The organism is Paraburkholderia sp. CNPSo 3274, assembly GCF_024206475.1.
GTDB lineage: Bacteria > Pseudomonadota > Gammaproteobacteria > Burkholderiales > Burkholderiaceae > Paraburkholderia.
Genome location: NZ_JAMBPR010000024.1, coordinates 1 through 114,064, shown reverse-complemented (window position 1 = coordinate 114,064; position 114,064 = coordinate 1). Strand labels below are relative to the sequence as shown.

Sequence of the window (114,064 nt, the reverse complement as noted above, 5' to 3'; positions counted from 1 at the left end):
GGCTTCACGATGGACGACAACCGCAGTGGCGGCATTCCCGGTGGCGTATCACACGTTTGTCAGCGCATCGCAAAACTCATTTCACGAGACGAAGGCGAGCAGGTCGACGACATCGAACGTATCGACAAGGCGTTGCGAGAGAGGGCACCCTTCTATTTCTATGGCAAGAAGATCGATCTCGCACGGTATGTTGCATTGGCGGACCCGATCATGGCCGGCGTTGCGACTGAAATGCAGAACGAAGTCGGTCGCTTGCACGACATACGCTCGATCATACTTTCGGGCGGGGGGGCAGCGCTCTATGGCATTGCAATTCGGCACGCGTTCCCGCGTGCTGTCATCGAACTGATCGACTCGCCATGCCTCGCAAACGCGCACGGATTCCTGATCGTCGGTGAGGCTGGACTCGCGCGTGAACGGGGGGCGGCATGAACAACAAAATTGAGATGACGATGACGATCAATCCCCTTGTCTCGCCGCTGCTATACGAACGATTGAGCCGCTGCACTACGCCTCGCGAACGCGCAATGATTTTCAGGTCGCTTGCCGAGGCGCAGCTTCGTGAAAAGTTGATGCAGCGTACGCAAGCATCACAGCTCGGATCCGCATTGCCCACGCCGGCGCACCCCACAACGTCGAGGTTATCAGTGAACGACGCGATCGCGACCCAAGGCTTCCAGAGTCTGAGCGCAGATGATGCGGCGCACCTTGCGCCGAGGTTCAGCGTAGAACTGCTCAATCAACTGGCCGGTTACCTCGACTAGCTACGCGAACTTGACTTTCCCAACAGCGTGCAAGGATGAGTTCAGACCCGGGTGACGCAGCGCGTCGCGCTGTGCACCCGGGCGTCTACGTCAAGGAAAAATCGACATGGAATACGAACGCCTATACGCCATCCTTCACGGCCAACGTCTCGACGAACCCATCTCGTGGGTCTACATTGCGGCGCTGGTCGCAGTAGCGGCTGCGGGTTGGAAAGTCGGCGGCATTTTATTTGACGCACGCCATGGCTCGGGGGACGAACAATGAATGGGTTCGAGAAAGCGACGAGAAGTTTCATGAGCTGGCACTGGCTCGCGCGCCGGGCAGCCATTGCCATCGCCTGCTATCTGCTCGCACTTCTCGGTCTGTTGTTCTACGCCTACGGTATGCAGCAGAGCGGCAAGTTTCTATTTGCATGCGGCAGCGTAGGTTTTAGCTGGGCAATTGGCTTCCTGTATGTCATACGAGTGGCATTCTCCCTGCTTCTCCGGTGCCGACGCATGTTTATGTAGGTTCCGACTATTCGTGCGCGCTACGAAGAAGTAGCGCGCAAAAGAAGGGAACGCCGTCGCCCTCCTAAGTCGTTTTCTCTCCATTGGACCGGAGCAACGGAGGCGACGGCTTCACACAAGGTGTTGGGCTGTTGGAGGCGTCTGATCAACGATGCCAATGGATCGGCACTGCGGTTCGAAGAATCGTCGCGGCAGCGGCGCGAGCTTGTGGAGGAAAGCCTCACAGAGGGAGGGAAAGCCGACGGATTTCGGCCTTGTTTCGACTGACCAATCGGCAAAAGCTCAACAGAAACTGCATGATTCCGGGTTTAGCCGTTTAGGCGCCTAAACGAGATTAGCCGAATGGCGTCGGGTGCCGGGGCGAGTCGAAGTCCGTTTTGCTCGAGACTGGCGTTTGTGGTGCATCCCAGGGGCCGCCTCCGGTGTGCCTCCACGCCTGAGCCGATCAATAGCTGCTTCCGTCATATTCTGGCGTCGTTGAGCGACGAAGGAGGGGGGGCGACGATCTCCATTCCGTTTCGAGGGAATCTCAAGACCGCTCAAATCCAGTCGCAGGAGACCGGGGCGCCTAAAGGTGCGCTTTGCGAGTCCGCAAGGCGGTTCGAGCGGTCGAGCGATTCGATGTCACGGAACAGCCTGGGCTCGCACGCGGCGCCCGAGGCACCCCAATTTCGGCGGGCGTTGAAAAACTGGGCCGGGCAGAAAGCTTTGCCGAAGCGGGGCCGTGCCGCCGCCGTGATACTCTATAACTCGGTGTCATATACCGACGGAGAATGAAGATGGGTTGGAGCTTCTTCGCACTGGCTGTCGCTCTCGTGCTCGGCGCGTTCGGCCTGGTCATGGACCACAACGGCCGCAAGGCGGACCGCGAACGGTCCAATAGAGGATGCCCCTGCGACGGGGATTGAACGCGGGCTTCAGCATCGTCGCAATGTGCGTTGCGGGCGGGGGCTGTGCTGGCTTGGCACGATCATGGATCGCGGCCGACGCAAAGCTGACCGCGACCATGGAAACAGAGGGTGTCCAGTCCACGGAGAATAGCTATGAGCTTCGCCGTTTTTGCTTTGCTTGTCGGGTTGGCCATCTGCTGGTACGGCGGCTACATGACGAGGAAGGGCCGGGAGGCGGATCGTGAACGCCGTTCGCGTTCGGACTGAACGGACGAAGGTGGCGTGAGCCTCAACGGTCTATTTAACGACGCGCGCTTGGGTGCGGCTTTAGCATTTCGAAGAGCCCCGTCATAGGTTCGATGCTTGCCCTCGGGATTGCACGGGACGCCGCATGACCGCCAAAGGCAAAAGTTGGCGTGCACCTTCCACTGCTCATCTCCAGCGTTCCTGCGACCAGATTCGCACTCATCGACGAACAGGCGAGGGCGGCTCATAATGGCCGTGGATGTGCGCCGCCGCCGCGGTACCCTATGACTGGATACCGTCCACCGTCGGAGAACAACGATGGGCTGGAGTTTTGGTGTACTGGGAGTCGCTGTCTTACTTGCCGCGTTGGATCTGGCCATGGGCCGTTACGGTCGCAGGGCCGACCGCGAACGTTAACTAGAGGACGGCGATACAACGGAGAATGAATATGGGTTTCGGCATTGTCGCGATGATCGTTGCGTTGGGCCTCTGCGGTATTGGCATGATCATGGACCGTAACGGTCGCAAGGCAGACCAGGAACGTGCAAACAGACGGCGTCCACTCCACGGAGAATGAGCATGGGTTTTGCAATTTTTACTTTGTTTGTCACGTTGGCCATCTACTTTTACGGTGGCTATATGTTGAAAAAGAGCCGTGAGGCAGATCATGAACGCCGCTCGTGTCGGCACTGAACGAACGACCGCTGTTTCAGCCTTCGCTATCGATTTCAATTAGGGCCGCGTTTTCGGGCGCGGCTTTGTTTATTTCTGCGCGGTGTCTTGGCTTCGACGCGGGAATTCCTAGACCAGGCACGCCGGGTGTCCCACCCGTCGGCGTCACCGGTAAGATATGCAGGCAGTCGACCCGCAGTCGCACGCTGGTCGTGACAGCACGGCGACGGAAGAGCACGTGAAGAACGTTGCATTCAAACGCGATACCAGTTCGCGACATACGCCCCCGCCATTTCATTTGAAAACCGTCGCCACTCCCTGTCGTCCGTGCTGCCGGTGTATTGACTGGCGTAGTTCTGTGTTCATTTAGATTTCCTGACGACATTCTCCGCCGCAAGCTTGACTTTGCGATGGTGGGGGAATACTGGGCTGGCGAACGTCCTCCGGAGCGAGGCGATCGCTAACCTAGCTAACAGGAGAGCTGAGATGATGTTCGATGAAACGCCTCGATGCCAGCGTGTCCGGGATCTCGGGTTTGCTGAATTCAGATGCGGTGTTCAGATGACGCACGGACAGCACGACGAACCATGCGCCTTCAATGGCGCAGCGGATGGTTTGCATTGTCGCTGTTGCTTGATCGGATGCGTTGACAAACGGGACAGCTGGATAGCTTCCTATGTCCGGATGAGGCTAAGAATGATGGCGGGCGATATTTTTTCGGTATCCCGCCACACCACCGACTTCGCTTCGCGTGCGTTGCAGGATCGTTTCATCTCGGACACGGATGCCGTGCTGAAACGAGTCCTTGACCTTGCCGCTCTGCGTTATCTGCGTGATGGTTCGACTACCGTCACGCAGGAGGACGTGACGGACGCGTTGCGCTTGTTACTCATGGAGGCCAGCCGCCCGTGAAGAGTTGGACATGCGACAGCCAGGATCCGATTCGACACGCGCCGGATCATGCGTAAACCGATCGACGGACACTGAGTGGAAGTGTGCCGTCGATCCCCTTAGTAGCGGCGCAGTTACGCCAAGTTGCGTTGAAAGCCCTTAATCAAACGCTGTCGCCTTCGTCCGTTTACGGTTCGTCGCCGGGGCGAACTCGGCACGCCACTCATCCTGCGAAATGCACGGTAGTCCGAGTGCCCCAGCGACGCGTTTAAACGCACCCGCCGTGTCGAGAAGATCGCGCTGCGCGATTACCTTGTGGGCGAGTCCATGCATGATTTTTTCGGGCGCGCCATTGAGTCGCGCCGCGGTCAATTCGGTTTCGAAATCGACAGCGCCGTTCAAGACAGCGGCGATCGGCATCTTGAATTGCTGAGCCTTCGCAAAAGACGTTGATCCCGGAAGCGTCGCCTCGGGCAATAGCGTGATCTCCGCTTCACGCGCATATTCGGCCACGATGGGGTAGACCTCCTCGAGGGCGGCGTTCGCTGGGGCGTCGGTACAGAGGATCCTGATGCAGGACGCAGCCACACCCGCCGCACTTAATTCCGCAAGCGTTTCTACGGCAGCCTGCTGTGATGCGGTGTCCGGAGACGTCGAAACGATGATCGTTTTCAGTTCGGTAAGAACAGGGCGCCTTGCCTGGATGAATGCGATCATGGCTTTCCGGTCTTCAGGCGTCACGTCGATAATCCCCCCGCGCCGGGATGTCATCAAGGTGCAGTAGTGATCCTGAAGTGCTGTTTCACTTGTCGCCAAATGTATGTTGCTCCCTTGTTCGTCGGACATATGAAGCGGGCGGGGATTGATAAGCAATCCTCCAGTCTGTGCGTGAAGAACTTGCGCTGCTGAAGTTTGCGCGGCACCGTTCGAACTTTGAAAGTGAGCCACAATCAGATGAGTCATGGTTGATCCTTCGATGGTTGTAGATGGAGCGATGAAAGGCATTAAGAACGTTGCTTACTTGCGATTGACGTCGGCGCGAACCGTATCCTGTGCATACGCTTCGCGCTTGGCCCGGCGTCTGCGACTGCGGGCGAGTTGCGAGGATTCGAGCGGCTGGTAGGTTCGCAAGCGAAATGCGTCCCACTGTCGGTTCTCGATGGGGCGACGAATACGCGGGATCACAACGGAGCGCAGAACTTTGCCGCTGTAGCCTGCGTGCAGGCACACAAGGAGCACGGCGCTTAGTGCGACCAGCGCGTCATCGACATGGCAGTCCCGGTGGTCGAGATGGCTGGCGTATGCACGAAGTGTGTCCTCCGGAATATCGAGGATGGAAGTGGGCGATAGACCGCGCGATTGAAGGAAGTCTTCAAACTGTCGCCATAGTGGTAGCAGCGTTTTGACGGCGTTCTCGCTGCTGTATCGGTTAAGCACGCCGCGCGCTTCCTCAGTGAGTGGTGATTCCAGCACGTTGTCTTGCTCCTTTGTAAGTGTCTGGTTTGTAGCCGTTAGGTAATTTGCAGTGCAGATTAAAAGAATTTTTGTCTGGGCCTTTTTCCTCCATGATTCGTTTGAAAACGGCGTCCACGCGCTGGCCTTCGCCGCCTGTCGGCAGGCTCGTGAGACGCGGATCGATCTTCGGGGCGGCTCGTCGCGGACAACGCGGCGTCCTTCGTTTGCTTGCGGGGAACGAAGTCGCTCGGCAAGTGGATTTTTTCTGGGAACCGATGGCGGATTTGCCAGCAGTAGACCTCGAGAATCATCTTCACCCGCGACGGTCCGTGACCGAGGCGGTCCGAGAGCTGGGTCAGTACATCGACAGGTGATACGCCGCGATCCAGTGCGGCGTTAGCGAAGTCGACTGCATACGTGAATCTCAGACTGTGGCTCGCGAGTTCGCGACGCATTGGCAATTGCTCAAAGCGCGATTTCAGGCGGGACTTTGCGCTTTTAAGATCGTCGTGGCAGCCGCTCACCAACTCAAAGTCGCGATCGCGGCAGAACGCCAGCGCTGCGTTGATTGCGTCGAGCGTCTCGTCGATATGGTCGGCCAGCACTTCGGTGCGGCGCGGGCGGCCGTTCTTGGCTCCGCGTTCGACAGGCAGGCGTCGATCTCCCTGCAAGATTAGATCTCGCCACGTTTCCAGTGACTTGCCGCACATGAGTGCCTCGCGCATGCGAAGCCCAAGCCAACGCATCAGGCGAATCACGTGCACGACGCTGCTGTCGAACGCCTGCGCTGCGGCGAGCAGGTCGCTGAATTCCTGGGGCGTACGCGCTCGATGCCTGCCATGCCGGTCTCGTCGCTCGAGCTGGAGGTCTCGACTGCGGGTTGAGCGGGACACATCCTGGCCGGCCGTACCTTGAATCACTGAGAGCGACGCTCGATAGTTCGCGAGGGTGCCAGGTTTCATCGCCCCGGCAACGAGGAACCAGACGAAGTATTCGAGCATCCAGTCTTCCGCCTGGTCCACCGCTTCCAGCGTGTGGCCAACGCGCGCGGCGAAACGCGAGAACTCGCTCCAGTGCAAGCGGCGGTGCTTCTGTGAGTCTTTGCTTCCGCCGGCGTCCCGACTCATCTGCGCGGCGTGGTTGACGCCTCTTGATCTTCGTCCCATAAGGTTCCTTTCCTGTGGCTGGCTGGTTTCTCCGCCTGTACTTCAGCCTCATGCGCGGGGCGGCGACGCGCATGAGGGCACCCTGTTGCCATCGGCCGCGATGGCGGCGTGTCCCAGGAGGACACGTGATTGCGCGGGATCAACGGGGGTGCGACGTTGATCTGCTGTGTGATTCGGAAGTGCAAAAAATTGGGCAGAGGCGGTTTAGCTGAGGGTCCCCGGCTGATGCCGGTGGAAAGGTCTGCGCGCTTGGAAGTGAGAGCCCGGGGCGGAATGAACACCGCGCGCCGCGTCGCGGCGCATTCGATGTTCAACCGCATTCGTGTGCATGCAGCACGTGGGCGGTGACGGCTCGCGCGAGGGCGAGCACGATCGGGGCGGAATCTCGGGTGAGCAAGTCACGTCGGGATCGCGCTTGAGGGCGTGTGAAAGGGATGATGTGCGCCAGAGCGGCGCGTCGCAGACCGAAACGATCGATGGGCTCGAGTGGGTCGAGCGTTTCAAAGACGCAAAGGGCGCCAACAGTTATCCGCAATCGGACAATGAAGGCATGCTGATGACTCTGGCCAGGCTGGGAACCAGCTCATTGCTTCGGATAAACAGCACAAAGCAGGGATGTGCCACAACCCAGGTGGCGAGACATTCGGGGAGTCCTCTGCATCAGAGGGGCATGCGATCGTGCACGCATATCGGCATGTCGCCTCAGGCCCGAGTCGTCCAGACGAACGGGGGAGGGTCAATGCGTCGAATGCGCTTCACGGATTCGCGCTCGTTGCGAGCGCAATCAGGGAGAACACGCGTAGATGAGGCCGCGTGCGTTTTCATGGTGGCGTGCAGCGAACTGCAGAGGAAGATATTTACGCTGGACGGACGACTAGAGCCGTGCCGGGGGCGTTCTCAAAAAGGCTCTTGCAGCGCTGCAAGGGTGTGCGACTGAAGTCGTCACTGTTGCAGAGCGCCGGTCAAGCGATGGGCATGGAGGCCATGCCGAAAAGATGCGTCGAAGACGCGTTGAAGCAATTTTTAACCGGACGGACTACAAGAGCCGCGCCGGAGGCAGTAAGGCTATCCCAGCAATGCAAGGGAGCTCGACCGAAGTCGTCACTGTTGCAGGGTGCCAGTCAAGCAATGGGCATGGATACCATGCCGAGTCGATGCGTCAGAGACGCTTGAAGCGGAAGCAACATTACCACAGCCTTTTGCGATTGAAAATGGCATTCATCTGATTTCTTGAGGGTTGTGAAAAAGCGCCCGATTTCTTCACGGGAGACATCGAAAGACCCCTAAAAACATGCGTCTTTCGTTGGGTTAGCCCGATCAGCAGAATTAGCAGGATCAGCAACAGCGGCTACACATTGCACCGGCTAAGCGGTTTGCGGTTGAACTCAGGGTGAGGCCGCACCCGTTCGCTACCACTGAGGAGTGGACGGGGGTATGGCCACATAGAGAAGGGCTTCCACGAGAAGCGTCAGCAAGAACCATAAAAGCGCTACCCACCAATACCGACGAAAAATGCGCCAACTAAATGCGATGCCGTAGGACGTCGCACCAATGCCGCACAGCAAGCCAACAAGAAGGACTGGTAGCGATTGCGTGGTTACTGAGACATCGAAAGCCGACAACACGAAGGCAGCGCCTCCAAAACCTGTCGGGATCCCTAGCAGACGCAGAATAAGTCCGCACCAGGTTTTGCTGGAACTGTCCTGATGCGCGTCCATGTATTGAGGAGCTACGCTCTCGAACCCTCGCTGCGATTGCTCGGGAGTCTGCTCTGGACACTCACCTTCGGGCCGTTCGCCGCCAGGAGCCTCAATCTCACGTCGCCGCAAGCTCGCCATATGTTCCCCATGCATGTTTTGACTGATCTATCCGCCATTTCACAAAGGGAGGACTAGACCGTCCGCCGACGTTTTGTTTGGATGTTCGTCCGTCCCGGTTGCGCCTGGCTTGCGTTTGCCTGGTGCTGCCCGGCACGGTGGCGCTGTTCACGGGAGCTCGAGCGGCTCCGCGGTCCTTGGTGCGAGCGGGGCAGGCATGGGCGTGAACGTGAACGGTGTTCCGAGCCTTCAGGTCCATGGCGACTTGAGAGTCATAAAGTTCGGCCGCTCGAACGACTGAAAGCCGGCGATTGTTCACCCACTAACGGGCCCACACGTTTGCTTGCCAGAACACCGCGAATCTCGGCGAGACTCTCGCGTGGCACCAATACCCATTCGGCGTCGAGGGCGTCGGCCGCGCCGTCCAGCGTCGAACTTCGCGCGTCGTGTCGACCCGAGAGCGATGCGCCCAGGTTTTGATGCGCTACGCCGAGTCGTTCGGCCATGACCGTCAAACCTAACCTCCTCTCCCGCATCAGTGCCCTAATCTGAACAAGGAATGGCATGTCATTCACCTTGGGACGCTAGAAACATGGCGCCATAGAAACCTATGGTTGACATAACAACGTATTTACATCATTGACAATGATTCTGAATCTGACTTGTCACGTGATATAACCCGCCGCATGCATCCTTGCTTATCGGTGATTTCCCCGCTTGCGATGACGTCCTTGCATGAAAAATCATTCGCTGACGTCAAAATGAGGTCGCATTGCTCACGATTATTATCGTGATGGAGATGATGTACATATCAACTAATAGTGCGGCAGGCGAGGATGGGCGACGAGGTTGGGGGTTGCTCGGAATCCCTCCACGCGGGCGTTTCGCGGTGCATCACCCGACGAAACAGGGCCTGCTCGCGAATGAGTTCAGGCGCCTGCTGGCTTAACTTACCGTGGTGGGAACGGTTCTGGCCCTAACTTACTTGGTCCGACGGCAGGAAGCGCGCCAAGACGGAAGAGCACAACCGTAAGTGACGGGGCTGCAGAGGCAATAACGGTTTGCCTTGCTATGCATCGCGCGCGAACAGCGCCCGCTTCACTTTGTGCAGTGTGCGATAAGGTGTCACGAAATGAAGCAGGCTCTTCACAACGCCCGCCCAGTCGCGCCAGTTCAGCACGTTCAGATAACGCAGTTGCAGGCGCAGCGTGGATACGATCTGCCGGCGGCGCTTCGTCGCGCTGATACCGCCTTCGTTCAGCTCGTAGTAGAGGCCGAGCTCCGGCAAATTCGCGCACTCGTAGCGCTCCATCAGCCGCAGGAACAGGTCGAGATCCTCAGCAGCCGGATACTGCACGCGATAGTTGCCCACTGCGAGCACGGCATCGACACGCAACATCACCGAAGGATGCACGAGCGGCGAGCGCAACAGACGCGTACGGCGCAGCGCACGCGCATCGCTGCTCGGACGCAGCATGAAAAGCGGCTCACCCGCACGATTGACCACCTGGGTCCACGTGCCGAGCGCCGCGAGCGTGGGCTCGGCTTCCATGCGCGCGCGCTGTTTCGCGAGGCGCTGAGGCGCGGCGAGATCGCCCGCATCGATACGTGCCGCGTAGCGAAACCCGCGCGCCGCAAGCGCCTCGACACCCGCCTGCAACGCGCGCTCGATGCCGCCGTTCTTCGCCAAGCGCAAAACTTCCACGCACATGCCAGGCACCTCGGGCGCGACGATGGGCGGCGTGCTGCCATCATCGACGACGAGCGCATAGATCGTTGCGTCCTCATCGAACGACGCGAGCGTGCGCGCGACGTCGTCCTGGCCGTTGTACGCGGGCATGAGCACGGCAACGTCGGCGAGCGCGCCTTCGCGTGCGTCGCTCGTTGGAAGCGCGGCGGAATTCATCATGAAACTAGCTTGAAGCGGATGTAGTAAAGGTTCACGCTGGCCGCCGCGAGATAGCCTGCCGCGAGGCCGCACAGCGCGCCATACGAGCCGAGTCGCGGTATCGCGACGAGATTCACGGCGAACGCCACCGCGAGCGCGAGCAGCCATTTCGCCAGCAGCACGAATTTCGCCTGATATTTGAGCACGACGAGGTTGCCGATGGCTTCGAGTCCCGCCGGCACCGAGAGCCACACGGCCCAGCGGAAGATGCCGATCGCGCCTTCATAGTCCGGCCCGAACACGCGGCTGATGATAAAGCCCGCGAGCGCGTCGAGCACGAGCGCGCCGGCCACCATCAGCACGGCTGTCATCGCGAACAGTCGCACGAGGTTGCGGCGCAGCTGCGCGGTCTGCTGCACGCGGTAGACGAAGGCGGGCGCGATCGTCTGCGAGAGCATGAGCGCGAGCGTGATCCAGTTCTCGTTGAGCTGCTGTGCGGCGGAGTAGCGGCCGAGATCGGCGAACGAGATCGTGCGCTCGAGCATCAAGCGGTCGAGCTTCAGGAACAGGTACATGCAGATGAGCCCGAGCCAGAACACCGTGCCCGCGCTCGCGAAATGCTTAAAAAGCGAGCGGTCCACGTGCCAGCCGAGCTTGCCGCCGTGGCGGCGCCGGAAGTAGAGCACGAGCGCCGCGCCAATCGCCGCCGATTCGAGCGCCCAGAGCCAGCCGAAGGTGGCGGGCGCGAACGCCGCGCGTGCAAGCAGAAATACGAGCAGCGCCTTGATCACCGCCGTCGTCATGCTCGCGAGCAATTGCGGCTTGCTGTACGTCATGCTCTGGAGCCAGGCGTTGATCACGCCCACGAACGGCTCGCGAAACAGCATCGTCACGGCGAGCCCGGCGAGCATGGCGCCGACCATCGGGTCGGTTACGCCAAGCGCAATGCCCGCCCACGTGACGAGAAGCGCCGCCGCCGACACGCCAATGCGCAGCGCAAACGCGCTCCCGAGCACGGTGCCGAGCTGCTCGGGCGGCCGGTTGACGATGGTGGGCACAAGAATCTCGGCGCCGCACACCCACGTAATCGGCGCGAGCACGAGCAGCAGCGTGTTGGCGTACTGCCACTTGCCGAATACGTCAGGGCCGAAATAGCGCGCGAGCACGCCGCTGATGGCAATGGCCACCGCGATCTGCGTGACGCGCTCGAGGCCGAGCCACACGATGTTCGCAAACGCGCGGGCGACGTCGGGGTTCCCAAAGCGCTTGAGGCTCAGCATCGCGCCTCGCCGTGGCGGGAAGCGCTAAAAAGGGGGCAGGCACGCGGCATGCGCAATCTCTCCGCCATTTTTGACGAATATTTTGGCAATAAAAGGAAACGGCGAAGCATTAAAATGGGTGCATACCACTGCCGAAAAACGGCAATTATAGTTTGTAACGGATCCCACTTTTCGTAACGCCAGAGGCTTTCAACTGCCTGTCCGTGTTACGAATAGACCCGAATCTTCATCAGGACGTGAGCCTCCACATGATTTCGAAATCGATTTTCAAGGCATATGACATTCGCGGCGTGATCGGCAAGACGCTCGACACCGACACCGCGCGCGCCATCGGCCGCGCGTTCGGCAGCGAAGTGCGTGCGCAGGGCGGCGACGCCGTGGTGATCGCGCGCGACGGCCGGCTCTCGGGTCCCGATCTCTCCCGTGCGCTGGCCGACGGCCTGTGCGAAGCCGGCGTGGACGTGGTCGACGTCGGCATGGTCCCCACGCCTGTGGGCTACTTCGCCGCGAGCGTGCCGCTCAAGCTCGCGGGCGGCGAGCGCAACGTGGACTCCTGCATTGTCGTGACGGGCAGCCACAATCCGCCTGACTACAACGGCTTCAAGATGGTCCTGCGCAGCAAGGCGATTTACGGCGACCAAATCCTCGCGCTTTACGATCGCATCGTTGCAGACCGTTTCGACGCGGGCGAGGGCAGCTACACGAAGTACGACATCGCCGATGCCTACGTCGATCGCATTTTGAGCGACGTGAAGCTCGCGCGGCCGCTAAAGATCGTGGTCGACACCGGCAACGGCGTGGCGGGCGATCTGGCTCCGCGTCTTTTCAAGGCGATGGGCTGCGAGCTGGTCGAGCTCTTCACCGAGGTGGACGGCACCTTCCCGAACCACCATCCGGACCCGGCGCACCCCGAGAATCTGCAGGACGTGATCCGGGCGCTGAAGGAAACGGATGCGGAGATCGGCTTCGCGTTCGACGGCGACGGCGACCGTCTGGGCGTCGTGACCAAGGACGGCCAGATCATCTACCCCGATCGCCAGCTCATGCTGTTCGCCGAGGAAGTGCTCTCGCGCAACCCGGGCAAGCAGATCATCTATGACGTGAAGTGCACGCGCAATCTCGCGAAGTGGGTGAAGGAAAAGGGCGGCGAGCCGCTCATGTGGAAGACGGGCCACTCGCTCGTGAAGGCGAAGCTGCGCGAAACCGGCGCACCGCTCGCGGGTGAAATGAGCGGCCACGTGTTCTTCAAGGATCGCTGGTACGGCTTCGACGACGGCCTGTACACGGGCGCGCGTCTGCTCGAAATCCTCTCTCGCGTGGCCGATCCGAGCAAGCTGCTCAACGATCTGCCGAACTCGCACGCCACGCCCGAGTTGCAACTGAAGCTCGAGGAAGGCGAGAACTTCGAGCTGATCGCGAAGCTGCAGAAGAACGCGAAGTTCACGGGCGAGGACGAGGTCATCACCATCGACGGCCTGCGCGTGGAATATCCGGACGGCTTTGGTCTTGCCCGCTCGTCGAACACCACGCCGGTGGTCGTGATGCGCTTCGAGGCCGACAACGATGCCGCGCTCGCGCGCATCCAGGCCGACTTCAAGCGCGTGATTCTCGCCGAGAAGCCGGACGCGAAGCTGCCGTTCTAAGCCTCTGGGGCCGCTGTAACCCTTGCGGCCCCTTGCGGTCATATGACGCGCCCAACGGCGCCGCGCCAGTCACGGCGCGGCGCCGTTTGCATTCCTTTCCGCGCATTTCCCCGGTTTTTCTTTGCATTTGCGTGCGGCGCGCTAAAATTGCCCACCTTTTTAATCTGTCCGGCCCAAGAGCCTTGAGCGTGCAAAAGATCCTCATCGTGCGCGTGTCGTCGCTTGGCGACGTCGTCCATAACATGCCCGCCATCGCCGATATCCGGCGACGGTATCCCGACGCACAGATCGACTGGCTCGTCGAAGAGAGCTTCCAGTCGCTCGTCGAACTCGTGGAGGGCGTGCGCCGCGCGATTCCGTTTTCGCTGCGCCGCTGGCGCAAGGGCCTCTTCTCGGGCGCCAACTGGCGCGAGATCAGCGCGTTCCGGCGCGCGCTCGCGGCCGAGAAGTACGACCTCGTGATCGACTGCCAGGGGCTCATCAAGACGGCCTGGGTGGCGAGCTGGGCGCGCGGGCCGCTCGTTGGCCTCGGCAACCGCACCGACGGCGCGGGCTACGAATGGCCGGTACGCTTCTTCTATGACCGCTCGATCCGTATCGAGCCGCGCACCCACGTGGTCGAGCGCACGCGCCAACTGGTTGCGGGCGCGCTCGATCTCGCGCCGCCCTTGGTCACCGACGACATCGACTTTGGCCTCGACACCTACCGCGCCGCGCAGGTGCTCGCGGGCGTCGGGTTGAACCTGCCGGTGCCCTATGTGGTGTTCGTGCATGCCACGTCGCGCGCCGACAAGCAGTGGCCCGACCAGCACTGGATCGAACTCGGCCAGGCGCTCGTGCGGCGCGGTGCGTCGCTTGTGCTGCCGTGGGGCAGCGAGGCGGAGCGCGCCACGAGCGAGCGCCTCGCGCGCGAATTCGGCGAAGCGGCAATCGTGCCGCCGAAACTCTCGCTGCCTGCCGTGGTGGGCCTCATCGACGGCGCGGCGGCCACGGTGGGCGTGGACACGGGGCTCGTGCACATCGCGGCGGCGCTGAAGCGCCCGAGCGTCGAGTTGTACAATTTTGCGACCGCCTGGCGCACGGGCGCCTACTGGTCGCCGAACGTCGTCAATCTGGGCACGGCAGGCCAGCCGCCGACGCTCGCGCAGGTGAAGGGCGCGCTGGCGGGCTTCGGGCTACTGTAGCGGCGCGCCGCCGCAGCGTGGGCGCTGGACGGGCTGCGGCGCGTCAATGCGGACCGTGGAGGCTGCGGGTATAAGAATCGGCGCACACGAGGGTGCACAAACGTGCACAAGCGCGCCAGGACCTGGCCGGCAAGGGCGGCGCGCGACGGCAACAAACCGGGCAACAAACCGGGCTACAAGGCACACCACGCTCGCACCGCGCCACACCGGCAGGCAATCAGATCCATCGCTTCCAGGGGCGAGACAATGAACGAATCCCAGATCATCGAAATCACATCCGCCGATTGGCACGGCCAGCAGCTCTCGCAACCGCGCGAGACGCTGCTCGACGCTGTCGAGCAGGGCAAGGTGCTGTATTTTCCGAACCTGGCCTTTGCGATCGAAGGCGGCGAGCGCGCGCTGCTCGACCCCGCGATCGCCGACCCCAAGCGCAAGAACATCAGCCTCGACCCGAACGGCGGCGCGCTGCACGGCGTGCTGGGCGACACCGTTACGCAGTCGGCCGTGCGCGCGTTGATCGCGCGTTACCAGACCTGCGCGCGCACGCTGGTGGACGGCCTCTTTCCCGAGTACACCGGCAAGCTGCGCGTGGCACCCACGAGCCTGCGCCTGCATCAGGTGGAAACGCGCCAGACCTCGTGGCGCAAGGACGATTCGCGCCTGCACGTGGATGCGTTTCCCTCGCGCCCGAACTACGGCGAGCGCATCCTGCGCGTGTTCACCAACGTCAACCCGAACGGCGTGCCGCGCGTGTGGCGCGTGGGCGAGCCGTTCGAGGACATGGCAAAGCGCTTCCTGCCGAACATCAAGCCGCAGTTTCCCGGCTCGGCGTGGCTGCAGAACCTGCTGCACATCACGAAGTCGCCGCGCAGCGAGTACGACCATCTGATGCTCAACCTCCACGACGGCATGAAGGCCGATCTCGGCTATCAGAAGTCGAGCCCGCAGGAGACCATCGGCTTTCCGCCGGGCAGCGTGTGGGTGTGCTTCTCCGATCACACGTCGCACGCCGTGATGTCCGGTCAGTTCATGATGGAGCAGACTTTCTTTCTGCCGGTGAAGGAGATGGTGCATCCCGAATGGGCGCCGCTTGGCATCCTCGAACGCCTGAAGGGCAAGGAACTGGTTTGAATCCACGCGCGATGAGCCTGCCGATCCACGCCCCCTGCCGCGCGGCCGCGGCATTTCGTATTGCGCCAAGCATCGTATTGACCGTCGCGGCCGTCGCGGAGGCCCGATGCTAAGAGCGATCTATCGCGCGGCCTGGTGGCTCATTGCACCGCTCGCGGTGCTGCGGCTATTCATTCGCTCGCGCCGCGAGCGCGGTTATCGCGAGCATATCGGCGAGCGTTTCGGCTATTCGGCTGGGCGCCTGCCCGAGGACGACACGCCGCTCATCTGGGTGCATGCCGTCTCCGTGGGCGAGACCCGCGCGGCGCAGCCGCTCGTCGACGCGCTGCTGGCGGCGCGCCCCGACGCGCGCATCCTGCTCACGCACATGACGCCGGGCGGCCGCGCCACCGGCGAGCAGCTTTTCGGCGACCGCGTGCTGCGCTGCTATGTGCCGTACGACATGCCGCACGCGGTGCGGCGCTTCCTGCACGCATGGCGGCCGTCGCTCGGTCTCGTGATGGAAACCGAGGTCTGGCCCACGCTCATCGACGAGTGCAAGCACGCCGACGTGCCGCTCGTGCTTACCAATGCGCGCATGTCGGCGCGCTCGTTCAAGCGGGCGGCGAAGTTCGGCGCGGGCACGCGCGAGGTGTTCGGCGGCTTCACGCGCGTGCTTGCACAAAGTCCCTCCGACGCGGAGCGCCTCACCGCGCTCGGCGCGCGCAACGTGGCGGTCCTCGGCAACCTGAAGTTCGACATGGCGAGCCCGCCGGCGTTGATCGCGCGTGGCCGCGAATGGCGGCGCGCGATCGGCGAGCGCCCGGTGTGGGTGGCGGCGAGCACGCGCGAAGGTGAAGAGGAACTCGTGCTGCAGGCCTTCGCGGCACTTACTCAATCCAATGCGGTGCCGGACGCGCTGCTGATCCTCGTGCCACGCCATCCGCAGCGCTTCGACGAGGTGGCGGCGCTCGTGGAGCGCAAGAATTTCAAACTCGAGCGGCGCTCGCGCTGGGCGCCGGCTGCGGCTGCCGCGGCCTCGGTGCATGCGGGCGTACGCGTGTTGCCGCAGGACGTGAGCGTTCTGCTCGGCGACTCGATGGGGGAGATGGGCGCTTACTACGCTGCCGCCGACCTCGCATTCATTGGCGGCAGTCTGCTGCCGCTTGGCGGGCAGAACCTGATCGAAGCGTGCGCCGTGGGCGTGCCGGTGCTGATCGGGCCGCACGTGTTCAACTTCACGCAGGCCACCGCCGACGCCACGGCCGCGGGCGCGGCCCTGCAGGTGCAGGACCCCGCCGATCTCGCGCGCGCGTTGCGCGAACTCTTCAACGACAAGTCACGCCGGGTCGCCATGGGCGCGGCTGCAGCGGCATTCGCTTCGCGCCACCGCGGCGCGACGGCGCGCACGGTGGATGTTGTGCAGGCTCTCGTCTCCGATGTATGACGTCACGCGCGGTTGCGCATACGGAACTCGCTCAACGACGGCATGGAGACTGTCGAAAAGCGTTGTTTGTTCTGCGCGGATGTCTGTCAAAACGTTCGCTCAGAAGCTTTGCATGAAGCAGGGTAGATAGTTCTTAAGACGTCGTTCTTGAGGCGATCGCCAGAAATCGTAGCTGTCCTGCTTAGCACTATTTCCTTTCTACAAACTCGTTCGCGCGATCTTTGCGGGTGCGATATGCGGCTGTGATCAAACTGGCAACGATCGCTGCCAAGATCTTCCGCATTCACCATATCTGATAGATACGAATCTTTGTGTCGTAATATCCTTGCCAAAATTAATGAAGGAAAACTAATTATCATCCAGTGATCGCTGGGTGACGATGAGCATCGCAGCGCCAATGCAAAGCGCGAACGCTCGGAAAAGCGCCGCTGGGAACGTAGCGATACAACATCCGGTAACAGCGCCGAACAGAAGGTTTGACCGCGCAGACCACCGGCGTGCGAGTCGATCCGGCAGGCCTAAAACCGGATAAATTGCCGTCATTTCACCGTGGCGCGTTTCGTTTGTTATTTGAAAGTTATCGTTATGAAAGGATCGAGCACGGATACGTGAAGGGCAATGTATAGACGCATGAAGGGTGGTTTATAGCCGCATGAAAGGGTTGGGTCATTACGTACCTTCACGCGCAGTGATGCGTACGTACGCGCACATACGCTCAAGCCTGAGCACAGGTGTACTGGGTCCACGTGGTTGATTTGTGTTCGAGGCACGTCTGCGTAAGGAATGCATTGCTAAGTGTCGGTATCGCTGGCGTTCACCTCGCCGATATGCAGTCATCGAAGGCCAGTTCATGTCACCGACGATTACCCCGCAAGTGCTACCGGTGCCGTCCGCGGCGGAAATTCTCGATAGTTCACCGGACCGGGCCGCGACCCGCAGCGTAGCGACGCATGAATATCGCCCCCACGTCGACGGCCTGCGAGCGATCGCGGTTATGGGAGTGATTCTGTTTCATGCGTTCCCAAGCCGAATGGCAGGCGGATTCATCGGAGTCGACGTTTTTTTTGTCATATCCGGATATCTCATCACCACCATCATTCTTGCGAATCTCGAGCGAGATAAATTCAGCATTGCTGATTTTTACGGGAAACGCATCCGCCGAATTTTCCCTGCGCTTCTTCTCGTACTGCTCTTTTGTGCGATTGCTGGTTGGCTCGTGCTGCTGCGAGACGAGTACCGACAACTTGGGAAACACATCGTCGGTGGGACCTCCTTCGTCCAGAATTTTGTTTTGTGGAGCGAGAGCGGCTACTTCGATGACGGCCATGAGGCGAAGCCATTGCTGCACCTCTGGAGTCTTGCGGTCGAGGAGCAATACTACATCTTCTGGCCCTTGCTCCTGAGTTATGCATGGACGCATCGCTGGCGATTCTCTGTCGTCAATGGGGCGATCCTGGCGATGTCGTTCGGCATTAGCGTATGGCTTGCCTATCGTGATCCGGTTGCGGCCTTCTACTCACCCCTTTCGCGCTTCTGGGAACTCATGGTTGGCGGCTCGCTTGCCTATATCGCGTTGCGTCGCTCCGACCTGATCGGCCGATACGGCAACCTGGTCTGTGCAGTGGGAGTGGGCCTCTTGCTGTCAGGATTTTTGCTGACCAATCATGAGCGGGCGTTTCCAGGATTTTGGGCATTGTTGCCGACGATGGGCACTTTCCTGGTCATTGCCGCGGGTTCAGGCGCGTGGATCAATCGCACGTTACTGTCGAGCCGGCCCTTCGTGACTTGCGGGCTGATCAGTTACCCGCTTTATCTCTGGCATTGGCCGTTATTGTCGTTTGCGCATTTCGTCTGGCCGGAAAATGGTCACCTCACGAAGATCGCCGTGGTGTTGCTTTCAATCGTGCTGGCGTGGCTCACACACCGTTTTGTCGAGAGGAAGATTCGCTGGCATCGCTCGTCGAATCGAACTGCGCTTCTGCTGTGTGCCGGCCTTCTGCTCATGCTGGGCAGCGGCGTGGCGATAAAGGACGCACTCATCAGTCCTCGCATCGACTCGGTCGACCTCGCATCGCGGGGCGGCTGGGACTTCCTGGCGGCCAGGAGTCCAGATGGGCAAGCTCGCGATGGCATCTTTCCGATGCACAAAGACCGGAAGACGACGACGCTTTTCCTCGGTGATTCACACGTAGCTCAGTACGCGGAACGAGTCTACGACGTTGAGGAAAGCAACGTCTCAAGAAACGGAGCGATCTTTGCGGTTGCTGCGGCTTGCCCACCCATCCCGCAAGTCTTCAATCGTGATTTACCTGTCGATTCGGAATGCGGGGCGGTACGGCGTGAGGCGCTCGCGAAGGCAGCGAGTAGCCGAATCACTACGGTCGTGATCGGCGGATACTGGAGTTATTACTTCAACGGCATGGGCTACTATCTGGTCAGCGACGGAAAGCAATTGAGTCTCGACACGCCCGAAGGAAGAGCGGCAGCGCTCGCGGCGCTTGATCGGGAAGTCAAAGACCTGCAGGCGCAGCGCAAAAAGGTCTACGTGCTGCTCGATAACCCAGTGGGTGACCCGTTTGACCCGCATGTGTTTTTATCGAGACTCGGGAGTTTCGACCCACATCAGGCTGAGCAGCGGGTGAAAATCGATGGTTTGCAACAGAGCATTCGCAACGAGTTGATCGCGCTTGCCGAGCGCGATCATGCCTCGATCATCGACCCCGATTCACGCTTGTGCGTGGATGAAACGTGCATCCGCGTGACGGGAAAATGGTCGGCCCTCTATGAGGACAGGTCGCACCTGAACCCGGACTGGATCGTGAAAAACGCCGACTACATCGATCCGTCAATCTGAGAGGCCGGTGGCGTGACGTCGATGTGTTCAAGCGTTTTCCGTGACCAGGAGGCCCCGCTTTTCAATGAATGCGATCACCTCGCCAAGCCCCTCGAGCGCCTTCAGGTTGCACATCACGAAGGGCCGCTCGCCGCGCATCTTCTTCGCGTCGGAGGCCATGATGTCGAGGTTCGCGCCCACGAGCGGCGCGAGGTCGGTCTTGTTGATGACGAGCAGGTCCGACTTCGTGATGCCGGGGCCGCCCTTGCGCGGAATCTTTTCGCCGCCCGCCACGTCGATCACGTAGATCGTGAGGTCCGACAGCTCGGGGCTGAAGGTGGCCGCGAGATTGTCGCCGCCCGATTCGATGAAGACGATGTCGGCATCGGGAAAGCGCGTGAGCATCTGGTCGACGGCTTCGAGGTTGATCGACGCGTCTTCGCGGATCGCCGTGTGCGGGCAGCCGCCCGTTTCCACGCCCATGATGCGCTCGGCGGGCAGGGCCCCCGCGACGGTCAGCAGGCGCTGGTCTTCCTTCGTATAGATGTCGTTGGTAATGGCGACGAGGTCGTAGCGCTCGCGCATGGCCTTGCAGAGCATTTCGAGCAACGTCGTCTTGCCGGAGCCGACCGGTCCGCCCACGCCGACGCGCAGCGGCGGCAGTTTCTTGGTTCGTTTGCTGGGTGCGTGCGAATTCATGGTTCGTGTTTGTCTCAGGAGCGGAAGAGCCGCGAGTATTGCGATTCGTGGCGCGCAGAAAGAACGCCGAGCTGCGGCGCGAAGGTGTTGAGCGCCTCGGGGGGCGTGGCGAGCGCGCGCGCCACGGCTTTTTCGATTTCGGGCCGCAGCGCGACGATGATGCGCTGGCCCGCAAGCTGGCCGAGCGGCACCGCCTTGAGCGCGGCGGCCGTCTGGTTCTCGATCCAGCTGAACGCGTAGGCGGCGAGCGCGGCGTCTGGCGCGGCCTCGTGGGCCCACGCGGCGAATGCGAAGGCCGTGGGTTGCGCAATGGGTGTCATGCGCTCTAAGGTGGCGCGCCGTTCGGCGTCGCCCCATTCGAGCTGCGTGCAGAGCTGGCGCAGCGACCAGCCCATCTGCGCGGTTTCGCGCCGCAATTCCGCCGATTCGCGGCTCGCGACGAATTCTTCGTTCGCCACGATCAGCGCGCGCGCGTCGTGCGTGCGCCAGCGTCCCATCTGGTGCGCCACAAAAGGTAGCTCGCCGCAAGCGAGCACGTTCGCGAGGCCGCCCGCTATCCAGTGCGCGGCGTCGTCGGCGTTCGTGACGAGTTGCGCATCGATTGCGGCTTCGAGTCCCTGCGAGTAGCTGAACGCGCCGACGGGCAGCGCCGGCGACGCGAGATGCAGCAGGGCCGTGAGTTCAGCGATGTTCATGGCTGTGGTCGTGCGCGTGGCCGTCGCAATGACCGTGATCGTGTCCGCAATCGTGGTCATGCGCTTGATCTTCGCCATGAGCGTGAGTGTGCGAATGACTTTGCGTATGGTCGTGCGAATGCGCGTGACCGTGGTGCTCGTCGTACACGCGTTGCGCGAGCGCGTAGTCGTCGGCGAAGGTCTCGTCGTGGCCGTGGCGGTGGCCGCCGCCGTATGCGCCCGACTCCGGTTGGAACGGCAACTGGACGCGTTCGACCTGGGCGCCCAGGCGCTTGAGCATGTCTTCGAGCACGGGGTCCGCTTCGAGCTTGAGTTCGTCCGCGCCCACTTCCACCGGCGTGTGGCGATTGCCGAGGTGATACGCGGCGCGCGTGAGCGTGACGCGGTCGGGCGCGCGTACACGCAACACGCTCTCAGCCGCCGCGATCACGCGCACGAGGCCACCGTCGTCGGCCACGAGCATGTCGCCGTCGCGCAGCACCGTGCCGCGCGGCAGCACCACGCCCACTTCCTCGCCCGTATCGAGCGTGGCCGCGAAGCGGCTCTTGCAGCGCGCGTCGTAGGGCAGCGTGAGCGTGGGCGCCCGCTTCACCAGTACCGGCGCGAGCTTCGCGTCAAGTCGTTTGTCGATCGTGCGCATGGCTAAACTTTAGAACAGGAAGTAACGCTGTGCCATCGGCAGCACCGTGGCGGGCTCGCAGGTGAGCAACTGCCCGTCGGCGACGACCTGGTACGTTTCGGGATCGACGCTGATCGTGGGCTGCCAGGCATTGTGAATCATGTCGGCCTTCGTCACGCTGCGGCAGTTGTGTACCGCGACCACGCGCTTTTGCAGGCCGTAACGCTCGGGCATGCGTTTGTCGAGCGAGAGCTGCGAAACGAAGGTGAGCGAGGTTTGCGCGAGCGCCCGCCCGCGCGTGGCGAACATCTCGCGGTAATGCACGGGCTGGGGCGTCGGAATCGAGGCGTTCGGGTCGCCCATCTGCGCGAGCGCGATCATGCCGCCCTTGAGGATGAGCGAAGGCTTGATGCCGAAGAACGCCGGCTCCCAGAACACCAGGTCGGCCCATTTGCCCGGCTCGAGCGATCCCACTTCGTGCGCGATGCCGTGCGTGAGCGCCGGATTGATCGTGTACTTCGCCACATAGCGCTTCACGCGGAAGTTGTCGTGGCGCGCGCTGTTGGCACCCCCGTCCCCAGGCAGGGCGCCGCGCTGCACCTTCATCTTGTGAGCGGTCTGCCACGTGCGGATGATGACCTCGCCCACGCGGCCCATCGCCTGGGAATCCGAAGAGAGCATCGACAGCGCGCCGAGATCATGGAGGATGTCCTCGGCGGCGATCGTCTCGCGGCGGATGCGCGACTCGGCAAACGCAATATCTTCGGCAATCGACGGGTCCAGGTGATGGCACACCATCAGCATGTCGAGATGCTCGTCGAGCGTGTTGATCGTGTACGGGCGCGTGGGGTTCGTCGAGGAGGGCAGCACGTTCGCTTCGCCGCACACCTTGATGATGTCGGGCGCGTGGCCGCCACCCGCGCCTTCGGTGTGGTACGTGTGGATCGTGCGGCCCTTGAAGGCGGCCACCGTCGCTTCCACGAAGCCCGACTCGTTGAGCGTGTCGGTGTGAATGGCCACCTGCGTGTCCGTTGCGTCCGCAACGCTCAGGCAATTGTCGATGGCGGCAGGCGTCGAGCCCCAGTCCTCGTGCAGCTTCAGGCCGATCGCGCCCGCGGCGATCTGTTCTTCGGCGGGTCTTGGCAGGCTCACGTTGCCCTTGCCGAGAAAGCCGAGGTTGATCGGCCAGCCGTCCGCGGCCTGGAGCATGCGCTCTATATGCCATGGGCCCGGCGTGCAGGTGGTGGCGTTGGTGCCCGTGGCCGGGCCGGTGCCGCCGCCCAGCATGGTCGTCACGCCCGAGGCGAGCGCTTCGTCGATCTGCTGCGGGCTGATGAAGTGGATATGCGTGTCGATGCCGCCCGCCGTGACGATCTGGCCTTCGCCCGCGATCACTTCGGTCGCGGCTCCAATGGGAATCGTCACGCCCGGCTGCACGTCGGGGTTACCCGCCTTGCCGATCTTCCAGACGCGGCCATCCTTGATGCCGATGTCGGCCTTCACGATGCCCCAGTGATCGATGATCACGGCGTTCGTGACGACGGTGTCCGCGACGTCCGAGTGCGCTCGCTGCGACTGGCCCATGCCGTCGCGGATCACCTTGCCGCCGCCGAACTTCACTTCGTCGCCGTAGACGGTGTAGTCGCGCTCAATCTCGATGATGAGTTCGGTATCGGCGAGACGCACGCGGTCGCCGGTGGTGGGGCCGAACATCTCCGCGTACGCGCGGCGGCCGATCTTCAATGTCATGTGGGATTCCTGATGAAATCGCTTGAAAACGCCAGTCCGCGCTCAGAGCGGGCCCATCACCTGGCCGTTGAAGCCGTACACGGCGCGCTCTCCCGCGAGCGCCACGAGTTCCACGGTGCGCTCTTGTCCTGGCTCGAAGCGCACGGCCGTGCCCGCGGCAATGTTCAGGCGAAAGCCGCGCGCGGCTGCACGATCGAACGAGAGTGCGGCGTTGACCTCATAGAAGTGGAAGTGCGAGCCGATCTGCACGGGGCGGTCGCCCGTGTTCGCCACCTTCACCGTGAGGGTTTCGCGGCCCGCGTTGAGTTCGATTTCGCCGTCGTCGATCAGCATTTCGCCGGGGATCATGGTTGGCTCCTCCCGACTCAGGGGATCGGATGGTGGACGGTGACGAGCTTGGTGCCGTCGGGGAAGGTCGCTTCGACCTGGATGTCGGGGATCATCTCGGGCACGCCTTCCATCACGTCGTCGCGTGTGAGCAGGGTGGTGCCGTAGTGCATGACCTCGGCGACGGTTTTGCCGTCGCGGGCCGCCTCCATCAGCGCCGCGCTGATGAAGGCGATTGCCTCCGGGTAGTTGAGCTTGAGGCCGCGGGCGCGGCGCCTTTCGGCGAGCAGCGCGGCGGTGAAGATCAGGAGCTTGTCTTTTTCGCGTGGCGTGAGCTTCATCGTTCCAGGTCGGTTGGGGCAAGTCTGGCGACCCAGCTTACGGGAGCGAGGTTACACGCAGCTTGCGGCCTCGCGCGCGGCGCGCACGAATCGATGCAAGCTCTCAGCAAGGTGTGTGCCAATGAAGGGGACAGCGTGGATGCACCATTTTCGAGGTGCTTTTGCACCGCGTTGGCGTTGCTGCGCTGCGCTACTGTGCGTAGAGGCGCTGATGCGCACCGTTGCGGTGCGGGTAACGCTCGCTTAGGTGGTCCACAAGCGCAGCGGGGCGGCCTTCACGTCATGCACGAACGGCCGCAGCGCCGTCCAGCACTGCGTGAGCGTGTTCTGCAGGGGTTCCATCGAACGCCCGACCACGCGCACGAGCAGGACACCCGGCGCGATGCAGGTCGCGCCCGAGCGCAGCGCGTCATCGAAGGGCAGGATAGTGGCGAGGTCTTGCGCGAGCGCCTCGTTGCACGCGGGGCCGATCGCCCACAGCACGCCGAAAGCGGGGTAGCCCGCGAGGCCTTGCGGCGCGTCGCGCAGCGGGTCGTGGGCGTCGATGAGTGCGCGTTCGAGCCAGAGCAGTTGATCGTCGGCTTCGCTTTCAGGCGCAGCGCGCGTCACGCGCGTGAGCGCTCGCACCATGCCCGCCGACCAGCGTTCACCCGCGGCCTGGCGGCCCAGTTGGGTGGCGTCCCAGCCGATGGCCGTGGCCCCGGCGCCGAGCGTGAGCGCGAATTCGAGTTCGGCGTGGGCGTGGTCGAACACGAGGTTGTTCTGCGGCAGCCAGTCGAGCTTCGCGCCCGCGCCCACGCGCACGGTGATGCGCTGGCGCGCCACGCGCCCGTTCGACTTGTACCACTTGGTCGCGCCCGGCGTGGTGAGCACGGCGTGAGCGCCATCACCCACACTCACGTCGATGTCGAGCCGGTCGCCGCCTGCGATGCCGGCTGGCGGATGCACGATCACCGCGTGACAGATCGCGTCGCCCTCAGGGTAGAGCGGCCGTTGCACGCGCAACGGCCCCACGTGCAGGCGATGCGTGAGCGCGGTGCGCTCGCCCTGCCGCTCGAAGCCCAGCTCGAGTTTCGCGGCCCATTCCTGATGCGCGGTGCTGCGAAACGTGGTGTTGGCGAGTGCGGCGTGATCGTCGTGGAGCGACATGCGTGGCGAGGGGGACGGGGCAATGGCGTGGAGGATAGCACGCGCGCTCGCGAGCGATGATCAGGGGCCGGGGAAGCGTGCGTGTCAAGGCTGCTTGCATGTCACGCCGGTGGTTCAGCGCTCAGACGGATGACGTCCTGGACGTCCAGAACGCGAAAAGCTCGCGCGATCCTGATCGTCAGGAACGGGGCAGCACGCTCGCCTGTCGGTAAGTCGTAGCCGAGGTGCTCGAGCATGGTGCCAGTCACGGCGCGCGTTGACTGGCTGCAGCAGTTCAGGGGGCGGCACCATTGCGCAGCTCAGCCGCGCAAGTTCCGTTTCGCGCAACGGGGCGGCGCGGGAAAAAGCGTCGCAGGCTGCGAGGTCGTGCAAGCTCGAGCATTCAGCGATGCCAGGCGCGGCCTTTCTTGCCGCCACTGTGCAGCGGTGCCGGCGAGGTCGCGCCTTGAATAAGGGCGTGGAGCGACGATTTTGCGAGTAATCATCGTTAGAAATGGCCATTTGCGATAATATTTCGAGACTTCTGAACGTTTTTCGAGTCGCATGGCCGAACTGGAACCCGTTGGCTACCAACACCTCATCGAGCACCTGAACCTGGAGCCACAGGTTCGGCCGCTTGAGGCGCCCGCTTATCTCAACGGTTCCGTGAACCAGAAAGTGCGCGGCCACAATGGATTCTGGTATCCGCGCAAGACCGCGGTGGAGCAAACACTTCTCGGGCACGTGGAATTTGCGCTTCGCAATGAGGGGGTGAATCTTGAGGTGCTTGAGGCGGTGTTCGAGCACCTGCCCGAGGCGGAACTTCTACGCCGGTGGTCCGAGTCGCCGAACAGTGCGTTCGTACGAAGGGCATGCTTCTTCTGGGAGTGGCTAACCGGCGGCAATCTGGTCGTCGACAAGGGCCCTACAGGCGCCTACGTCGATGCACTGCCAGAGGCTGATTACTTCACGGCGGATTGCGCGCACGCAATCCGGCACCCGAAGTTCCGGGTGCGAGACAACCTGCCTGGCACGCGCGATTTCTGCCCGCTCGTGCGGCGCATTGCACTGGCGAGCGGGCCCTCTCTGGACGATTTGCTGGATGAGGCGAGTCTGACACTGGAGCAGGTCACCGACGCAGCACTCTACGAACGCGCGGTCCGCTACCTGTTCCTTTCCGAGACGCGCAGCAGCTACAGCATCGAACGCGAAACGCCCAGCGGCAACAAGGGCGAGCGCTTTGTCCAGCTTCTTGCCCGGGCCGGCGAGGAAGAGCGCATTACCGAGGAGTGGCTCGTCGAGTTGCAGAACGTCATCGTCAGGGAGACCTACGCTCGGGAGACATCGTACCGGGCGAAACAGAACTGGCTCGAGGACGGAACGGGGCGTGTCACGTTTTTCCCGCCACCGCCCGAAGACCTTCCGCGCGCCATGCGAGGCTGGGAGGCGTTCATCAACGAGCAGTCCGGCGCCGGCGGATATCGCTGCTCCAACGTGCTCGTGCGGTCCGCTTGTGCGGCCTTTGGATTTGTCTACCTGCATCCCTTTCTGGATGGGAACGGGCGTATTCACCGCTTCCTTATCCACCATGTGATCAACGGCGCCCGGCGATTGAAGGGCGGGGCCATCGTGCCGGTTTCAGCGGTCTTCAAGCGCCACGAAGACGTGTACCTTGACGTGCTAAATGGGTTCTCCCGCCCGGCCACGCGACTGTGGCGATACGCGCCCGGCGAGTACGCGCCGCACGTAGTTTCGTCACCGGGAGGGCGACCCTACCGGTTCTTCGACGCGACAGGGGAAGTCCGTTTCCTGCACCGCATGCTCATCGACGCCGTGAGGACCGAGTTGCCACGCGAACTGCACTGGCTAAGCGGCTTCGACGCCGCGTTTGAGCAGCTGAACGGCGAACTCAATCTTCCGCGCCCGGACCTGTCGGCGCTCATCCGCATGGTGCAATCGAACAACGGAAAGCTGTCGTCGAACAAACGCAAGACGTACCCGCATCTGCCCGATGAGGTCATTGCCCGGATCGAAGAGGTGGTGCGCGAGGCTTTCAACCCGGCATCGGCACACCCCAGCAGTGACGGCGAATCCTCGCAGCGCTGAGAGCCGGAGCACTGTGGTGCGCCTCCCGACGCGACGGTTTTTCGAGGAAGAAGCGCCAATGGCCAGGTGGAGTGAAGAAATTTCGGGCAAAACGACAGAATTTCGTATGGGAACAGCGATGTCGACCCGAAGGGGGTTCCCAATGCCCGGAGGCGCTCGCATGTTCTGGACGTCCGATGTTGCGCTGAGCAGCGGCGCCACATGCTGCAAGCGTACGCCTGGCTCGACGGGCTAGCTACGTCCCAACACTATCGCCCGAGAATGGGGTGGTGCCCGTGCTGAGTGCCAACCTTGTGAGCCAAGGGCGCAACGAGGTCTTCCGTGTCTCGATTGCCGCCGGGATAGGGGCTTACCGCTCAAGGAAAAAGATCAACATTAGTGATCTTCTTTCTGTTTAGTTAGACCGGTTGGCGCCTGGCAACAGTTCTTATGAGTTGAGACCGAGACGATACGATCACAGAGACCAGATGGATCATGCCGGTCACAAGTGACGACGATACTGGCACCCCGTTGGGACCCAAGGGGATGCCTGGACGATCGTTACGCGCGATGGGCAGCTGTGCGCGCAATTTGAGCGCACAGTAGCCGTCACCCGGCACGGCGTAGGGGTATAACGAGAGACGTCTTCACTCATTGGGACGTCGATGGTTTCAGGCTTCACACCGCGATCAACTCCCGCACCCCATCTGCATCCATGCTTGCGCCGGCGCCGCCCGCCACGATTTCGCCGCGGCTCATCACCCAGTAGCGGTCCGCAATGGCCTTGGCGAAGTCGTAGTACTGTTCGACCAGCAGCACCGTCATCTGCATCTCTTCCACGAGCCGCCGCAGCGTGCGGCCGATGTCCTGGATGATCGAAGGCTGGATGCCTTCGGTAGGCTCATCGAGAATGAGCAACTGCGGATCGCTCATCAGCGCGCGGCCGATGGCGAGCTGCTGCTGCTGGCCACCCGAGAGGTCGCCGCCGCGCCGCGCCTTCATGTCCTTGAGCACGGGGAAGAGTTCGTAGATATGCGCAGGCACGCCCGCTGGCATGCGCTTCTTGCTCGCCGCGCCCACCAGCAGATTTTCTTCGACGCTCAGGCGCGGAAAGATATCGCGCCCTTGCGGCACGTAAGCGAGGCCCTGCGCCACCCGCGCATGCGTGGGCAGCTTCGTGAGCGCTTCGCCGCGCCAGGCGATCGAGCCGTTCTTTGTCGGCACGACGCCCATGAGGCAGCGCAGCAGCGTGCTTTTGCCCACGCCGTTGCGGCCGAGCAGCACGGTGAGTTCGCCCTCGGGCACCGTCATCGAGACGTTGCGCAAGATGTGGCTGCCGCCGTAGTACTGATTCAGCGATTCGATAGTTAGCATGACTGATATGTTCGAAACGGCCCTACCGGCCCAGATACGATTCGATGACCGCTTCGTCGCGCTTCACGTCGTCAAGCGTGCCGTGCGCGAGCACGCTGCCTTCGGCCATTACCGTCACGCGCCCGGTTTCACCCGCGAGCGCGGCGACGAACTCCATGTCGTGCTCGACCACCATCATCGAGCAGCTGCCGCGCAGGCGGTTGAGCAGCGTGGCGAGTTCCATGGTCTCGTCGTCGGTCATGCCGGCGGCGGGCTCGTCGAGCAGCAGCAGTTGCGGCTTTTGCATGAGCAGCATGCCGATTTCGAGCCGCTGCTTCTGGCCGTGCGATAGCTCCCCAGCCAGGCGTCGCGCGTCGCTCTCCAGCCGGATCACTTCGAGCGTTTCCTCGATCTTCGCCTGCGCCTCGCGCCCCAGGCGCGCGCGCAGCGTGGCGAACCAGCCCTTGTCGGCCTTCATCGCGAGTTCGAGGTTCTCCCATACGGGATGCTGCTCGAACACCGTGGGCTTCTGGAACTTGCGGCCAATGCCCGCGCGCGCGATGGCCGGCTCGTTCATGCGCGTGAGGTCGAGTGTCTGCCCGAGGAACACCTTGCCCGAATCGGGCGCGGTCTTGCCGGTGATGACATCCATCATCGTGGTCTTGCCTGCGCCGTTCGGGCCGATCACGCAGCGCAGCTCGCCCGCGTCGATCACGAGCGAAAGCTTGTTGAGCGCACGAAAGCCGTCGAAGCTCACGCTCACGTCTTCGAGATACAGGATCGTGCCGTGCGAGATGTCGATCGCGCCGGGTTCGACCACATGCCCGAGCTCCGCCACGCCGGAGAGGGCGAGTTCGTCGTACTTGAGGGCGTCGTCGAAGGGGTTGTGGTTGAGCGGGTCGCTGATCACGCAATGTCCGTTCATGGGCGCTCGCTCCGCGTGGTGATCCGGTTCCGGATGAGTTCGATGAGTCCCACGATGCCGTTGGGCAGCAGGAGCGGCACGAGCACGAACATCAGGCCGAGGAAGAACAGCCAGTACTCGGCGAAATGCGCGGTAAAAAAGCTCTTTGCGCCGTTCACGGCGAACGCGCCGATGATCGGCCCGATGAGCGTGCCGCGTCCGCCCACGGCCACCCAGATCGCCATTTCGATCGAGTTGCCAGGCGACATCTCGCTCGGATTGATGATGCCGACCTGCGGCACGTAAAGCGCACCCGCAATGCCGCACAGGACGGCCGAGACGGTCCACACGAACAGCTTGTAGCCGAGCGGGCTGTAGCCGAGAAACATGAGGCGCGTTTCGCCGTCGCGCACGGCGCTCACCACACGCCCGAGCTTCGAGGTGACGATGGCCCGCGCGCCGAGAAACGCGACCACGAGCAGGGCGAACGTCAGGAGGAACAGCACGGTGCGTGTGCCCGGATGCGTGATCGGCATGCCCGCAATGCGCTTGAAGTCCGTGAAGCCGTTGTTGCCGCCGAAGCCCGTTTCGTTGCGGTAGAAGAGCAGCATCGCGGCGAACGTCATGGCTTGCGTGATGATCGAGAGGTACACGCCTTTCACGCGCGAGCGGAACGTGAAGAAGCCGAACACCCAGGCGACCACGGCGGGCACGAGCACGACGAGCAGGAGTGCATACCAAAGGTGCTCCGTGCCTTGCCAGTACCACGGCAGCGCATGCCAGTCGAGAAACACCATGAAGTCGGGCAGGTCGCTGCCGTACTTGCCGTCGTGACCGATCTCGCGCATGAGGTACATGCCGATGGCGTAGCCGCCCAGCGCGAAGAAGAGACCGTGACCGAGGCTCAGAATGCCGCAATAGCCCCACACGAGATCGAGTGCGAGCGCGGCGATCGCGTAGCACATGAGCTTGCCGCCCAGCGTCATGGCATACGCGGAAAGATGCAGCGCGCTCGATTGCGGCAGCACCAGCGCGCAAAGCGGCACGCCCACGCCGATGACGAGGATCAGCACGATGAGGGCGAGCCAGGCGCGCGGCGAGAGGAGGGCCGGCCGCGCGGGCAAGCCGAGCGCGAATGTTTCGGCGCCGTCGCCCGAAGTCCGCGAGGCGCCCAGCGCGTGACGCGCGGAAGAGGAAGTGACGCTCGTCATGTCATGCCTCCGCGCTGCGGCCCTTGAGGGCAAAAAGCCCCTGCGGACGCTTCTGGATGAAGAGCACGATCAGCACGAGCACGGCGATCTTCGCGAGCACGGCGCCCCAGAACGGCTCGATGGCCTTGGAGACGAGTCCGAGCCCGAAGCCGCCGATCACGGTGCCTGCAATCTGCCCGACGCCGCCCAGCACCACGGCCATGAACGAATCGATGATGTAGCTCTGGCCGAGGTCGGGACCGACGTTGCCGATCTGCGAGAGCGCGCAGCCGCCAAGGCCCGCCACGCCCGCGCCGAACGCGAAGGCCCATGCATCCACGCGCGCGGTGCGCACGCCTACGCAGGCGGCCATGCGGCGGTTTTGCGTGACGGCGCGCACGAACAGGCCAAGACGCGTCTTCGTGAGCACGGTCCACGCAATGCCCACCACGATCATCGAGAACGCGAGGATCGCGAGGCGGTTGTATGGCAGGATGAGGTTGGGCATGACGGTCACGCCGCCGCTCATCCACGAGGGGTTTTCGACCTGCACGTTCTGCGCGCCGAAGATCATGCGCGTGGCCTGAATGAGGATGAGGCTGATACCGAACGTGGTGAGCAGCGTTTCGAGCGGGCGGCCGTAGAGGTGGCGGATCACGAGCCGCTCGATCACCGCGCCCACGAGCGCTGCGACGACGAACGAAGCGGGAATCGCGAAGAGCGGATACCAGTCGAACGCGCCGGGCGCATAGCGCTGCACGAGCGTTTGCACGACATAGGTTGCGTACGCACCGATCATCAAGAACTCGCCGTGCGCCATGTTGATGACGCCGATGAGCCCATAAGTGATGGCGAGACCGAGCGCCGCGAGCAGCAGGACGCTGCCGAGCGAAAGGCCCGCGAACAGCGTGCCGGCGATCTCGCTGCGGCGCTGGATGGCGTCGAGCGCGTCGATGCCTTGAAGCGCTGCGGCGCGCACGTCGGCATCGGGCTCGTTGTACGCGCCGCTCGCGTTCTTCGCGACGAGCGGGCGCAGCAGTTCGTACATGTCGAGATCGTGGCGCGCGGCGACGAGTTTCGCCGCTTCGAGGCGCGTAGCCGCATTCGGGTCGTGCAGCGCGGTCATCGCCCAGAGCGTGTCGAGACGGCGCTTGAGCGCCGGGTCGGTTTCCTTCGCGCGCGCGGCGTCGATCATCGGCTTCATGGCCGGGTCGGGGTTCTTCAGCAGCGCGGCGATGGCGGCGCGCCGCGTTTCCAGGTCGGGCGAGGCGAGTTGCAGGCCCGAGACCGCGCCCGCTACCTTCGAGCGCAAGAGGTTGTTCAGCGTGATGGGCTGCGCGCTCGAAGCGACGTTTGCGGCGACGGGCCGGCCCGTTGCCGCGTCGCGTGCATTGTCGCCGTCCTGCACCAGCACTTCGCCTGAATCGGTCGCCGTGACGTTGTCGTCGGCGAGCGCTTTCAGGAGCGCAAGCGATGCGGCGTCGTGCGTGGCGATGAGCTTGTCGATGGCCGCTGATTTCGCGTCGAAGTCGTCGCCGCCGAGCGGCGCGACGTCGGCCGCGTCGAGTGCGTGCGCGGACGTGGATAGCGCCGTGAAGAGCGCAGCCGCGGCGAGCGCGTACCTCGGGAGTGAGAGAGCCATGATGTTTTCTTTTGATGCGGGCCGCTGCGCAACGGCCTGGCCGTTACGCAGCGGCCCGTAGACAGGGCACGCAAGCGCGCGCCACGTTGCGGCGCGGCGCTCGCGAAGACATCGTCAGGCCACGCGCGAGCGGCGCAGGAAGGCGGGCAGCGCGTTCGAGGTGACCACGTCAGGCTTGCCTTCGTTACCGGCGATGAACGGGCTCCACGGCTGCGCGCGAATCGCGGTCTTCGTCTTCCAGACGACGTTGAACTGGCCGTCGCCGCGAATCTCGCCGATCATCACCGGCTTGTGGAGGTGGTGGTTGCCATCCATCGTGAGCGTGAAGCCCGAGGGCGCCGCCACGGTCTGCCCGATCATGGCCACGCGCACCTTGTCGACGTCGGTGCTCTTCGCCTTTTCCACGGCCTGCTTCCACATATGGATGCCCACGAAGGTCGCTTCCATCGGGTCGTTGGTCACGCGTTTGCTGCCGCCGGGCAGGTTGTTCGACTGCACCCACGCCTCGAACTGCTCCTTGAATTTCGTGTTGTTCGGGCCTTTCACCGACATGAAGTAGTTCCACGCCGCGAGGTGCCCCACGAGCGGCTTCGTGTCGATGCCGCGCAACTCTTCCTCGCCCACGGAGAACGCCACCACGGGCACGTCGGTCGCCTTGATGCCCTGGTTGCCGAGTTCCTTGTAGAACGGCACGTTCGAGTCGCCGTTGATGGTCGAAATGACAGTGGTCTTGCCGCCTTGCGAGAACGTCTTGATGTTCGCGACGATGGTCTGATAGTCGCTATGGCCGAACGGCGTGTAGACCTCCTGAATATCGCTGTCCTTCACGCCCTTCGAGTGCAGGAAGGCGCGCAGGATCTTGTTGGTCGTGCGCGGATACACATAGTCGGTGCCGAGCAGGAAGAAGCGCTTCGCGCCACCGCCTTCGGCGCTCATCACGTATTCCACCGCGGGAATGGCCTGCTGGTTGGGCGCCGCGCCCGTATAGAACACGTTGCGCGACATCTCTTCCCCTTCGTATTGCACGGGGTAGTAGAGCAGGCCGTTGAGCTCCTCGAACACCGGCAGCACCGACTTGCGCGACACCGAGGTCCAGCAGCCGAACACGCAGGCCACCTTGTCCTGCGTGAGGAGCTGGCGCGCCTTTTCGGCGAAGAGCGGCCAGTTCGAGGCCGGATCGACCACCACGGGCTGGATCTGACGCCCCATGACGCCGCCGTTCTTGTTGATGTCGGCAATCGTCATCAACGCGGTGTCTTTCAGTGAGGTTTCCGAAATGGCCATCGTGCCCGAGAGCGAATGCAGGATGCCGACCTTGACCGGCCCGCTGCCGGTGTCCGCGTGCGCGAACGGCATGCGCCCCGCAGCCGCGAGTGCGCCCGACATCGTCCCGAGTTTCAACAGACTGCGACGTTTCATTTTTGTGCCTCTTGTCCGTGAGTGAGTCGTGGGCCGTGGCGCGTGGTCGTTTTTCGTCTTGCGCGCCGCCCGGTGTGTGTGGCCTGTCTTGCGCACACCCTTCTGCAAGCGTTGTGCCAGCGCGAAGGTAAAGCGCCAGGCTTGCCCCATAAGGCGCGAGGCGATGCGGAGCGCATCGGCGGCCACGTAACGGGCGGGCGATTGTGGTGCAGTGAGATGCATGTTCGGGCGCGCTGCATCGTCGCAGTGCGCGCATGCATGAAGCGGGACGACCGGTGCGGCAGGGTACGCTGCATCGTTGTGCATGGGCGGCGCGCGGGTGCTGCAGGTGGTGGACCGGAGTGAGCGGCCCAGAAATGACAAAGGGCGCGGCCTAAGCCGCGCCCTTTCGCGCTCTTTCCTAAAGCTGGCGTGCGCGTGCTTAGTACGTCGGCACCTTGGGGTCGACCTGGCGCGACCAGGCGTCGATGCCGCCTTGCAGGTTGAACACCTTCGTGTGGCCGCGCGACTCGAGGAACATCGCCACCTGGGCGCTGCGCGCGCCGTGGTGGCAAATGCAGACGATCTGCGCCTCGTCGTCCAGTTCCTCGCTGCGCGCGGGGATCTCGCGCATGGGGATCGACGTGCTGCCGGCGATCTTTGCCGTTTCGATTTCCCACGGCTCGCGCACGTCGAGCAGTACGGGGGTCTCGCGCGAGGTGTCGGCAAGCCATTCGGCGAGGGCGGGGGCGGTCAGATTCTGCATGGAACACTCAATCGGGTAAAAGGCCGGCCGCCGTGAAAGGCACCCGGCGATGCGACAGGTTGGCAGCGCTCAGAACTTGAAGCGCGGCGGATGCACGGCGTTCTGCAGCGCTTCGATGTAGGTCTCGAACACGCCGGCAATACGGTACTGCTTCTCGTCGATGCGCGTGATGATCTGCGCTTCCATGACGGGCGCACCGCCCACGAAAGCGGCCAGACGCCCGCCCACCTTGAGTTGCTCGAGCAGTTCCTGGGGCACGACCGGCAGGCCGCCCGAGACGCAGATCACGTCGTACGGCGCATTTGCGGCCCAGCCGCGCGCGCCGTCGCCGAGCACGACTTCGGCGTTCAGCACGCCGTTCTTGACGACGTTCGCGCGCGCGAATTCGGCGAGTTCCGTGTCGATCTCCACGCTCAGCACCTTCTGCGCCCGGTGCGCGAGCAGCGCCGCCATGTAGCCGGAGCCCGCGCCGATTTCCAGCACGCTCTCATGCTTCTTCACCGCGAGTTCCTGCAGCACGCGCGCTTCGACGCGCGGCGCCAGCATGTGCTGGCCGTTCGGCAGCGGCAGTTCGAGGTCGGCGAACGCGAGGGCGGTATAGGCCTCGGGGACGAAATGCTCACGCTTGACGATCGAGAGCAGGTTCAGCACGTCCTGGTCGAGCACTTCCCAGGGGCGAATCTGCTGTTCGATCATGTTGAAACGCGCTTGTTCGATGTTCATGGTGACTCGGCGTTGTGGTCGGGATCGGTTCGGGTCAAAGCCCGGCAAAAATGGCGTCGGGCAATCGGAGAATTGTAGCAAACCGGCTTCTGGCCTGGCCGCGCCGCCGGCAGCAGGAGGCGGTTCCGGGGGCATTCACGGATCGGTGTTTGTCCTGGCTTCGTGCGCCTTGCGGTTTTGCGGTTCTCGTACCAAAAATGTAATCGATTACATTTTTGACGCTGCCAAACGGCTCACGCCTCGGCCACCGCAGGTTTCTGAACCCGTCACGACCGCTCCCGCCCATGTCCGCTAGCTCGTCCCGATCACCGCAGCCGCAAGCCGAAGATGCCAGCGCCGGCACTGCTGCGCGCGGCGGCTCGATCGCGGCGGTGGCGCAGCGCGCGGGCGTCTCGGTTGCGACGGTCTCGCGCGTGCTCAACGGTCACGCGAACGTGCGCGCCGCGACACGCGAGCGCGTCCTCGCCGAAATCGAAACGAGCGGTTACCGCGTGAACGAACTCGCGCGCAACCTGCGCACCGCCGAAAGCCGCCTGCTTCTGACGATGGTGCCCGACTTCGGCAACCCGTTTTACGCGGAGATCGTACGCGGCATCGACAGCGTCGCGCGCCAGCACGGTTTTTTCCTGCTGCTGTGCGACACGGGCGCCGACGCCGGCCGCGAGCGCAGCTACTTCGACCTGCTGCGCCGCCATCGCGCGGACGGGGCGATCTGCCTCGACCCGGCAACCGTGCAGCATGCGCTTGCCGCCGAATCGACGGCGCTGCCGTGGGTGGCCTGCTGCGAGTTCGATCCGGACGTGGGCGTGCCGTATGTGGGCATCGACAACTACCGGGCCGCGCACGACGCGGTGCGGCATCTGATCGCGCGGGGGCGGCGACGTGTCGCGCTCATCAACTCCGACGAGCACTACCTCTACGCGCAGCAGCGCCGCGACGGCTGGCGCGATGCGCTCGGCGAAGCGGGCATCGCAATGCGCGCCGCCTGGCGCGTGAACGTGAACTGCCTCGACTACGACGCGGGCGCGCAGGCCGCCGCCGCGCTCATGCAATTGCCGGCGGGCGAGGCGCCCGACGCGATCTTCGCGGTGTCGGACACGCTCGCGGTGGGCGTGGTCAATGGCCTGCGCGGCGCGGGACGGCGCGTGCCGCACGACGTCGCCGTGGTCGGCTTCGACGATATTGCGCTCGCCGCGCAGATCGACCCGCCGCTCACGACGATCGCGCAGCCCATGCGGGAGCTGGGCGAGACGGCCGCGCGCCTGTTGCTGCGGCGTTTCGCCGACCCGCGCGCGAGCGTGCCGGGCGTGCTGCTGCCGCATCGGCTGGTGGTGCGTGAGAGCGGGTGAAGTCATAAAAACGTAAGCGGACACATAGCAGGGGAGACCAGCGGCGTGATGGCGGGTGGCGTAAGCCGCCCGCCGGAGCCCGCCGACAAGGCCACTGGAGGAGCGCACGCGCATGAGCGTCGCCGTGAAGTTCAACGACATCCGCAAGGACTTCGGTCCCGTGCGCGTGCTGCACGGCGTGAGCTTCGAGCTCGCGCCGGGGCGCATTCACGGGCTGCTCGGCGAGAACGGCGCCGGCAAATCCACGCTCATGAAGATCCTCGCGGGCTACGAAAACGCGAGCGCGGGCGAGATGCTGGTGGACGGCGTGGCGCGCTGCTTCGAAGGCTCGCGCGAGGCGGAAGCCGCCGGCATTGTGCTGATCCACCAGGAGTTCAACCTGGCCGAGCACCTGACGATCGCGCAGAACATCTTCCTCGGCCACGAGAAGCGCAAAGGCTGGCTCGTCGACGACGCCGCCATGCGCCGCGAAGCGCGCGAACTGCTCGCGCAGGTGGGCCTCGCGCGCGACCCGGACGTGAAGGTGCGCGAGCTGATCGTCGCTGAAAAGCAGCTCGTGGAGATCGCCAAGGCGCTCTCGCGGCACGCGCGCCTGCTCATCATGGACGAGCCCACGGCCACGCTCACGCCCGCCGAAACCGCGCGCCTGTTCGCGCTGATGACGAAGCTGCGCGCCGCTGGCACGACGCTCGTCTACATCTCGCACAAGCTCGACGAGGTGGAGAGAATCACCGACGACGTGGTCGTGATGCGCGACGGCCGCTTCGTGAGCGCGAGCGCGACGGCGGGGCTCGCGCGCCAGCAGATGGCGAACCTCATGGTGGGCCGCGACGTCTCCGACATGTTTCCGGAGAAGAGCGAAGCGCCCGAGATTGCCCCCGTCGCGCTGCGCGTGACGAATCTCGCCGTGCCGGGCTGGGTCGAGGATTTGAGCTTCGAGGTGCGCGCGGGCGAGATTCTCGGCTTCGCGGGCCTCGTGGGCGCGGGGCGCAGCGAGGCGTTCGAGGCGGTCGTGGGCTTGCGCCACAAGCACGCGGGCGAGATCGAGATCGACGGCCGCGCGGTGACGCTGCGCCACCCGCGCGACGCGATGCGCCACGGCCTCACGTACCTGAGCGAAGACAGAAAAGGACGCGGCCTGCACATGAACCTCACGCTGCAGGACAACCTCACGCTCATGACGCTCGAGCGCTACGGCCATCCGCTGCTCGACCTCAAGGCGGCCCGCCGCGCGCTGGAGAAGGCGGTGCGCGAATTCGGCATCCGCACCGGCGACCTCGACAGCCGCGCGCGCATGCTCTCGGGCGGCAACCAGCAGAAGCTCGCGCTCGCCAAGTTCCTGCAGCCCGACCCGCGCGTGATCGTGCTCGACGAGCCCACGCGCGGCGTGGACGTGGGCGCGAAGCGCGACATCTATTTCCTGATCCAGCGGCTCGCGGCCTCGGGGCGCGCGGTCGTCGTGATCTCGTCCGAACTGGTCGAGCTGATCGGGCTCGCGCATCGCGTGGCCGTGATGCGCGCGGGCCGGCTCGTCGCCACGCTCGGGCACGAACATCTGAACGAAGAGGAGCTGATCGCTCATGCAACCGGCACCCACTGACGCGGCGTCCGAAGGCCGTGGCGCGCGCTCGGCCGCGGCGCGATTCGTGCACCGGCTCGCGGGCGTCGGTCCGCTCATCGGCCTGATCCTGCTGTGCGTGCTCGGCACGCTGCTCAACCGCGATTTCGCCACCGCCGGCAACCTTCTCAACGTGCTCACGCGCACCTCGTTCATCGGCATCATTGCCGTGGGCATGACGTTCGTGATCATTTCGGGCGGCATCGATCTCTCGGTCGGCTCGATGGCCGCGCTCATCGCGGGCGTGATGATCTGGGTGATGAATACGCTGGCCGCGAGCGAACAGGCGTTTGCGCCTTTGGCGATCGTCGCGATCGGCATGGCGATCGCGCTCGTGCTCGGCGCGGTGTTCGGGCTCGCCCATGGTTTGCTGATCACGCGCGGGCGCATCGAGCCGTTCATCGTCACGCTCGGCACGCTCGGCATCTTCCGCTCGGTGCTCACCTGGCTGGCCGACGGCGGGGCGCTCACGCTGCAGAACAATCTCGTCGACTTCTACGGGCCGGTCTATTACGCGAGCCTTTTCGGCATTCCCGTGCCCGTGTGGGTGTTCGCGCTCACGGCGGCGGGCGGCGCGCTCATTCTCAACCGCACGGCGTTCGGGCGGCACGTGCAGGCGATCGGCTCGAACGAGCAGGTCGCGCGCTATGCGGCGATCCGCGTCGACCGCGTGAAGTGCGCAACTTACGTCCTGCTGGGCGTGTGCGTGGGCGTGGCGACGGTGCTCTATGTGCCGCGCCTGGGCTCCGCGACGCCGACTACGGGTTTGTTGTGGGAACTGGAGGCGATCGCCTCCGTGGTGGTGGGCGGCACGGCGCTCAAGGGCGGCGAAGGGCGCGTGGCGGGCACCGTGGTCGGCGCGGTGCTGCTCTCGGTCATCGCCAATATTCTCAATCTCACGAGCATTATCAGCGTGTATCTGAACGCGGCGGTGCAGGGCGTGGCGATCATTGCGGTGGCCTTCCTGCAGCGCGGCAGACGGTAAGGATCTCGAAGCAGATCAGGCAGGGCAGTGAAGAAGTCGAAGGAGGCAGCAAAAAAACTCAACGCAAGAACGGGCGCGGGCCCGCACGATAGGAGACGGCATCATGAAGAAGATGATTCGAACGATGTGTGCGGGCGCGCTGGCGCTTGGCGTAGCGGCGACGTTCGGTGCGGGCGCGGCGCGCGCCGACGACAAGGTCACGCTGGGCGTGGCGATTCCCACGGCCGACCATGGGTTCACGGGCGGCATCGTCTGGTGGGCGAACGAGGCGAAGAAGGAACTCGAAAAGGCGCACCCGGACCTCAAGGTCATCGTCAAGACGGCGGCGAACGCGCCCGATCAGGCGAACCAGTTGCAGGACCTCGTGACCGTCAACAAGATCAACGCGCTCGTGATCTTCCCGTATGAATCGGCTTCGCTCACGCAGCCGGTTGCACAGGTGAAGAAGCAGGGCGTGTACGTGACGGTGGTCGATCGCGGCCTGACCGACACGAGCGCGCAGGATGCCTATGTGGCCGGCGACAACACGGCGTTCGGCAAGATCCCCGCTCAATACCTCGCCAAGCAGTTGGGCGGCAAGGGCGATATCGTCGCGCTGCGCGGCATTCCCACCACGCTCGACAACGAGCGCTGGACCGCGTTCACGTCGGTGCTGAAGGATTATCCCGGCATCAAGATCCTCGACGCGAAGTACGCGAACTGGAACCGCGATGACGCGTTCAAGACGATGCAGGACTACCTCACGCGCTTCAAGCACATCGACGCCGTCTGGGCCGCCGACGACGACATGGCCGTGGGCGTGCTCAAGGCGATCGATCAGGCCAAGCGCAACGACATCAAGATCGTGTTCGGCGGCGCGGGGTCGAAGGAGATGGTCAAGCGCGTGATGGACGGCGACCCGCTCATCAAGGCGGATGTATCGTATTCGCCGAAGTTCATCTACGACGCGATCAAGCTCACGGCAGAAGCGCGCTTGCAGGGCAAGGCGCTGCCGCCCACGACGATCATCCCTTCGGTGCTGATCACCAAAGAGAACGCGAAGCAGTTCTACTTCCCCGATTCGCCGTTCTGAGGACGGGCCTTGCGATGAAGACGATCAAAGGCCCAGCCATTTTCCTCGCGCAGTTTCTCGGCGACGACGCGCCGTTCGACAGCTTCGCGCACATGGCCGGCTGGGCGGCCCAGCTCGGCTACAAGGGCATCCAGGTGCCCACGGACACGCGCCTCGTGGATCTCGCGCAGGCGGCGTTGAGCGTGGCGTACTGCGACGACCTGCGCCAGCAGGCCGACGACGCGGGCGTGAGGATCACCGAGCTTTCCACGCATCTGCAAGGACAACTCGTGGCCGTGCATCCCGCCTACGACACGCTGTTCGACGGCTTCGCGCCGCCGCAGGTGCGCGGCAACCGCGAAGCGCGCACGGCATGGGCCATCGAGCAGTTGATGCTGGCCGCGCGCGCCTCGAAGAATCTGGGGCTCAGCGCGCACGTGACGTTTTCGGGCGCGCTCGCCTGGCCGTACTTCTATCCGTGGCCACAGCGGCCTGCGGGTCTCGTCGAAGCCGCCTTCGATGAACTCGCGCGCCGCTGGCGGCCGATTCTCGACGCGTTCGATGCAGCGGGCGTGGACGTCTGCTACGAACTGCATCCGGGCGAGGATCTGCACGATGGCGTGACGTTCGAGCGCTTTCTTGCGGCAGTCGGCGATCATCCACGCGCGAACATCCTCTACGACCCCAGCCACTTCGTGCTGCAGCAGCTCGATTACCTCGCGTTCATCGACATCTATTACGCGCGCATCAAGGCCTTTCACGTGAAGGACGCCGAATTCCGCCCCACGGGCAAACAAGGCGTGTATGGCGGCTATAGCGCATGGGTGGAGCGCGCGGGGCGCTTTCGCTCGCTCGGCGACGGGCAGATCGACTTCGGCGCGATCTTCTCGAAGCTCACACAGTACGACTATCCGGGCTGGGCGGTGCTCGAATGGGAGTGCGCGCTCAAGCACCCGCACGATGGCGCGCGCGAAGGCGCTGACTTCATCAGGCGGCACTTGATCCGCGTGGCAGGGCACGCGTTCGACGACTTCGCGGGCAGCGGCGTCGATGCGGCGCAGGTGAAGGGCGTGCTGGGCCTCTGAACGCGATTCTCGCAGGAGCTACGCAATGACTCGAAGACTCAGGCTCGGGATGGTCGGCGGCGGCGAGGGGGCATTCATCGGCGCCGTGCATCGCATCGCGGCTCGTCTTGACGATGGTTTCGAACTCGTCGCGGGCGCACTGTCGTCCGATGCGGCGCGCGCGCAGTCGAGCGCCGAGGCGCTCGGCCTCGCGCGCAGCTACGCCCACTGGCGCGAGATGGCGAGCGTGGAAGGCGCGCGCGAGGATGGCATCGACGCGGTGGCCATCGTCACGCCGAACCATCTGCACGCGCCGGTGGCGCATGCGTTCATGGAGGCGGGCATTCACGTGATCTGCGACAAGCCGCTCGCGGTCTCGCTCGGCGAGGGCGAAGCGCTCGCGCAACACGCGCGCGACGCGAATCTCGTGTTCGCGCTCACGCATACGTATTCGGGTTATCCGCTCGCGCGGCATGCACGTGAGCTGGTCGAGGCGGGTGAGATCGGCGAGGTGCGCATCGTGCAGGTCGAGTACGCGCAGGACTGGCTCGCCAATCCCGTCGAGCGCGGTGGCGCAAACCGTCAGGCCGCGTGGCGCACCGATCCGGCGCTCGCGGGGCCGGCGGGCTGTCTGGGCGACATCGGCACGCATGCCTATCAGCTGGCGGCGTTCGTGAGCGCTCTCGTGCCGGAATCGCTCGCTGCCGACGTGCATACCTTCGTGCCGGGCCGCCGCGTGGACGATCATGTGCAGGCCATGCTGCGCTACGCCAACGGCGCGCGCGGCATGCTGTGGGCGAGCCAGGTGGCGAGCGGCGCGGAGAACGCGTTGCGGCTGCGCGTGTATGGCACGAAGGCGGGCCTCGCGTTCGATCAGGAGGAGCCGAACGTGCTGTGGTTCACGCCGCAGGGCGGCGAGGCGCAGCGGCTCACGCGCGGCCGCGTGACGGGGGCCGCCGCACGGCACGCGACGCGCGTGCCGCCGGGGCATCCGGAAGGCTATCTGGAGGCGTTCGCGCAGCTCTATCGCGACGCCGCCGCGCAGATCCTGGCGCGCGAGGCCGGCGAGCCTGCGCCACCCGCAACCCGGCTACTGACGACGGTCGACGACGGCGTGGAGGGACTGCGCTTCATCGAGGCCGTGCTGGCAAGCAGCGCAGCGGACGGTGCCTGGCGCAGTATCGTGCGGCCGTGACTGGCCACGCGGATGAATTGAGCGAAGCGGCTATTGCCCCAGATACACGAACTTGCCCCCGCGTACCGTGCCCATCACGCTCGCGCGCTGGTCGAGGCCCACGTGGTCCGTTGGGCTTGTGTTCACCATGCCGTTGGGCACGACCACTTCGTGCGCGTGCTCCAGCTCGCTGCGCAACGCCACGCGGAACGCCTCGGTGCCCGGCTGCGCGGTCTTGAGCGCGCGCGTAACCGCGTCCTGCAAGCGCGGGTACACGCCAGCCGCGTCGCCTGCGAATTGCGTGACCGAGCCGGGGCCGTACTTTGCCTCGTAGGCATCGACGAAGGCGAGCGCCGCCTTTTGCGCCGGCTGGTCGGCGGGCAGCGTGCGCGCCACCACCACGGGCTGGGTCGGGAACAGGGTGCCTTCCACGTCCTTGCCGCCCAGCTTGATGAATTCAGGCGTGGCGATGCCGTGCGTCTGGTAAATCGGCCCCTTGTAGCCGCGCTCGATCAACGTGCGTTGCGGCAGCACGGTCGGCGTGCCTGCGCCGGCAATCAGCATGGCGTCCGGTCTGGCCGCCATCAGCTTGAGAATCTGGCCCGTCACGCTGGCGTCGGTGCGGTTGTAGCGCTCGGTCGCCACGATCTGGATGTTGCGTTCCTTCGCGTACTTCGTGAATTCGTTGAGCCAGCTGTCGCCGTAGCTATCCGCGAAGCCGATGAAGCCCACGCTCTTCACCCCGTGCGCGGCCATGTAGCGCGTCATGACGTCGGCCATGGCGGCATCGGTCTGCGCCATCTTGAAGGCCCACACGCGCGCGCCCTGCTGTGGCTCGACCACCGAGCCCGAGCCGACCAGCGTGATCATCGGCGTCCTGCTTTCCGCCACCGGGTCGAGCGCCGCGAGCGCCGCTGGTGTGATATTCGGCCCGACGATCACGTCCACGTGATCTTCGTTGATGAGCTTGTGGATGTTGCGCACGGCGGCGCCCGGGTCCGAGCCGTCGTCGAGCACGATGTAGTCGGCCTTCTGGCCTGCGATCGTCTCGGGCCACATCAGCATGGCGTTCTTGCTCGTGATGCCGATGACGGCAGCGGGCCCCGTGCTCGAAAGGTCGATGCCTACCTTGATGTCGGCGTGCGCAGCCGGAGCGAAAGTGGCGGCGCCAAGCGCGGCAGCCGCGGCGAGCGGGCGCAAAAGCGTGGACAGCTTCATCCGTTGAGTCTCCAGGCGAAAATTGAAGTTGTTTTGATGCGGTTTTTTGTCTGCTTGTTGTTTCTTCCGGCACCAGCGCGAGACGCTACAGCTCGTAACTCTCGTGTTCGCCCTTGAGCGCCTGCTCGATGAGCTTGCGATTCAGGCTCGGCGAAAGCAGCTCGACGAGCGTATACACATAGCTGCGCAGGTAAGCGCCCTGCTTGAGCGCGACGCGCGTGACGTTGCTGCCGAACAGATGCCCCACGGGCAGCGCGCGCAGGTGCCGGTCGCGCTCGGCGTTGAAGGCGATGTCGGCCATGATCCCGACGCCGAGGCCCAGCTCCACGTAGGTTTTGATCACGTCGGCGTCGATGGCTTCCAGCACGATGTCGGGCGAGAGGGCGCGCAGGCGAAACGCGTCGTTGATCTTGGTACGCCCGGCGAAGGCATTGTCGTAGGTGATCAGCGGATATTGGGCCAGATCGTCGAGCGAAAGCGGCTTGCGCTCGAGCAGCGGGTGGTCAGGCAGCATCACCGCCACGTGATGCCACGTGAAGCAGGGCAGCGACACCAGTTCCTTGTAACCGGAGATGGCCTCGGTCGCGATGCAAAGATCGGCCTGGTCATGGAGCACCATTTCCGCGACCTGGGTGGGGCTGCCTTGCAGGATCGAGAGGTGCACCTTCGGAAAGCGCCGCTTGAACTCGGCGATGGCGGCGGGCAGCGAGTAGCGCGCCTGCGTATGCGTGGCCGCGATGATGAGATTGCCCTGGTCCTGCGCCGCGTAGTCCTTGCCCACGCGTTTCAGGCTCTCCACTTCCTGCAGAATGCGCTCCACCGAGGCGAGGATGATCCGGCCCGGCTCCGTGAGCGAGCGCACGCGCTTGCCGTGGCGGGTAAAGATTTCGACCCCAAGTTCGTCCTCCAGCTCAATGATCGCCTTCGAGACACCCGGCTGGCTTGTATACAGTGCCTTTGCCGCTTCCGTGAGGTTGAAATTCTGGCGTACAGCCTCGCGGACGAAGCGGAACTGGTGCAGGTTCATAGATAACCCTTATAACCTGTTTGCATATCGACCTGATTTTTGAGTCGTTTGAAATATAAGGCGAGTTTATTACCATTCCTCCAACTTTTCCAATATGGATATCTGTTTTGGTCATTAGCAAATGACCGGCGCGTTTGAAGGCGCGGCCGCCTCGAGAGAGGCAAGACAGAGCGGAAAGCGCGAAGTCGAGAAGTCGGAGCGCGGCGTAACCGGAACGCCGCGATTGAACCAACCCTGGGGTCCCCGAATGTACCAATACGATCAGTACGACCAGACCATCGTCGACGAACGCGTCGCGCAATACAGCGACCAGGTTCGCCGCCGCCTGTCGGGCGAATTGAGCGAAGAAGAGTTCCGTCCGCTGCGCCTGCAAAACGGCCTGTACTACCAGCGCCACGCCTACATGCACCGTATCGCGATTCCGTACGGCAATCTGCGCAGCGACCAGCTCCGCATGCTCGGCACGATCGCGCGCGAGCACGACCGGGGCTACGGTCACTTCTCGACGCGCTCGAACATCCAGTACAACTGGATCAAGCTCGAAGAAACGCCGGAAATCCTGCGCAAGCTGGCCTCCGTGCAGATGCACGGCATCCAGACTTCGGGCAACTGCATCCGCAACATCACCGCCGACCAGTTCGCGGGGGTCGCGCCCGACGAGATCGTCGATCCGCGCCCGTGGTCCGAAATCCTGCGCCAGTGGTCGACGTTCCACCCCGAATTCGCGTGGCTGCCGCGCAAGTTCAAGATCGCCGTTTCCGGCACGAAGGAAGACCGCGCCGCCGTGCAGATTCACGATCTGGGCGTCTACCTCGACCGTAACGAGAAGGGCGAAATCGTCGCGAGCATCCTCGCGGGCGGCGGCCTTGGCCGCACGCCGATCGTGGGCGCCATCATCAAGCGCGACCTGCCGTGGCAGCACCTGCTGACCTACTGCGAAGCCGTGCTGCGCGTGTACAACCGCTATGGCCGCCGCGACAACATGTACAAGGCGCGCATCAAGATTCTCGTCAAGGCGCTCTCGCCGGCGAAGTTCGCCGAGCAGGTCGAAGAAGAGTGGCAGCACCTGAAGGACGGCCCCTCGACGCTCACGCAGGAAGAAGTCGACCGCGTCTCGCAGTACTTCGTGCCGCCGGCGTATGAAAAGATCGCGGACACGGATACGTCGTACGAAAAGCATCTGCTGGAAAACCGCGCATTCGCGCGCTGGGTCGAGCGCAACGTGCGCCCGCACCGCGTGCCGGGCTATTCGTCGGTCACGCTCTCGCTCAAGCCGCGCAACATCGCGCCGGGCGACGCCACCGACGCGCAGATGGAAGCCGTGGCCGACTGGGCCGACGAGTACTCGTTCGGCCAGATCCGCGTCTCGCACGAGCAGAACCTGATCCTCGCCGACGTCAAGAAGCGCGACCTGTTCGCGCTGTGGGAAAAGGCCAGGGCGCAAGGTTTCGCGACCGCAAACATCGGCCTCCTGACCGACATCATCGCGTGCCCGGGCGGCGACTTCTGCTCGCTCGCCAATGCGAAGTCGATCCCCATCGCGCTGGCCATTCAGGAGCGTTTCGACAACCTCGATTTCGTCTACGACCTGGGCGACCTGTCGCTCAATATCTCGGGTTGCATGAACTCGTGCGGTCACCACCACGTCGGCAACATCGGCATTCTGGGCGTCGATAAGGACGGTTCGGAGTGGTACCAGGTGTCGCTCGGCGGCGAGCAGGGCAACGGCGCGCGCCTTGGCCGCGTGATCGGACCGTCGTTCTCGGCGGAAGAGATGCCCGACGTGATCCAGAAGGTGGTCGACACGTTCGTCGAGCTGCGCATCGACGGCGAGCGTTTCATCGACACGTACGACCGACTCGGCATCGCGCCCTTCAAGGAGCGCGTGTACGCATCGCGCCAGCCGGCCCACGCTTAAAGCACGCAACGAGACTACGAGATTCGAGCAATGGCATTGATCATCAAAAAACGCGAGATCGTTGAAGACAACTGGCAAGTCGTGCGTGCGGCCGAAGACGGCGCATTGCCCGAGGTTGCCGGATTGCCCGCAGGCAAGGTTTTGGTGCCGCTCGCTTACTGGCAAGCGCAGCGTGATGCGCTGGTCGCTTCGCGCGGCAAGGACGAACTCGGCGTGTGGCTCGCGCCGGACAGCGAACCGGCCGATATCGCCGGCGACTTCGACAAGCTCGCGCTGATCGGCGTGGACTTCCCCGTGTTCCGCGATGGCCGCGGCTTCTCTATCGGCCGCCTGTTGCGCGAGCGCTATGGCTACCAGGGCGAACTGCGCGCGATCGGCGACGTGTTGCGCGACCAGCTGCGCTTTCACGAGCGCTGCGGCTTCGATGCGTTCGCCGTGCGCGCCGACAAGGACATCCACGACGCGCTCAAGGCGTTCACCGAGTTCACGGTGCAATACCAGGGCGCGTTCGACGAGCCGTCGCCGCTGTTCCGCCGCCGTCTGGCTCAACAAGCGCAGCAAGGTTCGGCGGCATGAGCACCGTCGCGAACGAAATCACGGCTGACCTGCAGGCGAAGATCGAGCGCCTCGACGCGCTGCTCGATTCGATCGCGGCGCGTCACGCCAACGTGAAGCTGGCCAGCAGCCTCGCAGCCGAAGACATGCTGCTCACGCACGCGATTCTTTCGCGCGGTGTGAAAATCGGCGTCTTCTCGCTGAACACGGGCCGCCTGCATGCGGAAACGCTCGGCATGCTCGACGTGGTGCGCGAGCGCTACGGCTACGAGATCGAGCAGTTTCATCCGCAACAGGATGCCGTGGACGAATATGTCGCCCAGCACGGGCTGAATGCGTTTTACGAGAGCATCGATCTTCGCAAGCGCTGCTGCGAGATCCGCAAGGTCGAGCCGCTGAACCGTGCGCTTTCGGGCGTTTCCGCCTGGGTCACAGGCCAGCGCCGCGAGCAGTCGGTCACGCGCGCGGAACTGCACGAGGAAGAACGCGACGAAGCGCGCAACATCGGCAAGTTCAATCCGCTCGCGGACTGGACCGAAGCCGATGTGTGGGCCTATCTGCGCGCCTTTGAGGTGCCGGTGAACCCGCTGCACGCGCGCGGCTACCCGAGCATCGGCTGCGAGCCCTGCACGCGCGCGATCCGTCCCGGCGAAGACAGCCGCGCGGGCCGCTGGTGGTGGGAATCGCGCGACACGAAGGAATGTGGCTTGCACATCACGTCCGTGTCAGCCATTCCGGTCGTCGAAGTGTCGCCCGAAGTGTCGTCAATCGGCCAGGCGAACTAAGATTGAAGTTTGTCGCGCCGTCGTGAAGACTGGCGTGCTACTGAACACCGAGTACTGCGTGCCCCGTAAAAAGCGCGCGAATAAACGAAGGATCCGAACATGAGCACCACGCTCGACTCAGCAGTGAACGCACCGCTCCAGGTCACGGCGAACCGCATGGACCATCTCGACTGGCTCGAAGCCGAGTCGATCCATATCCTGCGTGAACTCGTCGCCGAATGCAGCAAGCCCGCGCTGCTGTTCTCGGGCGGCAAGGACTCGGTCGTCGTGCTGGCGCTCGCACTCAAGGCGTTCGGCCTCGGTGCGAACCGCAAGACCGCGCTGCCGTTCCCGCTCGTGCACATCGACACGGGCCACAACTACGAAGAAGTGATCGACTTCCGCGATCGCCGCGCCGCCGAAATCGGCGCGGAGCTCGTGGTCGGTCACGTGGAAGATTCGATCAAGCGCGGCACCGTGCGCCTGCGTCGCGAAACCGATTCGCGCAACGCCGCGCAAGCGGTCACGCTGCTCGAAACCATCGAGCAATACGGCTACACGGCGATGATCGGCGGCGCGCGCCGCGACGAAGAGAAGGCCCGCGCGAAGGAGCGCATCTTCTCGTTCCGCGACGAATTCGGCCAGTGGGATCCGAAGGCGCAGCGCCCGGAACTCTGGAGCCTGTACAACGCGCGCCTGCACAAGGGCGAGCACCTGCGCGTGTTCCCGATTTCGAACTGGACGGAACTGGACGTGTGGCAATACATCGAGCGCGAGAAGCTCGAACTGCCGTCGATCTACTATGCGCACCAGCGCGAGATCGTGCGCCGCAACGGCCTGCTCGTGCCGGTCACGCCGCTCACGCCGATGAAGGAAGGCGAAGTCAGCGAAATGGCGCAGGTGCGCTTTCGCACCGTGGGCGACATCAGCTGCACGTGCCCGGTGGCGAGCGATGCCGACGACGTCGAGAAGATCATCGCCGAAACGGCCGTGACCGAGATCACGGAACGTGGCGCGACGCGCATGGACGACCAGGCGTCGGAAGCCGCGATGGAACAGCGCAAGAAGCAAGGTTATTTCTAAAGAGCACGCAGAGGAAAGATTAGACATGGTTACGACGCATCAACCTGAAGACCTCGGCGTGCTGCGCTTCATCACGGCGGGAAGCGTGGACGACGGCAAGAGCACGCTGATCGGCCGCCTGCTGTACGACAGCAAGGCTGTTTTGAGCGATCAACTTTCTGCGCTTTCGCGTGCGAAGAACAAGCGCACGGTGGGCGACGAGATCGACCTGTCGCTGCTCACCGACGGCCTCGAAGCCGAGCGCGAGCAGGGCATTACGATCGACGTGGCGTACCGTTACTTCGCCACGGCCAAGCGCAAGTTCATCATCGCCGACACGCCGGGCCACGAGCAGTACACGCGCAACATGGTCACGGGCGCTTCGACGGCGCACGCCGCGATCATCCTGATCGACCCGACGCGTGTGACGGTCGAGAACGGCGTGACGCAACTGCTGCCGCAAACCAAGCGCCATAGCGCGATCGTCAAGCTGCTGGGCCTGCAGCACGTGATCGTTGCGATCAACAAGATGGATCTGGTCGATTACAGCGAAGCGACCTTCGACCTGATCCGCGACGCGTACGTCGTGCTCGCGCGCCAGCTCGGCATCGATAACGTGCGCTTCGTGCCGGTTTCGGCGCTCAAGGGCGACAACATCGTCGCCGCGAGCGAGCGTATGCCGTGGTACGCGGGCGAGCCGCTCCTCGACGTGCTCGAGCAACTGCCGGTCGCGCAAGCGACGGGCGATGCGCTGCGCTTCCCGGTGCAGTGGGTCGCGCGCCAGGACGGTTCCAGCGCCGACGACTTCCGCGGCTATATGGGCCGCGTCGAAGCGGGCGAAGTGAAGGTCGGCGACGCCATCTCGGTGCTGCCGGCTGGCCGCAGTGCAACGGTCGCCGAAATCATCGCGCCGGTGCCTGGCGGCACGGCGCAGGTCGACCGCGCGTTCGTGGGCCAGACCGTCACGATCCGTCTCTCGGAAGACGTCGACGTCTCGCGCGGCGACACCTTCGTGCCGGCGTCGGACAGCGCACAGCCCGCGAAGAAGCTCGAAGCGGACCTCTGCTGGTTCGACGACGAGCCGCTCTCGACGCAGCGCAAGTACCTGCTCAAGCAGACCACGAGCACGGTGTTCGCGAAGATCGGCGCGGTCAAGCAGGTGCTCGACGTGCACACGCTCTCGCACGCCACTGACCGCCACGAACTCGCGATGAACGATATCGGCCGCGTGGCGCTCTCGCTGCAAAAGCCGCTCGCCTGCGACCTGTATGATGCGAATCCTGGCACCGGCGCGTTCGTGCTGATCGACGAGGCGACGCATCACACGGTGGCCGCGGGCATGATCCGCGCGTTTTCGGCGTAAAGCGCTGCGCAAGGTTGCGGCCGCGCGCGGTCGCAACAATGGATTCGAAGCAAATGGGCAAGGTATATCTGATCGGCGCGGGACCGGGCGCGGCGGACCTCATCACGGTGCGCGGCGCACGGCTGCTCGCGAGCGCTGACGTCGTGCTGCACGACGCGCTCGTCGAGCCCGCCATGCTCGAGTACGCGCCGCAAACCGCGAAGTTCATCGCGGTCGGCAAGCGCTGTGGGCAGCGCTCCACGGCGCAGCACTTCATCAACAAGCAACTCGTCGATGCGGCGCGCGAGCACGCGGTGGTCGTGCGTCTGAAGGGCGGCGACCCGATGCTGTTCGGCCGTGCCGACGAGGAAATGCGCGCGCTCGAAGCGGCGGGCATCGAGTTCGAAGTCGTGCCGGGCATCACGGCAGCGTTGGCAAGTGCGGCTACGCTGCAACGCTCGCTCACGCTGCGCGGCGTGGCGCGCAGCGTCGCGCTCGCCACGTATTCGCGCGCGGCGGACAGCGAGGAGATTCGCGAGCGGGTCAACGCCGATTCGCTCGTGTTCTACATGGGCCGCGACAGCGCGCCCGAGATCGCGCGCCAGCTCATCGAGGCGGGCCGCGCGGGCGCCACGCCGGTGGCGATCGTCGAAGCTTGCAGCACCGCGCGCGAGCGCACGCTCACGCTGACGCTGGCAGGTCTCGCAGCAGGTGAGGCGCAGGAATGGCTCGACCCGGCGCAGCCGAGCCTGCTCATGATCGGCGATGCGTTCGCCGAACGCTCAGGGCAGGCGCAACGCGAGGATGAAGCGCAGGACGACCATCGAGGCCGTCGCGCCGCGGCATAAGCGCCACGCGAAATAGACTAAGAAAGCAAAACGGGCTCGCTGAAAAGCGAGCCCGTTTTTATGCGTGAGCGGTTTTAGTCGCGTTCGTTGTCGATGCAGTACCGCACGATCGCATCGAGCACCGCATCGTCCTCGCCGACGGCGCCCGCACAACGCAGGTGCACACCAGGATGCTCGCTCTGGCATTGCGCGATCAGCGCGGGCAGATCGCGGCGCACGTGGCCGCCCTGGCCAAAGAACACCGGCACGACCGTGATCGTGTCGCAGCCTGCCGCGGCCTGCCCGGCGATGGCATCAGGCAGGCTCGGTGTCATGAGTTCGAGAAAGGCGAGGCCCACCGGACCCGCATCGCCGCGCGCGGCGGCGAGCTTCGCGGCCAGGCGCTGAAACGGCTCTTGCCAGCGCGCGTCGCGCGCGCCGTGGCCGAAGAGAATCATGCCGTGCGTGCCCATGCTGGCGAGCCTGTGAGAGTTAGCGGCCGAACGCTTCCGGCATCAATGCCGGTCGACCCATCTGAGTCCGATCAGCCCAACCACGAGGTAGATGAGCCCTGGTGTCGCCGCTGTGAGCGGCGCGGGCCAGGTGTTCAGTGTACCCACGTGCGAGAACAGCGTATTGACGAGCTGGAAGCTCATGCCGAGCATGATCCCGCCAAACACCTTCATGCCCACCACGCCGGCGCGCGTGTGCAGATACGCGAACGGCAGCGAGAGCACGAGCATCACGAACACGGCGAACGGGTAGAGCAGCTTGCGCCAGAACGCAATCTGGTAGCGCTGCGCGTCCTGATGGTTCTCGGTTAGATGCTGGATGTAGCGGAACAGGTTGAACATCGACATCCGGTCGGGCGAAACGAGCAGCACCGAGAGAATGTTCGGCGTGAGTTCCGAGCGCAGCGAATATTCGGGCGCCGAGGTCTGCTGCGCGCGATAGATCGGATTGAGCGCATCGACCGGCTGGTTCTGCGGCGGCGGCACGCCGATCAGTTGCGTATCGGTCACGTCCTTGAGCAGCCAGTGACCCGGCGGCTGGAACGTGCCGCTCTTCGCGAGCCGCACGTTGGAGAGCCGGAACTGCGAATCGAATTCGTAGATGCGCACGTTCGTGATGGTCGCGTCGGGCAGCAGTTCGCCGACGTTCACGAAGCGCGTGACCTGCTCGCCGTCGGCACGCGCGGTGAGCGTGTCCTTCACCCACACACCCGACTGGAAGTTGCTCGACACGGCCGAGCCCAACGCCTCGAGACGCACGCGCTCGGAGAGCTGATCGGTGTAAGGGCCGACGACTTCGCCGATCAAGTAGGTGAGCAGCACGAGCGGCACGCCGATCTTGAGCAGCGAGCGCAGCGCCTGGTTCGTGGCGAGACCCGACACACGAAAGATCGTGTACTCGGAATTCGCGGCCATTTGCGCGAACACGTAGATCGCGGCGATGAGCGCTGCGACCGGGATGATCTCGTAGAGCCGCGAGGGCGCCTGGAGCGCCACGCGCAGCACCGCGTACTGGAATTTGTAGTTGCCGTGGCCGACCGAGTTCAGCTCGTTGATGAGGTCGAAGAAGAAGAACAGGCCGGAGAAGGCGAACAGAATGAAGATGAACGCCAGGTAGACCTGGCGAGCGAAGTATTTTTCGTAGATGCGCATTGTTCAGTTTCCCTCTCAGTTTCCAGGAGAGGCGCGCCGGAACATCGCACGTGTAAAGAGCGGCCGGTTGCGCACGCGTATCCAGAAGATGAACACGACGAGCGCGAGCACCACTGCGTGCAGCAAGACGAGACCGACGCCGAAGGGCATCTTGCCTTGCTCGATCTGCGACTGCACGACGTTGAGCAGGTTCGAATAAGTGAGGTAGATCAGCACCGCCATCACGAGATTGATCGTGCGGCTGCGGCGCGGGTTCTGGTACGCAAGCGGAATGCCGAGCAGCATCAGGTTGATCGCGATGAGCGGCAGGCCGGCGCGCCAGGCGAGTTCGCCCAGGTTGTCGTTGGTCGGGTGGCGCAGGAGGCCCGGCGTGGACGTGGTGCTCGCCGAGGGCGTGTTCACCAGCGGCTGGCTCGTGATCTTCACGCCATAACGCTGGAACTCGCTGATGCGAAAGTCCGGGTGGCCAGGCTCGCCGTCGTAGCGGCGGCCGTTTTCGAGCACGACGAAGCGGTCGCCGCTCTTCATGGTTTCGGTGTGGCCCGTCTTCGAGACGATCACGCTCACCTTGCCGTTTTCCGTGCTCGTGACGAACACGTTCTCCACGCGCCCCTGGTCGGGGCTCATGCTCTCGATGAAGAACACGCGGTGCGTGGTGGGCGATTCGCGGAACTGGCCGGGAGCCAGCAGCGAGACTTCATCGCGCTGCTGGAAGCGCGCGCGAATGAGCTTGCTTTGCGCATTCGACCACGGCCAGCCGATGAACGCGAAGAACACGATGAGCAGGATGATCGGCGCGGCAAAGGTGGCGACCGGTTTGATCAGGCGCGTGAGGCTCACCCCGGAGGAGAGCCACACGACCATTTCGGAATCCTTGTACCAGCGCGTGAGGACAAACAGGATCGACACGAAGAGCGTGACGATGAGCATGACGGCCATGTAGCCGATCACGGTGAGTCCGATCAGCACCAGCACGTCGCGCGGGTCGATCTGACCGGACGCGGCGAAGCCGACGATGCGGATCATCATCGTCGTCAGCATGATCGTGAGCAGAACCATGAACACGGCGCCGGCCGTGTACGCGAGTTCGCGCTGCAGGGAACGTTCGAAGATCATTCTCGATGGGCAGGGCGGGCGGACCGTGCCGGGAGGCGCGCAGCTCGCGCAACCGCCCAGGAGCCGCCGCGGGAAAAATAGCGGATAATTGCGGCTTTCATCCTAAGCCCTGATTTTATCCGAGGACAAGCGCGATGGACTTTAGCATAAAAGCCTGTGACTGGAGCAAAGGCGGGGACGGCCCCTTCCTGACTGGCAAGTCGGATTGTGTCGTAGTCGGCGTGTTCGAGGCGCAAACCCTTTCGGGCGCGGCGTTCGCGATCGACAGCGCCATTGGCGGCGCAATCGCGCGCGTCGTCAAGGCCGGCGACATCGACGGCAAGGCAGGCTCCACGCTGTTCCTGCCGGAAGTGAGCGGTATCGGCGCCTCGCGCGTGCTGCTCGTCGGTCTCGGCAAGCAGGACGCGTTCGGCCAGAAGGCTTACGGCGACGCGGTCAAGGCCGCCTGGCGCGCGATCCTCGGCACGAAAATCGCACAGGTCACCTTCACGCTCGCGCAATTGCCGGTGAAGGAGCGCGCGGGCGACTGGGGCGTGCGCACCGCGATTCTCGCGCTGCGCAACGAGACCTATCGCTTCACGCAGATGAAGAGCAAGCCCGACGTCTCGCAGCGGGCCCTCAAGCGCGTGGTCTTCAGCATCGACGCTGCCGACGAGAAGGCCGCGAAGGTTGCGGCGAAGCAGTCTGTCGCGCTCGCCAACGGCATGGACCTCACGCGCGACCTCGGCAATCTGCCGGGCAACGTCTGCACGCCGACCTATCTCGCGGCCACGGCCAAGAAGCTCGCGCGCGACTGGAAGCTCAAGGTCGAGGTGCTCGGCCAGCGCCAGATCGAAACGCTCAAGATGGGTTCGTTTCTTTCCGTAACAAAGGGCTCGGTCGAGCCACCGCAGTTCATCGTGCTGCACTATCAGGGCGCAAGCGTCAAGGCCGCGCCCATCGTGCTGGTCGGCAAGGGCATCACGTTCGATACGGGCGGCATTTCGCTCAAGCCGGGCGAAGGCATGGACGAGATGAAGTACGACATGTGCGGCGCGGGCTCGGTGCTCGGCACGATCCGCGCGGTCGCCGAAATGGGGCTCAAGCTCAACGTGATCGGCATCATCCCGACCTGCGAGAACATGCCCGCCGGCAACGCCACGAAGCCGGGTGACATCGTCACGACGATGGCGGGCCTCACGGTCGAAGTGCTCAACACCGACGCAGAAGGCCGCCTGATCCTGTGCGACGCGCTCACCTATGCCGAGCGCTTCAAGCCGGCCGCGGTGGTCGACATCGCCACGCTCACGGGCGCTTGCATCATCGCGCTCGGCCATCACAACAGCGGCCTTTTCTCGAAGGACGACGCACTCGCGGGCGAAATGCTCGACGCTTCGCGCGAAGCGAACGATCCGGCCTGGCGCCTGCCGCTCGACGACGAGTATCAGGACCAGCTCAAGTCGAACTTTGCCGACCTCGCCAACATCGGCGGGCGTCCGGCGGGTAGCGTGACCGCGGCGTGCTTCCTCTCGCGTTTCACCGAAAACTACCCGTGGGCGCACCTCGACATCGCGGGCACGGCGTGGAAGAGCGGCGCGGCTAAGGGTGCAACGGGCCGTCCGGTGCCGCTGCTCGCCCAGTTCTTGATCGATCGCGCGGCGCAATGAGGGCAGGTATGGCGATTGCTGCGCACCTAACGGTGTGTAAAGTGGTGGGGGCATGACGCGCATCGATTTCCACACGAACGTCGGCGACTCGCTGCTGTATGCGTGCCGCCTCGCGCGCAAGGCGTATCAGGCGGGCCAGCAGGCGGTCGTGCTGGCCGAGCCTGCGCGCCTGCGCGCGTTCGACGAAATGTTGTGGACCTTTTCGCCGCTCGACTTCGTGCCGCACTGCATGGCCGAAAGCCCGCACGCGGGCGAATCGCCCATCGTGCTGGCAACAGATCTCGAGCGTGCGCCGCATCATCGTGTGCTGCTCAATCTCGGCGCGGAAGTCCCCCCTCAGTTCGCACGCTTCGAGCGCCTGCTCGAAGTGGTTGGCGATGCGCCCGACGAACTCGCGTCGGGCCGGGAGCGCTATCGTTTCTACCGCGACCGCGGTTACGCGCTCAACAACTACAAGCAGGGCGGCTAAGGCCGGACGCGAGAGGCGTACCGGCGCGAGGCCGACTGCCCCGATCGATGGAGGTAGACATGTCCGGCATGCACGACTCGGAAGGTGCTGCGATTCCGCTCTTGAACGAGGTGATGGTGGCCGGCAATCCGCTGCGCGCGCACAACGTCGAAGAGGCGAAGAGCGCGACGGCCGCTGCCGTCAAGGCCGCCGTGGCCGAGCGCGAGGAGGGCCTTTTCGCGCACGACGCCGACGCACTCGTCGAGCGCCTGCAAGGCCGTTGCCTGACCTGGCTCACCGGCGAAGGCCGCGCCGTGATCGAGGCGCGCTGCGGCGCCGCGATGCAGGAACATACGAACTGGCTCGTGGGCCAGGTGTCGCGCGAAATCGGTCTCGCGCTCGAAACGGAACTCAAGAACTGGGTGAAGGCCGCCGTGCGCGAAGAGTTGGCGGCGCGCGCGGGGCGACCGCCTTCGGCCTGATTCAGCCGAGTGTGCGGCGAGGGCTCACCCAGCGCCCGCGCCGTCACACCGTCGCCTCACTTGAGCGTGAGGATCCAGTTCGCGAGCTGGGCCGCCTGACCGGGGTTCAGCTGCGTGTTGGCCGGCATCTGCACTGTGCCCCACACGCCGGTGCTGCCTTCCAGAATCTTGTGGGTGAGATAGGTCTGCGCGTCGGGCTTGCCCGCGTACTTCGCGGCGACATCGCGCAGGGCGGGACCCATGAAATTGCGGGTCACCGAATGGCAGCTCATGCAGTTCTGCTGCTGGGCGAGCGCGAGGCCGGTGGGTCCATGCTGCGCGCGGGCCGGGGCTGCCCCGAGTGCGCCGGCAGTGCCGATGGCGAGCGCGGCGGCGAGCGTCGCTGTCTTGTTCTTCGCTTGCGACTTCCGTTTCATACTGGTCTCCGCCAGCGTATGCGCCGGCTGTGTCGTCGCATTATAAAAGCAAAGGGCGCACGTCCTGGACGTGCGCCCTTTGCTTTACTGCGGGTCGAGATTCGAGCGGCGCCTGGCCCTCGCCGGCGCGGCTCAGCCCCGCCTAGCCCGTCACCGCGCCCAGGTTAGCCGGGCGCGCGAGCGCCGCATACTTCGCCATGACACCGCGTGTGTAGCGCGGCGCGGGCTGCTTCCACGCCGCGCGCCGGCGCGCGAGTTCGGCGTCGTCCACGTTCAGTTGCAGCAGGAGCGTGTGAGCGTCGATGGTGATCGAGTCGCCTTCCTGCACGAGCGCGATCGTGCCGCCTTCAAACGCTTCCGGCGCGACGTGGCCCACCACCATGCCCCAGGTGCCGCCCGAGAAGCGCCCATCGGTGATGAGCCCAACCGTCTCCCCAAGTCCCTTGCCGATGATCGCCGAAGTCGGCGCGAGCATTTCCGGCATGCCGGGCCCGCCCTTCGGGCCGAGGTAGCGCAGCACGACCACGTCGCCTGCCTTGATCTTGTCTGCGAGGATGGCGTCCATCGCGCTCTGCTCGTCGTCGAATACGCGCGCGGGGCCCGTGATGACCGGATTCTTCAGGCCCGTGATCTTGGCGACGGCGCCCTCGGTCGCGAGGTTGCCCCTGAGGATCGCCAGATGGCCTTCCTTGTACAGCGCCTGGCTGATGGGGAAGATCACCTTCTGGTCCGCGCGCGGCGTGGACGGCACGTCCTTGAGTTCTTCCGCGATGGTCTTGCCGGTGATGGTGATGCAGTCGCCATGCAGGAGGCCCGCGTCGAGCAGGATCTTGAGCACCTGCGGAATGCCGCCGGCCTCGTGCAGGTCGGTCGCGACGTACTGGCCCGAAGGCTTCAGGTCGCAGATCACCGGCACCTTCTTGCGCATGCGCTCGAAGTCGTCGATGGTCCATTCGATTTCCGCGGCATGCGCGATGGCGAGATAGTGCAGCACGGCGTTGGTCGAGCCGCCAGTCGCCATGATGAGCGCCACGGCGTTCTCGATCGACTTCTTCGTGATGATGTCGCGCGGCTTGAGGTCCTGCTTGACGGCCTCGACCAGCACGCGCGCCGATTCCGCCGCCGAGTCGACTTTCTCCTCGTCGGGGTTGGCCATCGTCGACGAATACATGAGCGACATGCCGAGCGCCTCGAACGACGAGCTCATCGTGTTCGCGGTGTACATGCCGCCGCAAGAACCCGTGGAGGGGCAGGCGTTTTTCTCGACGCCTTCGAAATCTTCTTCGGTCATGCGCCCCGCGGTGAATTCGCCCACGGCCTCGAACGCCGACACGATGGTGAGCGCACGGCCCTTCCAGTTACCCGGGCGGATCGTGCCGCCATACACGTAGATGCCGGGCACGTTGATGCGCGCGAGCGCGATCATGCCGCCGGGCATGTTCTTGTCGCAGCCGCCAATCACCACCACGCCGTCCATCCACTGGCCTTGCACGCAGGTCTCGATGCAGTCTGCGATGACTTCGCGCGAGACGAGCGAGTACTTCATGCCCTCGGTGCCCATCGACATGCCGTCCGAGATCGTGGGCGTGCCAAAGGTCTGCGGGTTCGCGTCGGCGTGCTTGATGGCGCCGACGGCCGCGTCGGTCAGGCGCTGCAGGCCGGCATTGCACGGCGTAATGGTCGAATGGCCATTGGCGACGCCGATCATCGGCTTATCGAAATCGGCCTTCTCGTAGCCGAGCGCGTAATACATCGAACGGTTGGGCGAACGGGCGACGCCTTGCGTGATGCGCTTCGAACGACGGTTATAGGGCATGGGGACCTCCGGTGGATTTTGTCTCGGACGCCGGGTATGCGTTCTGATGTGGGGAGCGCCGGCCTGTCTATCGAAGCATGCGATTTCGCGAGGACGCTGTCCAATATATTATTCGTGGTCTATTGAGTCGAAAAACATATCAATACGAGAGCGATGCCGATGAATCCGACCATCCCCGATCTGCGCCAGCTTCGCTATTTCGTCGCCGTGGCCGAGGAGCAGCATTTCGGCCGCGCGGCGGCGCGCCTGTCGATGACACAGCCGCCGCTCTCGCAGGCCATTCGCGCGCTGGAGGAGACGCTGGGCGTGGCGCTATTCGCGCGCACGCGCCGTTCGGTGGAACTGACGTCAGTGGGCGCCGATCTGTTGCCGGAGGTGAGGCGCCTGTTGGCGAGCGCCGAAGCGTTGCGGCCACTCGCGCAGAGCCTCGCGCGCGGCGAGGCGGGCGTGCTCGCGCTGGCCTTCGTTTCGACCGCCGACTATGGCTTGCTGCCGCTTTTGCTGCGCGACTTCGGCGCGCGCTATCCGCGCGTGCGCTTGCAGCTCGCCGAAGCCACAAGCGACGTGCAGGTGGAAGAGCTGGTGGCGGGTCGCATCGATGCAGGCCTCGTGATCGCACCCGTGCCGCCGCGCCACGCGGCCCAGCTTGCTTACCAGCCGATCGCGCGCGAGCCGCTCGTGATCGCCATGCCCTCGGCGCTTTCGGCGCGCCTTGGCGGTCCGTGGTCCGACGACTGGCACGACGACCCCGTGAGCCTGCGCGATCTTGCCGATGCACCGCTCGTCGTCTTCCCGCGCCATCTGGCCCCCGGTTTCTACGACACCATCATGGACTGCTACGGCGCGGTCGGCCTTGCACCCCTCATCGGCCAGGAAGCGATCCAGATGCAGACGATCGTGAGCCTCGTCTCGGCCGGCATGGGCGTGGCGCTCGTGCCGCAGTCGCTGCGCCATCTGCGGCGCACGGGCGTCGTGTACCGGCCGCTCGTCGGGGCGGTGCCGGCCATCGAAACGGGTCTTGTCTGGCGCTCGGCCGAGGTCAGCCCGGTGCTCGCGGCGTTCATCGAGATCGTGCGCGCACACGCGGCAACGGTGGGCCGGCCAGCGCCCGAGGGCTAGCCTGAAGCTCGGGCGACCGGGGACGTCATCTGTCACCGCTACACGCGCGGCGCATCGCCAACCGTGCATTTTGGTTCGTGCCCCCTCGCGTCGGCGATAATGTCACGCCATGACGCGCTGGCGGCGAACCTCGCCCTTTCAAACGTCCAACGCGCTTTGCCCGCTTTTGCGAGCGGCGCGGTACTGCTTACAACCCGATTTCAATCGATATCGCCGACAAGACTTCATCCACGATGCTCATCCACCCGAACTTCGACCCCGTCGCCATTCATCTGGGGCCGCTCGCCGTGCGCTGGTACGGCCTCATGTATCTCGTCGGCTTCATTCTGGCGATCGTGATCGGCCGTCTGCGCCTGCGTCTGCCGTACGTTGCCGCGCAGGGCTGGACCGCGAAAGACATCGACGACATGCTGTTCTACGGCGTGCTCGGCACGATCCTGGGCGGGCGCCTCGGCTACGTGCTGTTCTACAAGGCGAGCTGGTATTTCGCGCACCCGCTCGACATCTTCAAGGTGTGGGAAGGCGGCATGTCGTTTCACGGCGGCTTCCTCGGCGTGACTTTTGCGATGGTTCTGTTCGCGTGGCAACGCGGCCGCACCTGGCTGCAAGTCACGGACTTCGTCGCGCCGATGGTGCCCACGGGGCTCGCCTTTGGCCGTCTCGGCAACTTCATCAACGGCGAGCTGTGGGGCCGCGTGACCTCGCCCGACTCGCCGTGGGCCATGCTGTTTCCGGGCGCCGCGAACGACGACGCCGCGTGGCTCGCCGCACATCCGCAACTGGCCGCGCAGTGGCATCTGAACGAAGTGTTCGCGCAGTACCATCTGCTGCCGCGCCATCCGTCGGAACTGTATGAAATCGCGCTGGAAGGCATCGCGCTTTTCGTCGTGCTGATTCTTTTCGCGCGCAAGCCGCGCCCCGTGGGCGCGATTTCGGCCATGTTCCTGATCGGCTATGGTCTCGCGCGCTTCACGGTCGAGTTCGCACGCGAACCCGATGACTTCCTCGGCCTGCTTGCGCTCGGCCTTTCGATGGGCCAGTGGCTCTCGCTGCCGATGATCATCGTGGGGATTGGCTTGATGGCGTGGGCGTATCGCCGCGCCAAACGCGGCAACGACGGCGCGCAGGTAGCGGGTGCCAAGAGCTGACACGCGCACGCGTCACGCGTTTTAGCCCATGAAAAAGGCCACGGTTTTCGCCGTGGCCTTTATTACTTGCGTGCGTGAATTGCCTGGATGGCGCGCCTTACTTCATCTGCACCGAGCCGGAGACGTTGACCGTCACCGTGGACGTGCCGCCTTCGAGCGGCACAGGCGCCGACATTTTCGCGTCAGCCGAAGCGGCGCGGGCGCTCATCATCATCATGGGGCGCGGCATCACGCCCGAATGCCCCACGTTCACGTCGCGAATCGTGTAGCTGCTGTAGCCGAACGCGCGCGTGGCCGAGAGGGCCTGGTCGCGGAACGACGCGATGGCCTGGCCCGAAAGCTTTTGCTCGGCGGCGCGCTGCGCCTCTGGCGACAGCGAGAACTGCACGTTGCCCACCTGCATGATCGACGAGAGGTCGCCGGCGAGCTTCGACGCCGCCGCGAAATCGTGCGACTCGAGCACGACTTCCGTGCGGCCGCGCCAGGCGGAGATGCGTCCGTCGCGATCGGTGGAAGGGAAGATCGAAAACTGGCCGGAGTGCGCGGTCACGCCTGCGACGCCTCTTGCACGTTGGAGCGCGGCGTCGGCGCGCTGATTGAGCGTCACGGTGAGCGAGGCGGGATCGTTTGCTTCCTGTTCGTAGAACAGCGTAATGTTGACGACGTCCTGAGGCACTTCGGCGCTCGCCTGCGCGGAAAGCGAAAGCACGCCCGAGGGCTGCTGGAAACGCGCGTCGCTCTGTGCGAACGCGGCGCCCGGCGCGAGCGTCATGGCGATGGGGAGGGCCGCAGCCAATGCGGCGGCGAGCGTGACAACGGTTTTTCGGTTCATTGAGGCTCCTTGCAGAACTTGCGTCGCGCGCGAGGCATCTGTCATGACGCGCGACTGTGCGCGATTGTGCTTCAAGTCGCGCACGAATGCAGTGTGCGTGCCCGGCCGCATGCGTCGAGGCAGAACCGAACCGCATCACATCAGATGTTTCGTGATGAAGTTCCACTCGGCCGTCGTGACGGGCGTGATCGAAAGGCGGTTGCCCTTGGCGAGCACGCGCATGTCCGAGAGTTCCTCGTGCTCACGCAAGGCGGCGAGAGCAATCAGCGGGCACTTCTTCTTGAACACGACGTCGACGAGTATCCAGCGCGGATTTTCGTGTTTCGATTTCGCGTCGTAGTAAGGGCTTTTCGGATCGAACTGCGTCGGGTCGGGGTAGGCCGTGGACGACACCTGCGCGATGCCCGCGATACCCGGCTCGGGGCAGCTCGAGTGATAGAACAGCACGCCGTCGCCTTGCTGCATGGTGTCGCGCATGAAATTGCGTGCCTGGTAGTTCCGTACGCCGGTCCAGGGCAGCGTGCGCTGCGGCGCGTTTGCGAGGTCGTCGATGCTTGCTTCGTCGGGTTCGGACTTCATCAGCCAGTAGCGCATGAGTCGAAGTTCACGTCGAAAGGGGAGAGGAGCGAGCATGCGTGCCGCGAAACAATGCAAACGCCCGCCGCACAATGGAAAACGGCATCGGACTGTGGTCCGATGCCGTTTGAATAGGTCCCCGCCATGGCCGCTAGGCCGGCATCCTGAACCGAGGGTTCAGAATTGGTCGCAGTTAGCAGCACTTCGGGTACATCAGACTGTGTGACGCGCACGCCCGTGCTACAAATTTCCGCAACCGTGCACATGGCATTGGTTCAAGGAATATATGACCTTGGCGAACCAGGCAGGGAAGCTGACTAAACTGTTTGGCAGCGTGTTTAGAAACGCGCGTTTCTAAACGAATCAACGCTACCTATGAACAACATCATACCGCACGTTAGCGCTTACAACCGCAGCGTACATCAGCGCTTATTGCACACCGTACTGGTGAATCACAGCGCCAAGTTGTTCGTTCATTTGGCGCATTGTACGACGGATTTCTTCGGCTGGGAATGCTTCCCCGTGTCGCACGCTCGTTTGCAGGCGCAGCAGTTCGGAGGCGAGCGAGAGCGCCGCCATGACGGCGATGCGATCGACGCCGCGCACGTTGCTGTGATTGCGGATCTTCGACATTTCGGCATCCACGCGCGCCACGGCTTCGAGCAGCGCCTGTTCCGTTTCCGGCGAACAGACGAGGCGATAAGTTTGGCCGAGTATCGTCGCTTCGATCTGCTTGGTGGTCATGCATTTTCTCCGTGGCGGGCCGCGTTGCTGTCGTCGTTGCTCTGCGACGGCTCAAGCAGATCGAGCTGGTTGTCGCGCTCGTTACCTGCGCGCGCGCGTGGCAGCTTTTCGAGGATCGCGTTCAGACGCACCTGTGCATCGTCGATCTTGGCCGAGAGTGCATCGCGCTCTGCTTGCAGCGCGGCGCGCTCCTCGCGAACCTGTTCGAGTTCAGCGCGTGTTTCGTCGCATTGCGCACGCAGCTGCGCGAGTTGCTCTTCGAGTGCGAGGCGCGCTTCGTGTTGGCGCTGATTAATCTCGATCAGCCGCCCGATGTTTTGTGAGAGTGTTTCGAGTTCGTTGAGCATGTGCTGCGTCCTCTAAAGACAGGCATTCTAGCGCGGATTAACGCGTATTTTGATAATTGTGTCGTTTCCAGACGTAACAACCCGGCTTCTTACCCGAATCAGGCCCGAATCCCTCGCTACGTGTGCTGCATAGCCAGGCGGGAACGTAATTTGCCAGGGGCGCGCGCGCAGCGCATCGTCTCGATCGTGGTCCGCGCGTTATAACATCACGAATTCATGGTCTTTTGCCAGTGCTTTTGCGAACGGCTTTTGCCATGCCGCTTCTGCTATGCGTCATGCAGAATCTTTAGCGACGAAAATACAGCGCTCTGTCGTAGCCTGCGATACCCCCTGTTGTCTTTCTGTGTGAGCTTGATTGAAATCCGCCGCCGAGTTCCCCAATGCGTTCCATGAGCCGCGATGAGTCCCATGCTGTGCCGCCGATGCACGCGCTGCCGCGCCGCTCGATGAGCGCGCGCCGCGCGTGCATGATCTGGGGCGCGCTCGCCACGGCGGCGCTCGTGGTGTTCGCTGCGTCTCTCGCGACAGGCAGCGTGAGTGTGACGTTTGCGCAGGCGCTGGCGGCGCTTGCTCCAGCGCATGACGTGCACGGCGCGCCCGACATGGCGATCGAAATCGTGCGCACGCTGCGCTTGCCGCGCGCGTTGGCGGGTTTTGCATGTGGCGGCTTGCTCGCGCTGGCGGGCGCGCTGCTGCAGGTGCTGCTGCGCAATCCGCTTGCGGAGCCCTATGTTCTCGGCGTTTCGGGCGGCGCGGCCGCGTTCGCGCTCGTGGCGATGATCGCGGGCGTGGCGTGGTGGGGCGTGCAGGCGAGCGCGTGTGCGGGTGCGTTCGTTTCGATCCTGCTCGTGCTCGGTCTCGCGCGCCGCGAGTTGTGGCGCGGCGAGCCGCAAGACAGCTCGCCACGGCTTCTCTTGACGGGAGCGGTGACGGCGGCAGGCTGGGGCGCATTGATCACACTGCTGCTCACACTCGCTCCCGACACGCGGCTGCGCGGCATGCTGTTCTGGCTCACGGGCGACCTCAATGGCGCGAGCACACCATGGCCCGCGCTCGCGACGCTTGGCGTGGTCCTTGCATGCATCGTGCCCGCCGCGCCGATGCTCAACGTGCTGCTGCGCGGCGACGCTGCTGCGCAGGCGCTCGGTGTGCCGGTGCTGTCTCTGCGCGTCGGCATTTATCTTGCCGCGTCGCTCGCGGCGGCGGCTGCCGTGACGACGGGTGGCACCATCGGCTTCGTCGGGCTCGTCGTGCCCCACATGCTACGCCTCGCGTTCGGCAACGACCAGCGCATGCTCGTGCCCGCCGCCGCGCTGGCGGGCGGCGTGGCCGTGATGGGCGCGGACCTCGTCGCGCGTACGGTGGCGGCGCCCGCGCAGTTGCCGGTGGGCGTCGTGACCGCGCTCGCGGGCGTGCCCGTTTTCCTGTGGATGCTCCTCACGAGGCGTGGACGATGAGCGATACGCATACACCACTGCTCGCTGTCCACGCGCTCACGTTGCGCGCGGGCGCGCGCACGCTCGTGGAATCGCTCACGCAAAGGTTTGCCGCTGGCGAGATCTGGTGCGTGGCGGGCGCGAATGGCGCGGGCAAGACCACGCTGATCGGCGCGCTCGCGGGCCTGGCCGAGCCTTCGGCGGGACGCGTGGAAGTCGAGGGCATCGCGCTCGTGCAGTGGCCAGCAGTGCGCCTCGCGCAGCGCCGCGCGCTGATGCCGCAGGACCAGCGCGACGCATTCAGCGCGAGCGTGATCGACACCGTGCTGCTCAATCGCTATCCGCATCTTTCGGGCTGGGGCTGGGAAAGCGACGCCGATCGCGCCGCCGCGCACGCCGCGCTCGCCGCGCTCGGCCTCGAAGCGTTCGCCGCGCGCGATGTGCTGTCGCTCTCGGGCGGCGAGCGCCAGCGTGTCGCGCTTGCCGCCGCGCTGTGCCAGGGCGCGCCGCTCCTGCTGCTCGACGAGCCGCTCGCGCATCTGGACTTGCATCATCAGATTGCGTGTCTCGAAGCGCTCTCGCGCTGGGTGCGCAGTGAAGCGCGAGCGGTGCTCTTTTCGTGCCACGATCTCAATCTTGCGCGGCGTTTCGCAACGCACGCGCTCCTCCTTGACGGCCGCGGCGGATTTCACGCGGGCCCCGTGCGCGATGTGCTCACGCCGGAGCGCGCGAGCGCCGCATTCGGTCATCCGCTCGTGCTGATACGCGAGGGCGCGCACGAGGCGCTCGTCCCTGCACTCGTCCCCGCACTCGTACCCACGCACGGCTCGACATCTTCATCACCGCCTTCGCCGGGATCGAACGGCGTGCACTAGTGTGCCGCTGTCGCCCGCATCACTTCGAAACGAAACACACCATGACGTCATCGCTTACCGAACTGCTCGCCGTCGAACCGCTCGACCTCTCGTTGCGCGACGAACTGCAACGCCTTATCGACACGAAAACCAAACCGCCCGGCAGTCTCGGCCGACTCGAAACACTGGCGCGCCAGCTCGGCATGATCCAGGGTACGACGCGTCCGAGCGTCGAGCGGCCCGTGATGATCGTGTTCGCAGGAGACCACGGCATTGCCGCCGAAGGCGTGAGCCCATACCCGCAGGCCGTGACTGCGCAGATGGTCGCGAACTTCGTGGCAGGGGGTGCGGCGATCAATGCGTTCAGCGGCGTGGCGGGACTCACGCTCGAAGTCGTCAACGCGGGCGTGGCGACGCCGCTGCCGCCGTCGGCCACACTCGTCGATGTGCCCATCGCGCCCGGCACGCACAACTTCGCGCGCGAGCGCGCGATGACACGCGACGAAGCGCTCGCCGCACTCGCGGCGGGCGCCGAGCGCGTGCGCCATCACGCGGCGCTCGGCACGAACGTGATCGGCTTTGGCGAAATGGGCATTGCGAACACGTCGTCGGCAGCGTGCCTGATGAGCCGGCTGTGCGGCGTGCCGATCGACGAATGCGTTGGGCGCGGCACGGGCCTCGACAATGCGGGCCTCGCGAAAAAGCGTAATGTGCTCGCGGCGGCGCTCGCGCATCATGCCGACGCGCGCGAGCCACTCGACGTGCTCGCCGCGTTCGGCGGCTTCGAGATCGCGATGATGGCGGGCGCGTACCTCGAAGCGGCGCGCTCGCGCATGGCGATTCTCGTGGACGGCTTCATCGCCACAGCGGCGCTGCTCGTGGCCGACTCGCTCGCGCCGAGCGTGCGCGACTACTGCGTGTTTGCGCACGCATCGAACGAAGCGGGGCACCGCCGCATGCTCGATCACTTCGGCGCGCGCGAACTGCTCGCGCTCGACCTGCGTCTGGGCGAGGGCACGGGCGCGGCGCTCGCGGTGCCGCTGCTGCGCGCGGCGGTGGCGTTCCTGAACGAAATGGCGAGCTTCGAGTCGGCCGGCGTCGACAATCGCAGTGATCGCCACGCCTGAGCGCCGCGCGATGAAGCCGCTCGCGGAGCTGCGTTATTTCTTCACGGCGCTGGGCTATTTCACGCGCGTGCCGGTGCCGCGCTGGGTGGGCTTCGAGCCCGCGTGGCTCAATGCGGCGGCGCGCTACTTTCCGCTCGTCGGCGCGTTGATCGGCGCGCTCGCGGCGCTCGTCTATCTCGCCGCGTTGCGCGTGTTTCCGGCGAGCGTGGCCGTGCTGCTTTCGATGGTTGTCACGCTCCTCGCGACGGGCGGCTTCCACGAAGACGGTCTCGCCGACTGCCTTGACGCATTCGGCGGCGCGTACGCCCGTGAGGACGTGCTGCGCATCATGCACGATTCGCGCATCGGCGCGTTCGGTGCGATCGGGCTTGTAGTGGCGCTCGCGCTCAAGTGGCAGACGCTCGCGGCGCTGCCGCCGGCGCGCGCCGCGATGCTGATGATCGCCGGCCACGCGGCGAGCCGCGCGTGCGCGATCAGCTATCTCGTCTCGCTCGAGTATGTGCGTCCCGAGGGCAAGGCCAAGCCCGTCGCGCAGCGCATGAGCGTGCCCGCGTGGCTATGCGCGTGCGTGTTCGGCTTGCCGTGGCTGTTCTGGCCGGTGTGGTCCGGCGCGCCCGACTGGCGCGCGGGCGTCGCGACGCTCGTCGTGCTCGCCGTGTTGCGCTATGCGCTGGGGCGTTACTTCGTGCGCCGCATCGGCGGCTATACGGGCGATTGTCTCGGCTTCGCGCAACAGGTGTTCGAGATCGCCATCTACCTCGTGGGGCTCGCGTGGATCTCGTTCTGATCCGCCATCCCGCCGTGGCGGTGGATGCGGGCGTGTGCTACGGCGCGAGCGACGTGCCGCTCGCGGGCGACGCGACGCAGCAGGCCGCATCGCTCGCCGGGCGCATTGCGGCCCTCGGTGTGCGCGAACCGCATCGTATTGAAACGAGCCCGCTCACGCGCTGCGCGAGCGTGGCGGCGGCACTTGGCCGTCTGCGCGGCCACACGCCGCAAGCCGAAGCGTGCCTCGCGGAGATGGACTTCGGTGCGTGGGAGATGCAGCGCTGGGACACGATCGAGCGCGCGCAGATCGACGCATGGGCTGCGAATTTCGAGCACGCACGTGAGCATGGTGGCGAGAGCGTTGCCCAGTTCGATACGCGCGTGAGCGGGTGGTTCGACACGCTCGACGGCCACGAGAAGTCTACCGTTTGGGCCGTCACGCATGCGGGCGTGATTCGCACCGTCACGGCGCGCGCGCTCGGCATGCCGCTCGCGCGTTGCGTGCGATGGCCGCTGGAGATGGGCGCCATTGTGCATTTGCGTTACGACTCGTCAAGCGCACTGTGGCTGCTTGCGCGCTGGAACGCCTAGCAAGTCGCTGCGGATATCGAATCAATGCGCCGCGGCGTTGCGTGAGCGGGCGAGGTCGAGATCCTCGCACAGCTGCGCCGCGCCCTCGGCGATGCGCGGCGCGGGGCGCGTAAGCAGATCGCCGTCGATGGCGAAGAGATTGCCGCGCGCGACGGCGGCTAGCGCGGGCCAGGCGCGCCAGCGCTCGAGGCTCGGCAGCGGGCGATCCGGCGAAGTCGCGCCTTGTGACGCGGTGACGATCGCTTCGGGATTGGCGGCGAGGACGGCTTCCGTGGAAACCGTCGGCACCAGCGGTTCGAGCGCCGCGAACACGTTACGGCCGCCGCAGAGCGCGATCACGTCGTTGATCATGTGCGAGCCGTTGAGGGTCATCAGCGGCTGATCCCAGACTTCGTAGAAAACGCTCACGGGTGCGCGCTGCGCATAGCGTGCGCGCAGCTGCGCGATGTCGCGGCGGTAAGCAGTCGCGGCGGCTTGCGCGGTTTCCCCGGTGCCGAGCAGCACGCCGAGGCGCGTGAGCGAGGTCGCGACATCGTCGAGCTTGTGCGGTTCGCTGAAAAAGAGGGGGATGTGCAGCGCGCGCAGACGATCGAGTTGTTGCTGCGCGTTGCCGTGACGCCAGACCACGATGAGGTCGGGCTTGAGTGCGGCGATGCGCTCGAGGTCGAGCGCGCGATTGTCGCCCACGTGCGGCACCTTTTGTGCTTCGGGTGGGTAGTCGCTGTAGGCCACGGCGCCGACCACCTTCGCGCCACCGCCCGCGGCGTAGAGCAGCTCGGTCACGTGGGGCGCGAGGCTCACTACACGCTGCGCAGGTGCGGGGAGGGTGACGGTGTTGCCCGCGTCGTCGATGGCGGTGACGGTTGCCTTCGCGGCGCACGGCAGGGTCGTCGCAACCAGCAGCGCAAACGCAATGGCGGCCGCGCGCATCAGCCGATCGCCCGCATGGCTTGCTCGAGTGCGTTTTCGAAGCGCTGCCATTCGCCTTCGGACGCGGGCAGGCCAAAGCGCAGGCTGGCCGGCGCGTCGAAGCGGCGCGTCCACACTGCGTGGCGCGCGAGTGCGTCCTGCAGCGCCGGCGCGCGCGGGTCCGTGATCCACGCGAAGAGCGGCGTGGCGTGCGGCGTGAAGCCGTGAGCGCACAATAGCGCGACGAGGCTCGCGCTTTCGGCGGCGAGGCGAGTGCGCGCTTCGTTCTGCCATGCGCTGTCTTCGAACGCATGGGTGACGGCGTGACGCGCCGGCCCGCTCACGGTCCACGCGCCCAGACTCGCGCGCAATGCGGCTAGCAGAGCAGGTGCGCCGAGCGCGAATCCGCAGCGCGCGCCCGCGAGCCCGAAGAACTTGCCGGGCGAGCGCAGCACGACGAGTCCTTCGCGGCTGGTTGCGTGCGCAAGCGTTTCGGATTGCTCGTGGCCGAACGCATCGGCAAAGGCTTCGTCGACGATCAGCGTGCCGCCGCGCCCCGCGAGTTGCGCATGCCAATGCAGCAGGCGGGCGGCAGCAAGATGCGTGGCCGTCGGATTGTTCGGATTCACCACGACGGCATGCGTGACGGTATCGGGCAGCGGGTCCTGCGTGACGTCGAGCGGCACGATCTCATGGCCCGCGCGCGCGAACGCCGGTGCGTACTCGCCGTAGGTAAGCGGTGCGATTGCGACACGCGCGCGCGGCAGCAACGCCGGCAGCGTGCGGATCGCGGCCTGACTGCCCGCCACCGGCAAGACGTGGCGGGCGTCGGGCGCGCCGTAGTAGCGTGCGGCGCGCGCGGCGAAGCCGTCGCCGTCGTCGGGCAGGCGCCGCCATGCCGTGGACGGCACCGGCGGCACGGGGTAGGCATGCGGATTGATGCCGGTGGAGAGGTCGATCCAGGCGTCCCAGGCGATGCCGTAACGCTCCGCGGCTTCGTGCAGATTGCCGCCGTGTGCGACGAGTGCGGTTGGATGCTCAGACATGGGTCGCCACGCTCACGAAGGCCAGTGCGAGCAGCGCCGCGAGCCACAGGATGGTGGTGCGTTCGACGAGCCGCAAGGCCGCATCGACGTGCTGCGCGCGCGGCGGTGAGCCCACGCCGAGCGTTGGGCGCTCCTCCAGCGTGCCGTGATAGACGGCCGCGCCGCCCAGCAGCACGTTCAGGCTGCCCGCGCCGGAGGCCATCACCGGGCCCGCGTTCGGGCTCTCCCAGCGATGCGCCTGTTCGCGCCAGCAGCGCAGCGCCATGCGTGTATCGCCGAGCAGCGCGTAGCTCGCGGCCGTGAGGCGCGCGGGAATCCAGTTGAGTACGTCGTCGATGCGGGCGGCCGCCCAGCCGAAGCGCAGGAAGCGCGGCGTGCGGTAGCCCCACATGGCATCGAGCGTGTTGGCGAGACGGAACGCGAGGGCGCCCGGGCCGCCCGCGATCGCGAACCAGAACAGCGCGCCGAAGATCGCGTCGTTGCCGTTTTCGAGCGCCGATTCGACGGCAGCGCGCGAGAGCGCGGTGGCGTCTGCTCCTGCTGTGTCGCGCGAGACGATGCGGCCGGTCAGCTCGCGCGCGGCTGCGAGATCGCGCCGTGCCAAAGCGGCCCCGATCGGCGCGATGTGCTCGGTAAGACTGCGCGCGCCGAGCGCGAACCACAGCAGCGCGACGTGCAACGCCCAGGCGAGCGGCCAGGGCAGCAGCGCGCACAGCAGCGCGGCGACGATGACGGGCGGCGCAACGACGGCGAGCCATGCGAGCAGGCCGAGCGGACGGCCGCGGCGACCCGTGTTCAGGCGCGCTTCGATGCGGTTCGCGTACTGGCCGAAGGCGACGAGCGGGTGTGCGCGGCGCGGCTCGCCGAGCCAGCGGTCCACGGCGACGCCGGCCACGGCGAGCGCGGCGGTAACGGGTAGCGAGAGCATCATGAGGTCTCGCGCGGCGCCTTGAGTACCAGTGGCAGGCCCGCGACGACGAGCGTGGCGCGGTCGGCGAGCGCCGCGATGCGCTGATTGAGGCGGCCGAGTTCGTCCACGTAAAGGCGCGTGGCTGCGCCCATCGGCACGACGCCCATGCCGATCTCGTTGCTCACCACGAGCACCGTGCCTTGTGCGCGCTCGCAGGCGGCGGCGAAGGCGTCGAGGCGCTCGCGCCAGTCGGGCAGTGGCGCATCGGAGTCGGCGGGGCAAAGCAGGTTTGCGAGCCACAGCGTGAGACAGTCGATCAGCACGCACTGGCCGGGCGCCGCTGCTGCGTCGAGTGCGCCCGCGAGATCGAGCGGCGCCTCGGCGAGCGCCCAATGCGCGGGCCGGCGCGCGCGATGGTGGCCGATGCGCTCAGTGAACTCGGTGTCGCCGGTCACGCGCGCGGTGGCGATATAGGTGACCGGCAGGCCGCTCCCGGCGGCGAGGCGTTCGGCGTGCGCGCTCTTGCCCGAGCGCGCGCCGCCGACGATGAAGGTGAGATCGCGCGAATTCATCGCGTGATTGTAACGGCTGCGGTCAGGCCCGCCGTTGTCCTGCATTGGGCGGTGCAGCGATGGGATAATGCGCGTTCGCCCTCGCAGCCCACCCAAGCGCTTCATGACCGCCACGCTACCCGCCGTGCCCCGCGTACCCACTGGCACGCTGATGATCCAGGGCACGACTTCCGATGCCGGCAAGAGCACGCTCGTCGCCGGCCTGTGCCGACTCGCGCGTCGCGCAGGTGCGCGTGTCGCGCCGTTCAAGCCGCAGAACATGGCGCTCAACAGCGCCGTGACCGTGGATGGCGGCGAGATTGGCCGCGCCCAGGCGCTGCAGGCTGTCGCCGCCGGCATCGAAGCGCACACCGACCTCAATCCGGTATTGCTCAAACCCAATAGCGACCTCGGCTCGCAGGTCATCATCCACGGCAAGGCGCGCATGAACCTCAACGCGCGCGCGTACCAGGACTACAAGCCGCTCGCGCGCGAGGCCGTGCTGGAGTCCTATGCGCGTCTGCGGGCGCGCTACGACACGGTGTTCGTGGAAGGCGCGGGCAGCCCCGCCGAAGTCAACCTGCGCGCCAACGACATCGCGAACATGGGTTTTGCCGAGGCGGTCGATTGCCCGGTTGTGCTCGTGGCCGACATCGACCGGGGCGGCGTGTTCGCGCATCTGATCGGCACGCTGGCCTGTCTCTCGGAGAGCGAGCGCGCGCGCGTCAAAGGTTTCGTCATCAACCGCTTTCGCGGCGACCGCACGCTGCTGGAACCCGGCCTCGCCTGGCTCGAGCAGCAGACGGGCAAGCCGGTGCTGGGCGTCGTGCCGTATCTGCACGGACTCACGCTCGACGCCGAGGACATGCTGCCCGGCGCGGCCCATAGCGCCGCACAGGCCGAGGGCGAGACGCTGCGCGTGGTCGTGCCGGCGCTGCCACACATCAGCAACCACACCGACTTCGACGCGCTACGCGCCCATCCGCAGGTCGATTTCAGCTATGTGCGCACGGGCGAGGCGCCACCCGCCGCCGATCTCGTGATCCTGCCGGGCTCGAAGAACGTGCGCGACGACCTCGCGTGGCTGCGCGCCCAGGGCTGGGAGACGGCGCTCGCGCGGCATCTGCGGTATGGCGGGCGTGTGATCGGCATTTGCGGCGGCATGCAGATGCTCGGGCGCGCGATTGCCGATCCGCATGGCGTGGAGGGCGAGCCCGGCGCGGTCGAGGGCTTAGGCTGGCTCGACTACGAGACCGTGCTCACGCGCGAAAAGACACTGAAGAACGTGACGGGCGCGCTCGCGCTGGAAGGCGCGGACACCGACGCAGGCCCGGCGCGCGTGGCGGGCTACGAAATTCATATGGGCGAGACGCGCGGGCGCGCGCTCGAATTGCCCGCGCTGTGGCTCGCAGCAGCGCGCGATGGCGCTCAGGAAGGGGCGACGCGCCCGGATGGCGCGCGCTCGGCGGATGGCCAGATTCTCGCGACCTACGTGCACGGCCTCTTCGACACGCCGCAGGCGTGCGCGGCGCTAGTACGCTGGGCCGGGCTCGCGCAGGCGCGCGCGGTGGACTATCCGGCGTTGCGCGAGGCGTCGCTGGAGCGGCTGGCGGACACGCTCGCGGCGAGCCTCGATCTGGAGAAGGTGTTCGGCGTAATCGGCTAAAAGCGCGGCTGACCGGCTCAGTAAAGCACCATCTGCGTACAGCGGAACAGCGCGATGGTCTTGCCGTCCGGGCCGCTCACGGTGGCGTCCCAGACCTGGGTGCTGCGCCCGAGGTGCACGCCCGTCGCCACGGCCGAAATCGTGCCTTCGCGCGCGGTGCCGAGATGATTGCTCTTGATCTCGATGGTCGTGAAGTTCTTCGCGTTGGGCGGCAGGTGCGCAAGGCAGGCGTAGCCGCAGGCCGTATCGGCAAGGCCGATGACGGTGGCGGCGTGCAGGAAGCCATTGGGGGCGAGCAGGTCGCTGCGCACGTCGAGTTCGGCGCGAAGCAGGCCTTGCTCGAGGACTAGCGGGCGGAAGCCCAGCAAATCGGGCAGGCGGCCGCGCTGTCGTTCGAGCAGGGATTCGATCGTGATGTCGTGGCGTAGCGTGCTCATGGTTGGTCAGTCTCCTTGATTTGATATGAACAATGCGGGTGCGCGCACGTGGAGGACTTCGGCGGCGCGCAATTTGCCGATAATATCGGACGGTTGATTCGGGGCGCTGGCTCGTCTGCAAGTCGCCTCGCAAGGTATCGAACAACGCACCAGGCAAAAATCACGGCAATCCGGCTGGCCATGTGCCAGCCATCCTGACGGGAGCATTCATGACGGTAATCGTGGTGGCGAATCCCAAGGGCGGCGTGGGAAAGAGCACGCTGTCCACCAATCTGGCTGGCTACTTCGCAGCGCAAGGCGAGTGGGTGGCGCTCGCGGACCTCGACCGGCAGCAGTCCTCGCACGCCTGGCTCGATCTGCGGGCCGCGACGCTGCCGGCCATCGAAAGCTGGCGAGTCGATCTGGACAACCCGGCGAAGCCGCCCAAGGGACTCGAGCACGCAGTCATCGACACGCCCGCTGGCCTGCACGGCAACCGGCTCGGGGCGATCATCGAGCTGGCGGACAAGGTGATCGTGCCGCTGCAGCCTTCGATGTTCGACATTCTCGCCACCCAGGACTTCCTGAACCGCCTCGCCAAGGAAAAGGCCGTGCGCAAGGGCGCGATCCAGGTGGGCGTGGTGGGCATGCGGGTGGATGCGCGCACGCGCTCGGCCGAGCAGTTGCAGCGCTTCGTGGAGGGCCTTGAACTGCCGGTGCTCGGCTATCTGCGCGACACGCAGAACTACGTGCAGCTCGCCGCGCACGGCCTCACGCTGTGGGACGTCGCGAAGAGCCGGGTCGAGAAGGACCTCGACCAGTGGCAGTCGATTCTCGGCTGGGTCGACGGCAAGTAAGCGCGCAGGTACGGCGGGGCGGGGCCCGATAAGCCGCGCCGGCCAGACTCGCGTTTTAGCTCCAGCTTTGCGTGGGCACGTGGTCGCGGCTGCCCTTGATGCGGTTGTTCTCGTCCACGAACACGAGGTCCGGCTTCCAGCCGGCCTTGAGCTCTTCCTCTTCCACGTTCGCGAAGGCCGCGATGATCACGAGGTCGCCCAGTTGCGCGCGGCGCGCGGCCGAGCCGTTCAGCGAGATCATGCCGCTGCCGCGCTCGCCCTTGATCGCGTAGGTCGTGAAGCGCTCGCCATTGTTGATGTTCCAGATGTCGATGCGCTCGTTTTCGACGATGTTCGCCGCTTCGAGCAGGTTTTCGTCGATGGCGCACGAGCCTTCGTAGTGCAGCTCGCAGTGCGTGACCGCGACGCGGTGGATCTTCGACTTGAGCATATGGCGTTGCATGGAGGGTCTCCTCAGGCGAGCGGGCGCGCGGCACGCTGCGGGTAAGCGGAATCTGGGGTGAATCGGGTGAAAGCGGGACGGCGCAGCCGCCCGCGGCCGTCAGATCTCGAGATTGTCGATCAGGCGCGTCGCGCCGAGCTTGGCGGCAGCCAGCACGACGAGCGGCGAATCCCCGTCGCCCGCTACGCCGGGGGCCGGCGGCAGCAGGTTCGCGCGCTGGCGGATCGCAATGTAGTCGGGCTTCCAGCCTCGCGCGGCGAGCGTCGCCATGGCGTCGAGTTCGAGCTGCTGGAAGTCGCGGCGGCCCGACAGCACCGACTCGCGGATCGCGCGCAGCACGCCCGCCAGTTGCGGCGCCTCGGCGCGCTCGGCTTCGCTCAGGTAGCGGTTGCGCGAGCTGAGCGCGAGGCCGTCGGCGTCGCGCACCGTTTCGGCGGCGATCACTTCGGTGGGCAGCGCGAACTGGTTGCACATCGCGCGCACGATCATGAGCTGCTGGTAGTCCTTCTTGCCGAACACCGCCACGCGCGGCTGCACGCACGACATCAGCTTCATGACGACCGTGCACACGCCCTCGAAGAAGCCGGGGCGGAATTCGCCTTCCAGAATGTCGCCCAGGTCGTGCGGCGGGCGCACACGGTATTCCTGCGGCTGCGGATACATGTCGCGCTCGGTGGGCGCGAACAGCACGTAGACGTTTTCCTTCTGCAGCTTCTCGATGTCGTCCTGAAGCGTGCGCGGATACTTGTCGAAGTCCTCGTTCGGGCCGAACTGCAGCCGGTTGACGAAGATGCTAGCCACGACCGGGTCGCCGTGCTGGCGCGCGAGGCGCATCAGCGAGAGATGGCCTTCGTGCAGGTTGCCCATGGTCGGCACGAACGCGGTGCGGTTTTGGCCGCGCATCTGGTCGCGCAATTCCTGAATCGAGCTAATGACTTTCATGATCGGATGCTTTATGCCTCGCGCGGGGCAAGACTTGGGTTGCACGGCCGCAAGCCAGAGACCCGGTCGAAGGGTCGCGAGCGGACGTCGCGCGCCCGGTCCGCGCGAGTCGCGCGGCAAGTGTTTCGTGTGCCCCGTATATGGGACGAGACCGGGCAGGCGCGGGCGATTGTAGTGGATTTGTGAATGCGGCGCACCCGCCTCGGGTAGGGGGTTATCCTGGCGTTCCGCTGTGCGGCCCGGCAGAGGGTCCTGCACGATGCGGTCCTATTTATTGACTCGCCGCGCGGGCCCGGCAAGGATCAGGCGGGCAAATACGCGAGCCGCACGTAAATCGGCGCGAACGGCTCGGGCTGGGTGATCTCGATGAGCGATTCGCGCGAAAGCTCCAGCATCGCGATGAAGTTCACGATCACGACGGGCACGCCCCGCGTGGTGTCGAAAAGCTCGGAAAACTCCATGAAGCGCTCGCCCTGGAGCCGGCGCAGGATGATGCTCATGTGCTCGCGCACCGAAAGCTCCTCGCGCGAGATCTTGTGATGCTGGACGAGCTTCGCGCGCTTGATGACGTCGGCCCACGCGGCTCGCAGGTCGTTGCTGTCCACATCGGGAAAGCGCGGCGTGATGCTCTGTTCGATAAAGACCTCGGCGCGCAGGAAATCGCGGCCGAGCTGCGGCAACTGGTCCAGGCGCTGGGAGGCGAGCTTCATCTGCTCGTATTCGAGCAGGCGGCGCACGAGTTCGGCGCGCGGATCCTCGGCTTCCTCGCCGGTATCGGCCTTCTTCACAGGCAGCAGCATGCGCGACTTGATCTCGATGAGCATGGCCGCCATCAGCAGATATTCGGCCGCGAGTTCGAGGTTGGTCTTGCGCAGTTGCTCGACATAGCCGAGGTACTGGGCCGTGACATCCGCCATCGGGATGTCCAGGACGTTGAAGTTCTGCTTGCGGATGAGGTACAGCAGCAGGTCGAGCGGGCCTTCGAAGGTCTCGAGGAAGACTTCGAGCGCGTCCGGCGGGATGTAGAGGTCCTGCGGGAGCTTGAAGAGCGGCTCGCCGTAAAGGCGCGCGAACGCGACGCCGTCGACCGTGTCGGGCGTCGAGTCGGTGGCGGGCGTGGTCAGCGCCTCACCGGGCGTTTGCCCGGGAGCGTGGCCCGCGTGACTGGCCGCGTGCTCGCCCGCTGGCGGCGCGCCGGCCCCGTCGGCCTCGGCCATCAGAAGTTCTGGTAGTAGACGTAAGACGTTTGCTTCACGCGCGAAGCCTGCTGGCGCTCGCGCTCGTCGAGGTCGATCGGCTGCTTGTCCCACAGGAGCGCGCGGCCCTTGCGTTGCTGTTCTTCGAGCTGCGGCTTTTGCTGCTTGAGCTGGTTGATGAACTGCGTGATGTCCGACTGATACATGGCTGACGTCCGTCCAGTAAGGCGGGGCGCCTGATTGCGCCGCGCCGCTAATTCTGTCGGCGGCAATTTTACCGCAAGCCAACGCCGCGGAACATCCGCCCGGGCGCAGCGCGCGTTAGCCATCCCTCGGGCCGCCCCGCGCGCCATGCATCGGGCTGCGCCGGCGTTGTGGCACGCTTTGCGCCTCCTCCTGGGGTTTTGACGCGCCGATGTGGTGAAATAACGCGTTTGCGCCCGTTGCCGCTTCCCGTGCCCTGCGCGCGAGCGGCGCAACTGGTGGCAACCAGTTCTACGACGGCCGGAGGTGGCGTTTGGCGGGATGGGTGATCGAAGCATTGTGCGCACGGCGGCGCCCCTCGCGGGCGGCGCGGCCACGGCTCGCCGCGTGCCTGATCATGTGCCTCGCCGTGTTCTCCGCCGTGGCGACGCCCGCCCGGGCCGACATCCTGACCACCCTCCTGCCGTGGATGCGCCCGCGCACCTACTACGACGTCGATATCCAGGCCACCCCGCGCGACCTGCGCAAGCTGCTCGAGACGCACCTCGACATTGCGCGCTTTGCCACGCGCGCCGACGTGAACGAGGACCAGTTCGAGTTCCTCGTGACCGCGACGCCGCAGCAGGTGCGCGACCTCGCCTCGACGGCGGGCTATTTCACGCCGGTCGTGCGCACCGACGTGCGTATGTTCGACGGCAGGCGGCACGTGCGGGTGAGCGTCGACCCGGGGCCGCGCACGACGATTTCGTCGGTGAAGCTGGTTTTTCGCGGCCCGGTGCTCACGGAAGACCCGGCGCAGGAGAACACCGCGCGCTTCGCGTTCTCGTTGCACGACGGCGACGCCTTCACGCAGTCGGGTTGGGACGACGCCAAGTACGCTTCGCTCAAGGCACTGCAGGCGCGCCGCTACCTCGGCGCCAAGATCGTGTATTCGGAGGCGCGAGTCGATCCGCTCAGGCATGACGCGCAACTTTCCGTAACGTTCGACAGCGGGCCGACCTTCACGCTGGGCAAGCTCGATGTTTCGGGCCCGCGGCGGTATCCGGGCTACATCATCGACAACGTGAATCCGCTTTCGCCGGGCGAAATCTACGACCTGAACCGCGTGGCCGAACTGCAGCGCCAGGTGCAGAACACGCCGTACTACGCGAGTGTGGCGATCGACGTCGACGCCAACACGCAAAAGCCGCTCGATACGCCCGTGCACGTGAAGGTGAGCGAGTTCCCGTACAACAACTTCCGCGGCGGCGTGGGTTATTCGACCGACACCGGCGCACACGTCCAGGGCTCCTACACCTACCTGAACACGTTCGGGGCGGCGTGGCCGTTCCAGGTGCAGGGGCGGCTCGACCAGATCCAGAAGTTCGGTCAGGTCCAGCTGTCGATGCCGCCCGGCCCGCGCGCCTGGACCAACAGCCTCGTCGCTTCCTACACGACGACCGACGTCTCGGACACGAACATCTATAGCGCGCGCGTAGGAGTGCAGCGCACGCGCACCTCGCAGAACATCGACTACGCGTACGCGCTGATGTTCTACGACGACCGCCTCACGCAGAACGTGGGGCCGTCCTCGCGGGCCCATGCGCTCGTGCCGACCTGGGGCTGGACGCGCCGCAACGTCGACGACCCGCTCTTTCCGCGCTCGGGCAACATCATTCGCATGGAGGCGGGCCTCGCGCTCAAGAACGTAGGCACCGAGCAAAGCTTCTTGCGCGCCTACATGCGCGGCCAGCAATACCTGCCGATCGGCCACAGCGACATCATGGTGTTCCGCGCGGAGCTGGGCGGCGTGTTTACGAGCGGCCCGTCGAGCGGCATCCCCGCGTCGCTGCTGTTCCGCGCGGGCGGTTCGAACTCGGTGCGCGGCTACTCGTTCCAGAGCATCGGTAACGACCAGTCGGGCTCGATCCTGCCGACCAAGTATCTCGTCACCGGGTCAGCCGAGTACCAGCACTGGTTCAGCCACGACTGGGGCGGCGCGGTGTTCTTCGACGTCGGCACCGCCACCGACACCTGGGGCGAAAAGGAGTTCGATCCGGGCGCGGGTATCGGCGCGCGCTGGCGCAGCCCCGTCGGGCCGGTCAACCTCGATCTCGCCTATGGTTTTCGCACTCACAGCGTGCGGCCTTATCTGACACTCGGGATCGCCTTCTGATGATGACGCGCTCGCTGCTCCGCTTCGCAACGCCTCCTGCGCCGCACGGCGAGGGGGGCGCATGAGCGCGCGTCGTCTCTCTGCAGTGGCATGGCTGCCGGCCGCGTTCGCGGTGCCGCCGGGGGAGTCTGGCCGCAGCCCGGACGATGAAGCGCACGGTGGACGCGGCGGCCATGGTGGTGGCGGCGAAGGTGGTGCTAGCGGAGACGGCGGCGCGCCGCCGCCGCGCCGTGGCCCACGGCTCTGGAAGGCGCTTGCCTGGGCGATCGTCGTGCCGGTGCTGCTCGTCGGGCTCGTCGCCGGCTTGCTCTATGGCGTGCTGACCACCGAGCGCGGCACGGCCTACGCGTGGCGCGCGGCGGTCAAGCTGCTCGACGGCAAGCTCGCGGGCAGGCTCGAAGGCGGCACGCTCGCGAGCGGCGTGCGCTTTTCCAACGTGAGTTGGCGCGGCACGGACGGCACCACGCTCAAGGTCGACCGCATTGGCGGCCAATGGGAACTGCAGGGTTTCGGCCAGAAACCCTGGCGCTTCGTGGTGGACTATCTGCATGCTGGCGACATCGAGATGCGCATCGTGCCGTCGCACGAGCCTTCCTCGCCCATGAAGCTGCCGGAAAACCTGCAACTGCCGCTCGGGCTCGAAATCCGTGACCTGCAGGTGGACAAGCTCACGGTGCACGAAGGCACCTCGACCAACGAGTTCTCGCGGTTCCAGTTCCACGGACGCAGCGACGGCCGCCATCACGAGGCCGCTATCGAGCGTCTCGACACGCCCTTTGGCGCAGTGAGCGCGGAGGCGAAGCTCGATGGCGTGCGGCCGTTCGCGCTCACGGGCGACCTGGGCTACTCCGGCAAGGTGAACGGCGAAGACGTGCGGGTCAGCGCAAACCTCGCCGGCTCGCTCGAGGCGCTCACGGCCGAAATCGAGGCAAGCGGCATGAAGCTCACCGGCCGCGCGCATGTGGAGGCCGCGCCGTTCGCTTCCGTGCCTCTGCAGCGCGCCACGCTCGCGTTCGATCATGTCAATCCGCAGGCGTTCGCGCCGGGCGCGCCGTTCGCCGATCTCGCGGTGCGTGCGCAGTTGCAGCCGGTGCCTGGCGGCGCAGCGGGCGTGCCGGCGGCGCTCGCGGCGGCGGCTTCGGGGGCAGCGGCGGTGTCGGAAGTGACGCCGGCTTCCGTGCCGGCGTTGGCATCGGCGCCTGCGGGCGGCGCGAAGCCCGATGCCGCGGCTGCCTCCGCAGCATCGGCCGCGGCCGCCGCGGCTCGCGCGCGCAGCAATGCGGCTGGCTTCACCGTGGCGGGCGCGGTCTCGATCGTCAACGCGAAGCCGGGCGCCATCGACGAAAAGCTGCTGCCGCTCATCGACGCCCACGCCGACGTCGTGCTCGATGCGAAGACGCAGCGCATCCCGAAGCTCGCCGTGCGTCTCGTGAAGAACGCGACGATCACCGGCGGCGGCACGATCAGCGGGCGCGACGGACGCTTCGACCTGAAGGTGGCCGGGCTCGACCTCAACGCGATCCAGTCGAGCGTGCGCGCCACGCAATTCGCGGGGCCGGTCGGCGTGCGGCTGAACGGCGACGTGCAGAGCGTCACGCTCGATCTTGCCGATCCCAGGGCGGCGCTGCGCGTGCAGGGCAAGATCACGCAGGACCCCGCGCGCCTGTCGCTCAACGACGTGCGACTGACTTCGGGTGCGGGGCGCATCGACCTGTCGGGCGCGCTCAAACACGACGCCAGCTCCACGTATCAACTCAAGGCGGTGCTGACCAATTTCGATCCGCTGTCGCTCACGTCGCAAACACCGGCGCGCACGGCCGCGAAGTCGCCAGGGCCGGCCGCCCGGCCGCGGCCCGCGCCCCAACCCGCCGCCGACGCGCTCAACCCGAAACGCAATCTCGCGCTCAATCCGGCGCTGAACCCGTCGCTCAATCCCGCTCAATCGGGCGAGCAGGCCGCCGAACAACAGCGCGTGGAGAACGCGAAACAGACCGGGCAGGGCCGGGCGGCCGAGCCCGAAGCAAAGCCGCGACCTGCCACGCGTCCCGCAGGCCGGCGCATCGAGGCGCGCGTGAACGGCACGCTCAATGCGAGCGGCACGCTCGCGCCCACCTTCACGACGCGGGCCGAGTTCAAGCTCGGCCCGAGCGTCTACGACGACCTGCCGCTCACGGGCCAGGGCCTCGTCCAGCTGGCGGGCGCGCGTATTCTGCCAAGCCGCGCGAACCTCTCGATTGCGGGCAATACCGTGGATCTGCAAGGCAGCTTCGGCGCGCGTGGCGACCGCCTGCGCTTTCGCGTGGACGCGCCGCAGCTCGACCGGCTCGGCTTTGGCATAGCGGGCCAGCTCGCGGCGAACGGCGACGTGACCGGCACGTTCGCGCATCCCGACGTTTCGCTCGACTACAAGGCCGACCACGTGGTGTTCGGCGATAACCGCGTCGGCCATGCCGAGGGCCGGGCGCTCGCGCGCGACGGCGCGAACGGCGCGCTCGCCTTCAGCACCGACGCGAGCGACATTGCGGTGGCGGGCGTCGATATCACGACGCTCACCGCGCGCCTTGACGGTACGCGCGCGAAGCACACGCTCGCCGCGAGCGCGAAGGGCAAGGTGCAGGGCCAGCCGATCGACTTCGTGGTGGCGGCGAACGGCGGCCTCCAGGACACGCGCGAAGGCACGCGCTGGAACGGCGCGGTTACGCAACTCGAGAACCGCGGCGTGCCCGGTGTGAAACTGCAGTCGCCGCTGACGGTGAGCGCGGGCCCCGGCAAGGTGACGCTTGGCGCGACGCGTATTACGGGGGAAGGCGCGTCGCTCGACCTGAAATCGTTCGATCTCGACCATGGCCGCATCCGCTCGGCGGGCACGCTGACCAACGTGTCGCTTGCGCGCATCATGCAAATCCGTCAGCAGTTCACGGGCGTGCCGTCCACGCTCAGGACCGACCTGATCTTCGACGGTGACTGGGACTTCTCCGTCGGCCCGACGGCCACCGGCTATGTGCAGATCAAGCGCCGCTCGGGCGACGTCACGACCGAGGTTGGCCGCGGCTTTGCGTCGCTCGGCGTGGGCGACCTCAACGTGCGCGCAGCCTTCAGCGGCGGCAACCGCCTCGCGCTCACGGCGCATGCGCAGGCGAGCCGCGTGGGCATACTCGACATCGATGCCTACACCACGCTCGTGCCGCGCGACGGCATCCTCACCGTCGCGGACGAGGCGCCGATCGGCGGCACCGTCAATGCGAACGTGCCGTCGCTCAGGACCACGGGCGGCATGCTAGGCCCGACTTACCTGCTCGATGGCCATCTCGCGCTGCAACTCGCGCTCGGCGGCACCGTCGGGAAGCCGAATCTCACGGGCTCGCTGGTCGGCGACGGCATCTCGGCCACCATGGTCGATCAGGGCGTGGAGTTGAAGGACGGCGTGATCCGCATCGCGCTCTCGCATAACCTCGTCGACTTCCAGCAGGTGGAGTTCCACGGCGCGACGAGCGGCACGCTGCGCGCCAAGGGCCAGGTGCGCCTTGACAACGCCGAGCCCGATCTCACCGCGAGCATCGTCGCGGACAAGCTCGAGCTTTTCGCTTCGCCCGACCGCAAGCTGTCGCTTTCCGGCAGCGCGAGCATCGCCAACGGCGGGCATCTGGGCGGCATGCAAATCGACGGCAAGTTCACTGTCGATCACGCGCTCTTCGACATGCCCGAGTTACCTGCACCTTCGCTCGGCGACGACGTCGTGATCGTGCGCCCCGACGGCACGACGGTAGGCGGCAGGCCGCCCATCGAAGAAACGGCGTCGACCCGGCCCGCGCCGCGCTTCGCGCCGCGCGCAAACGTCGACATCGATCTTGGTCACGACTTCCGCTTCCGCGGGCAGGGCGCGGATCTGGGCCTGGCGGGCATGATCTCGGTCAATAGCGCGCCGGACGTACCGCTGCGCGCGGTCGGCAACGTGCGCGTGACCGAAGGCTCCACGTACACGGCGTTCGGCACCAAGCTCAATATCGAAAACGGCTTCTTCACGTTCAACGGGCCGGTGGGCAATCCGGGCATCAATATTCTCGCCATGCGGCGCAACCAGCAGGTCGAGGCGGGCGTGCAGGTCACCGGCACCGTGCAGGCGCCGGCGGTGCGTCTCGTTTCCGAGCCCAACGTGCCCGATAACGAAAAGCTCTCCTGGCTGCTGTTCGGGCACGGCACCGACCAGGGCAACAACCTCGGCCAGCAGAGCGCGATGACGACGGCGCTCGCCCTGCTCGGCAGCGCGCAAGGCAAGCGCATTGCGCAGAGCATCGGCCTCGACGAATTTTCCATCGGGCGCAGCGAGGTGGGCCTGACCGACACCGAGGTCGTGATGATCGCGAAGGCCATCAACCAGCGTCTCGTGATCGGCTACGAACAGGGCCTGCAGTCGGCGTCGAACGCGGTGAAGGCGACGATCAACCTCTCGCGTTACTGGTCGCTGGTGGTGTACGGCGGCACCTTCAACGGCGCCGATATTCTCTATACGCGGCGTTTCGATCGGCTTCGCCGCTAGAGAATCAGAATGCGCTTGCAGGTATGAATGCAGGTAGCGCGGGGCCACTTTCCTCGAAAAGCAAGGCGCAAAAAATGCCCCTCGCAAGGGGCGTTTCGCACGACATCAGCGAGAGGGCTTTACCTGACCCGCATGCCCGGCTTCGCACCGCTATGCGGTTCGAGAATGTACAGACCCGGTTCGGCCTTCTCGTCGGCGGCTGAGGCCGCGAGCACCATGCCTTCGGACATGCCGAACTTCATCTTGCGCGGTGCGAGGTTCGCAACCATCACCGTCAGTTTGCCCTTGAGGTCTTCCGGCTTGTAGGCCGAACGGATACCCGAGAACACGTTGCGCGTTTTTTCCTCGCCCACGTCGAGCGTGAGTTGCAGCAGCTTGTCCGAACCTTCGACGATGTTGCAGTCGACGATCAGCGCCACGCGCAAGTCGATCTTCGCGAAGTCGTCGATGGAGATGACTTCCGGCGTTTCATCGGCGGCAGGTTTCTTCGCTTCCTTCGCGGCCTTCGACTTCTTGTTTGCATCCGCAGTCGCGGCGGCGGGCGCTTCGGTCGCCTGCAGCGAATCGCGGTTGGCGGCGAGCAGCGCTTCGATCTGCTTCGGATCGACGCGCGTCATCAGGTGCTTGTACGCGTTGATCGGCTGTTGCGACGAGAGCGCCTTGCCTGCATCGGCCCACGTGAGCGGCTCGATGGCGAGGAACTGCTCCACGCCTTCAGCGAGTTGCGGCAGCACCGGCTTCAAGGCGAGCGAAAGCAGGCGGAACGCTTCGAGGCTCACGCTGCAGGTTTCGTGCAGCGCTACCGGGTTGGCCGGATCCTTGGCCTGTTCCCACGGCTTGGCCGTATCGACGTAACCGTTCACGGCGTCGGCAAGCTCCATCGTCTGGCGCAGCGCGCGGCTGTATTCGCGTGCTTCGTAGTGCGCAGCGATTTGCCCAATGGCGGTGCGCAGTTGCTCGAGCAACGGATGATGCATCGCGCTATCTTGCACGCGGCCTTCGAAGCGCTTGATCAGGAAGCCCGCTGCGCGGCTCGCGATGTTGATGTACTTGCCGACGAGGTCGCTGTTCACGCGCGCCTGGAAGTCTTCGAGGTTCAGGTCGAGGTCTTCCATCGTGCTGTTGAGCTTCGCGGCGAAGTAGTAGCGCAGCCACTCGGGGTTCAGGCCCGTGGTCACATAGCTTTCCGCCGTGATGAACGTGCCGCGCGACTTCGACATTTTCGCGCCGTCCACGGTCAGGAAGCCGTGCGCGAATACGTTGGTCGGCGTGCGGTGGCCCGAGAACTGCAGCATGGCCGGCCAGAACAGCGTATGGAAATACAGGATGTCCTTGCCGATGAAGTGGTACTGCTCCGTCTTCGAGCCGGCCTTCACCCATGCCTCGAAATCGATGCCGCGCTTCTCGCACAGGTTCTTGAAGCTCGCGTAGTAGCCGACCGGCGCGTCGAGCCACACGTAGAAGTACTTGCCGGGCGCACCCGGAATCTCAAAGCCGAAGTAGGGTGCGTCGCGCGAGATGTCCCAGTCGGCGAGCTTCGATTCGCCCGAGTCGCCCAGCCACTCGCGCATCTTGTTGGTCGCTTCCGGTTGAGCCAGGCCGCTCACCCAGCCGCGCAGGAAGTCTTCGCAGCGCGGGTCCGAGAGCCGGAAGAAGTGGTGCGTCGAGGTCTTGCGGATGGGTGTCGCGCCCGAGACCACCGAGTACGGATTCTTCAGGTCAGTCGGCGCGTAGGTCGAGCCGCACACTTCGCAGCTGTCGCCGTACTGATCCTTCGCGCCGCACTTCGGGCACTCGCCCTTGATGAAGCGGTCCGGCAGGAACATGTTCTTGACCGGATCGTAGGCCTGCTCGATGTCGCGCGTCTCGATGAAACCCGCTTCCTTGAGTGCCAGATACACCGACTCGGACAGCACGCGGTTCTCTTCGGAGTCCGTTGAGTAATAGTTGTCGAACGACACGCCGAAGCTGTCGAAGTCGCGCTTGTGCTCCTGCCACACGCGCGCGATCAGCTGCTGCGGTGTGAGGCCTTCCTTCTCCGCGCGCAGCATGACGGGCGTGCCGTGCGTGTCGTCGGCACCGACGTAGTAGACCTCGTGGCCATGCATTCGCAGCGCGCGAACCCAGATGTCCGTCTGGATGTACTCGACCAGGTGGCCGATGTGGATCTGACCGTTGGCGTACGGCAGAGCAGACGTAACGAGAATCTGGCGGCGGCCGCTTTGATTGGCATGCGCGCCGGCTGCAGCGAGGTCGGTGGCGGGTGCTGACATAAGTGAGGGGAAGTCCGATGTTGCGGGGGGAAAGGGCGATTTTAGCAGGGCGGCCGCACCACCGTTCGGCGGGCAGGTGGACGCTCGTATGCGAAATGCCTGGAGGGAGCGCGGGCTGCGCAAGCAACAGTCATGCTGCGTCGCACAAATCGCGGCCAAAAAAAACCGGGGCAAGAATGGCCCCGGAGCAACAACGACAAGAGGAGAATGGTGACGCGGCGGCACTGCCGCACACGTACCGTAAACAGAGACAGCACGCTTTCCCGAGAGTTCGAAAATTTTTTCGATTCTCTTCCAGCGCGTGGAAGCGGGGGTCGGATGGCCGTCCAGCAAGGATTTCGGAGCGCGTCTTTCGGCCCGCTCGAAATGCAAACGGGGCAGCATGACTGCCGCCCCGCTGATGTGTCGCTCTTTTGCGGCGCAGTCGCTGGCAACTGCATTCCGGCGACTGCGCCTGGCCGGCTTAGCCGCCCTGGTGCTGCGACGTCGCGCGCAGGTACATTTCCACGCGGCGGTTAGCAGCGCGGCCCGCTTCGGTGTTGTTGTCGGCGATCGGTTGCGTATCGCCGCGTCCGTCTGCCGACATGCGCTGCATCTGAATGCCGCGAGACGCGAGGTAGTTCACGACGCTCTGGGCGCGGTTGACCGACAGCGTCTGGTTGTACGCGGCGGAGCCCGTGTTATCCGTATGGCCGACCACCTGCGCAACCACTTCCGGGTTCTGCTGGAGCGTCTGCGCGACCTGGTCGAGCACCGGGGCGAACGACGGCTTGATCGCGTAGCTGCTGGTGTCGAACGTCACATTGCTCGGGATGTCGAGCTTGAGCGAGCCGTCCGGCTGCTCGGTGATCTTCGTGCCGGTGCCCTTGGTGGCGCCCGAGAGCTTGTTGTGGATGTTCTGCCAGTTGTAGCCGGTGATGCCGCCGACCAGTGCGCCCGCGCCTGCGCCGATTGCCGCGCCCTTGCCGCCGCCGAAGATGGCGCCGATCGCCGCGCCCGTGCCTGCGCCGACACCCGTGCCGACAGCCGTGTTGGTGCCCTGCTGCGTCGCGCAGCCGGCGACGAGCGCCCCGGCAACGGCGAAGACGGACAGGCGAGTCAGGATTCTTGTGTTCATTTGCTTTCCTTTCTTGAGTGGAACGGACGCTGCCCGCGGTGTTCGCGGCCCCGCATGCGAACAGGGTCTTCGAACGGTGCGCGGCGGCAGCTACTACAATGACGCCTTAAGGTTTGCGCCGCCAGGCGGAAAGCCGCTGGGTCGCGGCTTTGAGACCACCTGGTCCGCACACAAAATCGATGCTGCCGCGAAGCGTGCCCTGTCGGGCAAATTTGCGCAATGCAGCTTAACAATTTCTTTCGATTTCCGGCGCGTAGGCGATCAGTCCTCACTCGGATAGACGCTAACGCAGACCGGCATTCTCCCCACGGAGTTTCAATGAGCATAGATCGGGCTTTGGTCGACGCCGCGCTCGCGGCCTTGACGGATCCGAACACGGGCCATCCCTATACGGTGGCCAAGGGCGTGCGCAACGTCACCGTCGAAGGCGACACGGTGTGCGTCGAGATCGTGCTCGGCTATCCGGCGAAGAGCCAGTTCGACGCCGTGCGCGCGCAGGTCGAGGCGGCGTTCGCCGCCGTGCCGGGCGTGAAAGCGAGTCGCGTCGCGGTTAGAAGCGAGATTGCCGCGCATACGGTGCAACGCGGCGTGAAGCTGCTGCCCAACGTGAAGAATATCGTCGCCGTGGCCTCGGGCAAGGGCGGCGTGGGCAAGAGCACGACCGCCGTGAATCTCGCGCTCGCGCTGGCGGCCGAAGGCGCTTCGGTCGGCGTGCTCGACGCGGACATCTACGGCCCTTCGCTCCCGATGATGCTCGGCATCGAGGGCCGCCCCGAGTCGCCCGATGGCCAGTCGATGAATCCGCTCGAAGGTCACGGCGTGCAGGCCAACTCGATCGGTTTTCTGATCGAGCAGGACAACCCGATGGTCTGGCGCGGTCCGATGGCGACTTCCGCGCTCGAGCAGTTGCTGCGTCAGACGAACTGGCGCGAACTCGACTATCTCGTGGTCGACATGCCGCCGGGCACCGGCGACATCCAGCTCACGCTCTCGCAGCGCGTGCCTGTGACGGGTGCCGTGATCGTCACGACGCCGCAGGACATCGCGCTGCTCGACGCAAAGAAGGGCCTCAAGATGTTCGAGAAAGTGGGTATTCCGATTCTCGGCATCGTCGAGAACATGGCCGTGCACATCTGCTCGAACTGCGGCCACGCCGAGCATATTTTCGGCTCGGGCGGCGGCGAGCGCATGGCGAAGGAATACGGCGTCGAAGTGCTCGGCAGTCTGCCGCTCGACATCGCCATTCGCGAGCAGGCCGATTCGGGCAACCCCACCGTGGCGGCCGCGCCGCAGGGGCCGGTGGCGGAAATCTATCGCGCCATTGCACGCCGCGTGGCGATCCAGATCGCCGAGCGCGCCCGCGACATGACCTCGAAGTTCCCGACCATCGTCGTGCAGAACACCTGAGGTCCGTTGCGGACCGCGGCGCTTGTGCGGCGCCCCGCGTATGGGGACAGATAGGCGCGCGGCGCGCCGCGTGCGCGGTATCATGTGGGCTTCATCGGGTCCGGTATGGCGGCAGCAACGGGGCTGCCGCCGCCCGGCAAGAGGATCGCATGGAAAAAGGACACGACAGGCAAGCGGGGAATGCGCACGTCGTTCGGATGATCGCCCTCGTCGCGCTGTGCGGCTGCGCGCTGCTTGCGGGCTGCACGAGCTTCATGGGGCAGCAGGACAAGCGCGCGGTCGCACAGTTGCAGCCCACCGTCGGCAGCCAGGTGCGCGGCACGGTCTCGTTCGTCGAACACTCGGACGGCGTGCAGGTGAGCTACAACCTCGCAGGCCTGCAGCCCGACAGCGACCACGCATTGCAGGTGCACGAGCGCGGCGACTGCAACGCCACCGACGCCTCGAGCGCCGGCGCCGTGTTCGCGCCCGCCGCGGAGCGCCTGAAGCCCGGCGCACGCGTGGAAGGCGACCTCGGCAATATCCATGCGGATTCGAATGGCGTGGCGACGGGCTTTATCGTCGCACCCGACGTCTCGCTCGACGGCGTGCGCTCCGTGCTGCAACGCGCGGTGATCGTGCATCGGGACGCCATCGACCCCTATGCGTACCCGCAGCGCGGCACGGGCCCGGCGCTCGCCTGCGGGCTGATCCGCGCCCAGTGAGTGTGGCGTTTGCGCTGGCGCGAAACGCAGTTCCAGGCATGCCGATCCACATCGCGTAAAATAGGCGCCTTTCGCACGCGGCGCGCGCCCGGTGGGTCCGTCCGCATGCTTTCCCGACCCGATTTCTCGTTAAGTAGCGAACATGGCAATCAAGTCTGACAAGTGGATCCGGCGCATGGCCGAAGCGCAGAAGATGATCGAGCCGTTCGTGCGCGATCAGGTCCGTATGTCGGAAGACGGCCGCAAGATCGTGAGCTACGGCACCTCGAGCTACGGCTACGACATCCGCTGCGCTGACGAATTCAAGATCTTCACGAATATCAACTCGACCATCGTCGATCCGAAGAACTTCGACGAAAAGTCGTTCGTGGACTTCAAGGGCGACGTCTGCATCATCCCGCCCAATTCGTTCGCGCTCGCGCGCACGGTCGAGTATTTCCGCATTCCGCGCAACGTCCTGACCGTGTGTCTGGGCAAGTCCACCTATGCGCGCTGCGGGATCATCGTGAACGTCACGCCGTTCGAGCCTGAGTGGGAAGGGTACGTCACGCTCGAATTCTCAAATACGACACCTTTGCCTGCGAAAATCTACGCGAACGAGGGGGTGGCTCAAGTGCTGTTCTTCGAAAGCGATGAGATCTGCGAGGTCTCTTACGCGGATCGCGGCGGCAAGTATCAAGGCCAGCATGGCGTCACCCTGCCGAAGACCTGACGCACACAACCACCGGACACAACGACATACGGGGACCGCTGCGCGTCATAAGCAGCGGTCGTTTCTTTTGGAGAATCGCGCATGAAGTTTCGTTTTCCCGTCGTCATCATCGACGAAGACTTTCGCTCCGAGAACATCTCGGGTTCCGGCATCCGCGCGCTCGCCGAAGCCATCGAGAAAGAGGGCGCGGAAGTCCTCGGGCTGACGAGCTACGGCGACCTCACGTCGTTCGCGCAGCAGTCGAGCCGCGCCGCGTGCTTCATCCTCTCGATCGACGACGACGAGCTGCTGCCCTACGTGGAAGGCTCGGACGGCGAAGCGCCGGAGCACGCACCCGCGATCGTCGCGCTGCGCGCGTTCATGGAAGCGGTGCGCAAGCGCAACGCCGACATCCCCATCTTCCTGTACGGCGAAACGCGCACCTCGCGCCATCTGCCCAACGACATCCTGCGTGAACTGCACGGCTTCATCCACATGTTCGAGGACACGCCGGAGTTCGTCGCGCGCCACGTGATTCGTGAAGCGCGCGTGTATCTCGACGCGCTTTCGCCGCCGTTCTTCAAGGAACTCGTCAAGTACGCCGACGAAGGTTCGTACTCCTGGCACTGCCCGGGGCACTCGGGCGGCGTCGCATTCCTGAAGAATCCGCTCGGCCAGATGTTCCACCAGTTCTTCGGCGAGAACATGCTGCGCGCCGACGTCTGCAATGCGGTCGAGGAACTCGGCCAGCTGCTCGATCACACCGGCCCGGTCGCGGCCTCGGAGCGCAACGCGGCGCGCATTTTCAGCGCGGACCACGTGTTCTTCGTGACCAACGGCACGTCCACGTCGAACAAGATCGTCTGGCACGCAACGGTAGCGCCGGGCGACATCGTGCTGGTGGACCGCAACTGCCACAAGTCGATCCTGCACGCGATCACGATGACGGGCGCGATTCCTGTGTTCCTCACGCCCACGCGCAACAATTTCGGCATCATCGGCCCGATTCCGCGCGACGAGTTCAAGCCGGAAAACATCCGCAAGAAGATCGAGGCGAATCCGTTCGCCCGCGAAGTGCTCGCGAAGAACCCGAACGCCAAGCCGCGCATTCTCACGATCACGCAGAGCACGTACGACGGCGTGGTCTACAACGTCGAGATGATCAAGGATCTGCTCGGCGACATGCTCGACACGCTGCACTTCGACGAAGCCTGGCTGCCGCACGCCGAATTCCACGAGTTCTACCAGGACATGCACGCGATCGGCGCGGGCCGTCCGCGCACCAAGGCACTGGTGTTCGCGACGCACTCCACGCACAAGCTGCTCGCCGGCATCTCGCAGGCCTCGCAGATCGTCGTGCAGGACTCGGAAGACAGCGCGTTCGACCGCCACCGCTTCAACGAGGCGTATCTGATGCACACGTCGACGTCGCCGCAGTACGCGATCATCGCGTCGTGCGACGTGGCCGCCGCGATGATGGAAGCGCCGGGCGGCCCGGCACTGGTGGAAGAGTCGATCGCCGAAGCGCTCGACTTCCGCCGCGCCATGCGCAAGGTGGACGCCGAATACGGCGACGACTGGTTCTTCCAGGTCTGGGGGCCGGACGAGCTGGCCGAAGAAGGCATCGGTTCGCGCGAAGACTGGATGCTGCGCCCGAACGATCACTGGCACGGCTTCGGCGCGCTGGCGGAAGGCTTCAACATGCTGGACCCGATCAAGGCGACCATCGTCACGCCGGGTCTGGACGTGGACGGCGAATTCGGCGAGACCGGCATTCCGGCCGCGATCGTGACGAAGTACCTGGCCGAGCACGGCATCATCGTCGAGAAGACGGGTCTGTACTCGTTCTTCATCATGTTCACGATCGGCATCACGAAGGGCCGCTGGAACTCGATGGTGACCGAGCTCCAGCAGTTCAAGGACGACTACGACAACAACCAGCCGCTGTGGCGTGTGCTGCCCGAATTCGTCGCGCAGCATCCGATGTACGAGCGCGTGGGCCTGCGCGACCTGTGCCAGCAAATCCACAGCGTCTACCGCGCCAACGACATCGCGCGCCTCACGACCGAGATGTACCTCTCGAGCATGGAGCCTGCGATGAAGCCTTCGGATGCATTCGCGAAGCTCGCGCACCGCGAGATCGACCGCGTGCCGGTCGACGAACTCGAAGGCCGCGTCACGTCGATCCTGCTCACGCCGTACCCGCCGGGCATTCCGCTGCTGATTCCGGGCGAGCGCTTCAACAGGACGATCGTGAATTATCTGAAGTTCGCGCGCGAGTTCAACGAGCGCTTCCCGGGCTTCCACACCGACATCCACGGGCTCGTGGGCGAGACCATCAACGGCCGCATCGAGTATTTCGTGGATTGCGTGCGCGCCTGAACGCGCAAGGGAGGGGAATGGTGGGTGGTTCATCGGCGCGGCTAGCGCGTTACTTTGCTGCGATGGTCTCGACGCTGTCGGTGATTTCGGCCGCCACGGTGCTGTTCGCTGTGGCGCCGGCGGCGCGCGCCGAGGTCGCGGCGGCCGATCCGATCGACACGGCCATGCGCGCCTGTCTCGCGCGCGCGGACCGGTCGTCGACGGCCGGGCAGATCCAGTGCATGGACGACGCGCGCACGGCCTGGCGCACGGCCGCCGACACCGCGCTCACGCAACTGCTCGCGAAGTTACCGGCCGCGCAGCAAAAGCGCTGGCAACTGAGCCAGCAGAAGTGGGTGGCCTGGCGCGACGCCGAGGACACCATGCTCGGCGCCGCGTTCGCGACCACGAGCGGCAGCACTTACCAGCTCTACGAGGCGGACATGCGCCTGCAGCCGGTGCGCGAGCGCGCGCTCGCGCTGCGCAACCAGGCGGCCATGTACAACGGCGACACGCCGAAGGCACGCGCCTGCAGCGCCGACGCGCGCTGCGAGCACGTGAGCTACGACCTCAATCGCTACTACCGTCAGCTCTATGCGCGGATGCCCAAGCACGCGCGTCCTCCGGTTGCTCGCGCCCAAAGCGATTGGCGCGCGTATCGCGACGCGACCACGCCGCTCATCGACGAGCATGCGCGGCTCGATCTGCTAGGCGGGCGCCTCGCGACTTTGAAACGCCTCGCCGAAACGGTGAACAACCACTGAGGCTGCGCCTTCAGTCGATGATGAACTGCTCCGGCGCGCGCGCGGGCAGCACAGTAGGCTCGCCCATCAGGTCGTGCAACGCGACCTCGATGCCGGCCGACATCAGGTTGAGCGCGAGGTCGTTGTCTTCGGTGCCGAACGGGTCTTCGAGCTGCGAGGCGATCGCCTCGTGGGCCATGAACGCGTAGGCCACGAACACGGCGAAGATCGGCGTCAGACCGCCGATGCTATCGACGAGGCCGAACGGCAGCATCGCGCAGAAGAAGTACACGGTGCGATGAATCATCACCGTATAGGCGAACGGCAGCGGCGTGGAGACGATGCGCTCGCACCCGCCGATCACATCCGAAATGCCATTGAGATTGTGCTCGAACGCGAGCACCGCGTAGCCGTCGAGGCGGCCTTCGCGCGTCTCGCGCCGGACCCATTCCGCGGCGCACAGCAGGAGCGTGGCCGGGCGGTAGCGCGACGCCAGCACGCGCTCGAACAGCGCGGGCGGCAGGCGCGATTCGAGATCGGCGCGCGGGTCGGTGTTGCGCAATTGATGGCGCAGCGCATGCGGCAGCGCAGCGAGCAGACTCATCAGCTCACGGGCCCGTTCGCGCGTTGCGGCTTCGTCGCCGCTGCGCGGGAGCGTCAGCGCTTGCCGTACCAGTGAGCGCGTCTCATTGAGCATTTGCCCCCAGAGCTTGCGGCCTTCCCAGTAGCGGTCGTAGCTCGCGCTGTTGCGAAAGCCAAGAAACACCGCGAGCGCGATGCCGATCAGCGAGAACGGCACCGTGCTCAGGTTGACCGTGAGCTTGAGGATGTGATCGTGCGCGGCCACTGCGATGATCGAGAGGACCAGCACGATGGAAAGGCGCGGCAGAAGTTGCGGCAGCACGGAGCCGCGCCACGCGAGCAGCATGCGGAACCAGTGGAGATGAGGGCGGACGATCATTGGGGCAGGGGGTGGGGGCGAAGACAAAACCTGACGGAGCAAGTCGTCAGTATGGCGCGGGATCGTAGGCCATGGCGCGCGACCGCCGGGCGCACACTTCCGACATTTTGCTGCGGGCACAGCGCGCTGTCATGTGTGTCCTCATGCGCATTGTCACCTTGTGCGCCGGCCAGAAACAAACCGGGCGCGCGACGTTGTCCGTCGCGCGCCCGGTTGGCCTTTGAGTGCGGGCGTTCTCCGCCCGCTACGCCGCGCTTACTTGAGCGCTGCGCGCGCCGCCGCGATGGCCGCACGCACCTGCTCGGGCGCGGTGCCGCCCGCATGGTTGCGCGCCGAGACCGAGCCTTCGAGCGTCAGCACTTCGAACACGTCTTCGGCCAGCAGATGCGAAACAGCGGGCAACTCGCGGCGCATCTCGTCGAGCGTGAGGTCGGCGAGATCGCAGTTTCGGTCCACGCAGATACGCACCGCGTGCGCCACGGCTTCGTGCGCGTCGCGGAACGGCAGGCCCTTCTTGACGAGGTAGTCGGCCAGATCCGTGGCCGTGGAGAAGCCTTGCAGCGCAGCCGCGCGCATCGCCTGCTCCTTGACCGTGATGCCCGCGACCATTTCCGCGAAGATACGCAGCGTGTCCGCCACGGTATCGACGGTGTCGAACAGCGGCTCCTTGTCTTCCTGGTTGTCCTTGTTGTAGGCGAGCGGCTGGCCTTTCATGAGCGTGAGGAGCGCCATGAGATGGCCGTTCACGCGACCGGTCTTGCCGCGCGCGAGTTCAGGCACGTCCGGGTTCTTCTTCTGCGGCATGATCGACGAGCCCGTGCAGAAGCGATCGGCCAGATCGATGAAACCTACGCGGGGGCTCATCCACAGCACCAGCTCTTCCGAGAAGCGCGAGACGTGCGTCATGACGAGCGCAGCCGCCGCCGTGAATTCGATTGCGAAGTCGCGATCGGAAACGGCGTCGAGCGAGTTTGCGCAGATGCCGTCGAAGCCCAGCGTCTTCGCCACGGCGAAGCGGTCTACGGAAAAGCTCGTGCCCGCGAGCGCCGCCGCGCCGAGCGGCAGACGGTTCACGCGCTTGCGGCAGTCCACCATGCGCTCGGCGTCGCGCGAGAACATTTCCACGTAGGCGAGCAGGTGATGGCCGAAGGTGACCGGTTGCGCCACTTGCAGGTGCGTGAAGCCGGGCATGATCGTGCCCGAGTGCTGTTCAGCCAGGTCGAGCAGCGCGCCGCGCAGGTCGCCGAGCAGGCCGCCGATGCGGTCGATCTCGCCGCGCAGCCACAGGCGGATATCGGTCGCGACCTGGTCGTTGCGCGAGCGGCCCGTGTGCAGGCGCTTGCCAGCGTCGCCGATCAGGGCGGTCAGGCGCGCTTCGATGTTCAGGTGCACGTCTTCGAGGTCGAGCAGCCACTCGAATTCGCCGCGCTCGATCTCGCCCTTGATCTTCGCCATGCCGCCCTGGATGGCGGCGAGGTCGTCAGCCGAGATGATCTTCTGCGCGGCCAGCATCGACGCGTGCGCGAGCGAGCCCTCGATATCGACGAGCGCGAGGCGCTTGTCGAAGAAGACCGACGACGTGTAGCGCTTGACCAGCTCCGACATGGGTTCGGAGAAGCGAGCCGACCAGGCTTCGCCTTTTTTGTGCAGTTGGGACGTCATGGTGATGGGGCGTGAACGAGCAAGCGGTGAGAAGGCGTACCGCGCGCCGCATTGCGCCGCGCACGGCGGGAAAGATCACGATTTTAGCATCGGCGGTCCGCCGCAACGCCGCCAGGCGGCCCGTGCCGCTCAGAGCCGCACCAGCACCACGAGCTTGAGATCTTCGCGGTGCGCGGGCTTGAAGGTGATCTGGTCGTAGGCGATGCGGCCGTGGCGCGGGTGGTTGAACTCGCGCCGGCCGCCCTCGCGCTCGAACACGTCCTGCGAGGCCCAGAAGCGCGCGAACTCGTCGCTCGCGGCGATCAGCGAGTCGATCAGCGCCCGCGTGGGCGCGTCGTTCAGGTGGCGGATGGAGTCGGCGCGGAACTCGGCGGCAAGGCGCCGCGCGCGCGTGTCCCAGTCGACGATCAGCTCGCGCCCGAGCGGCCCCGTGAACGTGAAGCGCAGCAGGTTGCGGTCGTGCTCGCCGTCGAGCCAGCCCGTGAAGAGATCCGCCGCATGCGCGTTCCAGGCGAGCGCGGTCCACTGGCGGTCAAGCACGTAGGCGGGGGCGTCCACGAGCTTCACCGTTTGCAGCAGCGTGGCGGGCGCGTCCGCGGCGGTGGCCGGGTCGGGCTCGGCGGGGTCGCGCTGCGCGGCCAGTTCGAACAGATAGGCGCGCTCGGCGCGCGAGAGCCGCAGCGCGACGGCGATGCGCGCGAGCGCGTCCGCCGAAGCGGAAACGGGGCGGCCCTGCTCGATCCACGTGTACCAGGTCGGGCTCACGCCGCACAACTGCGCGACTTCCTCGCGGCGCAGACCCGGCGTGCGGCGGCGCGGGCCCGGCGGCAGGCCGACCTCCGCTGGCGAAAGACGCTCGCGATGGGCGCGGATGAATTCGCCCAGCGCTCGGGCGGGTGTCGCGTCGAGGGTTTTGCCGGCGGAGGCGGGCGATCCCGAGGATGGCGTGTCGAGGCTCATTTGGCGTGGGGCTGGTGGCGGCGATACCAGAATAATCGCTTAACTTGTACTGGTACAAAACGGCCTCTATTGTAGCGTCTGACGCGGCGACGGGCCGCCACGTCAGCCAGCCCGGAGATTGCAGAACCCGCGGCGCGCAGCGCTCGTCGCTTCGCGCCCCACATAACGCACCGCATAAAAACCCGCAAAAGGAGCATGCGATGAAGCATCACGATCAGGTCGCCGACGCGTTCGGCTCGACCGCCGCCGCCTACCTCACGAGCCAGGTCCACGCAAGCGGCGCGGATCTGGAGAACCTCGCCGCGACCTTCGCGGCCACCTGCGGCAATGCGACGGTGCTGGACGTGGGCTGCGGCGCGGGCCACGCGAGCTTCGCCGTGGCGCCGCACGTGCGCGAAGTCGTGGCCTGCGACATCGCCCCGCAGATGCTCGCCACGGTCGAAGCCGCCGCGAAGGAGCGTGGCTTGACGACGGTGCGCACGCAGCAGGGCGCGGCGGAAACGCTGCCGTTCGCCGACGCGAGCTTCAACTGGGCCGTGAGCCGCATGAGCGCGCACCACTGGCGCGACGTGCCGCGTGCGCTTGCCGAGGTGCACCGCGTGCTCAAGCCGGGCGGCCGGCTGAAGTTCATCGACATCGCGGGCATCGACGATGCGCTTTACGACACGCATATTCAGGCGATCGAACTGTTGCGCGACGCGTCGCACATTCGCGACTACCGCGCCGACGAGTGGCTCGCGATGCTCGACGCCGCCGGTTTCGACGCGAAAGTGAGCGAGCGCTGGCGCATCGCGCTTGACTTCGATTCGTGGGTGACGCGCATGCGTACCCCACCGGAGCGCGTGACGGCGATCCGCTCGATGTGGGAGCGCGCGCCTGATGAAGTGCGGCAATACTTCGATGTGCAGAGCGATTTGTCGTTCAAGCTCGACGCACTGATGATCGAGGCGACGCGGCGCGATTGAAGCGAGCGTTAGGCAACAAAAAAACGGCGTCGTGACCGCGAGGGCACGACGCCGTTTGCACACGGGCACAGCCCGAACGCTCAACCCGTGTTGCGCAACCCCGCCGCAATCCCGTTGATCGTCAGATGAATACCGCGCCGCACGCGCGGGCTCGGATCGCCGGCGCGATAGCGCTTGATTAGTTCCACCTGCAAGTGATTCAAAGGATCCAGATACGGGAAGCGGTTCTTGATCGAACGCGCGAGCAGCGGGTTATCGGCGAGCCGTTCAGCGGCGCCCGTGATCTCGCCGAGCACCTTCGTCGTGCGCTCCCATTCGGCCACGATGCGTTCGAACACGAGCTTGCGCAGCTTCTTGTCCGCGACGAGTTGCGCGTAGCGCGAGGCCACCGCGAGGTCGGTCTTCGCGAGCGTCATGTCCATGTTCGAGAGCAGGTTCGAGAAGAACGGCCAGGTCTTGTACATCTTCTTGAACATCGCCAGACGGCGCGTGCGCTCGGCGTCGCTGCCCGCATCGTCGAGATACGAAGCCACCGCGCTGCCGAAGCCGTACCAGCCCGTGAGCAGCAAGCGGCACTGGCCCCACGAGAAGCCCCAGGGAATCGCGCGCAGATCGTCGATCTTGCGGTTCTTCGGGTCTTGCAGCTTGCGCGAGGCCGGGCGGCTGCCGATATTCAGTTCCGCGATTTCCGTGATCGGCGTGGAGGCGAAGAAGTAGTCGGTGAAGCCAGGCGTCTCGTAGACGAGCGAGCGGTACGCAGCCATCGCAGCGTCGGAGAGCGTTTGCATCGTCTCTTCGAATGCGGGCAGTTGATCGGGGGCGCTGCTTGCCCCGCCCATCGGCAGCAGCGTCGCTTCGAGCGTCGCGGCGATTACCGTTTCGAGGTTGCGGCGGCCGATCTCCGGATTGCCGAACTTGCTCGCGATGACTTCGCCCTGCTCGGTCAGGCGGATCTGTCCTTCCACCGTGCCCGGCGGCTGCGAGAGGATCGCGTTGTAGGTCGGGCCGCCTCCGCGGCCCACCGTGCCGCCGCGGCCGTGGAACAGACGCAGCGTGATGCCGCGCTGCTTGTACAGCGCGACGAGCGCCAGCTCCGCGCGGTACAGCTCCCAGTTCGAGGTGAGGAAGCCGCCGTCCTTGTTGCTGTCCGAGTAGCCGAGCATGATTTCCTGCTCGTTGCCCTGGTTCTCGACAATGCCGTCGATGCCCGGCAGCGCGAGCAGGTCGCGCATGATGCCCGGCGCGTGGCGCAAGTCGGGAATCGTCTCGAAGAGCGGGATCACCATCAGCGCAGCCTTCGCGGGGTCTTCCGCGTGGCCGAGGCGCCCGCTCATGAGGCCGGTTTCCTTCTGCAGCAGCATCACTTCGAGCAGGTCGGAAACTGTTTCGGTGTGCGAGATGATGTAGTTGCGCACCGCGCGCGCGCCGAACTTCTCGCGTGTCACGCGCGCCATTTCCAGCACGCCCAGCTCGCTCTTCACGAGGTCGGAATAGTCGAGGTACGGCGAGCGCAGCGTGCGCGGATCGGCGAGCTGCGCGAGCAATACGATCTGCTTGTCTTCTTCGGAAAGCGCTGCGTAGTCGGCTTCGACACCGGCGCGCGCGAGCAGCTCCGTAATCACGGCTTCGTGGATGTCCGAACTCTGGCGCAGATCGATCGACGCGAGATGGAAGCCGAACACGTCGACGGCGCGCATGAGCGGTGCAAGGCGCGTGGTTGCGAGCGACGCGCCGTGATGCTCGGCGAGCGACTCCATCAGGATATGCAGGTCGCGCGCGAACTCGTCTGCGTCGGCATAGGGCTTGGCGCGCACGGGCGCGGCGTTGCGGCCGGCGCTGCGCACGGCCACCACGCCTTCGCCCAGGCGCACGCGCGCGCTTGCGGCGAGGCGCGTATACACGCCGATCAGCGCGCGGCGATACGGCTCGTCCACGCGGTGCGGCGACTGGTCGGGCGAGGCTTCGGCCAGCGCCTTCAGTTCAACGCTCGCGCCCGCAAGCAGGTTCGATACCGAAAGCTCGGCGCCCAGACGGTGCACTTCGTCGAGGTAGTGCTGCAGGATCACCTGCGCCTGGCGCTCGCTCGCTTCTTCGAGCGTGGCGGCGGAGACGTTCGGGTTGCCGTCGCGGTCGCCGCCAATCCAGCTGCCCATCTGGAGGAACGCGGGCAGGCGCGCCGAGAGGCCGTGTTCCTTCAACTGCGTTTCGATCTCGCTGTAGAGCGCCGGGATCTCGGTGAGGAAGGTCGTGTGGTAATACGAAAGCGCGTTTTCGATTTCGTCGCCCACGGTCAGGCGCGAGTCGCGCAGCATGCGCGTTTGCCAGAGCGAGGTCACGCGCGCGCGCAAGAGCGACTCGTTGTGCTCGAGCTCGCGATGCGTGAGCGGCTGGTCGCGTTCGGCGAGCAGGCGCGCAATGTCGTGCTGCGAATCGAGCGTGCTCTTGCGCTGCACTTCCGTGGGGTGCGCGGTGAGCACGGGGACGATCAGCGCGTCGTTGAAGAACTGCTGGAGCACCGGCGTCGCGGCCGCACCCGCAAGCGCCAGACGTTCGAGCGAATGCGCGATGGTGCCCGCCTGCGGCGCGGAGCCCGCGAGGTCGTGAATGCGGCGGCGGCGGTTGCGGTGGCGATCTTCAGCGATGTTCGCGAGATGCGAGAAGTAGCTGAACGCGCGCACGACGCTCACAGTCTGCTCGGGCGAGAGCGCGCGCAGTTGCTTTTCCAGTGCGAGCGCGTCGGCGTTGTCGTCTTCGCGGCGAAAGCGCACGGCGGTCTGACGAATGCTTTCCACGACGTCGAACACGGCGTCGCCTTCCTGCTCGCGCAGCACTTCGCCGAGCAGGCGGCCCAGGTACCGGATGTCTTCGAAGAGCGGCTGGTCCTTGTCGTCGCGCGCGCGGCCATTGCGCGAAGCGCCGGCGAGCGCTTTCGGAGCCTTCGCCGCCTGCGTGGCCTTCGTCACTTTCGCGGCCTTCGGCGTCTTCGCCGCCTTTGCTGCCTTGACAGCCTCGGCGGCGTGTTTGGTCTGGGCCGCCGGTTTGGTCGTCGTGGATTTCGTGGTCTTCGCGGTCTTCGTCGTTTTCGCCGGTTTCGTGGACGGCGTGGCCGATGCGGCCTTCGAAGTTGCGTTCTGCGATGCGTTGTTGCGGCGCTCTGCGCGCGCCGAGCCTGAAGACTTCACGATGTTTTCCTTGAGGCTTGCCAGGATATGGGCAGGTTAGTCGGAGAACTGCCAACTGCATGGCCGCGACGCGTGCCGGGCCGTCTACTGCGGGTGCAACCTGGAGAGGGTGGAAGGTGCCACCCTGTGCGAGCCGTGCGGACAGTGCAGAGGCGGCGCGGGTCGCCAATGGCGGCGCGCCGGGAGCAGGCCTTGCTGGAGAGTGCGCCGCTGCGAAGGCGCGCGCAAGCCGAAGCGGCGCCGCGGCGATGGCCGGGGCCGCACACGTGCCCGACGCGCGCCAGTCACGCGGCCTCTTCGGGCCGCCGTGCGCATGACGTATCGCCAGTGGCCGGGCTCGCAGCGCATTGCGTACCGAATTGCCTACGATGGGTACAGTAGGCGCTGCTACAACGCCAGAGTCTCTTCCTTGCCGCCGCCCGCGCCTTGTCAGCCTGTCCCTGCGGGGAGGCGGTAAAAAGGGCGCGTGCTAACATTGCCTGTTATCCGATCCTGCTTTTCATCCCGTCATTCGATGTACTTGCCATGAACTCCGAGACGTTATCCGCGCCCATGCCCCGCACCCTGGTGATCGCTTCGCGGGAGAGCCGCCTCGCGATGTGGCAGGCAGAGCATGTGCAAGCTGCGCTGCACAAATTATATCCAGCCTGCGACGTGAAAATTGTTGGAATGACGACACGCGGCGATCAAATTCTCGACCGCACGCTCTCGAAGGTGGGCGGCAAGGGTCTGTTCGTGAAGGAACTGGAGCAGGCGCTGGCCGAGGGCCGTGCCGATCTCGCCGTGCACTCGCTCAAGGACGTGCCGATGGAGCTGCCCGAAGGCTTCACGCTCGCGGCCATCATGGAGCGCGAGGATCCGCGCGACGCATTCGTCTCCAACGACTACGACTCGCTCGCCGCGTTGCCGGCGGGCAGCGTAGTGGGCACGTCCAGCCTGCGCCGCGAGTCGATGATCCGCGCGCGCTATCCGTATCTCGACGTGAAGCCGTTGCGTGGCAATCTCGACACGCGCCTCGCCAAGCTCGACCGCGGCGATTATGCGGCCATCATTCTCGCGGCCGCGGGCTTGAAGCGCCTTGGCCTCGGCGCGCGTATCCGCGCGCTCATCGAGCCTAAGGACAGCCTGCCGGCGGCGGGCCAGGGCGCGCTCGGCATCGAAATCCGCGCCGATCGCGCCGATATCGCCGCGTGGCTCGCGCCGCTGCACGACGACGCCACCGCGAAGGCCGTCGAAGCCGAGCGCATGGTTTCGCGCGCGCTGGGCGGCAGCTGCACAGTGCCGCTCGCGGCCTACGCGCAGTGGCACGACGGCAAGCTTGCGCTGCGCGGCACGATCGCCACGCCCGACGCGAGCCGCGTGCTCGCCGCGCAGGAGTCCACCGCGGCGTCCACGGTCGACGATGCCGTAGCGCTAGGCCGTCGCGTTGCCGACGACCTCATCGCCCAGGGCGCGCTCGAGATCGTGCGCGCACTTGCGGACGCGGCCCAGGCCGCCGATGGTCCGAATGCGGCGCCCGCAAAGGGCGCCACCACGATTAACCCAACCGGCGCGGGCGAAGGCCCGGCCTCCAGATGATGGCCGGCCCCTGGCAACCGCGCGGCAACGCCGGCCAGCCCGACGAGTGGGGCGGCCCGGGCGACGCCTCCGCAGGCGCGAAACGCGCGTCACCGGCAGGCGGCAACGCTGGCGGCACGCCATTCACCGTCGTCATTACCCGGCCGGCCGGTCAGTCGGATGGTCTCGCCGGGCAACTCGCGCAGCACGGCATGCGCACGCTCGACTTCCCGCTCATCGCGATTGCGCCCGTGACCGACGAAGCGCCGCTGCGCGCCGCGCTCGGTGCGCTGGAGCGCTATGCGCTCGTCGTGTTCGTTTCGCCGAACGCCGTCGATCGCGCGTTCGCGTGCTATGCCTCGGTGTCCTCGATCTGGCCGCCCGCGTTGCCCGTGGCCGTGGTCGGCCCGGCGAGCGTCGCCGCGCTCGAGCGGCACGGCGTGGCGGCACCCGAGCATCGTGTGGTGAGTCCTTCGGGCGCGGGGGAGGAAGAGCCCGCGCGCTTCGATTCGGAGTCGCTTTACGCGGCGCTCGAAAAGACCTTCGGCGTGGACGCCTTTGCGGGCAAGCGCGTCCTGATCGTGCGCGGCGACGGCGGCCGCGAGTGGCTCGCCGAGCGTCTGCGCGAAGCGGGCGCCGAGGTGGAGACCGTGGCGGCCTATCGCCGCGTCGTGCCCGAGCCGCCCATCGCCGTCTGGACACAGGTGCACGCGCTCCTCGAAGGCGCGCCGCACGCGTGGCTCGTCACGAGCTCCGAGGGCGTGCGCAACCTCGACGAACTCGCGCGCGAGCACCTCACGGCGGGCGAGATCGCCGAGCTGCATCACGCGCCGCTCGTCGCGCCCCACCCGCGGATCGCCGAGACGGCGCGCTCAATGGGTTTTGATAGGATTACGGTGTCCGGCGCGGGCGACGAACGCATCGTCGAGACGCTGCTAGGCCTCGCTTCTTCCGTTGTTCAACCGGTTCAGAACACTCCGGCCCAAGCGCCGCCCAACCCACGCATGACAGATTCGAACAACTCAACCAGCACAGCAAACCAGGGCGCCGTCACCACGGGCGCGGCGGTTTCCAGCAGCGCGCCGGCTTCGGGCAGCGCGTCGGCGCGGCCTTCGTATGCGTCGTCGGGCGCGGGGTCTTCCGCGCCGCTGACCCCGCCGCCGGGCTCGGGCAACGGGCGTCGCGGCGCAGGCTCGGCGCTGCTGTGGCTCGTCGTGGTGCTGGTCGCGGCGGGCTCGGGCGCGGGCGGCTATCTTCTCAATCGCAAGGTCGACAACCTCGGCATGCAGGCCATTCAACGCCAGCAGGCAAGCGAGCAGCAGACCGCCGCGCTGCGCGCGCGCGCCGACCAGGTCGCGGCAGGCTCGCAGCAGATCGACAAGCAGATCGCCCAGCTCGAAGGCAAGATCGCCGACGCGCAGAATTCGCAGCAGGCGCTCGCGCAGCAATACGCCGATCTTTCGAAGAGCCGCGACGACTGGACGCTCGCCGAAGTCGGCCAGATGCTGTCGAGCGCGAGCGAACAGCTCCAGCTCACGGGCAACACGCAGCTCGCGCTCTTCGCGCTGCAAAGCGCCGACACGCGCCTCGCCGCCTCGGACAACGCGCAGGCCATCGCGGTGCGCAAGGCGATCGCGCAGGACATCGACAAGCTCAAGGCCGCGCCGTCCACGGACCTCACAGGTCTCGCCATCAAGCTCGACACCGCGCTTGGCCAGATCGACGCGCTGCCGCTTTCGGGTGAGGCGCTCGTCGCGCATACGAAGCCGGAGGCTGCGCAGCCCGCCGATATCGCTCAGGTTGCCGCCGCGACCAACCAGCCGAAATGGAAGGTATGGATCGACACGTTCGTCGACGGCGTGGGCAAGCAGATCACGAGCCTCGTGCAGGTGCGCCGCATCGACAACGCGGACGCCATGCTGGTTTCGCCCGATCAAGGCTATTTCGTGCGTCAGAACCTGAAGCTGCGTTTGCTGTCGGCGCGCCTCTCGCTACTCTCGCGCAACCAGGAAACGCTCAAGTCCGACCTCGCGGCCGCCGACGCCACGCTCGCCCGCTACTTCGACGGCGCATCGAAAGACACGCAAACCGTGCGCGAGTTGCTCAAGGAAGTGAACGAAGGCTCGGCCGCTGTCGCGCTGCCCACGCTCGACACGAGCCTGAAGGCGATCCAGCAATACCGGAGCCGGGGGTAAGACATGGCGATCCGTGGACTCCTCTGGCTCGCGCTTCTCTTCGCGATTGCCGTCGCGCTCGCAACCGTCGGGCGCTTCGACACCGGACAGGTGCTGCTCGTCTATCCGCCGTATCGCGTGGACGTCTCGCTCAACCTGTTCGTGGTCGGCATCGTGGTGGCGTTTCTGCTGCTTTACGCGATCCTGCGTTTCGCTCGCAATATCGTGACGATGCCGCGCCGTGTGGGCGCCTACCGCGCGCGCATGCGTGCCGAGAAGGCGAACTCGGCGCTGCGCGACGCCGTGGGCAATCTTTACGCGGGCCGCTTCTCGCGCGCCGAGAAAGCCGCGCGCGATTCGCTCGCCGACGCGAAGAATACGAGCGCCGCGGGCCTGATCGCCGCGACGGCCGCGCATCGTCTGCATGAATACGCGCGTCGCGACGAATGGCTCACCCAGGTCGACGACCCCGACCTCCAGGAAGCGCGCCTCATGGCGACCGCCGACATGCGCGCCGACGGCCGCGACGCCGATGGCGCGCTCGCCGCGCTCACCGAAATGCGCACGCAGGGCGGCCGCCGCATCCACGCGCAACAGATCGCGCTGCGCGCGCAGCAGCAGCTCAAGAACTGGAGCGAAGTGCTCAAGCTCGTGAAGACGCTGGAAAAGCGCGAGGCGTTGCACCCGGCCGTGGCCGTGCGCCTGCGCCAGCTCGCGGCGGAAAATCTGCTGCGCGACCGCCGTCACAACGCCGACGCGCTGCTCGAGCTGTGGCAGTCGCTCTCGAACGTCGAGCGTCACTCGCCGCGTCTCGCCGACTGCGCCGCCGAACTGCTGATCGCGCTCGATCGCCAGGCCGATGCACGCAAGATCGTCGAGGAAGCGCTCGCGCAGAACTGGGACGCGCGCTTGCTGCGCCGCTATCCGGACACCGCGGGCAGCGACGCGCTGCCGCTCATCCAGAAGGCCGAGGCGTGGCGCAAGGAGCGCCCGGAGGACGGCGACCTGCTGTTCGCGCTGGGCCGCCTGTGCCTGAAGCAGCAACTGTGGGGCAAGGCGCAGTCGTTCCTCGAAGCCGCGCTCAAGTCCGCCGACGCGACGCATAACGAGCCCCTCAAGATCCGCTCGCATCGCGCACTCGCGCGCCTGCACGAGCAACTCGGTGATGGCGAGAAGGCGGCTTCGCACTATCGCGAAAGTGCACTGTCGATGAACGTGGTTTAAAGAAGCCCCCCACGAATCTGAAGCCGCAACGAAAACGGCCGCCTGCAAAACAGGCGGCCGTTTCTTTTTGGTGAAGCCGTAATGCGTTTAGCGGTTCACGAGCTTGGCCGGCGCCGAAAGCGCAAGCAAACCGCCCAGGATCATAAACGCCGCGAGCATGTACATGCCCGAATCGTTGGCCGAGGTGGCCTGCTTGAGCCAGCCCACCGCATACGGGCTCAGGAAGCCCGCGAGATTGCCGATCGAGTTGATGAGCGCGATGCCGGCCGCCGCGCCCGTGCCCGCGAGCCAGGACGTGGGCAGGCTCCAGAACAGCGGCAGCGTGGTGAGAATGCCCATGGTCGCGATGGTGAGCGCCGTCATGGCGAGCGTGGTGTCGTGCGCCCACGTGACCGAAAGCACGAGGCCGAGCGCGCCGATGGCGGCCGGCACGGCGATGTGCCAGCGGCGCTCGCGCGTGCGGTCGGCGCTCTTGGCCACCAGCACCATGCCGACCACGGCCGCTGCGAACGGAATCGCCGAAAGCAGGCCGATGGTGAGCGCGTCTTTCACGCCCGTCGCCTTGATGATGGTGGGCAGCCAGAAGCTCACGCCGTAGAGGCCCATCACGAACGAGAAGTAGGTGAAGCTCATCACCAGCACGCGCGCGCTCGTGAGCACGGTCATGAGCGGCGGGTCTTCCTTGGTGGCGTCCTCGAGTGCGATGTTGCGTTCGAGCAGCGCGCGCTCTTCTTCCGTGAGCCACTTCGCTCGGCCGATGCGGTCGTCGAGCACGAAGAACACCAGCACGCCGACGATCACCGAAGGCAGCCCTTCGAGCAGGAAAAGCCACTGCCAGCCTTGCCAGCCGTTCGCCCCGTCGAAGGACTTGAGAATCCAGCCCGACACCGGGCCGCCGATCACGCCCGAGAGCGCGATGGCCGTCATGAACCACGTGGTCATGCGCCCGCGGCGGTGCGCCGGATACCAGTAGGTGAGATAGAGGATGATGCCGGGGAAGAAGCCCGCCTCGCACAGGCCGAGCAGAAAGCGCATCACGTAGAACATGGTCGGCGTGGTGACGAACATCGTCAGGATGGAGACGAGGCCCCACGTGACCATGATGCGCGCGATCCACACGCGCGCGCCCACGCGATGCAGGATGATATTGCTTGGCACTTCGAACAGAAAGTAGCCGACGAAGAAAATGCCTGCGCCGAAGCCATAAACCGCATCGGAGAGATTGAGCGCCGAACTCATCTGCAGCTTGGCGAAGCCCACGTTGACGCGGTCCAGATACGCGACCACGTAACACAGCATGAGGAGCGGAATGAGGCGCCACGCGACTTTGCGATACGTGGCTTCTTCGAAGGCGGAGGGCGGGGCGTCCGCTCCCGCTTGCGGCAGATGATTCGCTGGACTAGCCATGGTGTCTCCTAAGCGATCTTGCTCGTTGGCGTGTTTGTTGTATTGCCGCCTTGATATGGCGGGTATTCGACGCGAAAGCACGATCATTCTATACGCGCCGCCGTGGCGCGACGGCGCGTCAATGTCGGGGAAAACACCGATCGGTCAGCGACCTGGCGCAGCGAGACCCAGCTACACGCAGCGCCCGCCATCCACTTCGATGCAGGTGCCGGTGATGAACGCCGCCTCATCCGAGGCGAGATAGAGACACGCATTGGCCACGTCCTGCGGCGTGGAAAAGCGCCCGAGTGGAATGGTCGCGATGAAGCGCTGGCGGTTCTCGGGCGTGTCGGGCACGCCCATGAACTCCGCCGTGAGCCCCGTATCGCCGATCACCGGATTCACGCAGTTCACGCGGATCTGGTCGGGGCCCAGCTCGGCGGCGAGCGCTTTGCTGGCCACGATCATCGCGCCCTTGCTGCCGTTGTACCAGACGAGCCCAGGCCGGGGCCGGATGCCGGCCGTCGATGCGATATTGACGAACGCGCCGCCGCCGCGCTCGCGAAAATGCGGCACGAACGCGCGCACGCTCCAGTAGAGGCCCTTCACATTGACGGCGTACACGCGGTCGAACTCCGCTTCGCTCACTTCGAGCACGGGCTTGTTGCGATGCGTGGTGCCCGCGTTGTTGACGACGATCTGCACGCTGCCGAAGTCGTCGATTGCCGCTTCGCGCAGCGCCTGCCAGTCGGCTTCGCGCGTGATGTCGCCTTGCACGGCGATGGCCTTGCCGCCCGCGAGCGCGATCTCGCTCGCCACGCGCTCGGCGGCGTCACCGTTCAGATCGTTGATGACGACGTTCGCGCCTTCGCGCGCATAGGTCCTGGCGATCCCTTCGCCGAAGCCCGAGCCGCCGCCGGTCACGACGGCCGTCTTGCCTTTGAGTCGCATGGTGTCTCCGTTTATGTTTATCGACATGATTCAGCCGTGCCGAATCGCGATGGTCTTGAGCACCGTGAAGCCATAGAGCGCCTCGAAGCCTTTTTCGCGTCCGTGCCCGGAATGCCGCGTGCCGCCGAACGGCAATTCGACGCCGCCGCCCGCGCCGTAGTTGTTGACGAACACCTGGCCCGCGCGCACGCGCCGGGCGAGACGCATCTGGCGCGCGCCGTCGCGCGTCCAGATGCCGGCGACCAGGCCATAAGGCGTGCCGTTGGCGAGCGCGAGTGCTTCTTCCTCGCTCTCGAAGGGCATGGCCGCGAGCACCGGGCCGAACACTTCCTCCTGAGCGAGGCGGCTTTGCGGCGGCACGTCGCGCAGGAGCGTCGGGACTTCGTAGAAGCCGCCGCTGGGCGTATCGGCTTCGAGCCTGCCGCTCGCCACCGTGGCGATGCGGTTCGCGGCCGCTTCGTCGAGAAAGCCGCGCACGCGCTGGCGCTGCTTCTCGTTGATGAGGGGCCCGCAGTCGAGATCGGCAATGGCCGGGCCCACGCGCAACTTGCCAAACGAAGCGGCGAGCCGTTCGATGAGCGGTTCGTAGGCGCTGCGCTCGATCAGCACGCGGCTGCCCGCCGAACAGGTCTGCCCCGCGTTCTGCACGATCGCGGCGACGAGCACGGGCAGCGCGGCGTCGAAGTCGGCATCGGCGAAGACGATTTGCGGCGATTTGCCGCCCAGTTCGAGCGTGACGGGCACGTGGTGTTCGGCGGCCATCTGCGCGACGAGCTTGCCCGTTTGCGGCGAGCCCGTGAACGAGATGTGGTCGATGCCGGGATGCGCGCAGAGCGCTGCGCCCGCCTCATGTCCAAGCCCGGTGACGATGTTGAGCGCACCGGCGGGCAGACCGGCTTCGCGCGCCAGTTCGGCCACGCGCAGCAGCGACACGCAGGCGTCCTCGGCGGGCTTCACCACGCACGCGTTGCCGGTGGCGAGCGCCGCACCCACGCTGCGGCCGAAGATCTGCATGGGGTAGTTCCAGGGCACGATGTGGCCCGTCACCCCGTGCGGCTCGCGCACCGTGAGCACCGTGTAACCGGCCTGGTAGGGCAGCGTTTCGCCGTGCAGCTTGTCGGCGGCGCCTGCGTAGAACTCGAAATAGCGCGCGAGCGCGGCGGCGTCGGCGCGCGCCTGTTTGAGCGGCTTGCCGGTGTCGCGCGCTTCGAGTTGCGCGAGTGCTTCCTTGTGCTGGCCGACCAGGCCCGAGAGCGCGAACAGCAGTCGCCCGCGCTCAGAAGCGCTCAGTGCGCCCCAGGCGCCCTTGAAGGCTTTGCGTGCGGCCGTGACGGCCGAGTCGATGTCGGTTGCATTGCCGCGTGCAAGCTGCGCGAAGGGCTCGCCGGTGGAGGGATCGATCGCGGCGAGCGTCTCGCCGCTGGCGGGCGATTGCCATTCGCCGCCGATGAAGTGCTTCGCTTCTTCCATGCATGCGCCTCGTAAATGGGGGTGAAACGAGGGAGGGAAACGCAAAACGGGAAACGTCGCCGAAGCGTGCCGCGGATCGCCCGATGGAGGGCCGCGCCGGCAGGTCGATTATCGCGCCAATCGCGGGCGCTACGCGCAGGAATTCAGCAGGCGCTTCATCTGCGTGCGGGAAAGCCCTGGGCCGAACCGCCGGCCGCCCTGGCCGATTGGCTATAATGGCGTCCATCCTCCAACGTCCGCGACGTTCGGTTCCGCGCCGTTTTTCCGCGCGAGCCGTCGATTTTTTCCCTTCTCAACAGAGAGCGCTCATGAGCTTTGCAAATGTCCCCGCCGGCAAGGATCTGCCGCAAGACTTCAACGTGATCATCGAGATTCCCGCGCAAAGCGATCCGGTGAAATACGAAGCCGACAAGGACCTGGGCCTGCTCGTCGTCGACCGTTTCGTCGGCACGGGCATGCGCTATCCGGTGAACTATGGCTTCATTCCGCAGACGCTCTCCGGCGACGGCGACCCGGTCGACGTGCTCGTGATCACGCCGTTCCCGCTGCTGGCAGGCTCCGTTGTGCGCTCGCGCGCGCTCGGCATGCTGCAGATGACCGACGAGTCGGGCGTCGACGCGAAGCTGATCGCGGTCCCGCACGACAAGGTCTGCCCGATGACGGCCAACCTCAAGTCGCTCGACGACGTGCCCGAGTACCTGAAGGACCAGATCAAGCACTTCTTCGAGAACTACAAGGCGCTCGAAAAGGGCAAGTGGGTCAAGGTCGAAGGTTGGGTCGGCATCGAAGCCGCCCACAAGGAAATCACGGACGGCGTGGCGAACTTCAAGAAGTAAATCGCGCGCTTCTGGTTTGATTGAAAACCGCACGGGCTTGCGAGGGCCGTGCGGTTTTTTCATGGGCGCCTGATTAACCCACTTCGGCTACGTCGCGCAGTTCGGGTCCGCGCAGGATGCCGAGGCGCGCGGGCCTGCCTACGGCGTAGCCCTGTGCGTAGTCCACGCCCATCGCGATCATCCAGTCCACGATGGCGGCGTCCTCCACGCACTCGGCGATCGTCAGCTTGCCCGCTGCGTGCGCGACCTGGTTGATCGAACGCACGATGGCCTGGTCCAGCGGACTGTCGATGATGCCGCGTATGAAGCTGCCGTCGATCTTCAGATAATCGACGTGCAGATGCTTGAGGTAGTTGAACGACGACATGCCCGCGCCGAAGTCGTCGAGCGCGAAGCGGCAGCCCTGCGCGCGCAGGCGTTCGATGAGGGTGATCGCCTCGTTCAGGTTCGTGATCGCGGCGGTTTCGGTGATCTCGAAGCACACGCGCTCGAACGGGATCGACCAGATGCGCTGCTGCTCCTCGATATAGTCGGCGAGCTGCTCGTCGCCGAGCGAGGCGCCCGAGAGGTTGATCGACCAGGTGCCGTAATCGTGCGTGCCTTCGGCAATCATCGCGAATGCGCTCGCGATCACCCAGCGGTCGATGGCCGGCATGAGGTCGAAGCGCTCGGCCGCGCCGATGAACGCGGAAGGCTCGACGAGCGCGCCCGAGTCGGACTGCATGCGCAACAACAGTTCGACGTGCGTGTCGTCGGCTGGCGACGCCTGTGCGAGCGAGAGAATCGTCTGGCCGAAGAGGCAGAACTGGCCGTTCTCGAGTGCCGCCTTGATGTCGGAGACCCACGCCATCTGCGCGTGCGTTTGCGAGAGTTCCTCGTCGTCATAGCGAAAGCGATGCACGCGGTTGCGGCCTTTCTTCTTCGCCATGTAGCACGCCACGTCCGCGGCCTTCATCACCTCCTTCACGGAAACGAGACACGCTGCGTCGCCGACCAGCCCGATACTCACGCTCGTCTGCACGATGCGCCCGGCGCCCGTGAAGCGGATCGCGGCAATGCCCGCGCGCAGGTTCTCCGCGAGCAGCGATGCGTGCGCCGCCGTGCAATGCGGCAGCACGACGCCGAATTCGTCGCCGCCCAGGCGCGCAATGATGTCGTCGCCGCGCAATTCGCTCTTGAGCACGCGGCAGACCTGGCGGATCAGCTCGTCGCCGGTCGAGTGGCCGCAGGTGTCGTTGACGACCTTGAACTGGTCGAGGTCGAGAAACATGACCGCGTGACCAGGCTGTCCGGGCGGTGCGCTCGTGCTGTCGTCGAGCAACGCGGCCAGGCGCCGCTCGAACTCGCGGCGGTTGTAGATGTCGGTGAGCTCGTCGTGGGTCGCCTGGTAGGCGAGGCGGGCGGCATGCTCGCGCAGTGCGCTCACATCGTAGAGCACGATGACGGTGCCGATCACGCGGCGTTGCGCGTCGCGCAGCTTCGACACCGAGTAGTCGACCGCGAGACGCGAGCCGTTCGGGCGCAGCACGTGGAGACTCGCGCCGCCTGCGTTGCCCGTCACCTGTGAATTCATCAGGATGTCGAAGCGCTGCGGTTCGTGCGCGTCGTTGCGCAGGTCGCAGATCGTATCGAACGGTTGCGCGAGCATCTCGGCGGCCGCGCGGCCGAGCATCCGTTCGGCCACGGCGTTGCAGTAGGTCACGCACGCGTGTTCGTCGGTGCGGATCACGGCTTCGCCGATCGAGGCCAGTGTGACCTCCGCCAGTTCGCGTTCGGTATAGGCCTTCGCTTCGGCCGTCCTCAGCTCGGAAATGTCGAACAGGCAACCGACCATGCGCACGGCGCGCCCGCGCGCGTCGCGTACCGCCTGGCCGCGCGCGCGGCACCAGCAGTAGCTGCCCGCGAGCGTGCGCAGACGAAACTCCACATCGAAAGTCGTAGCGCGCGCAAGGTGTTGGCGCAGCGCGTGGCGCACGAGCGTGAGGTCTTCCGGGTGGACGAGCTGGGTGAGGCCCGTGTCGCTTTCGAAGCGCGTGCCCACGTCGTAGCCGAGCTGCTCGTAGAGCCAGTTCGAGAAGTAGCATTGCCGGCTGCCGACCTCCCAGTCCCAGAGTCCGGCGTTGATGCCTTCAAAGCCTAGCGTGAGGCGCTCCTCGTTCTTGCGCACTTCGGCTTCCAGGCGGTCGCTGCGCGCGAGCGCGCGGCGGATGAATTGCGAGAACACGCCGAGCAGCACGATCGCGGAGGCGGCGAGCGCGAGCGTGAGGAGCGAGCGCGTGGCGCGCGCTGCGTCGTCGAGCGAACGGGAGAAACCGCTTTCGATGGGCGCGAGCCTGCTGTCGATCTCGCGCAGCTCGCGCACGAGGTTCGCGGACTCCGGCGCGTGCAGTTTGCCCGCCTGCACGAGCGCGTGCAGGCGTTCGCCCGTATCGGCGAGACGCAGAATATAGTCGTCGCCGATGTCCCAGAACGCCACGGCCGGGCGCATCCACGGCGTGTTTTTGAGCGTGCGGTAGCCCCAGGTCATGCCGTCGATGTCGGCGGGCGCGATGCGGCCCAGTTCGAAACCGTGCCGGATCGCCGCGGTGTCCGGCTGCGTGCGGTTCATCTCCAGCCTGGCCGCGCGGTCTCCGAGCGGCACGGCAATGCCGGCGAGGAACGTGCGGTAGTCCGCCTCGTCGCCAGTGCGCGCGTAGCGCTCCAGCGCGTGAACCGCGTCCTTCTGGCCCTTTGACCAGCTGCTTTCCCCCGCCACATACGCAAGCAGGATCGACATAATCGCGAGACTAGCCGCGGCGATCACCGCCATCACGGCAGCGAGCAGCCATAGCGGCAGCAGGACCGCGGTCGTGCGCCGCAATCCGTGCCAACCGGGGGCAAGCCGGCTCGTCTCCGTTCTAATGGGTCTCTGCATGCTTCACCGGTTCCTTCGGCTTGCAAGGTGAAATGAGAGCGCACGCCGGGGGCTAGGACCGGCGTCTTGTGCGGAATAACGGCGAGGGCTGCGGCGGCTTTAGGCTTTAGTCGGCGCGTTCGATGAAAAGAGCAAACGCTCGTTTGGCGAGACGTTTGCTCATCCTGGCGCTTCGGTTTCCGGGGCCGTTTCCAGG

99 protein-coding genes, 1 other RNA gene and 1 pseudogene (1 of these 101 cut by a window edge) are annotated in these 114,064 nt (G+C 65.4%); 49 read left to right on the top strand and 52 right to left on the bottom strand.

Features of this window, described 5'->3' with window-relative positions; all coding sequences use genetic code 11:
* The 4 genes from M3I54_RS18505 to M3I54_RS18490 form a co-directional block, all read left to right on the top strand.
* Nucleotides 1-432, top strand: partial view of a PRTRC system protein D gene (locus tag M3I54_RS18505; RefSeq protein WP_254338407.1) — the 3' portion only. It extends 579 nt beyond the left edge of the window; only the last 432 of its 1,011 coding nucleotides appear in the window; its start codon lies off the left edge, out of view; the stop codon is at nt 430-432.
* Nucleotides 429-764, top strand: coding sequence for a hypothetical protein (locus M3I54_RS18500; RefSeq protein WP_254338380.1), 336 nt, complete (start codon nt 429-431; stop codon nt 762-764). Before M3I54_RS18505 ends, M3I54_RS18500 begins: the two co-directional genes overlap by 4 nt.
* A 106-nt stretch (nt 765-870) precedes the next feature.
* Entirely contained in the window at nt 871-1,029 is a 159-nt protein-coding gene (locus M3I54_RS18495) for a hypothetical protein (protein WP_254338378.1), read from the top strand.
* A 29-nt stretch (nt 1,030-1,058) separates the two neighbouring features.
* Complete coding sequence (locus M3I54_RS18490) at nt 1,059-1,274, top strand: hypothetical protein (protein WP_254338377.1); 216 nt, start codon at nt 1,059-1,061, stop codon at nt 1,272-1,274.
* Nucleotides 1,275-3,547: 2,273 nt separating this feature from the next.
* Here the strand turns inward: M3I54_RS18490 and M3I54_RS18485 are convergent.
* Nucleotides 3,548-3,703 carry a hypothetical protein gene (locus M3I54_RS18485; protein WP_254338374.1) on the bottom strand — a complete coding sequence of 52 codons (156 nt, stop codon included), beginning with the start codon at nt 3,701-3,703 and terminating at the stop codon, nt 3,548-3,550.
* A 75-nt stretch (nt 3,704-3,778) separates the two neighbouring features.
* On the opposite strand from M3I54_RS18485, the gene M3I54_RS18480 reads away from it, so the two are divergent.
* Complete coding sequence (locus M3I54_RS18480; RefSeq protein ID WP_028208499.1) at nt 3,779-3,994, top strand: hypothetical protein; 216 nt, start codon at nt 3,779-3,781, stop codon at nt 3,992-3,994.
* A gap of 138 nt (nt 3,995-4,132) precedes the next feature.
* Here M3I54_RS18480 and M3I54_RS18475 read toward each other — a convergent pair whose 3' ends face one another.
* The 6 genes from M3I54_RS18475 to M3I54_RS18450 all read right to left on the bottom strand — a co-directional run bounded on the left by M3I54_RS18475 (nt 4,133) and on the right by M3I54_RS18450 (nt 11,579).
* Nucleotides 4,133-4,936, bottom strand: a complete 804-nt coding sequence (locus tag M3I54_RS18475) for a hypothetical protein (protein WP_254338372.1) — start codon at nt 4,934-4,936, stop codon at nt 4,133-4,135.
* A gap of 54 nt (nt 4,937-4,990) precedes the next feature.
* Nucleotides 4,991-5,446: a hypothetical protein gene (locus tag M3I54_RS18470; protein WP_254338370.1), complete on the bottom strand. Its 456-nt coding sequence runs from the start codon at nt 5,444-5,446 to the stop codon at nt 4,991-4,993.
* Between the two features lie 59 nt (nt 5,447-5,505).
* Nucleotides 5,506-6,507: an integrase domain-containing protein gene (locus tag M3I54_RS18465; RefSeq protein WP_254338368.1), complete on the bottom strand. Its 1,002-nt coding sequence runs from the start codon at nt 6,505-6,507 to the stop codon at nt 5,506-5,508.
* A gap of 2,176 nt (nt 6,508-8,683) precedes the next feature.
* The gene (locus tag M3I54_RS18460) at nt 8,684-8,917 is read right to left on the bottom strand and encodes a hypothetical protein (protein ID WP_254338405.1); all 234 of its coding nucleotides are present in this window, start codon (nt 8,915-8,917) and stop codon (nt 8,684-8,686) included.
* 563 nt (nt 8,918-9,480) lie between these two features.
* On the bottom strand, nt 9,481-10,317 hold the full coding sequence (locus M3I54_RS18455; protein WP_254338403.1) for a glycosyltransferase: 837 nt from the start codon (nt 10,315-10,317) through the stop codon (nt 9,481-9,483).
* Nucleotides 10,317-11,579 (bottom strand): oligosaccharide flippase family protein, encoded by a 1,263-nt coding sequence (locus M3I54_RS18450; protein WP_254338367.1) that lies wholly within the window; start codon nt 11,577-11,579, stop codon nt 10,317-10,319. The genes M3I54_RS18455 and M3I54_RS18450 overlap by 1 nt, the downstream gene beginning before the upstream one ends.
* 248 nt (nt 11,580-11,827) lie before the next feature.
* On the opposite strand from M3I54_RS18450, the gene M3I54_RS18445 reads away from it, so the two are divergent.
* The 5 genes from M3I54_RS18445 to M3I54_RS18425 all read left to right on the top strand — a co-directional run bounded on the left by M3I54_RS18445 (nt 11,828) and on the right by M3I54_RS18425 (nt 19,817).
* Complete coding sequence (locus tag M3I54_RS18445) at nt 11,828-13,222, top strand: phosphomannomutase/phosphoglucomutase (protein WP_254338365.1); 1,395 nt, start codon at nt 11,828-11,830, stop codon at nt 13,220-13,222.
* Between the two features lie 188 nt (nt 13,223-13,410).
* Nucleotides 13,411-14,406 carry a lipopolysaccharide heptosyltransferase I gene (gene waaC / locus M3I54_RS18440; protein ID WP_254338363.1) on the top strand — a complete coding sequence of 332 codons (996 nt, stop codon included), beginning with the start codon at nt 13,411-13,413 and terminating at the stop codon, nt 14,404-14,406.
* Between the two features lie 246 nt (nt 14,407-14,652).
* A complete protein-coding gene (locus M3I54_RS18435; RefSeq protein WP_254338361.1) occupies nt 14,653-15,537 on the top strand; it encodes a Kdo hydroxylase family protein in 885 nt (294 codons plus the stop codon).
* 106 nt (nt 15,538-15,643) lie between these two features.
* Nucleotides 15,644-16,963 (top strand): lipid IV(A) 3-deoxy-D-manno-octulosonic acid transferase, encoded by a 1,320-nt coding sequence (gene waaA / locus M3I54_RS18430; RefSeq protein WP_254338359.1) that lies wholly within the window; start codon nt 15,644-15,646, stop codon nt 16,961-16,963.
* Nucleotides 16,964-17,813: 850 nt separating this feature from the next.
* The gene (locus tag M3I54_RS18425; protein ID WP_254338357.1) at nt 17,814-19,817 is read left to right on the top strand and encodes an acyltransferase family protein; all 2,004 of its coding nucleotides are present in this window, start codon (nt 17,814-17,816) and stop codon (nt 19,815-19,817) included.
* 27 nt (nt 19,818-19,844) lie between these two features.
* Here the strand turns inward: M3I54_RS18425 and ureG are convergent, their stop codons facing one another.
* From ureG to M3I54_RS18390, 7 genes are all read right to left on the bottom strand, one after another.
* A complete protein-coding gene (gene ureG, locus M3I54_RS18420) occupies nt 19,845-20,495 on the bottom strand; it encodes an urease accessory protein UreG (RefSeq protein ID WP_254338355.1) in 651 nt (216 codons plus the stop codon).
* Nucleotides 20,496-20,509: 14 nt separating this feature from the next.
* Nucleotides 20,510-21,190, bottom strand: coding sequence for an urease accessory protein UreF (locus tag M3I54_RS18415; RefSeq protein WP_254338401.1), 681 nt, complete (start codon nt 21,188-21,190; stop codon nt 20,510-20,512).
* The gene (gene ureE, locus M3I54_RS18410; protein ID WP_254338353.1) at nt 21,177-21,830 is read right to left on the bottom strand and encodes an urease accessory protein UreE; all 654 of its coding nucleotides are present in this window, start codon (nt 21,828-21,830) and stop codon (nt 21,177-21,179) included. The genes M3I54_RS18415 and ureE overlap by 14 nt, the downstream gene beginning before the upstream one ends.
* Nucleotides 21,831-21,839: 9 nt before the next feature.
* The gene (gene ureC / locus M3I54_RS18405) at nt 21,840-23,558 is read right to left on the bottom strand and encodes an urease subunit alpha (RefSeq protein ID WP_254338350.1); all 1,719 of its coding nucleotides are present in this window, start codon (nt 23,556-23,558) and stop codon (nt 21,840-21,842) included.
* 42 nt (nt 23,559-23,600) lie between these two features.
* Nucleotides 23,601-23,906: an urease subunit beta gene (locus M3I54_RS18400; RefSeq protein ID WP_254338348.1), complete on the bottom strand. Its 306-nt coding sequence runs from the start codon at nt 23,904-23,906 to the stop codon at nt 23,601-23,603.
* A 17-nt stretch (nt 23,907-23,923) separates the two neighbouring features.
* A complete protein-coding gene (gene ureA / locus M3I54_RS18395; RefSeq protein WP_074266173.1) occupies nt 23,924-24,226 on the bottom strand; it encodes an urease subunit gamma in 303 nt (100 codons plus the stop codon).
* Nucleotides 24,227-24,469: 243 nt separating this feature from the next.
* A complete protein-coding gene (locus M3I54_RS18390) occupies nt 24,470-25,375 on the bottom strand; it encodes an urease accessory protein UreD (protein ID WP_254338337.1) in 906 nt (301 codons plus the stop codon).
* 543 nt (nt 25,376-25,918) lie between these two features.
* Between M3I54_RS18390 and M3I54_RS18385 the strand changes: the two genes are divergently transcribed.
* Nucleotides 25,919-27,460, top strand: a complete 1,542-nt coding sequence (locus tag M3I54_RS18385; protein WP_254338335.1) for a Fic family protein — start codon at nt 25,919-25,921, stop codon at nt 27,458-27,460.
* 509 nt (nt 27,461-27,969) lie between these two features.
* Nucleotides 27,970-28,074, top strand: a pseudogene (locus M3I54_RS18380) (type I methionyl aminopeptidase); the annotation flags it as partial.
* A gap of 43 nt (nt 28,075-28,117) precedes the next feature.
* On the opposite strand, the gene urtE reads toward M3I54_RS18380, so the two are convergent.
* The 7 genes from urtE to M3I54_RS18345 form a co-directional block, all read right to left on the bottom strand.
* Complete coding sequence (gene urtE / locus M3I54_RS18375) at nt 28,118-28,813, bottom strand: urea ABC transporter ATP-binding subunit UrtE (protein WP_254338333.1); 696 nt, start codon at nt 28,811-28,813, stop codon at nt 28,118-28,120.
* Between the two features lie 22 nt (nt 28,814-28,835).
* Entirely contained in the window at nt 28,836-29,717 is an 882-nt protein-coding gene (gene urtD / locus M3I54_RS18370; protein ID WP_254338331.1) for an urea ABC transporter ATP-binding protein UrtD, read from the bottom strand.
* Nucleotides 29,714-30,907, bottom strand: a complete 1,194-nt coding sequence (gene urtC, locus M3I54_RS18365; RefSeq protein ID WP_254338329.1) for an urea ABC transporter permease subunit UrtC — start codon at nt 30,905-30,907, stop codon at nt 29,714-29,716. The genes urtD and urtC overlap by 4 nt, the downstream gene beginning before the upstream one ends.
* 1 nt (nt 30,908) lies before the next feature.
* Nucleotides 30,909-32,528: an urea ABC transporter permease subunit UrtB gene (urtB, locus tag M3I54_RS18360; protein ID WP_254338327.1), complete on the bottom strand. Its 1,620-nt coding sequence runs from the start codon at nt 32,526-32,528 to the stop codon at nt 30,909-30,911.
* Between the two features lie 114 nt (nt 32,529-32,642).
* Nucleotides 32,643-33,947, bottom strand: a complete 1,305-nt coding sequence (urtA, locus tag M3I54_RS18355; RefSeq protein ID WP_254338325.1) for an urea ABC transporter substrate-binding protein — start codon at nt 33,945-33,947, stop codon at nt 32,643-32,645.
* Between the two features lie 421 nt (nt 33,948-34,368).
* On the bottom strand, nt 34,369-34,692 hold the full coding sequence (locus M3I54_RS18350) for a rhodanese-like domain-containing protein (RefSeq protein WP_254338323.1): 324 nt from the start codon (nt 34,690-34,692) through the stop codon (nt 34,369-34,371).
* Nucleotides 34,693-34,761: 69 nt separating this feature from the next.
* Nucleotides 34,762-35,415, bottom strand: a complete 654-nt coding sequence (locus tag M3I54_RS18345) for a protein-L-isoaspartate O-methyltransferase (protein WP_254338321.1) — start codon at nt 35,413-35,415, stop codon at nt 34,762-34,764.
* Between the two features lie 284 nt (nt 35,416-35,699).
* On the opposite strand from M3I54_RS18345, the gene M3I54_RS18340 reads away from it, so the two are divergent.
* The 6 genes from M3I54_RS18340 to M3I54_RS18315 all read left to right on the top strand — a co-directional run bounded on the left by M3I54_RS18340 (nt 35,700) and on the right by M3I54_RS18315 (nt 42,677).
* Complete coding sequence (locus tag M3I54_RS18340; protein ID WP_254338319.1) at nt 35,700-36,764, top strand: LacI family DNA-binding transcriptional regulator; 1,065 nt, start codon at nt 35,700-35,702, stop codon at nt 36,762-36,764.
* A 112-nt stretch (nt 36,765-36,876) separates the two neighbouring features.
* The gene (locus M3I54_RS18335) at nt 36,877-38,364 is read left to right on the top strand and encodes a sugar ABC transporter ATP-binding protein (RefSeq protein WP_254338318.1); all 1,488 of its coding nucleotides are present in this window, start codon (nt 36,877-36,879) and stop codon (nt 38,362-38,364) included.
* Entirely contained in the window at nt 38,345-39,367 is a 1,023-nt protein-coding gene (locus tag M3I54_RS18330) for an ABC transporter permease (protein ID WP_254338316.1), read from the top strand. Before M3I54_RS18335 ends, M3I54_RS18330 begins: the two co-directional genes overlap by 20 nt.
* A 103-nt stretch (nt 39,368-39,470) precedes the next feature.
* Nucleotides 39,471-40,439, top strand: coding sequence for a substrate-binding domain-containing protein (locus tag M3I54_RS18325; protein WP_254338314.1), 969 nt, complete (start codon nt 39,471-39,473; stop codon nt 40,437-40,439).
* A gap of 14 nt (nt 40,440-40,453) precedes the next feature.
* Entirely contained in the window at nt 40,454-41,503 is a 1,050-nt protein-coding gene (locus tag M3I54_RS18320; RefSeq protein ID WP_254338312.1) for a sugar phosphate isomerase/epimerase, read from the top strand.
* Nucleotides 41,504-41,528: 25 nt separating this feature from the next.
* Nucleotides 41,529-42,677 carry a Gfo/Idh/MocA family protein gene (locus tag M3I54_RS18315; protein ID WP_254338310.1) on the top strand — a complete coding sequence of 383 codons (1,149 nt, stop codon included), beginning with the start codon at nt 41,529-41,531 and terminating at the stop codon, nt 42,675-42,677.
* 30 nt (nt 42,678-42,707) lie between these two features.
* Here the strand turns inward: M3I54_RS18315 and M3I54_RS18310 are convergent, their stop codons facing one another.
* Both M3I54_RS18310 and M3I54_RS18305 read right to left on the bottom strand, forming a co-directional pair.
* Entirely contained in the window at nt 42,708-43,874 is a 1,167-nt protein-coding gene (locus M3I54_RS18310; RefSeq protein WP_254338308.1) for an ABC transporter substrate-binding protein, read from the bottom strand.
* An 85-nt stretch (nt 43,875-43,959) separates the two neighbouring features.
* Nucleotides 43,960-44,901: a CysB family HTH-type transcriptional regulator gene (locus M3I54_RS18305; RefSeq protein WP_201693766.1), complete on the bottom strand. Its 942-nt coding sequence runs from the start codon at nt 44,899-44,901 to the stop codon at nt 43,960-43,962.
* Between the two features lie 247 nt (nt 44,902-45,148).
* Here M3I54_RS18305 and M3I54_RS18300 point away from each other — a divergent pair, with 247 nt between their 5' ends.
* The 6 genes from M3I54_RS18300 (at nt 45,149) to cobA (ending at nt 51,390) form a co-directional block, all read left to right on the top strand.
* A complete protein-coding gene (locus M3I54_RS18300; RefSeq protein ID WP_254338306.1) occupies nt 45,149-46,819 on the top strand; it encodes a nitrite/sulfite reductase in 1,671 nt (556 codons plus the stop codon).
* 30 nt (nt 46,820-46,849) lie between these two features.
* Entirely contained in the window at nt 46,850-47,395 is a 546-nt protein-coding gene (locus tag M3I54_RS18295; protein ID WP_254338304.1) for a DUF934 domain-containing protein, read from the top strand.
* Nucleotides 47,392-48,159 (top strand): phosphoadenylyl-sulfate reductase, encoded by a 768-nt coding sequence (locus M3I54_RS18290; protein ID WP_254338302.1) that lies wholly within the window; start codon nt 47,392-47,394, stop codon nt 48,157-48,159. Before M3I54_RS18295 ends, M3I54_RS18290 begins: the two co-directional genes overlap by 4 nt.
* A 99-nt stretch (nt 48,160-48,258) precedes the next feature.
* Nucleotides 48,259-49,221 carry a sulfate adenylyltransferase subunit CysD gene (gene cysD / locus M3I54_RS18285; protein ID WP_254338300.1) on the top strand — a complete coding sequence of 321 codons (963 nt, stop codon included), beginning with the start codon at nt 48,259-48,261 and terminating at the stop codon, nt 49,219-49,221.
* A gap of 25 nt (nt 49,222-49,246) precedes the next feature.
* Nucleotides 49,247-50,563 carry a sulfate adenylyltransferase subunit 1 gene (locus M3I54_RS18280; RefSeq protein WP_254338298.1) on the top strand — a complete coding sequence of 439 codons (1,317 nt, stop codon included), beginning with the start codon at nt 49,247-49,249 and terminating at the stop codon, nt 50,561-50,563.
* A 53-nt stretch (nt 50,564-50,616) separates the two neighbouring features.
* Nucleotides 50,617-51,390: a uroporphyrinogen-III C-methyltransferase gene (gene cobA / locus M3I54_RS18275; RefSeq protein ID WP_254338296.1), complete on the top strand. Its 774-nt coding sequence runs from the start codon at nt 50,617-50,619 to the stop codon at nt 51,388-51,390.
* A gap of 74 nt (nt 51,391-51,464) precedes the next feature.
* Here the strand turns inward: cobA and M3I54_RS18270 are convergent, their stop codons facing one another.
* From M3I54_RS18270 to lptF, 3 genes are read right to left on the bottom strand one after another with little or no spacing between them, the layout of a single operon-like run.
* Complete coding sequence (locus tag M3I54_RS18270) at nt 51,465-51,842, bottom strand: sirohydrochlorin chelatase (protein ID WP_254338294.1); 378 nt, start codon at nt 51,840-51,842, stop codon at nt 51,465-51,467.
* Nucleotides 51,843-51,884: 42 nt separating this feature from the next.
* The gene (gene lptG, locus M3I54_RS18265; RefSeq protein ID WP_254338292.1) at nt 51,885-53,033 is read right to left on the bottom strand and encodes an LPS export ABC transporter permease LptG; all 1,149 of its coding nucleotides are present in this window, start codon (nt 53,031-53,033) and stop codon (nt 51,885-51,887) included.
* 15 nt (nt 53,034-53,048) lie between these two features.
* Nucleotides 53,049-54,149, bottom strand: coding sequence for an LPS export ABC transporter permease LptF (gene lptF, locus M3I54_RS18260; RefSeq protein WP_254338290.1), 1,101 nt, complete (start codon nt 54,147-54,149; stop codon nt 53,049-53,051).
* 134 nt (nt 54,150-54,283) lie between these two features.
* Here lptF and M3I54_RS18255 point away from each other — a divergent pair, with 134 nt between their 5' ends.
* From M3I54_RS18255 to M3I54_RS18245, 3 genes are read left to right on the top strand one after another with little or no spacing between them, the layout of a single operon-like run.
* On the top strand, nt 54,284-55,795 hold the full coding sequence (locus tag M3I54_RS18255) for a leucyl aminopeptidase (protein WP_254338288.1): 1,512 nt from the start codon (nt 54,284-54,286) through the stop codon (nt 55,793-55,795).
* Nucleotides 55,796-55,847: 52 nt separating this feature from the next.
* Nucleotides 55,848-56,264, top strand: a complete 417-nt coding sequence (locus tag M3I54_RS18250) for a DNA polymerase III subunit chi (RefSeq protein WP_254338286.1) — start codon at nt 55,848-55,850, stop codon at nt 56,262-56,264.
* A gap of 59 nt (nt 56,265-56,323) precedes the next feature.
* Complete coding sequence (locus M3I54_RS18245) at nt 56,324-56,725, top strand: DUF2486 family protein (RefSeq protein WP_254338284.1); 402 nt, start codon at nt 56,324-56,326, stop codon at nt 56,723-56,725.
* A gap of 56 nt (nt 56,726-56,781) precedes the next feature.
* Here the strand turns inward: M3I54_RS18245 and M3I54_RS18240 are convergent, their stop codons facing one another.
* On the bottom strand, nt 56,782-57,141 hold the full coding sequence (locus tag M3I54_RS18240; RefSeq protein WP_254338282.1) for a c-type cytochrome: 360 nt from the start codon (nt 57,139-57,141) through the stop codon (nt 56,782-56,784).
* Between the two features lie 142 nt (nt 57,142-57,283).
* Nucleotides 57,284-58,957 (bottom strand): dihydroxy-acid dehydratase, encoded by a 1,674-nt coding sequence (gene ilvD, locus M3I54_RS18235; RefSeq protein WP_254338280.1) that lies wholly within the window; start codon nt 58,955-58,957, stop codon nt 57,284-57,286.
* A gap of 159 nt (nt 58,958-59,116) precedes the next feature.
* On the opposite strand from ilvD, the gene M3I54_RS18230 reads away from it, so the two are divergent.
* Together M3I54_RS18230 and lgt are read left to right on the top strand one after the other, a co-directional pair.
* Nucleotides 59,117-60,076, top strand: coding sequence for a LysR family transcriptional regulator (locus M3I54_RS18230; protein WP_254338278.1), 960 nt, complete (start codon nt 59,117-59,119; stop codon nt 60,074-60,076).
* 233 nt (nt 60,077-60,309) lie between these two features.
* A complete protein-coding gene (lgt, locus tag M3I54_RS18225; RefSeq protein ID WP_254338276.1) occupies nt 60,310-61,224 on the top strand; it encodes a prolipoprotein diacylglyceryl transferase in 915 nt (304 codons plus the stop codon).
* A 97-nt stretch (nt 61,225-61,321) separates the two neighbouring features.
* Here lgt and M3I54_RS18220 read toward each other — a convergent pair whose 3' ends face one another.
* From M3I54_RS18220 to M3I54_RS18200, 5 genes are all read right to left on the bottom strand, one after another.
* Entirely contained in the window at nt 61,322-62,056 is a 735-nt protein-coding gene (locus tag M3I54_RS18220; RefSeq protein ID WP_254338273.1) for an SIMPL domain-containing protein, read from the bottom strand.
* Between the two features lie 135 nt (nt 62,057-62,191).
* Nucleotides 62,192-62,650, bottom strand: coding sequence for an EVE domain-containing protein (locus M3I54_RS18215; protein WP_254338272.1), 459 nt, complete (start codon nt 62,648-62,650; stop codon nt 62,192-62,194).
* Nucleotides 62,651-62,764: 114 nt separating this feature from the next.
* Nucleotides 62,765-62,946: non-coding RNA, 6S RNA (ssrS, locus tag M3I54_RS18210), on the bottom strand.
* A 115-nt stretch (nt 62,947-63,061) separates the two neighbouring features.
* Entirely contained in the window at nt 63,062-63,376 is a 315-nt protein-coding gene (locus tag M3I54_RS18205) for a cell division protein ZapA (protein ID WP_254338270.1), read from the bottom strand.
* Nucleotides 63,373-63,723: an ATPase gene (locus tag M3I54_RS18200; protein ID WP_254338268.1), complete on the bottom strand. Its 351-nt coding sequence runs from the start codon at nt 63,721-63,723 to the stop codon at nt 63,373-63,375. The genes M3I54_RS18205 and M3I54_RS18200 overlap by 4 nt, the downstream gene beginning before the upstream one ends.
* Before the next feature lie 389 nt (nt 63,724-64,112).
* Here M3I54_RS18200 and M3I54_RS18195 point away from each other — a divergent pair, with 389 nt between their 5' ends.
* Genes M3I54_RS18195 through cobC form a run of 5 tightly spaced genes read left to right on the top strand, consistent with a single transcriptional unit; the run spans nt 64,113 to nt 68,499 of the window.
* Nucleotides 64,113-65,180: an iron ABC transporter permease gene (locus M3I54_RS18195; protein ID WP_254338399.1), complete on the top strand. Its 1,068-nt coding sequence runs from the start codon at nt 64,113-64,115 to the stop codon at nt 65,178-65,180.
* Complete coding sequence (locus M3I54_RS18190) at nt 65,177-66,034, top strand: ABC transporter ATP-binding protein (protein ID WP_254338266.1); 858 nt, start codon at nt 65,177-65,179, stop codon at nt 66,032-66,034. Before M3I54_RS18195 ends, M3I54_RS18190 begins: the two co-directional genes overlap by 4 nt.
* Before the next feature lie 41 nt (nt 66,035-66,075).
* A complete protein-coding gene (gene cobT / locus M3I54_RS18185) occupies nt 66,076-67,140 on the top strand; it encodes a nicotinate-nucleotide--dimethylbenzimidazole phosphoribosyltransferase (protein ID WP_254338264.1) in 1,065 nt (354 codons plus the stop codon).
* 10 nt (nt 67,141-67,150) lie between these two features.
* Nucleotides 67,151-67,927 (top strand): adenosylcobinamide-GDP ribazoletransferase, encoded by a 777-nt coding sequence (locus tag M3I54_RS18180; protein WP_254338397.1) that lies wholly within the window; start codon nt 67,151-67,153, stop codon nt 67,925-67,927.
* Entirely contained in the window at nt 67,912-68,499 is a 588-nt protein-coding gene (cobC, locus tag M3I54_RS18175; RefSeq protein WP_254338262.1) for an alpha-ribazole phosphatase, read from the top strand. Before M3I54_RS18180 ends, cobC begins: the two co-directional genes overlap by 16 nt.
* A gap of 21 nt (nt 68,500-68,520) precedes the next feature.
* On the opposite strand, the gene M3I54_RS18170 is transcribed toward cobC, so the two are convergent.
* Genes M3I54_RS18170 through cobU form a run of 4 tightly spaced genes read right to left on the bottom strand, consistent with a single transcriptional unit; the run spans nt 68,521 to nt 71,936 of the window.
* Complete coding sequence (locus M3I54_RS18170) at nt 68,521-69,429, bottom strand: cobalamin-binding protein (RefSeq protein WP_254338260.1); 909 nt, start codon at nt 69,427-69,429, stop codon at nt 68,521-68,523.
* Nucleotides 69,429-70,454 (bottom strand): threonine-phosphate decarboxylase CobD, encoded by a 1,026-nt coding sequence (gene cobD / locus M3I54_RS18165; RefSeq protein WP_254338259.1) that lies wholly within the window; start codon nt 70,452-70,454, stop codon nt 69,429-69,431. The genes M3I54_RS18170 and cobD overlap by 1 nt, the downstream gene beginning before the upstream one ends.
* Entirely contained in the window at nt 70,447-71,382 is a 936-nt protein-coding gene (cbiB, locus tag M3I54_RS18160) for an adenosylcobinamide-phosphate synthase CbiB (RefSeq protein ID WP_254338394.1), read from the bottom strand. The genes cobD and cbiB overlap by 8 nt, the downstream gene beginning before the upstream one ends.
* Nucleotides 71,382-71,936, bottom strand: a complete 555-nt coding sequence (gene cobU, locus M3I54_RS18155) for a bifunctional adenosylcobinamide kinase/adenosylcobinamide-phosphate guanylyltransferase (protein WP_254338257.1) — start codon at nt 71,934-71,936, stop codon at nt 71,382-71,384. The genes cbiB and cobU overlap by 1 nt, the downstream gene beginning before the upstream one ends.
* Before the next feature lie 103 nt (nt 71,937-72,039).
* Between cobU and M3I54_RS18150 the strand changes: the two genes are divergently transcribed.
* Nucleotides 72,040-73,581, top strand: a complete 1,542-nt coding sequence (locus tag M3I54_RS18150) for a cobyric acid synthase (RefSeq protein ID WP_254338255.1) — start codon at nt 72,040-72,042, stop codon at nt 73,579-73,581.
* Nucleotides 73,582-73,598: 17 nt separating this feature from the next.
* Here M3I54_RS18150 and M3I54_RS18145 read toward each other — a convergent pair whose 3' ends face one another.
* Nucleotides 73,599-74,018, bottom strand: coding sequence for a PaaI family thioesterase (locus M3I54_RS18145; RefSeq protein WP_254338253.1), 420 nt, complete (start codon nt 74,016-74,018; stop codon nt 73,599-73,601).
* A gap of 209 nt (nt 74,019-74,227) precedes the next feature.
* Here M3I54_RS18145 and M3I54_RS18140 point away from each other — a divergent pair, with 209 nt between their 5' ends.
* Nucleotides 74,228-74,854 (top strand): ParA family protein, encoded by a 627-nt coding sequence (locus M3I54_RS18140; protein ID WP_254338251.1) that lies wholly within the window; start codon nt 74,228-74,230, stop codon nt 74,852-74,854.
* A 55-nt stretch (nt 74,855-74,909) separates the two neighbouring features.
* On the opposite strand, the gene panD is transcribed toward M3I54_RS18140, so the two are convergent.
* From panD to M3I54_RS18120, 4 genes are all read right to left on the bottom strand, one after another.
* Nucleotides 74,910-75,296, bottom strand: a complete 387-nt coding sequence (gene panD / locus M3I54_RS18135) for an aspartate 1-decarboxylase (RefSeq protein ID WP_028207747.1) — start codon at nt 75,294-75,296, stop codon at nt 74,910-74,912.
* A gap of 99 nt (nt 75,297-75,395) precedes the next feature.
* Nucleotides 75,396-76,238 (bottom strand): pantoate--beta-alanine ligase, encoded by an 843-nt coding sequence (panC, locus tag M3I54_RS18130; protein WP_254338249.1) that lies wholly within the window; start codon nt 76,236-76,238, stop codon nt 75,396-75,398.
* A gap of 302 nt (nt 76,239-76,540) precedes the next feature.
* On the bottom strand, nt 76,541-77,455 hold the full coding sequence (locus M3I54_RS18125) for a ScpA family protein (protein ID WP_254338247.1): 915 nt from the start codon (nt 77,453-77,455) through the stop codon (nt 76,541-76,543).
* On the bottom strand, nt 77,455-77,640 hold the full coding sequence (locus M3I54_RS18120; RefSeq protein WP_069265440.1) for a DUF3460 family protein: 186 nt from the start codon (nt 77,638-77,640) through the stop codon (nt 77,455-77,457). The genes M3I54_RS18125 and M3I54_RS18120 overlap by 1 nt, the downstream gene beginning before the upstream one ends.
* A gap of 395 nt (nt 77,641-78,035) precedes the next feature.
* On the opposite strand from M3I54_RS18120, the gene M3I54_RS18115 reads away from it, so the two are divergent.
* Nucleotides 78,036-79,793 carry an autotransporter assembly complex family protein gene (locus M3I54_RS18115; protein ID WP_375542163.1) on the top strand — a complete coding sequence of 586 codons (1,758 nt, stop codon included), beginning with the start codon at nt 78,036-78,038 and terminating at the stop codon, nt 79,791-79,793.
* A gap of 61 nt (nt 79,794-79,854) precedes the next feature.
* Nucleotides 79,855-84,330 carry a translocation/assembly module TamB domain-containing protein gene (locus M3I54_RS18110; protein WP_254338244.1) on the top strand — a complete coding sequence of 1,492 codons (4,476 nt, stop codon included), beginning with the start codon at nt 79,855-79,857 and terminating at the stop codon, nt 84,328-84,330.
* 119 nt (nt 84,331-84,449) lie between these two features.
* On the opposite strand, the gene metG is transcribed toward M3I54_RS18110, so the two are convergent.
* A complete protein-coding gene (gene metG, locus M3I54_RS18105) occupies nt 84,450-86,603 on the bottom strand; it encodes a methionine--tRNA ligase (RefSeq protein ID WP_254338242.1) in 2,154 nt (717 codons plus the stop codon).
* A 463-nt stretch (nt 86,604-87,066) separates the two neighbouring features.
* Complete coding sequence (locus tag M3I54_RS18100) at nt 87,067-87,720, bottom strand: OmpA family protein (RefSeq protein ID WP_254338240.1); 654 nt, start codon at nt 87,718-87,720, stop codon at nt 87,067-87,069.
* Between the two features lie 318 nt (nt 87,721-88,038).
* On the opposite strand from M3I54_RS18100, the gene apbC reads away from it, so the two are divergent.
* The 5 genes from apbC to M3I54_RS18075 all read left to right on the top strand — a co-directional run bounded on the left by apbC (nt 88,039) and on the right by M3I54_RS18075 (nt 93,647).
* Complete coding sequence (gene apbC, locus M3I54_RS18095; protein WP_254338238.1) at nt 88,039-89,127, top strand: iron-sulfur cluster carrier protein ApbC; 1,089 nt, start codon at nt 88,039-88,041, stop codon at nt 89,125-89,127.
* 149 nt (nt 89,128-89,276) lie between these two features.
* Entirely contained in the window at nt 89,277-89,831 is a 555-nt protein-coding gene (locus M3I54_RS18090) for a superoxide dismutase family protein (protein WP_302059012.1), read from the top strand.
* Between the two features lie 142 nt (nt 89,832-89,973).
* Nucleotides 89,974-90,543, top strand: a complete 570-nt coding sequence (dcd, locus tag M3I54_RS18085; RefSeq protein ID WP_254338236.1) for a dCTP deaminase — start codon at nt 89,974-89,976, stop codon at nt 90,541-90,543.
* Between the two features lie 81 nt (nt 90,544-90,624).
* Nucleotides 90,625-92,904 carry an arginine/lysine/ornithine decarboxylase gene (locus M3I54_RS18080; protein ID WP_254338234.1) on the top strand — a complete coding sequence of 760 codons (2,280 nt, stop codon included), beginning with the start codon at nt 90,625-90,627 and terminating at the stop codon, nt 92,902-92,904.
* A 17-nt stretch (nt 92,905-92,921) separates the two neighbouring features.
* Nucleotides 92,922-93,647 (top strand): lysozyme inhibitor LprI family protein, encoded by a 726-nt coding sequence (locus M3I54_RS18075; protein WP_375542162.1) that lies wholly within the window; start codon nt 92,922-92,924, stop codon nt 93,645-93,647.
* A gap of 10 nt (nt 93,648-93,657) precedes the next feature.
* Here M3I54_RS18075 and M3I54_RS18070 read toward each other — a convergent pair whose 3' ends face one another.
* The 3 genes from M3I54_RS18070 to M3I54_RS18060 form a co-directional block, all read right to left on the bottom strand.
* Nucleotides 93,658-94,587, bottom strand: coding sequence for a bestrophin family protein (locus tag M3I54_RS18070; RefSeq protein ID WP_254338232.1), 930 nt, complete (start codon nt 94,585-94,587; stop codon nt 93,658-93,660).
* A gap of 255 nt (nt 94,588-94,842) precedes the next feature.
* Nucleotides 94,843-96,249, bottom strand: a complete 1,407-nt coding sequence (argH, locus tag M3I54_RS18065; RefSeq protein ID WP_254338230.1) for an argininosuccinate lyase — start codon at nt 96,247-96,249, stop codon at nt 94,843-94,845.
* A 129-nt stretch (nt 96,250-96,378) separates the two neighbouring features.
* Nucleotides 96,379-97,209: a helix-turn-helix transcriptional regulator gene (locus M3I54_RS18060; protein ID WP_254338228.1), complete on the bottom strand. Its 831-nt coding sequence runs from the start codon at nt 97,207-97,209 to the stop codon at nt 96,379-96,381.
* Between the two features lie 200 nt (nt 97,210-97,409).
* On the opposite strand from M3I54_RS18060, the gene M3I54_RS18055 reads away from it, so the two are divergent.
* The gene (locus M3I54_RS18055) at nt 97,410-98,174 is read left to right on the top strand and encodes a class I SAM-dependent methyltransferase (protein WP_254338226.1); all 765 of its coding nucleotides are present in this window, start codon (nt 97,410-97,412) and stop codon (nt 98,172-98,174) included.
* An 80-nt stretch (nt 98,175-98,254) separates the two neighbouring features.
* Here M3I54_RS18055 and ppc read toward each other — a convergent pair whose 3' ends face one another.
* On the bottom strand, nt 98,255-101,137 hold the full coding sequence (ppc, locus tag M3I54_RS18050; RefSeq protein ID WP_254338223.1) for a phosphoenolpyruvate carboxylase: 2,883 nt from the start codon (nt 101,135-101,137) through the stop codon (nt 98,255-98,257).
* Here ppc and M3I54_RS45135 point away from each other — a divergent pair.
* From M3I54_RS45135 to M3I54_RS18030, 4 genes are all read left to right on the top strand, one after another.
* On the top strand, nt 101,124-101,396 hold the full coding sequence (locus tag M3I54_RS45135) for a hypothetical protein (RefSeq protein ID WP_254338221.1): 273 nt from the start codon (nt 101,124-101,126) through the stop codon (nt 101,394-101,396). The two genes, ppc and M3I54_RS45135, sit on opposite strands and share 14 nt — an antisense overlap.
* A 485-nt stretch (nt 101,397-101,881) precedes the next feature.
* On the top strand, nt 101,882-102,934 hold the full coding sequence (gene hemC, locus M3I54_RS18040) for a hydroxymethylbilane synthase (protein WP_254338220.1): 1,053 nt from the start codon (nt 101,882-101,884) through the stop codon (nt 102,932-102,934).
* Nucleotides 102,931-105,108 carry a fused uroporphyrinogen-III synthase HemD/membrane protein HemX gene (gene hemDX, locus M3I54_RS18035; RefSeq protein WP_254338218.1) on the top strand — a complete coding sequence of 726 codons (2,178 nt, stop codon included), beginning with the start codon at nt 102,931-102,933 and terminating at the stop codon, nt 105,106-105,108. Before hemC ends, hemDX begins: the two co-directional genes overlap by 4 nt.
* Before the next feature lie 3 nt (nt 105,109-105,111).
* Nucleotides 105,112-106,311, top strand: coding sequence for a heme biosynthesis protein HemY (locus tag M3I54_RS18030; RefSeq protein ID WP_254338215.1), 1,200 nt, complete (start codon nt 105,112-105,114; stop codon nt 106,309-106,311).
* A gap of 87 nt (nt 106,312-106,398) precedes the next feature.
* On the opposite strand, the gene M3I54_RS18025 is transcribed toward M3I54_RS18030, so the two are convergent.
* The 3 genes from M3I54_RS18025 to M3I54_RS18015 form a co-directional block, all read right to left on the bottom strand.
* Complete coding sequence (locus M3I54_RS18025) at nt 106,399-107,718, bottom strand: MFS transporter (protein ID WP_254338213.1); 1,320 nt, start codon at nt 107,716-107,718, stop codon at nt 106,399-106,401.
* A 171-nt stretch (nt 107,719-107,889) separates the two neighbouring features.
* On the bottom strand, nt 107,890-108,648 hold the full coding sequence (locus M3I54_RS18020) for an SDR family oxidoreductase (protein WP_254338211.1): 759 nt from the start codon (nt 108,646-108,648) through the stop codon (nt 107,890-107,892).
* Nucleotides 108,649-108,678: 30 nt separating this feature from the next.
* On the bottom strand, nt 108,679-110,118 hold the full coding sequence (locus M3I54_RS18015; protein WP_254338209.1) for an aldehyde dehydrogenase family protein: 1,440 nt from the start codon (nt 110,116-110,118) through the stop codon (nt 108,679-108,681).
* A 308-nt stretch (nt 110,119-110,426) separates the two neighbouring features.
* Between M3I54_RS18015 and ppa the strand changes: the two genes are divergently transcribed.
* Entirely contained in the window at nt 110,427-110,954 is a 528-nt protein-coding gene (ppa, locus tag M3I54_RS18010) for an inorganic diphosphatase (protein ID WP_069265419.1), read from the top strand.
* A gap of 73 nt (nt 110,955-111,027) precedes the next feature.
* On the opposite strand, the gene M3I54_RS18005 is transcribed toward ppa, so the two are convergent.
* Nucleotides 111,028-113,868 carry an EAL domain-containing protein gene (locus M3I54_RS18005; RefSeq protein ID WP_254338207.1) on the bottom strand — a complete coding sequence of 947 codons (2,841 nt, stop codon included), beginning with the start codon at nt 113,866-113,868 and terminating at the stop codon, nt 111,028-111,030.
* Nucleotides 113,869-114,064: the final 196 nt, after the last annotated feature.

Coding starts and splice junctions, on each gene's coding strand:
- M3I54_RS18215 (WP_254338272.1), bottom strand. CDS start 62,650: ATGCGCTACTGGCTGATGAAGTCCGAACCCGACGAAGCAAGCATCGAC.
- M3I54_RS18480 (WP_028208499.1), top strand. CDS start 3,779: ATGATGGCGGGCGATATTTTTTCGGTATCCCGCCACACCACCGACTTC.
- M3I54_RS18195 (WP_254338399.1), top strand. CDS start 64,113: ATGAGCCGCGATGAGTCCCATGCTGTGCCGCCGATGCACGCGCTGCCG.
- M3I54_RS18240 (WP_254338282.1), bottom strand. CDS start 57,141: ATGAAACGGAAGTCGCAAGCGAAGAACAAGACAGCGACGCTCGCCGCC.
- M3I54_RS18500 (WP_254338380.1), top strand. CDS start 429: ATGAACAACAAAATTGAGATGACGATGACGATCAATCCCCTTGTCTCG.
- cobD (WP_254338259.1), bottom strand. CDS start 70,454: ATGTCTGAGCATCCAACCGCACTCGTCGCACACGGCGGCAATCTGCAC.
- M3I54_RS18125 (WP_254338247.1), bottom strand. CDS start 77,455: ATGGCCGAGGCCGACGGGGCCGGCGCGCCGCCAGCGGGCGAGCACGCG.
- M3I54_RS18190 (WP_254338266.1), top strand. CDS start 65,177: ATGAGCGATACGCATACACCACTGCTCGCTGTCCACGCGCTCACGTTG.
- M3I54_RS18340 (WP_254338319.1), top strand. CDS start 35,700: ATGTCCGCTAGCTCGTCCCGATCACCGCAGCCGCAAGCCGAAGATGCC.
- M3I54_RS18025 (WP_254338213.1), bottom strand. CDS start 107,718: ATGGCTAGTCCAGCGAATCATCTGCCGCAAGCGGGAGCGGACGCCCCG.
- argH (WP_254338230.1), bottom strand. CDS start 96,249: ATGACGTCCCAACTGCACAAAAAAGGCGAAGCCTGGTCGGCTCGCTTC.
- M3I54_RS18230 (WP_254338278.1), top strand. CDS start 59,117: ATGAATCCGACCATCCCCGATCTGCGCCAGCTTCGCTATTTCGTCGCC.
- M3I54_RS18300 (WP_254338306.1), top strand. CDS start 45,149: ATGTACCAATACGATCAGTACGACCAGACCATCGTCGACGAACGCGTC.
- M3I54_RS18020 (WP_254338211.1), bottom strand. CDS start 108,648: ATGCGACTCAAAGGCAAGACGGCCGTCGTGACCGGCGGCGGCTCGGGC.
- ppa (WP_069265419.1), top strand. CDS start 110,427: ATGAGCTTTGCAAATGTCCCCGCCGGCAAGGATCTGCCGCAAGACTTC.
- M3I54_RS18250 (WP_254338286.1), top strand. CDS start 55,848: ATGACGCGCATCGATTTCCACACGAACGTCGGCGACTCGCTGCTGTAT.
- lptF (WP_254338290.1), bottom strand. CDS start 54,149: ATGATCTTCGAACGTTCCCTGCAGCGCGAACTCGCGTACACGGCCGGC.
- M3I54_RS18320 (WP_254338312.1), top strand. CDS start 40,454: ATGAAGACGATCAAAGGCCCAGCCATTTTCCTCGCGCAGTTTCTCGGC.
- M3I54_RS18200 (WP_254338268.1), bottom strand. CDS start 63,723: ATGCTCAACGAACTCGAAACACTCTCACAAAACATCGGGCGGCTGATC.
- hemC (WP_254338220.1), top strand. CDS start 101,882: ATGAACTCCGAGACGTTATCCGCGCCCATGCCCCGCACCCTGGTGATC.
- M3I54_RS18435 (WP_254338361.1), top strand. CDS start 14,653: ATGAACGAATCCCAGATCATCGAAATCACATCCGCCGATTGGCACGGC.
- panC (WP_254338249.1), bottom strand. CDS start 76,238: ATGAAAGTCATTAGCTCGATTCAGGAATTGCGCGACCAGATGCGCGGC.
- M3I54_RS18180 (WP_254338397.1), top strand. CDS start 67,151: ATGAAGCCGCTCGCGGAGCTGCGTTATTTCTTCACGGCGCTGGGCTAT.
- M3I54_RS18270 (WP_254338294.1), bottom strand. CDS start 51,842: ATGGGCACGCACGGCATGATTCTCTTCGGCCACGGCGCGCGCGACGCG.
- M3I54_RS18205 (WP_254338270.1), bottom strand. CDS start 63,376: ATGACCACCAAGCAGATCGAAGCGACGATACTCGGCCAAACTTATCGC.
- M3I54_RS18400 (WP_254338348.1), bottom strand. CDS start 23,906: ATGATCCCCGGCGAAATGCTGATCGACGACGGCGAAATCGAACTCAAC.
- M3I54_RS18005 (WP_254338207.1), bottom strand. CDS start 113,868: ATGCAGAGACCCATTAGAACGGAGACGAGCCGGCTTGCCCCCGGTTGG.
- M3I54_RS18460 (WP_254338405.1), bottom strand. CDS start 8,917: ATGGCCGAACGACTCGGCGTAGCGCATCAAAACCTGGGCGCATCGCTC.
- cbiB (WP_254338394.1), bottom strand. CDS start 71,382: ATGCTCTCGCTACCCGTTACCGCCGCGCTCGCCGTGGCCGGCGTCGCC.
- M3I54_RS18385 (WP_254338335.1), top strand. CDS start 25,919: ATGGCCGAACTGGAACCCGTTGGCTACCAACACCTCATCGAGCACCTG.
- M3I54_RS18310 (WP_254338308.1), bottom strand. CDS start 43,874: ATGAAGCTGTCCACGCTTTTGCGCCCGCTCGCCGCGGCTGCCGCGCTT.
- ureE (WP_254338353.1), bottom strand. CDS start 21,830: ATGCGCACGATCGACAAACGACTTGACGCGAAGCTCGCGCCGGTACTG.
- M3I54_RS18140 (WP_254338251.1), top strand. CDS start 74,228: ATGACGGTAATCGTGGTGGCGAATCCCAAGGGCGGCGTGGGAAAGAGC.
- cobA (WP_254338296.1), top strand. CDS start 50,617: ATGGGCAAGGTATATCTGATCGGCGCGGGACCGGGCGCGGCGGACCTC.
- M3I54_RS18330 (WP_254338316.1), top strand. CDS start 38,345: ATGCAACCGGCACCCACTGACGCGGCGTCCGAAGGCCGTGGCGCGCGC.
- dcd (WP_254338236.1), top strand. CDS start 89,974: ATGGCAATCAAGTCTGACAAGTGGATCCGGCGCATGGCCGAAGCGCAG.
- urtE (WP_254338333.1), bottom strand. CDS start 28,813: ATGCTAACTATCGAATCGCTGAATCAGTACTACGGCGGCAGCCACATC.
- M3I54_RS18390 (WP_254338337.1), bottom strand. CDS start 25,375: ATGTCGCTCCACGACGATCACGCCGCACTCGCCAACACCACGTTTCGC.
- M3I54_RS18490 (WP_254338377.1), top strand. CDS start 1,059: ATGAGCTGGCACTGGCTCGCGCGCCGGGCAGCCATTGCCATCGCCTGC.
- urtA (WP_254338325.1), bottom strand. CDS start 33,947: ATGAAACGTCGCAGTCTGTTGAAACTCGGGACGATGTCGGGCGCACTC.
- M3I54_RS18295 (WP_254338304.1), top strand. CDS start 46,850: ATGGCATTGATCATCAAAAAACGCGAGATCGTTGAAGACAACTGGCAA.
- apbC (WP_254338238.1), top strand. CDS start 88,039: ATGAGCATAGATCGGGCTTTGGTCGACGCCGCGCTCGCGGCCTTGACG.
- M3I54_RS18110 (WP_254338244.1), top strand. CDS start 79,855: ATGAGCGCGCGTCGTCTCTCTGCAGTGGCATGGCTGCCGGCCGCGTTC.
- M3I54_RS18060 (WP_254338228.1), bottom strand. CDS start 97,209: ATGAGCCTCGACACGCCATCCTCGGGATCGCCCGCCTCCGCCGGCAAA.
- M3I54_RS18335 (WP_254338318.1), top strand. CDS start 36,877: ATGAGCGTCGCCGTGAAGTTCAACGACATCCGCAAGGACTTCGGTCCC.
- ureA (WP_074266173.1), bottom strand. CDS start 24,226: ATGAAGCTCACGCCACGCGAAAAAGACAAGCTCCTGATCTTCACCGCC.
- M3I54_RS18070 (WP_254338232.1), bottom strand. CDS start 94,587: ATGATCGTCCGCCCTCATCTCCACTGGTTCCGCATGCTGCTCGCGTGG.
- lgt (WP_254338276.1), top strand. CDS start 60,310: ATGCTCATCCACCCGAACTTCGACCCCGTCGCCATTCATCTGGGGCCG.
- M3I54_RS18030 (WP_254338215.1), top strand. CDS start 105,112: ATGGCGATCCGTGGACTCCTCTGGCTCGCGCTTCTCTTCGCGATTGCC.
- M3I54_RS18075 (WP_375542162.1), top strand. CDS start 92,922: ATGGTGGGTGGTTCATCGGCGCGGCTAGCGCGTTACTTTGCTGCGATG.
- M3I54_RS18450 (WP_254338367.1), bottom strand. CDS start 11,579: ATGCTGAGCCTCAAGCGCTTTGGGAACCCCGACGTCGCCCGCGCGTTT.
- M3I54_RS18350 (WP_254338323.1), bottom strand. CDS start 34,692: ATGCAGAATCTGACCGCCCCCGCCCTCGCCGAATGGCTTGCCGACACC.
- M3I54_RS18325 (WP_254338314.1), top strand. CDS start 39,471: ATGAAGAAGATGATTCGAACGATGTGTGCGGGCGCGCTGGCGCTTGGC.
- M3I54_RS18415 (WP_254338401.1), bottom strand. CDS start 21,190: ATGAACATCGCTGAACTCACGGCCCTGCTGCATCTCGCGTCGCCGGCG.
- urtD (WP_254338331.1), bottom strand. CDS start 29,717: ATGAACGGACATTGCGTGATCAGCGACCCGCTCAACCACAACCCCTTC.
- M3I54_RS18120 (WP_069265440.1), bottom strand. CDS start 77,640: ATGTATCAGTCGGACATCACGCAGTTCATCAACCAGCTCAAGCAGCAA.
- M3I54_RS18055 (WP_254338226.1), top strand. CDS start 97,410: ATGAAGCATCACGATCAGGTCGCCGACGCGTTCGGCTCGACCGCCGCC.
- M3I54_RS18475 (WP_254338372.1), bottom strand. CDS start 4,936: ATGACTCATCTGATTGTGGCTCACTTTCAAAGTTCGAACGGTGCCGCG.
- M3I54_RS18280 (WP_254338298.1), top strand. CDS start 49,247: ATGGTTACGACGCATCAACCTGAAGACCTCGGCGTGCTGCGCTTCATC.
- M3I54_RS18115 (WP_375542163.1), top strand. CDS start 78,036: ATGTGCCTCGCCGTGTTCTCCGCCGTGGCGACGCCCGCCCGGGCCGAC.
- M3I54_RS18150 (WP_254338255.1), top strand. CDS start 72,040: ATGACCGCCACGCTACCCGCCGTGCCCCGCGTACCCACTGGCACGCTG.
- panD (WP_028207747.1), bottom strand. CDS start 75,296: ATGCAACGCCATATGCTCAAGTCGAAGATCCACCGCGTCGCGGTCACG.
- M3I54_RS18495 (WP_254338378.1), top strand. CDS start 871: ATGGAATACGAACGCCTATACGCCATCCTTCACGGCCAACGTCTCGAC.
- ureG (WP_254338355.1), bottom strand. CDS start 20,495: ATGAATTCGCACGCACCCAGCAAACGAACCAAGAAACTGCCGCCGCTG.
- cobT (WP_254338264.1), top strand. CDS start 66,076: ATGACGTCATCGCTTACCGAACTGCTCGCCGTCGAACCGCTCGACCTC.
- urtB (WP_254338327.1), bottom strand. CDS start 32,528: ATGGCTCTCTCACTCCCGAGGTACGCGCTCGCCGCGGCTGCGCTCTTC.
- waaA (WP_254338359.1), top strand. CDS start 15,644: ATGCTAAGAGCGATCTATCGCGCGGCCTGGTGGCTCATTGCACCGCTC.
- lptG (WP_254338292.1), bottom strand. CDS start 53,033: ATGCGCATCTACGAAAAATACTTCGCTCGCCAGGTCTACCTGGCGTTC.
- M3I54_RS18145 (WP_254338253.1), bottom strand. CDS start 74,018: ATGAGCACGCTACGCCACGACATCACGATCGAATCCCTGCTCGAACGA.
- ilvD (WP_254338280.1), bottom strand. CDS start 58,957: ATGCCCTATAACCGTCGTTCGAAGCGCATCACGCAAGGCGTCGCCCGT.
- M3I54_RS18445 (WP_254338365.1), top strand. CDS start 11,828: ATGATTTCGAAATCGATTTTCAAGGCATATGACATTCGCGGCGTGATC.
- M3I54_RS18290 (WP_254338302.1), top strand. CDS start 47,392: ATGAGCACCGTCGCGAACGAAATCACGGCTGACCTGCAGGCGAAGATC.
- urtC (WP_254338329.1), bottom strand. CDS start 30,907: ATGACGAGCGTCACTTCCTCTTCCGCGCGTCACGCGCTGGGCGCCTCG.
- M3I54_RS18485 (WP_254338374.1), bottom strand. CDS start 3,703: ATGCAAACCATCCGCTGCGCCATTGAAGGCGCATGGTTCGTCGTGCTG.
- M3I54_RS18305 (WP_201693766.1), bottom strand. CDS start 44,901: ATGAACCTGCACCAGTTCCGCTTCGTCCGCGAGGCTGTACGCCAGAAT.
- cysD (WP_254338300.1), top strand. CDS start 48,259: ATGAGCACCACGCTCGACTCAGCAGTGAACGCACCGCTCCAGGTCACG.
- M3I54_RS18245 (WP_254338284.1), top strand. CDS start 56,324: ATGTCCGGCATGCACGACTCGGAAGGTGCTGCGATTCCGCTCTTGAAC.
- M3I54_RS18425 (WP_254338357.1), top strand. CDS start 17,814: ATGTCACCGACGATTACCCCGCAAGTGCTACCGGTGCCGTCCGCGGCG.
- M3I54_RS18255 (WP_254338288.1), top strand. CDS start 54,284: ATGGACTTTAGCATAAAAGCCTGTGACTGGAGCAAAGGCGGGGACGGC.
- metG (WP_254338242.1), bottom strand. CDS start 86,603: ATGTCAGCACCCGCCACCGACCTCGCTGCAGCCGGCGCGCATGCCAAT.
- M3I54_RS18345 (WP_254338321.1), bottom strand. CDS start 35,415: ATGAACATCGAACAAGCGCGTTTCAACATGATCGAACAGCAGATTCGC.
- M3I54_RS18315 (WP_254338310.1), top strand. CDS start 41,529: ATGACTCGAAGACTCAGGCTCGGGATGGTCGGCGGCGGCGAGGGGGCA.
- hemDX (WP_254338218.1), top strand. CDS start 102,931: ATGATGGCCGGCCCCTGGCAACCGCGCGGCAACGCCGGCCAGCCCGAC.
- M3I54_RS18100 (WP_254338240.1), bottom strand. CDS start 87,720: ATGAACACAAGAATCCTGACTCGCCTGTCCGTCTTCGCCGTTGCCGGG.
- cobU (WP_254338257.1), bottom strand. CDS start 71,936: ATGAATTCGCGCGATCTCACCTTCATCGTCGGCGGCGCGCGCTCGGGC.
- M3I54_RS18080 (WP_254338234.1), top strand. CDS start 90,625: ATGAAGTTTCGTTTTCCCGTCGTCATCATCGACGAAGACTTTCGCTCC.
- M3I54_RS18455 (WP_254338403.1), bottom strand. CDS start 10,317: ATGAATTCCGCCGCGCTTCCAACGAGCGACGCACGCGAAGGCGCGCTC.
- M3I54_RS18220 (WP_254338273.1), bottom strand. CDS start 62,056: ATGAACCGAAAAACCGTTGTCACGCTCGCCGCCGCATTGGCTGCGGCC.
- M3I54_RS18015 (WP_254338209.1), bottom strand. CDS start 110,118: ATGGAAGAAGCGAAGCACTTCATCGGCGGCGAATGGCAATCGCCCGCC.
- M3I54_RS18170 (WP_254338260.1), bottom strand. CDS start 69,429: ATGCGCGCGGCCGCCATTGCGTTTGCGCTGCTGGTTGCGACGACCCTG.
- M3I54_RS18090 (WP_302059012.1), top strand. CDS start 89,277: ATGGAAAAAGGACACGACAGGCAAGCGGGGAATGCGCACGTCGTTCGG.
- ureC (WP_254338350.1), bottom strand. CDS start 23,558: ATGACATTGAAGATCGGCCGCCGCGCGTACGCGGAGATGTTCGGCCCC.